At 73.3% G+C, this 115343-nt stretch carries 97 protein-coding genes and 5 pseudogenes (2 of these 102 cut by a window edge); 57 read left to right on the plus strand and 45 right to left on the minus strand.

The features are described from left to right. The 4 genes from glpK to OG899_RS24475 form a co-directional block, all read left to right on the plus strand. On the plus strand, nucleotides 1-1504 hold the 3' portion of the coding sequence (gene glpK / locus OG899_RS24460; RefSeq protein ID WP_251503545.1) for a glycerol kinase GlpK. The gene continues 20 nt to the left of window position 1, outside the view; only the last 1504 of its 1524 coding nucleotides appear in the window; its start codon lies off the left edge, out of view; it ends in the stop codon at nucleotides 1502-1504. A 174-nt stretch (nucleotides 1505-1678) separates the two neighbouring features. Next, nucleotides 1679-2086 (plus strand): SseB family protein, encoded by a 408-nt coding sequence (locus OG899_RS24465; protein ID WP_125499158.1) that lies wholly within the window; start codon nucleotides 1679-1681, stop codon nucleotides 2084-2086. Nucleotides 2087-2231: 145 nt separating this feature from the next. Further along, nucleotides 2232-2951 (plus strand): FadR/GntR family transcriptional regulator, encoded by a 720-nt coding sequence (locus tag OG899_RS24470; RefSeq protein WP_168131184.1) that lies wholly within the window; start codon nucleotides 2232-2234, stop codon nucleotides 2949-2951. Between the two features lie 132 nt (nucleotides 2952-3083). Beyond that, complete coding sequence (locus OG899_RS24475) at nucleotides 3084-4100, plus strand: asparaginase (RefSeq protein ID WP_125499160.1); 1017 nt, start codon at nucleotides 3084-3086, stop codon at nucleotides 4098-4100. A gap of 124 nt (nucleotides 4101-4224) precedes the next feature. On the opposite strand, the gene OG899_RS24480 is transcribed toward OG899_RS24475, so the two are convergent. Then, the gene (locus OG899_RS24480; RefSeq protein WP_125499161.1) at nucleotides 4225-5415 is read right to left on the minus strand and encodes a D-alanyl-D-alanine carboxypeptidase family protein; all 1191 of its coding nucleotides are present in this window, start codon (nucleotides 5413-5415) and stop codon (nucleotides 4225-4227) included. Between the two features lie 279 nt (nucleotides 5416-5694). Between OG899_RS24480 and OG899_RS24485 the strand changes: the two genes are divergently transcribed. Further along, nucleotides 5695-6429: a class I SAM-dependent methyltransferase gene (locus OG899_RS24485; RefSeq protein ID WP_125499162.1), complete on the plus strand. Its 735-nt coding sequence runs from the start codon at nucleotides 5695-5697 to the stop codon at nucleotides 6427-6429. Nucleotides 6430-6624: 195 nt separating this feature from the next. On the opposite strand, the gene OG899_RS24490 is transcribed toward OG899_RS24485, so the two are convergent. Next, complete coding sequence (locus tag OG899_RS24490) at nucleotides 6625-7593, minus strand: acetylxylan esterase (RefSeq protein ID WP_125499163.1); 969 nt, start codon at nucleotides 7591-7593, stop codon at nucleotides 6625-6627. A gap of 316 nt (nucleotides 7594-7909) precedes the next feature. On the opposite strand from OG899_RS24490, the gene OG899_RS24495 reads away from it, so the two are divergent. Beyond that, nucleotides 7910-8833 carry an NADP-dependent oxidoreductase gene (locus tag OG899_RS24495; protein WP_251503542.1) on the plus strand — a complete coding sequence of 308 codons (924 nt, stop codon included), beginning with the start codon at nucleotides 7910-7912 and terminating at the stop codon, nucleotides 8831-8833. Continuing rightward, nucleotides 8830-9609, plus strand: a complete 780-nt coding sequence (locus OG899_RS24500) for a GNAT family N-acetyltransferase (RefSeq protein WP_125499165.1) — start codon at nucleotides 8830-8832, stop codon at nucleotides 9607-9609. Before OG899_RS24495 ends, OG899_RS24500 begins: the two co-directional genes overlap by 4 nt. On the opposite strand, the gene OG899_RS24505 is transcribed toward OG899_RS24500, so the two are convergent. Continuing rightward, entirely contained in the window at nucleotides 9592-10086 is a 495-nt protein-coding gene (locus OG899_RS24505; protein WP_373296016.1) for a MarR family winged helix-turn-helix transcriptional regulator, read from the minus strand. The two genes, OG899_RS24500 and OG899_RS24505, sit on opposite strands and share 18 nt — an antisense overlap. Nucleotides 10087-10501: 415 nt before the next feature. Between OG899_RS24505 and OG899_RS24510 the strand changes: the two genes are divergently transcribed. Then, a complete protein-coding gene (locus OG899_RS24510; protein ID WP_125499985.1) occupies nucleotides 10502-11329 on the plus strand; it encodes a putative protein N(5)-glutamine methyltransferase in 828 nt (275 codons plus the stop codon). A 55-nt stretch (nucleotides 11330-11384) separates the two neighbouring features. Here the strand turns inward: OG899_RS24510 and OG899_RS24515 are convergent, their stop codons facing one another. Further along, nucleotides 11385-13463: a SpoIIE family protein phosphatase gene (locus tag OG899_RS24515; RefSeq protein WP_125499968.1), complete on the minus strand. Its 2079-nt coding sequence runs from the start codon at nucleotides 13461-13463 to the stop codon at nucleotides 11385-11387. A gap of 314 nt (nucleotides 13464-13777) precedes the next feature. Here OG899_RS24515 and OG899_RS24520 point away from each other — a divergent pair, with 314 nt between their 5' ends. Next, the gene (locus OG899_RS24520; RefSeq protein WP_206345172.1) at nucleotides 13778-14140 is read left to right on the plus strand and encodes a hypothetical protein; all 363 of its coding nucleotides are present in this window, start codon (nucleotides 13778-13780) and stop codon (nucleotides 14138-14140) included. 93 nt (nucleotides 14141-14233) lie between these two features. On the opposite strand, the gene OG899_RS24525 is transcribed toward OG899_RS24520, so the two are convergent. From OG899_RS24525 to dhaK, 4 genes are all read right to left on the minus strand, one after another. Then, nucleotides 14234-14797: a hypothetical protein gene (locus OG899_RS24525; protein WP_168131189.1), complete on the minus strand. Its 564-nt coding sequence runs from the start codon at nucleotides 14795-14797 to the stop codon at nucleotides 14234-14236. A gap of 938 nt (nucleotides 14798-15735) precedes the next feature. Then, on the minus strand, nucleotides 15736-16146 hold the full coding sequence (locus OG899_RS24530) for a PTS-dependent dihydroxyacetone kinase phosphotransferase subunit DhaM (RefSeq protein WP_125499969.1): 411 nt from the start codon (nucleotides 16144-16146) through the stop codon (nucleotides 15736-15738). Continuing rightward, a complete protein-coding gene (gene dhaL / locus OG899_RS24535; protein WP_168131190.1) occupies nucleotides 16139-16756 on the minus strand; it encodes a dihydroxyacetone kinase subunit DhaL in 618 nt (205 codons plus the stop codon). Before dhaL ends, OG899_RS24530 begins: the two co-directional genes overlap by 8 nt. 51 nt (nucleotides 16757-16807) lie before the next feature. After that, entirely contained in the window at nucleotides 16808-17800 is a 993-nt protein-coding gene (dhaK, locus tag OG899_RS24540; protein ID WP_125499971.1) for a dihydroxyacetone kinase subunit DhaK, read from the minus strand. A 244-nt stretch (nucleotides 17801-18044) separates the two neighbouring features. On the opposite strand from dhaK, the gene nhaA reads away from it, so the two are divergent. From nhaA to OG899_RS24560, 4 genes are all read left to right on the plus strand, one after another. Beyond that, nucleotides 18045-19925, plus strand: a complete 1881-nt coding sequence (gene nhaA / locus OG899_RS24545) for a Na+/H+ antiporter NhaA (protein ID WP_406311156.1) — start codon at nucleotides 18045-18047, stop codon at nucleotides 19923-19925. Between the two features lie 202 nt (nucleotides 19926-20127). Then, nucleotides 20128-20469: a PadR family transcriptional regulator gene (locus tag OG899_RS24550; protein ID WP_125499972.1), complete on the plus strand. Its 342-nt coding sequence runs from the start codon at nucleotides 20128-20130 to the stop codon at nucleotides 20467-20469. Further along, nucleotides 20466-21425, plus strand: coding sequence for a hypothetical protein (locus tag OG899_RS24555; protein ID WP_406311157.1), 960 nt, complete (start codon nucleotides 20466-20468; stop codon nucleotides 21423-21425). Before OG899_RS24550 ends, OG899_RS24555 begins: the two co-directional genes overlap by 4 nt. 218 nt (nucleotides 21426-21643) lie before the next feature. After that, the gene (locus OG899_RS24560) at nucleotides 21644-22441 is read left to right on the plus strand and encodes a phosphatase PAP2 family protein (RefSeq protein WP_189427592.1); all 798 of its coding nucleotides are present in this window, start codon (nucleotides 21644-21646) and stop codon (nucleotides 22439-22441) included. A 293-nt stretch (nucleotides 22442-22734) separates the two neighbouring features. Here the strand turns inward: OG899_RS24560 and OG899_RS24565 are convergent, their stop codons facing one another. Continuing rightward, nucleotides 22735-23118, minus strand: a complete 384-nt coding sequence (locus OG899_RS24565; RefSeq protein ID WP_125499975.1) for a DUF2267 domain-containing protein — start codon at nucleotides 23116-23118, stop codon at nucleotides 22735-22737. Between the two features lie 248 nt (nucleotides 23119-23366). Here OG899_RS24565 and OG899_RS24570 point away from each other — a divergent pair, with 248 nt between their 5' ends. Then, the gene (locus tag OG899_RS24570) at nucleotides 23367-23825 is read left to right on the plus strand and encodes an archease (RefSeq protein ID WP_125499976.1); all 459 of its coding nucleotides are present in this window, start codon (nucleotides 23367-23369) and stop codon (nucleotides 23823-23825) included. 151 nt (nucleotides 23826-23976) lie between these two features. Here the strand turns inward: OG899_RS24570 and OG899_RS24575 are convergent, their stop codons facing one another. The 5 genes and pseudogenes from OG899_RS24575 to OG899_RS24595 all read right to left on the minus strand — a co-directional run bounded on the left by OG899_RS24575 (nucleotide 23977) and on the right by OG899_RS24595 (nucleotide 28351). Further along, nucleotides 23977-25389: an RtcB family protein gene (locus OG899_RS24575; RefSeq protein ID WP_125499977.1), complete on the minus strand. Its 1413-nt coding sequence runs from the start codon at nucleotides 25387-25389 to the stop codon at nucleotides 23977-23979. Between the two features lie 64 nt (nucleotides 25390-25453). Then, complete coding sequence (gene sufC / locus OG899_RS24580) at nucleotides 25454-26218, minus strand: Fe-S cluster assembly ATPase SufC (RefSeq protein ID WP_125499978.1); 765 nt, start codon at nucleotides 26216-26218, stop codon at nucleotides 25454-25456. Nucleotides 26219-26575: 357 nt separating this feature from the next. Next, nucleotides 26576-26701 (minus strand): annotated as a pseudogene (locus OG899_RS24585) (right-handed parallel beta-helix repeat-containing protein); the annotation flags it as partial. 118 nt (nucleotides 26702-26819) lie between these two features. Then, nucleotides 26820-27638 carry a ribonuclease BN gene (locus tag OG899_RS24590; protein WP_125499979.1) on the minus strand — a complete coding sequence of 273 codons (819 nt, stop codon included), beginning with the start codon at nucleotides 27636-27638 and terminating at the stop codon, nucleotides 26820-26822. Between the two features lie 308 nt (nucleotides 27639-27946). After that, nucleotides 27947-28351, minus strand: a complete 405-nt coding sequence (locus tag OG899_RS24595; RefSeq protein ID WP_125499980.1) for a ChaB family protein — start codon at nucleotides 28349-28351, stop codon at nucleotides 27947-27949. A gap of 127 nt (nucleotides 28352-28478) precedes the next feature. Between OG899_RS24595 and OG899_RS24600 the strand changes: the two genes are divergently transcribed. From OG899_RS24600 to OG899_RS24625, 6 genes and pseudogenes are all read left to right on the plus strand, one after another. Next, entirely contained in the window at nucleotides 28479-28880 is a 402-nt protein-coding gene (locus tag OG899_RS24600) for a ferredoxin (protein WP_125499981.1), read from the plus strand. A 120-nt stretch (nucleotides 28881-29000) separates the two neighbouring features. Then, entirely contained in the window at nucleotides 29001-29642 is a 642-nt protein-coding gene (locus tag OG899_RS24605) for an HAD family hydrolase (RefSeq protein WP_125499988.1), read from the plus strand. Between the two features lie 747 nt (nucleotides 29643-30389). Beyond that, nucleotides 30390-30830: pseudogene (locus OG899_RS24610) on the plus strand (DUF2236 domain-containing protein); the annotation flags it as partial. Nucleotides 30831-30864: 34 nt separating this feature from the next. Then, nucleotides 30865-33048, plus strand: coding sequence for a tetratricopeptide repeat-containing serine/threonine-protein kinase (locus OG899_RS24615; protein WP_168131195.1), 2184 nt, complete (start codon nucleotides 30865-30867; stop codon nucleotides 33046-33048). A 51-nt stretch (nucleotides 33049-33099) separates the two neighbouring features. Beyond that, nucleotides 33100-34680 (plus strand): NAD(P)/FAD-dependent oxidoreductase, encoded by a 1581-nt coding sequence (locus OG899_RS24620; protein WP_125499983.1) that lies wholly within the window; start codon nucleotides 33100-33102, stop codon nucleotides 34678-34680. A gap of 146 nt (nucleotides 34681-34826) precedes the next feature. Beyond that, complete coding sequence (locus OG899_RS24625; protein ID WP_125499984.1) at nucleotides 34827-35018, plus strand: DUF2795 domain-containing protein; 192 nt, start codon at nucleotides 34827-34829, stop codon at nucleotides 35016-35018. Between the two features lie 186 nt (nucleotides 35019-35204). On the opposite strand, the gene OG899_RS24630 is transcribed toward OG899_RS24625, so the two are convergent. Next, complete coding sequence (locus tag OG899_RS24630; RefSeq protein WP_125499989.1) at nucleotides 35205-35597, minus strand: peptidase inhibitor family I36 protein; 393 nt, start codon at nucleotides 35595-35597, stop codon at nucleotides 35205-35207. Between the two features lie 298 nt (nucleotides 35598-35895). Here OG899_RS24630 and OG899_RS24635 point away from each other — a divergent pair, with 298 nt between their 5' ends. Beyond that, a complete protein-coding gene (locus OG899_RS24635) occupies nucleotides 35896-37083 on the plus strand; it encodes a hypothetical protein (protein ID WP_168131196.1) in 1188 nt (395 codons plus the stop codon). A gap of 117 nt (nucleotides 37084-37200) precedes the next feature. After that, nucleotides 37201-37407, plus strand: a complete 207-nt coding sequence (locus tag OG899_RS24640; RefSeq protein WP_185867956.1) for a hypothetical protein — start codon at nucleotides 37201-37203, stop codon at nucleotides 37405-37407. Between the two features lie 129 nt (nucleotides 37408-37536). Here OG899_RS24640 and OG899_RS24645 read toward each other — a convergent pair whose 3' ends face one another. After that, on the minus strand, nucleotides 37537-39330 hold the full coding sequence (locus tag OG899_RS24645; protein ID WP_125500130.1) for a serine hydrolase domain-containing protein: 1794 nt from the start codon (nucleotides 39328-39330) through the stop codon (nucleotides 37537-37539). Nucleotides 39331-39579: 249 nt separating this feature from the next. Between OG899_RS24645 and OG899_RS24650 the strand changes: the two genes are divergently transcribed. After that, a complete protein-coding gene (locus OG899_RS24650; protein WP_189427586.1) occupies nucleotides 39580-41079 on the plus strand; it encodes an acyl-CoA synthetase in 1500 nt (499 codons plus the stop codon). A 46-nt stretch (nucleotides 41080-41125) separates the two neighbouring features. Beyond that, nucleotides 41126-41557: pseudogene (locus tag OG899_RS24655) on the plus strand (GNAT family N-acetyltransferase); the annotation flags it as partial. 138 nt (nucleotides 41558-41695) lie between these two features. Here the strand turns inward: OG899_RS24655 and paaK are convergent. Continuing rightward, nucleotides 41696-42988: a phenylacetate--CoA ligase PaaK gene (paaK, locus tag OG899_RS24660; RefSeq protein WP_125500132.1), complete on the minus strand. Its 1293-nt coding sequence runs from the start codon at nucleotides 42986-42988 to the stop codon at nucleotides 41696-41698. A gap of 214 nt (nucleotides 42989-43202) precedes the next feature. Between paaK and OG899_RS24665 the strand changes: the two are divergent. Together OG899_RS24665 and OG899_RS24670 are read left to right on the plus strand one after the other, a co-directional pair. Continuing rightward, nucleotides 43203-43688 (plus strand): annotated as a pseudogene (locus OG899_RS24665) (alpha/beta fold hydrolase). Nucleotides 43689-43848: 160 nt separating this feature from the next. Continuing rightward, nucleotides 43849-44346 (plus strand): hypothetical protein, encoded by a 498-nt coding sequence (locus tag OG899_RS24670; RefSeq protein WP_125500133.1) that lies wholly within the window; start codon nucleotides 43849-43851, stop codon nucleotides 44344-44346. Nucleotides 44347-44483: 137 nt separating this feature from the next. Here the strand turns inward: OG899_RS24670 and OG899_RS24675 are convergent, their stop codons facing one another. From OG899_RS24675 to OG899_RS24685, 3 genes are all read right to left on the minus strand, one after another. Continuing rightward, nucleotides 44484-45143, minus strand: a complete 660-nt coding sequence (locus OG899_RS24675) for an acetoacetate decarboxylase family protein (RefSeq protein ID WP_168131200.1) — start codon at nucleotides 45141-45143, stop codon at nucleotides 44484-44486. Nucleotides 45144-45317: 174 nt separating this feature from the next. Beyond that, nucleotides 45318-47267, minus strand: coding sequence for an N-acetylmuramoyl-L-alanine amidase (locus OG899_RS24680; protein ID WP_125500135.1), 1950 nt, complete (start codon nucleotides 47265-47267; stop codon nucleotides 45318-45320). A 321-nt stretch (nucleotides 47268-47588) separates the two neighbouring features. Then, entirely contained in the window at nucleotides 47589-48719 is a 1131-nt protein-coding gene (locus OG899_RS24685; RefSeq protein ID WP_125500136.1) for an aminoglycoside phosphotransferase family protein, read from the minus strand. 257 nt (nucleotides 48720-48976) lie between these two features. Between OG899_RS24685 and OG899_RS24690 the strand changes: the two genes are divergently transcribed. Together OG899_RS24690 and OG899_RS24695 are read left to right on the plus strand one after the other, a co-directional pair. After that, nucleotides 48977-50473 carry a hypothetical protein gene (locus tag OG899_RS24690; RefSeq protein WP_168131203.1) on the plus strand — a complete coding sequence of 499 codons (1497 nt, stop codon included), beginning with the start codon at nucleotides 48977-48979 and terminating at the stop codon, nucleotides 50471-50473. 578 nt (nucleotides 50474-51051) lie between these two features. After that, nucleotides 51052-51465 (plus strand): SsgA family sporulation/cell division regulator, encoded by a 414-nt coding sequence (locus tag OG899_RS24695; protein ID WP_406311158.1) that lies wholly within the window; start codon nucleotides 51052-51054, stop codon nucleotides 51463-51465. 138 nt (nucleotides 51466-51603) lie between these two features. Here OG899_RS24695 and OG899_RS24700 read toward each other — a convergent pair whose 3' ends face one another. Further along, nucleotides 51604-52629, minus strand: coding sequence for a Gfo/Idh/MocA family protein (locus OG899_RS24700; RefSeq protein WP_125500139.1), 1026 nt, complete (start codon nucleotides 52627-52629; stop codon nucleotides 51604-51606). 217 nt (nucleotides 52630-52846) lie between these two features. Beyond that, nucleotides 52847-53947, minus strand: a complete 1101-nt coding sequence (locus tag OG899_RS24705) for a chemotaxis protein (protein WP_189427583.1) — start codon at nucleotides 53945-53947, stop codon at nucleotides 52847-52849. Nucleotides 53948-54313: 366 nt separating this feature from the next. On the opposite strand from OG899_RS24705, the gene asnB reads away from it, so the two are divergent. Further along, entirely contained in the window at nucleotides 54314-56155 is a 1842-nt protein-coding gene (gene asnB / locus OG899_RS24710) for an asparagine synthase (glutamine-hydrolyzing) (RefSeq protein ID WP_125500141.1), read from the plus strand. 214 nt (nucleotides 56156-56369) lie between these two features. On the opposite strand, the gene OG899_RS24715 is transcribed toward asnB, so the two are convergent. Further along, nucleotides 56370-58013, minus strand: coding sequence for an alpha/beta hydrolase (locus tag OG899_RS24715; RefSeq protein ID WP_125500142.1), 1644 nt, complete (start codon nucleotides 58011-58013; stop codon nucleotides 56370-56372). Nucleotides 58014-58462: 449 nt separating this feature from the next. After that, nucleotides 58463-58729, minus strand: a complete 267-nt coding sequence (locus OG899_RS24720) for a GlsB/YeaQ/YmgE family stress response membrane protein (protein WP_168131204.1) — start codon at nucleotides 58727-58729, stop codon at nucleotides 58463-58465. A gap of 256 nt (nucleotides 58730-58985) precedes the next feature. On the opposite strand from OG899_RS24720, the gene OG899_RS24725 reads away from it, so the two are divergent. After that, the gene (locus OG899_RS24725; protein ID WP_406311159.1) at nucleotides 58986-59159 is read left to right on the plus strand and encodes a hypothetical protein; all 174 of its coding nucleotides are present in this window, start codon (nucleotides 58986-58988) and stop codon (nucleotides 59157-59159) included. A 73-nt stretch (nucleotides 59160-59232) separates the two neighbouring features. Beyond that, on the plus strand, nucleotides 59233-60321 hold the full coding sequence (locus OG899_RS24730; protein ID WP_168131205.1) for an adenosine deaminase: 1089 nt from the start codon (nucleotides 59233-59235) through the stop codon (nucleotides 60319-60321). Here the strand turns inward: OG899_RS24730 and OG899_RS24735 are convergent. After that, nucleotides 60285-60800: a mycothiol transferase gene (locus OG899_RS24735; RefSeq protein ID WP_125498640.1), complete on the minus strand. Its 516-nt coding sequence runs from the start codon at nucleotides 60798-60800 to the stop codon at nucleotides 60285-60287. The two genes, OG899_RS24730 and OG899_RS24735, sit on opposite strands and share 37 nt — an antisense overlap. A 74-nt stretch (nucleotides 60801-60874) precedes the next feature. After that, a complete protein-coding gene (locus OG899_RS24740; protein WP_125498603.1) occupies nucleotides 60875-61795 on the minus strand; it encodes a LysR family transcriptional regulator in 921 nt (306 codons plus the stop codon). Between the two features lie 143 nt (nucleotides 61796-61938). On the opposite strand from OG899_RS24740, the gene mgrA reads away from it, so the two are divergent. The 4 genes from mgrA (at nucleotide 61939) to OG899_RS24760 (ending at nucleotide 64984) form a co-directional block, all read left to right on the plus strand. After that, nucleotides 61939-62931, plus strand: coding sequence for an L-glyceraldehyde 3-phosphate reductase (mgrA, locus tag OG899_RS24745; RefSeq protein WP_125498604.1), 993 nt, complete (start codon nucleotides 61939-61941; stop codon nucleotides 62929-62931). A 362-nt stretch (nucleotides 62932-63293) separates the two neighbouring features. Further along, nucleotides 63294-63704 carry a hypothetical protein gene (locus OG899_RS24750; RefSeq protein ID WP_125498605.1) on the plus strand — a complete coding sequence of 137 codons (411 nt, stop codon included), beginning with the start codon at nucleotides 63294-63296 and terminating at the stop codon, nucleotides 63702-63704. A 211-nt stretch (nucleotides 63705-63915) separates the two neighbouring features. Further along, a complete protein-coding gene (locus OG899_RS24755; protein ID WP_125498606.1) occupies nucleotides 63916-64368 on the plus strand; it encodes an ATP-binding protein in 453 nt (150 codons plus the stop codon). A 187-nt stretch (nucleotides 64369-64555) separates the two neighbouring features. Further along, nucleotides 64556-64984 carry a helix-turn-helix domain-containing protein gene (locus tag OG899_RS24760; RefSeq protein WP_277348342.1) on the plus strand — a complete coding sequence of 143 codons (429 nt, stop codon included), beginning with the start codon at nucleotides 64556-64558 and terminating at the stop codon, nucleotides 64982-64984. Nucleotides 64985-65087: 103 nt separating this feature from the next. Here OG899_RS24760 and OG899_RS24765 read toward each other — a convergent pair. Next, nucleotides 65088-65696 (minus strand): annotated as a pseudogene (locus OG899_RS24765) (ClpP family protease); the annotation flags it as partial. Nucleotides 65697-66141: 445 nt separating this feature from the next. On the opposite strand from OG899_RS24765, the gene OG899_RS24770 reads away from it, so the two are divergent. The 10 genes from OG899_RS24770 (at nucleotide 66142) to OG899_RS24815 (ending at nucleotide 80147) form a co-directional block, all read left to right on the plus strand. Further along, nucleotides 66142-68736 (plus strand): lantibiotic dehydratase, encoded by a 2595-nt coding sequence (locus tag OG899_RS24770; RefSeq protein ID WP_168131206.1) that lies wholly within the window; start codon nucleotides 66142-66144, stop codon nucleotides 68734-68736. 33 nt (nucleotides 68737-68769) lie between these two features. Further along, nucleotides 68770-70110, plus strand: coding sequence for a radical SAM protein (locus OG899_RS24775; protein ID WP_168131207.1), 1341 nt, complete (start codon nucleotides 68770-68772; stop codon nucleotides 70108-70110). A 1-nt stretch (nucleotide 70111) separates the two neighbouring features. Continuing rightward, nucleotides 70112-71206, plus strand: a complete 1095-nt coding sequence (locus OG899_RS24780) for an arginase family protein (RefSeq protein ID WP_125498609.1) — start codon at nucleotides 70112-70114, stop codon at nucleotides 71204-71206. Continuing rightward, nucleotides 71203-72255 (plus strand): hypothetical protein, encoded by a 1053-nt coding sequence (locus tag OG899_RS24785; RefSeq protein ID WP_168131208.1) that lies wholly within the window; start codon nucleotides 71203-71205, stop codon nucleotides 72253-72255. The genes OG899_RS24780 and OG899_RS24785 overlap by 4 nt, the downstream gene beginning before the upstream one ends. A 738-nt stretch (nucleotides 72256-72993) precedes the next feature. Continuing rightward, complete coding sequence (locus OG899_RS24790) at nucleotides 72994-75507, plus strand: lantibiotic dehydratase (RefSeq protein WP_168131209.1); 2514 nt, start codon at nucleotides 72994-72996, stop codon at nucleotides 75505-75507. Continuing rightward, nucleotides 75504-76748: an MFS transporter gene (locus tag OG899_RS24795; RefSeq protein ID WP_168131210.1), complete on the plus strand. Its 1245-nt coding sequence runs from the start codon at nucleotides 75504-75506 to the stop codon at nucleotides 76746-76748. Before OG899_RS24790 ends, OG899_RS24795 begins: the two co-directional genes overlap by 4 nt. After that, nucleotides 76741-77649, plus strand: a complete 909-nt coding sequence (locus tag OG899_RS24800; RefSeq protein ID WP_168131211.1) for a phosphotransferase family protein — start codon at nucleotides 76741-76743, stop codon at nucleotides 77647-77649. Before OG899_RS24795 ends, OG899_RS24800 begins: the two co-directional genes overlap by 8 nt. Nucleotides 77650-77798: 149 nt before the next feature. After that, entirely contained in the window at nucleotides 77799-78488 is a 690-nt protein-coding gene (locus OG899_RS24805) for a ribonuclease H (protein ID WP_168131212.1), read from the plus strand. 81 nt (nucleotides 78489-78569) lie between these two features. Further along, nucleotides 78570-79553: an aldo/keto reductase gene (locus OG899_RS24810; protein ID WP_168131213.1), complete on the plus strand. Its 984-nt coding sequence runs from the start codon at nucleotides 78570-78572 to the stop codon at nucleotides 79551-79553. A 105-nt stretch (nucleotides 79554-79658) separates the two neighbouring features. Beyond that, nucleotides 79659-80147: a DUF6328 family protein gene (locus tag OG899_RS24815; protein WP_125498616.1), complete on the plus strand. Its 489-nt coding sequence runs from the start codon at nucleotides 79659-79661 to the stop codon at nucleotides 80145-80147. Between the two features lie 37 nt (nucleotides 80148-80184). Here OG899_RS24815 and OG899_RS24820 read toward each other — a convergent pair whose 3' ends face one another. Both OG899_RS24820 and OG899_RS24825 read right to left on the minus strand, forming a co-directional pair. Next, nucleotides 80185-81156 carry an LLM class F420-dependent oxidoreductase gene (locus OG899_RS24820; RefSeq protein WP_168131214.1) on the minus strand — a complete coding sequence of 324 codons (972 nt, stop codon included), beginning with the start codon at nucleotides 81154-81156 and terminating at the stop codon, nucleotides 80185-80187. A gap of 107 nt (nucleotides 81157-81263) precedes the next feature. After that, entirely contained in the window at nucleotides 81264-82223 is a 960-nt protein-coding gene (locus OG899_RS24825) for a threonine/serine dehydratase (RefSeq protein ID WP_125498618.1), read from the minus strand. Nucleotides 82224-82638: 415 nt separating this feature from the next. Here OG899_RS24825 and OG899_RS24830 point away from each other — a divergent pair, with 415 nt between their 5' ends. Together OG899_RS24830 and OG899_RS24835 are read left to right on the plus strand one after the other, a co-directional pair. Then, the gene (locus OG899_RS24830; protein ID WP_229814482.1) at nucleotides 82639-84438 is read left to right on the plus strand and encodes a M4 family metallopeptidase; all 1800 of its coding nucleotides are present in this window, start codon (nucleotides 82639-82641) and stop codon (nucleotides 84436-84438) included. Nucleotides 84439-84598: 160 nt separating this feature from the next. Continuing rightward, entirely contained in the window at nucleotides 84599-85468 is an 870-nt protein-coding gene (locus OG899_RS24835) for a universal stress protein (RefSeq protein WP_168131216.1), read from the plus strand. 159 nt (nucleotides 85469-85627) lie between these two features. Here OG899_RS24835 and OG899_RS24840 read toward each other — a convergent pair whose 3' ends face one another. The 4 genes from OG899_RS24840 to OG899_RS24855 all read right to left on the minus strand — a co-directional run bounded on the left by OG899_RS24840 (nucleotide 85628) and on the right by OG899_RS24855 (nucleotide 88465). Beyond that, complete coding sequence (locus OG899_RS24840) at nucleotides 85628-86383, minus strand: MBL fold metallo-hydrolase (protein ID WP_125498621.1); 756 nt, start codon at nucleotides 86381-86383, stop codon at nucleotides 85628-85630. 207 nt (nucleotides 86384-86590) lie between these two features. Further along, the gene (locus tag OG899_RS24845; protein WP_168131217.1) at nucleotides 86591-87007 is read right to left on the minus strand and encodes a hypothetical protein; all 417 of its coding nucleotides are present in this window, start codon (nucleotides 87005-87007) and stop codon (nucleotides 86591-86593) included. A 268-nt stretch (nucleotides 87008-87275) separates the two neighbouring features. After that, the gene (locus tag OG899_RS24850; RefSeq protein ID WP_125498623.1) at nucleotides 87276-87644 is read right to left on the minus strand and encodes a hypothetical protein; all 369 of its coding nucleotides are present in this window, start codon (nucleotides 87642-87644) and stop codon (nucleotides 87276-87278) included. 188 nt (nucleotides 87645-87832) lie between these two features. Further along, nucleotides 87833-88465, minus strand: a complete 633-nt coding sequence (locus tag OG899_RS24855) for an alpha-ketoglutarate-dependent dioxygenase AlkB (RefSeq protein ID WP_125498624.1) — start codon at nucleotides 88463-88465, stop codon at nucleotides 87833-87835. Between the two features lie 147 nt (nucleotides 88466-88612). Between OG899_RS24855 and OG899_RS24860 the strand changes: the two genes are divergently transcribed. The 4 genes from OG899_RS24860 (at nucleotide 88613) to OG899_RS24875 (ending at nucleotide 93118) form a co-directional block, all read left to right on the plus strand. After that, nucleotides 88613-89260 (plus strand): TetR/AcrR family transcriptional regulator, encoded by a 648-nt coding sequence (locus tag OG899_RS24860; RefSeq protein WP_125498625.1) that lies wholly within the window; start codon nucleotides 88613-88615, stop codon nucleotides 89258-89260. A gap of 69 nt (nucleotides 89261-89329) precedes the next feature. Beyond that, nucleotides 89330-91003: an FAD-binding dehydrogenase gene (locus OG899_RS24865; protein WP_125498626.1), complete on the plus strand. Its 1674-nt coding sequence runs from the start codon at nucleotides 89330-89332 to the stop codon at nucleotides 91001-91003. Nucleotides 91004-91215: 212 nt separating this feature from the next. Further along, on the plus strand, nucleotides 91216-91665 hold the full coding sequence (locus OG899_RS24870; RefSeq protein WP_125498627.1) for a DUF6098 family protein: 450 nt from the start codon (nucleotides 91216-91218) through the stop codon (nucleotides 91663-91665). Nucleotides 91666-91807: 142 nt separating this feature from the next. After that, complete coding sequence (locus OG899_RS24875) at nucleotides 91808-93118, plus strand: MFS transporter (protein WP_168131218.1); 1311 nt, start codon at nucleotides 91808-91810, stop codon at nucleotides 93116-93118. Nucleotides 93119-93339: 221 nt separating this feature from the next. On the opposite strand, the gene OG899_RS24880 is transcribed toward OG899_RS24875, so the two are convergent. Together OG899_RS24880 and OG899_RS24885 are read right to left on the minus strand one after the other, a co-directional pair. Next, entirely contained in the window at nucleotides 93340-93792 is a 453-nt protein-coding gene (locus OG899_RS24880) for a cyclic nucleotide-binding domain-containing protein (protein WP_125498629.1), read from the minus strand. Nucleotides 93793-94104: 312 nt separating this feature from the next. Further along, nucleotides 94105-94371 carry a 3-deoxy-D-manno-octulosonic acid transferase gene (locus OG899_RS24885; protein WP_125498630.1) on the minus strand — a complete coding sequence of 89 codons (267 nt, stop codon included), beginning with the start codon at nucleotides 94369-94371 and terminating at the stop codon, nucleotides 94105-94107. Between the two features lie 229 nt (nucleotides 94372-94600). Between OG899_RS24885 and OG899_RS24890 the strand changes: the two genes are divergently transcribed. The 3 genes from OG899_RS24890 (at nucleotide 94601) to OG899_RS24900 (ending at nucleotide 96909) form a co-directional block, all read left to right on the plus strand. Then, a complete protein-coding gene (locus OG899_RS24890; protein WP_125498631.1) occupies nucleotides 94601-95047 on the plus strand; it encodes an ATP-binding protein in 447 nt (148 codons plus the stop codon). 319 nt (nucleotides 95048-95366) lie between these two features. Beyond that, nucleotides 95367-96278, plus strand: a complete 912-nt coding sequence (locus OG899_RS24895) for a SigB/SigF/SigG family RNA polymerase sigma factor (protein ID WP_185867882.1) — start codon at nucleotides 95367-95369, stop codon at nucleotides 96276-96278. A 190-nt stretch (nucleotides 96279-96468) separates the two neighbouring features. Further along, nucleotides 96469-96909, plus strand: a complete 441-nt coding sequence (locus OG899_RS24900) for a hypothetical protein (RefSeq protein WP_168131219.1) — start codon at nucleotides 96469-96471, stop codon at nucleotides 96907-96909. Between the two features lie 48 nt (nucleotides 96910-96957). Here the strand turns inward: OG899_RS24900 and OG899_RS24905 are convergent, their stop codons facing one another. The 4 genes from OG899_RS24905 to OG899_RS24920 form a co-directional block, all read right to left on the minus strand. Continuing rightward, nucleotides 96958-99177, minus strand: a complete 2220-nt coding sequence (locus tag OG899_RS24905) for an FUSC family protein (protein ID WP_168131235.1) — start codon at nucleotides 99175-99177, stop codon at nucleotides 96958-96960. 153 nt (nucleotides 99178-99330) lie between these two features. Next, complete coding sequence (locus OG899_RS24910; RefSeq protein WP_168131220.1) at nucleotides 99331-100698, minus strand: NAD(P)/FAD-dependent oxidoreductase; 1368 nt, start codon at nucleotides 100696-100698, stop codon at nucleotides 99331-99333. A 292-nt stretch (nucleotides 100699-100990) separates the two neighbouring features. Next, nucleotides 100991-102793, minus strand: coding sequence for a PP2C family protein-serine/threonine phosphatase (locus OG899_RS24915; RefSeq protein ID WP_406311160.1), 1803 nt, complete (start codon nucleotides 102791-102793; stop codon nucleotides 100991-100993). A gap of 791 nt (nucleotides 102794-103584) precedes the next feature. Continuing rightward, entirely contained in the window at nucleotides 103585-104019 is a 435-nt protein-coding gene (locus OG899_RS24920) for an ATP-binding protein (RefSeq protein WP_125498635.1), read from the minus strand. Nucleotides 104020-104225: 206 nt separating this feature from the next. Here OG899_RS24920 and OG899_RS24925 point away from each other — a divergent pair, with 206 nt between their 5' ends. Beyond that, nucleotides 104226-104459 (plus strand): DUF6480 family protein, encoded by a 234-nt coding sequence (locus tag OG899_RS24925; RefSeq protein WP_125498636.1) that lies wholly within the window; start codon nucleotides 104226-104228, stop codon nucleotides 104457-104459. A gap of 8 nt (nucleotides 104460-104467) precedes the next feature. Here OG899_RS24925 and OG899_RS24930 read toward each other — a convergent pair whose 3' ends face one another. From OG899_RS24930 to OG899_RS24955, 6 genes are all read right to left on the minus strand, one after another. Beyond that, nucleotides 104468-105556, minus strand: coding sequence for a glutamate--cysteine ligase (locus OG899_RS24930; protein WP_125498637.1), 1089 nt, complete (start codon nucleotides 105554-105556; stop codon nucleotides 104468-104470). A gap of 135 nt (nucleotides 105557-105691) precedes the next feature. After that, complete coding sequence (gene glgB, locus OG899_RS24935; protein ID WP_125498638.1) at nucleotides 105692-107914, minus strand: 1,4-alpha-glucan branching protein GlgB; 2223 nt, start codon at nucleotides 107912-107914, stop codon at nucleotides 105692-105694. A gap of 4 nt (nucleotides 107915-107918) precedes the next feature. Further along, nucleotides 107919-109307, minus strand: a complete 1389-nt coding sequence (locus OG899_RS24940; protein ID WP_125498639.1) for a maltokinase N-terminal cap-like domain-containing protein — start codon at nucleotides 109305-109307, stop codon at nucleotides 107919-107921. A gap of 32 nt (nucleotides 109308-109339) precedes the next feature. Beyond that, nucleotides 109340-111058, minus strand: a complete 1719-nt coding sequence (treS, locus tag OG899_RS24945; RefSeq protein WP_406311161.1) for a maltose alpha-D-glucosyltransferase — start codon at nucleotides 111056-111058, stop codon at nucleotides 109340-109342. After that, on the minus strand, nucleotides 111055-113064 hold the full coding sequence (locus OG899_RS24950; protein ID WP_406311162.1) for an alpha-1,4-glucan--maltose-1-phosphate maltosyltransferase: 2010 nt from the start codon (nucleotides 113062-113064) through the stop codon (nucleotides 111055-111057). The genes treS and OG899_RS24950 overlap by 4 nt, the downstream gene beginning before the upstream one ends. 181 nt (nucleotides 113065-113245) lie before the next feature. After that, complete coding sequence (locus OG899_RS24955) at nucleotides 113246-113548, minus strand: DUF5133 domain-containing protein (protein WP_125496446.1); 303 nt, start codon at nucleotides 113546-113548, stop codon at nucleotides 113246-113248. A 330-nt stretch (nucleotides 113549-113878) separates the two neighbouring features. Here OG899_RS24955 and OG899_RS24960 point away from each other — a divergent pair, with 330 nt between their 5' ends. Beyond that, nucleotides 113879-114391, plus strand: coding sequence for a pep a2 (locus tag OG899_RS24960; protein WP_125496445.1), 513 nt, complete (start codon nucleotides 113879-113881; stop codon nucleotides 114389-114391). After that, nucleotides 114388-115343, plus strand: partial view of a glycogen debranching protein GlgX gene (glgX, locus tag OG899_RS24965; protein ID WP_168132493.1) — the 5' end (the start) only. The gene runs 1192 nt beyond the window's last position; 956 of the gene's 2148 nt are visible here — the first part of the coding sequence; its start codon is at nucleotides 114388-114390; the stop codon falls past the right edge of the window. Before OG899_RS24960 ends, glgX begins: the two co-directional genes overlap by 4 nt.

Here is a 115343-nt window from a genome sequence, read left to right on the forward strand (position 1 = left end):
GTCCATCGACCAGGGCACCACGTCCACTCGATGCATCCTGTTCGACCAGCGGGGACGGCTGTGCTCGGTCGCTCAGCGGGAGCACCGCCAGTACTTCCCCCGGCCCGGCTGGGTCGAGCACGACCCGGTGGAGATCTGGCGCAACGTCCGCCGCGTCGTGCCCGAGGCGATGGCGCACATCGGCGTGGACGCCGGAGCCATCGCCGCCATCGGCATCGCCAACCAGCGGGAGACCACCGTGCTGTGGGACCGGCGCACCGGCCTGCCGCTGGGCCGCGCCATCGTCTGGCAGGACACCCGCACCGCGCCCCTCGTCGACGCGCTCCGGAACCGTCCCGGCGACGAGTACTTCCTGGACCGCTGCGGCCTGCCGCCCTCCACGTACTTCTCCGCCCCCCGGATCCGCTGGCTGTTCGACCACGTGGAGGGGCTCGAGGAACGCGCCCGGGCCGGCGAGGTGCTCTTCGGCACGATGGAGAGCTGGCTGATCTACAACCTCACCGGCGGCATCCACGGCGGGCTGCACATCACCGACCCCACCAACGCCAGCCGCACCATGCTCGTCAACCTCCGCACCCTGACCTGGGACTCCGAGCTGCTGGACTTCTTCGGCGTGCCGCGCGCGCTGCTGCCGGAGATCCGCTCCTCGGCCGAGAGCTACGGCGAGGCCCGCGCGCTGCTCCCGGGTGTGCGCATCACCGCCGCGCTCGGCGACCAGCACGCGGCCCTGTTCGGGCAGACGTGTTTCTCGCCCGGGGAGGCCAAGTGCACCTACGGCACCGGCAGCTTCCTGCTGAGGAACACCGGGACCGAGCTGGTGCGCTCCCGCAACGGCCTGATCACCACCATCGCCTACAAGATCGCGACCGAGCCGACGGTGTACGCCCTGGAAGGGCCGATGGCCGTCACCGGCTCGCTGGTGCAGTGGTTCCGCGACCAGCTCGGGCTGATCGGCACCGCGCCCGAGATCGAGACCTTGGCGCGGACGGTGGAGGACAACGGCGGCTGCTACATCGTGCCGGCCTTCTCCGGCCTGTTCGCCCCCCACTGGCGCAGCGACGCCCGCGGGGTCGTCGTCGGCCTGACCTCCTACATCACCAAGGGCCACCTGGCCCGCGCCGTGCTGGAGGCGACCGCCTGGCAGACCCGGGAGGTCGTGGACGCCATAAACGCCGACTGCGGGCTGCCGCTGCGCCGGCTGAAGGTGGACGGCGGCATGACCAGCGACAACCTGCTGATGCAGATGCTCGCCGATGTGCTCGACGTGCCCGTGGTACGGCCTCTGGTGGCCGAGACGGTCTCCTTGGGCGCCGCCTACGCCGCCGGGCTCGCCGTCGAGTACTGGCCGGACCTGGAGGCGCTGCGCGCCAACTGGCACCGGGCCGCCCAGTGGCTGCCCGCGATGGATCCCGAGCGGCGCGAGGAGGAGTACGAGAGCTGGCGGCAGGCCGTCGAACGGTCCTTCGGCTGGGTCCGTCCGCCCCGCAGGCCGAGCGCACCCTGACCCCCGCGCGCGGCACCCCCCCGACGGCGCCGCGCCGTCGGCAGGACCCCACAGGTGACCCCAGGGCGTCTCCGCCCGCGGACGGTTGCACCGCCCGCTGCTGGGTACGCGAGCAGGGCTGCCCGGGGGCACTCCCGGACAGGCCGCACGAACCCCGCGACCAGGGAATCTGCCATGGAGACACCCGCCAACCACGAGAACGCCACGCCCGCCCAGCGCGCGCTGGACGTGCTCGCCGTGAACGCCGAGGACCCGGCGGCGCTGGACACGCTCGCCGGCAGCGACGTCCTCATCCCGGTGCCCGACGACGTCAGCGACGAGGACGCCACCAACCCGGCGGCGGTGGCGCTGCCGGTCCTGGAACAGCCCGGCGGCGTACCGGTCGTGCCCGTGTTCACCTCCGAACTGGAGATGTCCCAGCTGCTGCCCTTCATCTCCCGCTACCGCCTGGTGCCCCTCGGTGCCCTCGCCTCCCAGTGGCCGGCCGACGATCTGTCGCTCACCATCGACGGCAGCTCCCCGCACGGCCTGACCCTCACCTCCGAGGGCGTGCGCACCCTGCTGGCACGGCCGCAGAGCTGAGCGGCGCGGGGACGCCGGCCGACGCGAGGCGGCGGCCCCGCGCCCCGACCGACGCCGGGCCGCCGGGCGCTCTCCGCCGCTCCGGCCGCCGTCCCCGAGCCGGCCCGGTTTGACAGGCACCGGCCGCCGGCCGCACCATCGGCCCGTGAACCTGTCAGACAGCCAGACAGCCGGTCCGGTACCGCGGCGCGTCAGTGCGACGGAGGCGGTCCTGGCCCACCTGCGCGGCGCCATCGAACGCGGGGAGTACGCCGTGGGGGACAAGCTCCCCTCCGAGGCGGAGCTGTGCCGCACCCTGGAGGTCTCCCGCCCGGTGCTGCGGGAGGCGCTGCGCGCCCTGCAGGCCATGGGGCTGACCGTCTCCAGGACCGGCAAGGGCACCTTCGTGGTCGCGCCCACCGTGCAGGACCCGACCTTCGGCGACTACACGGCCCGGGACCTGATGGAGGTCCGCCGGCACATCGAGATCCCGGTGGCCGGCTACGCGGCGCAGCGCCGCACCGCCGAGGACCTGGACGGGTTGCGGAACCTGCTGGAGCGCATGGAACGGGAGACCGACACCACCGCGTGGGTCGCGCTGGACACCCTGTTCCACCTCTCCGTCGCCCGGGCCGCGCGCAACCCCGTGTTCTGCCGGGTGATCGAGGAGATCCGCGACGCCCTGGCCCGCCAGTCCGCCTTCCTCAACGAGCTGGGCGGCCGGCGCGAGCAGTCCGACCGGGAACACCGCACCGTCGTCGAGGCCCTCGCCGCCGGCCGGGAACAGGACGCCGTCGCGGCGATGTCCCACCACCTCGACCGGGTCGAGACGACCCTCACCGACATCGTGCGCGCCACGCGCACCCCCTCCGCGGCCGGGACCTGACACCCCGAGCAGTCCCGGCACACCCCCGAGCAGTCCCCGCACGCCGCGGGCGGGTCACCCGCGCCCGCGGCCGGGCCGGCGCGCAAACCCGCGCGTACCGGCGAGCACACGTCACGAGTCACCCAGGTAGTGATGCACACCATCCCCCTCTCCGAGGCACCCTGCGTCCGCGAACCCCGCCACGCCCCCGTCGCCCACCTCGTCCGCGGCGGCGTGACCGAGGGCGTCCACTACGGTTCGGTCGTCGTCCTCGACGCCACCGGCGACGCCGTCTTCCGGCTCGGCGACCCCGAGGCCGCCTTCTACCCGCGGTCGGCGCTCAAACCCCTCCAGGCGGTCGCCATGGTGCGGGCCGGGCTGCCGCTGGAGGGCGACCTGCTCTCCCTGGCCGCGGCGAGCCACTCCGGCGAGGAGCGCCACCTGGACGGCACCCGGCGGATCCTGCGCCTGGCCGGCCTGTCCGAGGACCGGCTGCGCAACGTCCCCGACCTGCCGTTCGACCCGGCGGTGCGCGACACCTGGGTGCGGGAGGGACGCGGCCCCTCCAGGCTCGCCCAGAACTGCTCCGGCAAGCACGCGGCCATGCTGTACACCTGCGTGCTCAACGACTGGTCCCTGGACGACTACCTCGACCCGGCGCACCCGCTCCAGCAGGCCGTCGCGGACACCGTGCAGGACCTCACCGGGCAGCGCATCGCCCACGTCACCGTCGACGGCTGCGGCGCGCCCCTGTTCGCCGTCTCCCTGCACGGTCTGGCCCGCGCCGTCGCCCGCATCACCACCGCCGCGCCCGGCACTCCCGAGGCCCGGGTCGCGGACGCCATGCGCGCCCACCCGGAGATGGTCTCCGGCGCCGACCGGGACGTGGCCGCGCTGATGCGGGCCGTGCCCGGGCTGCTCGCCAAGGACGGCTTCGAGGGCGTGCAGGTCGCCGCGCTGCCCGACGGCCGCGCGGTCGCCGTGAAGATCGCCGACGGTGCGAACCGGGCCCGGATCCCGGTCGCGGCGGCCGCGCTCGTCCGGGCCGGCGTCGACCCGGCGCTGCTCACCGGCTTCGCGGGCGAGACCGTGCTCGGCGGCGGCGAGCCGGTCGGACGCGTCCGCCCGGTCGCGGAGCTGGGGGAGATCCCCGAGCCCGCCTGCGCCTGAACATCCGCGCGACGGGCCGGCCGCTTGGCCCGGCACGTCCGGCGCCGGGCCCACGTGGGCACCGCCGGTCCGGGTGACACCACCCGTCTTGCGCGCCGGCCGGGACAGCGCCGGCGCCCGCGCGTCAGCCGCGGGTGATGCGGTTGCTGCGGCGGCGCAGGTTCGCCAGGACCAGGCCGATGCTCAGGCCCGCCGCGCCCAGTCCGGCCGCGCCCGCGAGCGCGGCCGTCGCCGGCCGGTCCGAGGCCGAGGTCTGCTCGGAGCGTGCACCGGTGCCGGCGGCCGGGCGGGCGGTGTGGGACACCGGGCGCAGCGCGTCCAGCGATCCCACCGGATCGACCCGGTCGGCAGCCGCGAAGCCCCAGTCGAGCAGGGCCCGTGCCTCCTCGTACACCTGCAGGCCGCCGCCCTGCTGCGGATTCATCACCGTGACCACGAGGGTGCGGCCGTCCCGCCGGGCCGCGGCGATCAGCGTGTTGCCCGCATGGGAGGTGTAGCCGTTCTTGATCCCGATCAGCCCCGGATACGGCTCCACCCCCTTGGCGCCGGTCAGCAGCCGGTTGGTGTTGGCGATCTGATACATGGTGCCGTTCGTGCCGGGGAAGAAGGCGTGCGCCGTGGAGCAGTACCGCGCGAAGTCGGGGTTGCGCAGCCCGGCCCGCCCGAACACGGCCAGGTCGTACGCCGAGGACACCTGCCCATCGGCGTCGTAGCCGTCGGGCGAGACCACATGGGTGTCCAGCGCGCCCAGCGACCGGGCCTTGGCCTGCATCTGGCGGGCGGTGTGCTCCCAGCCGCCGTTCAGCTCCGCGAGCACGTGCACGGCGTCGTTGCCCGAGTTGAGGAACACCCCGCGCCACAGGTCCGACACCCGGTAGGTCTCGCCCGGGACGACGCCGACGAGGCTGCTGCCCTCGCCGATCCCGGCCAGCTCGCGCCGGCTGACGGTGTGCCGGACGTTCGCGGGAACCGTGGGCAGCACGGTGAGCGCGAACAGGGTCTTCAGGGTGCTGGCGGGTGCCAGTTTCCGGTGCGCGTCGTGCGCGGCCAGCACCTCCCCGGTGTCGGCGTCGGCCACCAGCCAGCTCAGCGCCGACAGTTCCGGCAGCTGCGGGGCGCCGGGACGCAGCCGGACCTGGGTGCCCTCGCGCTGCAGCAGGGCCGGCTGCGGCAGCGGGGCGCCGGCGGATCGGTGCCCCGCACCGGGGTCCGTTCCGGTGCCGCCCGACGCGGCCGCCGGCGAGACCGGCAGCAGGACGCTGGTGCACAGGGCACAGGCCGCCGCGGCAGTCCGAAAGGAATATCCGATCTTCATATCGAAAACGTAGGAAGGGATCGGATCGGACGTGACCTCGCCGGGGGCCGAACGGGGGCCGCAGGCACCCGGATGCCCCAGCACGTACGGCCGTCGGGGCGTGCGGCGGCCACCCGCGGACCGCACACCGCGCCCGGGACGGTCGCTTCCCTCCGGCACGTCAGCACGTCTGCACGTCCGCGGTCGGCCCCCGCCGGCTCCGGACGCACCGCGGGCCCCCGCATTCCCGGCCGGAGGCACCGGGCGTCCTGCTCCCGCGGTCGCCGTAAGCTGACACCGATGTTCAGCCCCGAAGGCCCCACACTGCGCGAACTCGCCGTGCAGGCACTGTCCTCCGTCGAGCGCGGCTACGACCTGCTCGCACCGAAGTTCGACCACACGCCGTTCCGGACCCCGCCGTCCGTCCTGGACGCCGTCGGCGCGGCACTCGAGCGGCTCGGCCCGTTCGACGACGGGCTCGATCTGTGCTGCGGCACCGGCGCCGGGCTCGACGTCCTGACGCGGGTGTGCCGGCGGACGGCGACCGGCGTCGACTTCAGCGCCGGCATGCTCGCCGTCGCCCGACGTCACCCGCCCGGGGGCGGCTGCCCGGTGTCCTGGGTGCGTGCCGACGCCCGGGCTCTGCCCTTCACCGCGGCCTTCGACCTGGTGGTCAGCTTCGGCGCACTCGGGCACTTCCTGCCCGCCGAACTGCCCGTGCTGGCCCGGCAGGTGCACGCGGTGCTGCGGCCCGGCGGCGTGTTCGCCCTGCCGGTGGGTGCCCCACCGCGTCCGACGTCGGCGGCCTTCTGGGCGCTGCTCGGCTTCGACGCGGTGATGCGGATGCGCAACGCCGTGTGGAAGCCGCCGTTCGTCATGTACTACCGCGCGATCCGCTTCGGCGCACTGCTGCGCGAGCTGCGGCGGGCCGGATTCGACGTGGAGCTGCACGCCCTGCCCGAGTTCGGCCGCCGCGCCGACGGCAGCCCGCGGGCACGCCTGATCACGGCCCGCAGGACGGGCGGGGACACCTGAGCACGGCCCGCACGGCAGGCTGGGAGGCCCGAGCACGGCCGGCCCGCAGGCCGGGCCGAGCAGGGCCGCGGTCGGCCGCGCTCACCCACGCCCGGCGCCCGCACGCCGACGCCCACGCACGGCTCACGTGTGCGCGGGCGGCCCGGGCGTCCGCGTGGGGTCCACAGGCACGCGGGGTTCACAGGTACGCGGGGTTCACAGATACGAGCGCAACCAGCGCATCTGGACGTCCTCCTGGTAGGGGCCCCCGCCCTCGTGGTCGTTGAACTCGTACACCTCGATCGTCTTGTCGTCGTGCGCCCAGGCGTTGAACGCGGCGAACACGGTGGACGGCGGACACGTCTCGTCCTCCAGCGCCGTCGAGAACAGCGCCGGAGCCCGGCCCCGGGCCGCGAAGTGCACCCCGTCGAAGTAGGACAGGGTGCGCAGCGCGTCCTGGGTGTGCCCGCGATGGGTCTTCAGATACAGCCCGATCTCCCGGTACGGGTGACGGTCGGTCAGCGTCGTCGCCCGCGGGAAGTCGCACAGGAACGGAACGTCCGGGGCCACCGCCACCAGGTCCGGCACCAGGCCGCCCACCGCGAGGGAGATGCCGCCGCCCTGGCTCCTGCCGAGCACCGCGGTCCGCGACGCGTCGGTCAGCGGGTGGGAGCGGGCCGCCTCCACGGCACGCACCGCGTCGGTGAACACCCGGCGGTAGTAGTAGTTCTCCGGTGCGTCGATGCCCCGGGTCATGAACCCGGGGTAGGCCGGTGCGCCGCCCACCGGGTCGGGGGTGTCGCCCCCGCCGCCCCAGGTGCTGCCCTGCCCGCGCGTGTCCATCACGAAGTGCGCCCGGCCCGTCGACGCCCACAGCAGGTGCTCGTGCGGAAGGCCGCGCCCGCCGCCGTAGCCGACGAACTCCACGAGCAGCGGCAACGGTCCGTCGGCGCCGGCGGGCAGCGTCAGCCAGCCCTTGACCGGGTGGCCGCCGAACCCGGCGAACGTCACGTCGTACACCTCGACCGTCGTCAGCGGGGTGTCGACCGGTACGAAGCGCGCGTCCAGCTCGTGCTCGCGGGCCTCCTGGAGCGTCTTGGCCCAGAACGCGTCGAAGTCCTCGGGCTCGGTGGACGCGCTGCGGTACTCCCGCAGTTCGTCGAGGGGAAGGTCGAACACAGCCATACGGAACCGCCTCGGTCGACAGACTCGGGAACAGGAACACGCGGACGGGCGCGGGCACAGGTGTGCGGGCGCGGACGGACAGGGACATCGCGGGGAACACCGTACGGCGGGGTCCCCGGCGCGCACCAGAGAGCCGGACCCCGCCTCCTGCGCCCCCGGCGCGCCGCCCCGGCTCGTTACGGCCGTGTGAACTCCTGCTCGCGCCGGGAATAGCCCTCCACCGGCCGTCCTTGCAGCTGAGCGTGTGCCGCACCGGCGATTTCGGCGACCGACGACGGTGTACGAGTGCGGCACCGACCGGAAGGAGAGTGCGTACATGCCGAAGGCGTACGTGTTCACCAGGGACGGTGGTCCCGAGACCGAGGCACTGGTGGACCTGGACCGGCCGCGGCCCGGCCCCGGGCAGATCCTGATCGCGGTGCGGGCGGCCGGAGTGAACCCGGTGGACTGGAAACTGCGCGAGGGATTCCGCCGGCCCGGCGACGCACCACGGGTGCACCCGGTGGTGTTCGGCAGCGAGGCGGCCGGAGTCGTCGAGGAGACCGGCGAGGACGTGACCGGCTTCGCGGTGGGCGACGAGGTCTTCGGCAACACCGTCACCGGCGGCTGTGCGCAGTACGCGCTGCTGCGGGCCGACGTCACCGCGCACAAGCCCGCCGAGGTGTCCTTCACCGAGGCCGCCGCCCTGCCGGTCGCCGCGGCCACCGCCCACGACGGGTTGCGGCAACTGGACCTGCCCGAGGGAGCGACCGTGCTGATCACCGGCGCGGGCGGCGGGGTCGGCTCGGCCGCCGTGCAGCTCGCCCGCACCGCCGGACTGCGGGTTCTGGGTGTGGCGAGCGCCGGCAAGAAGGGCTTCGTGGAGTCGCTCGGCGCGGTGCACGTGCCGTCCGGCCCGGGCTGGACCGAACGGGCCCGCGCCGCCGCCCCGGACGGTGTCGACGCCGTCTTCGATCTCGTCGGCGGCGACGTGCTCACCGAGGCGGCCGGGCTGCTCACCGACCGGTCGAAACTGATCACGGCCGGTGCCGCGGCGCAGGACGTCGAGAAGCTCGGCGGGCATCGGCTGGTCCGCACCCGCACCAGGGCCGTCCTGGACGAGGTGGCCCGGCTCGTCGTGCGGGGCGACCTGGACCCGCATGTCACCCGGACCTTCCCGCTGGAGCGGGCCGACGAGGCGCTGCGCGCCGTCGAGGACGGGCACTCCCAGGGCAAGATCGTGATCGAGGTGAGCGGATGAGCGGCGGCCGGAACGTGTCGGACCACGTCCTCGACCATCCCGCCCTGGCCTCCCTGACCGGACCGCACGCACCCTTCGCCGAGCGGCACGGACGGATCCTGCGCTACCCGGTCGACGTCTCGCCCTGGCTGGCGATGCCCGAGGAACCGGACGCCGCCGACTGGGCCACCCTCGCCCGTCTCGCCGCACCCGGCGCCACGGTGCCGCTGCTCGGCTTCCACGGCAGCGTCCCCGAGGACTGGGAGATCACCTCCGCCGTGGACGGCGTGCAGCTCGTGGACGACGGCCTCGACGCCGCCCCCGACCCCGAGGCGGTCCGCCTCGGCCCGGCCGATGTGCCGGAGATGCTGGACCTGGTCGCCCGCACCCGGCCCGGCCCCTTTCTGCCGCGCACCGTCGAGATGGGCACCTACCTCGGAATCCGCCGGAGGGGCGCCCTGGTGGCGATGGCGGGGGAGCGGCTGCACCCGCCCGGGTGGACCGAGATCAGCGCCGTCTGCACCGACCCCGCCCACCGCGGGCAGGGCCTGGCCGGCCGGCTGATCCGGGCCGTGGCCCACGGCATCCGGCAACGCGGCGAGACCCCGTTCCTGCACGCCGGGGCGCAGAACACCACCGCCATTCGGCTGTACGAGTCGCTGGGCTTCCGGCTGCGGCGCCGCACCGCCTTCCTCGAGGCCCGACCGCCCCGGCACGCGGCCGGCGCCGCCGTGCCGGTGACGGAGCCCCGGCGGCACGAGGCCGCCGAGGCGCCGGTCTCAGGCGGCGTCCGGTGACGGGGTCCAGGCGTTGTACCGGGTGAGGTAGCCGGCGAAGCGGCTCAGGTCCTCGGCGGGCCAGTCCGCCAGACGCTCCTGGAAGGCCGCCCGGCGGCTCTCGGTGACCTGCGCCAGGATCCGCCGGCCGGCGTCGGTCAGCTGCAGCACCTGGACCCGGTGGTCCTCCGGGTCCAGGCGCCGCTCGATCAGACCGGCCCGCTCCAGCGCGGTCACCTGACGGCTGATCGTGGACTTGTCCAGCACATAGTGCTGGGCCAGATCGGTGGCCCGGCAGCCCCCGCTCTCCTCCAGGTGCCCGAGCAGCGTGTACGACACCAGGGACAGCTCCGGGTGCATCCGGCCCGCCGAGGCGCGCGCCCGGCGCGCGAAGACCGTCAGCTCCCGGTGGATGGTCTCCACGGCCGTCTCCGCGGCGTCCGTGCCGCGTACCACGACGGTGTCGACCGGCTCCGAAGGCCCCTCGGCTGCTGGCACGGACTTACCTCCCCGACTCTGTTGCGCACTGCAACTGTATAGGTGCGGCGGACAAGCCGGGCACGGCGGGTCCGGCCCGGCAGAACGCTCCCCGGGAACCGGCGATCCGGGACCGTCGACCCCGGACCGACGCCCCGGCGGCGGGTACCGCCGACGCCGCCGACCGGACCGGAATCTCGTGTCGCGTCCGCCGGCGCCGGGCACCGGGAAGAACGTCACCGGAGCGTCACGGCGGGCGCGCACGGCAGGCGTCCGGGAACGAGCCGGTGCGGTAGGTTGACCATCGGCCGCGGCAGACCGCACGGATGCGCCCGTCACCGCCGGGCCGGCCCGGACCCACGCTCCCCTCCCGACGGTGCGGACCACCGTCGGCGGACGGCCGCGGGAGCGCCTCCGCCCCGGAAGGTGGCCCACCATGCCCCGCCCCGAGCACCACCCCTCCGCCCCCTTCGTCTCCTCTCTCTCCTCGCCGCCCGCGGTGCGCGCGGCGACCGTGGCCGCGCTGCGCGCCGCCGGCTGCGTGTTCGCGGAGGACGAGGCGGAGCTGATCCTCGGCGCCGCGCACACCCCGGACCAGCTCGTCGCCCTCGTGCGCCGTCGCGCGGCCGGACTGCCGCTGGAACAGGTGCTCGGCTGGGCCGAGTTCCGCGGGCTGCGCATCGCCGTGGAACCGGGGGTCTTCGTGCCCCGGCGCCGCACCGAGTTCCTCGTCGACCAGGCCCTGCTCCAGGCGCCGGACGCGGCCGTCGTGGTGGATCTGTGCTGCGGGTCCGGCGCGGTGGGCGCCGCGCTGGCCGCCGCTCTGCGACCGGCCGAGCTGCACGCCGCCGACGTCGACCCCTCGGCCGTGCGCTGCGCCCGGCGCAACCTCGGCCCCCTGGGCGGGCACGTCCACGCGGGCGACCTGTTCGCGGCGCTCCCGGCCGCCCTGCGCGGGCGCGTGGACCTCCTCGCCGCCAACGTCCCGTACGTGCCCACCGCTCACGTCGGCCTGCTGCCGCCGGAGGCCCGCGAGCACGAACCCCCGGTCGCCCTCGACGGCGGCGCGGACGGCCTGGACGTCCTGCGCCGGGTGGTGGCCGGGGCACCCGACTGGCTCGCCCCCGGCGGCTGCCTGGTCGTCGAGACCAGCACCCGTCAGGCACCGGCGGCCGTCGCGGCCTTCACCGCGAGCGGTCTCGCCGCACGCCTCGCGGTCCGCGAAGAGCTGGACGCGACCGTCGTCGTGGGCGTCCGGCACTGAAGCCGGCTGCCCGGTCCGCACCCGCAGGTGCCACCTCGTCCCGACGGCGGGCGCCCTACGCGGGCACCTGCGCGCGGGCCACGAGCAGGGCCACGTCGTCGTGGTTGTCCGGGTGGCGCAGCGCACACAGCAGGCGGTCGCAGAGGTCCTCCAGGGGACACTCCGGATCGTCGAGCAGGGTCAGCAGCAGCTTCAGACGCTCGTCCAGCGGATCACGGCGGGTCTCGACGAGCCCGTCGGTGTACAGCACCAACTGGTCGCCGGGCTCCAGGCCGACCGTGGTGGTGGTGAAGGCGACCCCGCCGACGCCCAGCGGCACCCCGGTCGGCAGCTCGAGCAGTTCCGGTGTCCGGCCCCGGCGGACCCGGGCCGGCGGCAGATGCCCGGCGTTGGCGATGCGGCACTGACGCCGGTCCGGGTCGTGGACCGCGTACAGACAGGTGGCGATGGACTGGTCCAGGCCGTCGGTGATCCGGTCCAGATGCTCCAGGAGCCGGGCGGGGTCCAGGTCGAGTGAGGCCAGCGCCTTGGTCGCGGTGCGCAGCCGTCCCATGGTGGCGGCCGCGTCGATGCCGCTGCCCATGACGTCGCCGACGACCAGTGCCGTCTTGTCGTCCTGCAGGGGGATCACGTCGAACCAGTCGCCGCCCACCTCGACCGTGGCGCCCGCCGGCTGATAGCGGGAGGCCACCTGGAGCCCTCCGGTCACCGACGGGTGCCGGGGCAGCAGACTGCGCTGCAGGGTCAGGGCGGTGTCGCGGGCGTGCTGGTACCAGCGCGCGTTGTCGATCTGCACGGCGGCGCGGGCGGCCAGCTCCCGGGCCAGCAGCACATCGTCCTCGTCGAACGGGCGGGGATCACGGGTGCGTTTGAGGTCCAGTGCGCCCAGCACCTCGCCGCGGGCGATCAGCGGCACGGCGAGATACGAGTGCACCCCCGCGCGTCTCAGCAGCCCAGCCGCCTCCGGGGAGCGGGCGATACGGAACAGGTCCTCGTCCCGAGCCTTCGCCACCAGCACCGGGCGACCGGTGCGGACACACTGCGTGACCAGGCGCTCGGGCGGGTAGTGGGCGATCTCTCCGGTCGGATCGGCCGCCGCGAGCGCCTCCGCGGAACCGTCGGCCCGCAGCGCGAAGGCACGGATCAGCACGCCGTCCTGCCGCCCTGGGCTGCTGTCGCGCCCCGCGACGACCTCCTCCAGCAGATCCACCGCGGCCACGTCGGCCAGTTCCGGCACGACCACGTCGGCCAGCTCTTGGGCCGTGCGGTCCAGGTCCAGGGTGGTCCCGATCCGGGCGGAGGCGTCGGCGAGCAGGGCCAGACGCCGGCGTGCCGCCTCCGCCTCCAGACCGGCCCGGTGCTGCTCGGTGACGTCCACGACCGACGCCGCCACCCCCAGCACGGTGCCGTTGGCGTCCTCCAGGCGGTACAGCGACACCGACAGGGCGCGGTCCTCGTCCGGTGCGGCCCGGGTGCGGCCCACGACGAAGACGTCGACGAGGGGTTCGCCGCTCTCCAGCACTCGGCGCGCGGCGGACTCCAGTTCCCCGGGGGCCAGGCGCGGCAGCACCTCGCTCAGCGTCCGCCCCAGGCGCTGCTCGGACGGGACGCCGTCGATCCGCTCCAGCGCCGGATTGACCGACACGAAACGCAGCCGTGTGTCCAGCACGGCCAGCCCGATCGGGGACTGGGAGACCATGCGCGCCGACAGCGCCACGTCGCGCTCCAGGCGCTGTACCGTCGACTGGTCGGCGGCCAGACCGAGCGCGTAGACGTCTCCCCGGTCGTCCAGCAGCCGCATGTTGCGGAACTCCACCATCCGGGTGCTGCCGTCCTTGTGGCGGACGGGGAAGGCACCCGCCCACCCCTTGCCGGTCCGCAGGACGTCGGTGAACAGCTTGATCACCAGGCCGAGGTTCTCCTCGTGCACCATCAGCCGGCCCGCGTACTGTCCCAGCGCCTCCTGCGCGGAGTAACCGAAGAGCTCCTCGGCCTGCGGGCTCCACAGCACGATGCGTCCCCGGGCGTCGAGCACCACCGACGCCACCCGCAGCACGTCGAGCAGCCCGCTCGGCTGCACCGGGCCGAGGGGGTGCTCGCCGCCCTGGGCCGAGCGAGCCCCGGCTGCAGTCATCCCACGCACCGCCCTTCGTCCGTCCGCGCGGCCCGAGCCACCTGGTGCCGACACACCCCGTTGTACCGCGCCCGCACCCACGGCGCCGAGGGACCGCGGCCCGCCCGGTCCGGTGCGCGGCCCACCCCGCCGGGTGTCACCTGCCCGGACCGTCCCCGGCCGCGTTCCGCCGGCCGGGCCGGCCGCAGCGGCCCGCGGCAGCTGGTGTTCGGGGCGGAGCAGGTGTTCTGCCGGAAGAAACACCGGGGGAGGAGTGGTGCGTCGCGCGAGGGGAACCCCGATACCGCACGGCGGCCACGAGAGGAGCGATCACGATGGACAAGCAGCACCCCGAATCCGTCTCCGTGGAGCTGAGCGGGTGCAGCAAGGAGGACGCCCGGATCGTGTTCGACGTCCTGCGCTCCTGCTTCACCTCCGACCGGAGCCCGCAGGACGTGCCCCGCGACTTCCACGAGGTGCGCCCGACGGTGTGGCTCGGCACCTACGACGTGGCCGACGCCCACGGCAGCTGCAAGCCGGTCCACCTGCAGGGCTCCGTGATCGCGGACGTGCAGGGCGGCTACTGGGCGATCGACCGGTTCCGCACCCTGCTCGACGACGTGTTCGCCGTCGACGACCTGTGCACCGCCTCCGGCGACCAGGAACGCGAGCTGCACGTGCGGCTCACCAGCCGCTGACGTCCGCGCACCCTGCCGGAGGACCGGCCGTGGCCGCCGCCCCGCCCGGGCCGGCGGCCACGCGCGAGCCGGCCGTCCCACCCCGGCTGCCGGTCACAGCCGGTAGGGCCGCATGCTGCGGCGGCGCAGACACCAGCCCGTACCGATCATCGCGGCCCCCACCACGGCCCCGCCGGCCGCCAGGGCGACGGACCGGTCGTCCCCGGCGGCCTCGGTGTGCCCGCCGGCCCGGCTCCGCACGGACGCGACGGAGGCGGGGGAGGCGGCGGAGGCGGGGGAGGCCGAGGCGGACGGGCGGGCGGCGGCCGAGACGGTGACCGCCTGCGTGCCCGCGGTGACGTTGTCCGCGCAGACCACGATCACGGTGTAGGTGCCCGGGCGGACGTCCTGCCACACGGCCGACTGGCCCGCGGCCGATCCCGTCAGCTCCGCCCGGCGCCCCTCGGCGACACTCGTCTGCTCCGCGGACAGCAGGGCGGCCGTGCCCCAGAAGCCGCCGAGATCCGGGCACACCGTGGTGGTCACCGACACCGTGGACCCGTCGGCGCTCACGAAGATCCCCGGCTCGGCGGCGGCAGGGCCGACGGCGATTCCGAGCGCGAGGGCGGCGGCCGCCGCCACCGGGCCGGGGCGCAGGTGTGGCTGAGTGTTGCCCATGCGACAGTCCTCCGGTGGCACGGTCGGCGGATCGTCCCAGGTGCCGCCGGAGAATTGGGGATCGCCCGTGCCGCCTCAAGGGGCAGCAAACGCCGGTCGGGCGCCTCCCGCACGCCGGGCCGCACCGCCCGGGTGACGAGCCGTCCGTCCGGTGGATCGCGCGCCGCCCCCGCCCCGGCGCCACGGCTCCGCCCACCGGCCGGGCCCGCTCCGACGTGATCACGGTGACGCCGGCGCGGACCACTCCGGTGGTTCGGCCGGGCGGGTGAGCGGCGGCAGCCCGGGCTGTGAGGGCCCTTCCTCGAAGCGACCGCACCCGCGTGTCGCCCGGGCCGTTCCGCGCGCGCCACGGGCGGGTCGCCCGGCACCACGACACGCCCGGGCCCACCGCCGCGCCGACCGGTCCGGCCACGCCACGCGCGAGCCCTGTGCCTCGTCAACCGCCGTCAGCGCACGGTCCTTCCACCGTCCGGGCCGCCGGCACGGACCGCGTCCCGTCCCGCGCGGGGCGTTTCCCGCACCACCGTGGGTGACATGCGGGTCCCGTTACGTATGCTGAACCTCAACCCGGCTGAACTTCCCGTGGACAGCGGGTAGTTCACGCCGTGGCGCGGACCGCTGTCGTCGCTGATGCCGCGCCGGCGCGGGCGGCCGGGGCCCGGTCACCGAGGGGTGCGAGGGCTCCCGGCCGCCCGGCAGGTGTACCCGGACCCGTCCGAACCGCCGGTTCCGCTGCGGCGGACCGGCACGGAGCCCGGGCGCACCCGGCGGTCACGGCCGTCCGGACGCGGACGCACCCCGGGCCGGCGGCGCGTGCCGCACGTCCGGTCCCCGGCCGCCGCGCCGGAGGTGGCCGTCCGCGCGGGCGGGGTCCGCCCGCCGGGCCCGAGGGCGCGGCAGCACCGCACCGCAGGCGTCCGCACCGGCCGACCCTCGACTCACACCTTCCGGTAGTCGTACGCGTCCCGGGCCGCCGCCTCGACCGCGTCCAGGTCGGCACCCGTGGCCGCCGTGACGACCGCGGCCACCGCGCCCTCGACGAACGGCGCGTCCACCAGACGCGTGTCCTCCGGCAGTTCGTCGCCCTCGGCCAGCAGCGCCTTCACCGTGAGCACCGCGCTGCCCAGGTCGGTGAGGACCGCGACCCCGGCACCGCGGTCGGCGGACGCCGCGGCCGCGGCGACCAGCTCCGAGCTGGTACCGACGCCGCCGTCCTCCCGGCCGCCCGCCGGCACCACCGGCACCGCCGCCGCACCGCCCGCCAGGCTCTTGGCCAGCTCGGCCACCGACGCGGCCACCTGAGCACTGTGCGACACCAGCACGACGCCGACGACCCTCTCGTCACTCACCGGAATCCTCCGTTCCCGCGGCGGCCTCGGCCAGAGCCGCGATCAGCAGTGCCGACGAGGTCGCCCCCGGATCCTGGTGCCCGATGCTGCGCTCGCCCAGATAGCTCGCCCGCCCCTTGCGGGCCTGCAACGGCGTGGTCGCCTCGGCGCCCCGCTCGGCGGCCGCGCCGGCCGCGGCGAAACCGTCACCGAGCGCCTCGACGGCCGGCACCAGCGCGTCCACCATGGTCTTGTCGCCCGGTGCGGCCCCGCCGAGCTGCTTGATCCCCTCGACACCCGCCCGCAGCGCCTCGGCGAGCTGTTCCTCGCTCACCTCGGCCGCCTCACCGAGCGCCTTGCCCGCGCGGCGCAGCAGCGTGCCGTACAGCGGCCCGGAGGCGCCGCCCACCGTCGAGATCAGCTGCCGCCCGGCGAGGATCAGCACCGCGCCCGGCGTGTCGGGTGCCTCCTTCTCCAGCGCGGCCCGCACGGCCGTGAACCCGCGCTGCATGTTGCTGCCGTGGTCGGCGTCCCCGATCGCCGAGTCCAGAGCGGTCAGCCGCTCCGCCTCGCGGTCGACCGATGCGGCGGCCGCCGTCATCCAACGACGGAAGAAGTCGGTGTCGAGCACAAGAACTCCCCTTCGAGATAGGTGCATCGATACATGGGACACGACCCCGGGTCACACACCCCAGCGCAGCCCCGGCGTGTTCACCGGCGCGTCCCACAGCCGCAGCAGCTCTTCGTCGATCCGGCACAGGGTGACCGAGGCACCCGCCATGTCGAGAGAGGTGACGTAGTTGCCGACCAGGGTGCGGGCCACGGCCACCCCGCGCTCGGCCAGCACCCGGTGCACCTCCGCGTTGAAGCCGTACAGCTCCAGCAGCGGGGTCGCCCCCATGCCGTTGACCAGCAGCAGCACCGGATCGCGCGGGTCGAGGTCCTCCAGGATCGCGTCCACCGCGACATCGGCGATCTCCCGGGCGGTCATCATCGGCCGCCGCTCCCGGCCGGGCTCGCCGTGGATGCCGATGCCCAGCTCCAGCTCGCCCGGCGGCAGGTCGAAGGTCGGGGTGCCCTTGGCCGGCGTGGTCACCGCGCTCAGCGCCACCCCGAAGCTGCGGGAGTTGTCGTTGACCCGCCGGGCGATGGACTCCACCCGCTCCAGCGGCTGCCCCTCCTCGGCCGCCGCGCCCGCGATCTTCTCCACGAACAGCGTCGCACCGGTGCCGCGCCGTCCGGCCGTGAACGTGCTGTCGGTCACCGCCACGTCATCGTCGACCAGCACCTTCGCGACCTGGATGCCCTCGTCCTCGGCCAGCTCGGCCGCCATGTCGAAGTTGAGGACGTCCCCGGTGTAGTTCTTCACCACGAACAGCACGCCCGACCCGCTGTCCACGGCCGCCGCGGCCCGCACCATCTGGTCCGGAACGGGGGAGGTGAAGACCTCACCGGGACAGGCCGCCGAGAGCATGCCCGGACCCACGAAGCCGCCGTGCAGCGGCTCGTGCCCGGAACCGCCGCCGGAGACCAGCGCCACCTTCCCGGCGACCGGGGCGTCCCGCCGCACGATCACCCGGTTCTCGACATCGACCGTCAGTTCGGGATGGGCGGCCGCCATGCCCCGCAGAGCGTCCGCGACGACGGTCTCCGGGACGTTGATCAGCATCCTCATGGGGTACCTCCTGGTGAGACTAACAGACAGGTGACCTGCGCTTCGGGCATCGGCGGCGGCCGTGGTGAGGGGTGGTCAGATCGGTGGTCGGCGTACGGGTGAAGGCGGGCTGCCGCTGTCGGAAGTATCTGCCCTGGGGCAGCCGAGGTCACGTGTCGTGGAATGAATGACGCCGACGCCGCCGTTCCGTCACCAGCGGCCGGCGGCCGGGACCCCACGGCGGGAGGCAGGAGAGCGGCTGACCATGGCCACCCCATCCGACGAGTACACGGGCCAGAGCGCCTGCGGCGACTCCCGTTCGCCGCTGGGCGACTTCCTGCGGACCGAGACCGGCAGTGCGGCCGTCCTGGTGGTGGCGGCGCTGGCCGCGCTGGCGTGGGCCAACGCCGCGCCCGACGTCTACGAGTCGTTCTGGCGGACCCGTCTGTCCGTGGGGCTCGGCACGCACGGACTGTCGCTGTCGCTGCGCGAGTGGGTCAACAGCGGGCTGATGGCGCTGTTCTTCTTCGTGGTCGGCCTGGAGGCCCGCCGCGAGTTCGACATGGGCGAGCTGCGCGACCGCACCCGGCTCGCCCTGCCGCTCGCCGCGGGCCTGAGCGGCATGCTCGTGCCCGTCGTCATCTATCTCGCGCTCAACGCCGGCCAGGCGTCCGCGTCCGGCTGGGGAGCGGCGATGTCGACCGACACCGCCTTCGCCCTCGGCGCGCTGGCCGTCGTCGGGCGCCGCATGCCCAGCGGGCTGCGGGTGTTCATCCTCACCGTCACCGTGGTCGACGACTTCGTCGCCCTGGTCGTCATCGCCGTCGCCTACAGCGAACGGATCGACGTGCCGGCCCTGCTGGCGGCCGTAGGTGTGTTCGTCGTCATCCTGTTCCTGCGTGCCCTCGGGGTGCGCCGGGGTGTGGCCTACGCGGTGCCGGCGGTGGTGGCGTGGGGCGCGCTGGTCGAGTCGGGTGTGGACCCGGTGGTCACCGGCCTCGCGATGGGCCTGCTCACCTACGCCTATCCCGCGAGCCGTGCCGACCTGGAGCACGCCACCGGGCTGTTCCGGAGGTTCCGCGAACAGCCCACGCCGGAGCTGGAGCGTTCGCTGCGGGCCGGACTCGCCTCCGCCCTCTCCCCGAACGAACGACTGCAGGGCCTGTTCCACCCGTGGACGAGCTACGTCGTCGTCCCCCTGTTCGCCCTGGCCAACACCGGCATCGTGCTCGGCGCCGACCAGCTCGCCAGGGCGTTCACCTCACCGGTCGCCCTCGGCATCGTCCTCGGCCTCGTGTGCGGCAAACCCCTGGGCATCGTCGGGGCCACCGCGCTCACCCAGGTGTTCGGGCGCGGCCGGGTGCGGCTGCCGGTCGGCTGGGGCGCCGTGGCCGTGGCCGGAACGCTCGCCGGGTCGGGCTTCACGGTCTCCCTCCTCATCGCCACCCTGGCGTTCGACGGGACCCGGCTGGCCGACGCCAAGACCGGCATCCTGGCCGCGGTGGTCTGCTCCTTCCTGCTCGGCAGACTCCTCACCGCGGTCGTCGCCGCGCTGCCGCGCCGCACCCGGCAGCGGCTGCTGCAGGGCGACGCCGAGTCCATCGTCGACCTGGCGATGCCGGTGGATCCCGACCGGGATCATGTGCGCGGACCGGAGCGGGCACCCGTGACGGTCGTGGAGTACGGCGACTACGAGTGCCCCTACTGCGGGCAGGCCGAGCCGGTGGTCCGTGAGCTGCTCCGCGACTTCGGCGATGTGCGCTACGTATGGCGGCACCTGCCGCTGACCGACGTCCACCTGTTCGCGCAACTGGCGGCACAGGCGGCGGAGGCGGCCGCGGCACAGGGCCGGTACTGGGAGATGCACGATCTGCTGCTCGGCCACCAGGGCGAGCTGCGCCCGGACCAGCTGCGCGACCACGCGGCCGGACTCGGCCTGGACGTGGACAGGTTCGAGCGCGACCTGCGCGCCCCGCACACGGCGGCGCGCGTCGCGGAGGACGTGGAGTCGGCGGACCTCAGCGGGGTCGCGGGCACCCCCACGTTCTTCGTCAACGGCCGTCGGCATCACGGTGCCTACGACATCGCCGGCCTCTCCGCCGCCGTACGGGCGGCACGGGAGCATGCGGTGTCCGGCGCACACTGACACACCTGCCGCGAGCCGTTCGCAGGGCACGCTCCGGACCGGGCCGCATGCCCGGACGACGCACGTGTGAACTCCGGCGCCGTCTCGCGGTCGCGGCGCCTGCGTCGCGACCGCCGCGCATCCCGGCGGTGTCGGCCCGGGTGCTGTGAGGTGGACGCACCGGCTTGCCGAATATATCGGTGCTCGATATATGCTCGGTGCCATGACACAGCGCAATCCGTCCCTGACCGAACCGCAGTACTTCATCCTCGCTGCGCTCATGGACGGCCCCCTGCACGGCTACGGCATCATCAAGGCCGCCGAGCGTGCCACCGACGGGCGGCTCCGGATCGCCGTCGGCACCCTCTACGGCGCGCTGGATCGGCTGGAGCGGGCCGGGCTGGTGGCCGGGGGCGAGGAGGAGATCGTCGACGGACGGGCGCGGCGCTACTACCGGCTCACCGAGGCCGGCCTCGAGGTGCTCGGCCGGGAGGCGCAGCGGATGCAGCAGGCGGCGGCCGTGGTGATCAACCGCACGCGGCAGGCGGGGGTGAACCCGGCGTGAACCGCCTGCTGCTCGCGGTCTACCCCGAGCCCTACCGCTCCCGCCAGGGCAGGGAACTGCTGGACTGCCTGGCCGAGGCGTATCCCGGCCGCGCGATGCCTCCGCCGCGCGAGGTCGTCGCCCTGGTGCGGGAAGGGGTGACGGCCCGCGCCCGCGCCGTCACCGACGACACGGCGCGGCCGTGGTGGCTGGACGGCATCCACCTCGGCGCGCTCGTTCTCGCCGCGCTGGCGCTGGTGCCGTACCTGCAGGACGTGTGGCACTGGGCGCTGCACATCGACCCCGGTCGGCAGGCCATCGCCTTCCACTTCTCCGGCTGGTACCCGTGGGCCGAAGGCCCCGGTACGCGGACACGGCTGCTGCCCTACGGGCTGCTTCCGCTGGTGTGCCTGATCGCACTGCTGCGCGGCAGAGCGTGGATCGCGCTGCCGGCGGCGGCGTCCATGGTGTACGCCGGTGCGACGTACAACGACAGCGCGGTCTTCGGCGGCGAGGGCAAGCTGGGCATGGGCTACTACGGCCTGGGCGCCCCGATCACGGCTCATGACCTGGTGCTCTCCGGGGCGCTGTGCGCCGCGTGCGCCGTGCTGGCGGCCTGCCGTCCGAGCCGGCTGCGCCGCCGCTCCTGCCTCTGGCTGCTCCCTGTCGCCGCCGCCATGTTCGTGGCCGGGACCCTGCACATCAGCGCCGTCAGCCCCGCGTTCCAGCGCGGCCTGTTCGTCCTGGAGATCGCCGCGCTGATCGGCGCGTGGGTGGCGACCGCCGCCACCGGCGACCACCGGTGGCTGGTACCCGTCGCCGCCTTCGCGTCCGTCCGCACCCAGGCCATCGTGCACGAGCCGCACTGGTTCCTGCATTCCCTGCCGGACCTGGTCGTCCTCGTCCTCCTGGTCGCACCCCTGCCCCTTCTGGCGATCACCGCGCAGCACGGACAGAGCCGGATCCTCTGCAGGTAGGACCAACACACCCCGGGGCCGACTACTCCCGCCGCCACGCCGACGCCCCGCCTCCACCGTGTGCCAGGCCCGCACGCGTGTCCGCCCTTCCACCGAGAGAGAAGATGACCCAGCTGGATCCCCCCACCGCGTCCACGTCCGCGCACACCTCCGGTGAGGCCTCGGGAAGCACGTCTGTACCGCCGCCCGCGCGGACGACCCGGCCCCGCATCCCAGCCGTGCTCTGTCTCTGCGCGGTCGTGGCCGTCTACCTGCTCGCGGTCTGCACCCCGTTCGGGCAGCGGGCCGAGAACTCCCTGTTCGTCCCGGCCGGTGGTGGCGGCGGGGCCTGGATGCACGACTGGTCCGGGGTGGCCTACGACTCACACCCCATACCTCCGCTGGACGACAGCGCCATGCCGACCCTGGTGGTGGGGTGCGCCGTCATCGCTGCCGTCGCCCTCGTCCGCAGGTGCCGGCGTCGCGGCTGCCTGGCGGCCGGAGTGGTGGGGCTCACTCTGGTGGGCACGACGGCAGGCAAGGACCATCTTCCCCGCCCCGACCTGGTGCACGCGGACGTCATGCTCGTCGACCCCAGCTTCCCCAGCGGACACGCGGCCGTCCCGGCCGCGCTCACCCTCGGACTCACCCTCGTCGTGTCCGCGCGTGTCCGTCCCTACGTGCTGGTGATCGGCACGACGTGGTTCGCCCTCATCGCCGGAACCGTCCAGGCCATCGGCGACCACCGGCCCAGCGACGTGCTCGGCTCCACCCTGCTGGCCTGCGGCCTGTACGGTCTGGCGGCCCGGCTGCTGCCCGGCGACACACCCCGCGTCGTGAGGTGCCCGCGTGCGCTGACCGCCATCGGCCTGGTACTGGCGGTGGCCGGCGCGGTGGTCGGCGGCGGGCGGAGCGACTCCCTGTCGGGTCCGCTCGTCCACATGGTCACGGCCCTCGCGTGCGTGACCCTGCTGTGGTTCACCGCGGAGAACGGGCCCGCGCCCGCCGAACGCCGCACACGCCCCGCCCGGGGCTGACACCGGCCGCCGAGCATCTACGGGCGCCACCGGGCGAGCAGGTACCGCGACCGGACCGCGGACCGGCCAACGCAGCGGCGCGGTGCCCGTGGTCGCGTCCGGATCCCGCGGTGGCACCGCGTCCCCTCGGGGATGTCGCCCGCCACCGGCGGGAGGTGCCGTCGGGCCGGCGGACCACGTGTCGCCGTGACCCGACGGGACGATACGTGGCCCCACGGCCGGCCACGACGGGACACCCCGGGGGACCGGGCGAGAAAAGCCGACGGGACACCCCGGTGCGGACCGGGCGAGGATCACCGCGCCCGCGCACCGAAGAGGTCCGCATAGCGAGAGGGCAGCTCCTCGCACAGATGCCCGAAACGTTCCTCGCCCACCGCGTCGGCGACCGTGGAGAGCACGGCGCCGACGTCCCACTCGGCGGTCCGCGGCCTGGCGCTGATCTGCTGCGCCACGCGCCGCAGGAACTCCTGCTGGTCGAACGTGTCGGCCCGGCCGCGTTCGAGCAGCAGCGCCTCGTTCAGGGGCGCGGGCAGCTGCTCGGCCAGCTCCTCGGCCTCCTGCGGGCCGACCCGCGCGGCCAGCACCCACAGAACGGCCCAGCTGACCTTCTCGGCCTCGTCCAGACTGCGGTACTCCCCGCGGTCACGCACCCGGTCGAGGAATTCGTCGAGCTTCATCGGTCCTCCCGGGATCGTGCCACACCGTGCCGGGCCCCCGGGTGCCCGACTTGCGCCACCGGAAACGGCACCGCGGCCGGGCACCGCGCAGCACACGTGCCACACCTGCGCATCACGCGTGCATCACACGTGTGCCACGGGGGCCGTCGACGACCGCAGAGTCCGGCAGGACGCCGCCCGCCTCCGGGCCGATGGGTCGTCGGGACCCCCGCGGTGTGGCCGGCTGCCGGACGGGGCACGTGGTGGGCATGGTCGGCGACACGGATGACGTCAGGGAGATACGGCGGGTCGGCACCGGCGGACATCGCGCCGCGCCGCACACCGCCGACCTGCGGATCGAAGCGTGGGCGCCGAGCCGCGAGGGCTGCCTGGCCGAGGCGGCGCGGGGCCTGGTGGAGTCCTTCGCGGACGTCGAGGCGGTACGGCCCACCGCTCTGGAACGCCTTCGGCTCCCCCGGGCGGACGACGCGGACCTGCTGGCGGCGCTGCTGGACGAGGTGGTCTACCGCGTGGAGGTGCACGGGCAGGTGCCCGTCGAGGTGGAGGCCGAGGCAGCGTCCGACGGCGGCCTGGATGTGCGGCTGGGCGTCGTGCCGCTGTCAAAGGTCGAGGTCACCGGTGCGGCGCCGAAGGCGGTGTCCTGGCACGGACTGCACATGGGAGTCGACTCCTACGGCTGGTCGTGCGCCGTGACCGTCGACGTATGAGCCGGTCCGGAAGTGCACGAGCCGGTCCACGGATGCGGTCCATGGACGTATGAGCCGTTCCGCGGGTGCATGAGCCGGTCCGGGCACGGTCCGGAACCACCGGGAGCCCCGCGCCCGGCGGACGGACGCGTCCGGACACGCGGCCGGCCGGTCAGCCCTTGACGACGCCCAGCGGCACCAGCCGTGCCACGATCCGGCACAGACCGGCGCCCTCGCTCGCGGCGACCACCTCGCCCACGTCCTTGTACGCCTCCGGCGCCTCCTCGGTCAGACCCCGCCACGACAGCGGACGCGCCGCGATGCCGTCGCGCTCCAGCCGGTTGCGCAGCTCCCGGCTGCTGATCTTCCGGGCGGCCTCGTGCCGGCTCATCCTGCGGCCCGCGCCGTGACAGGTGGAGAAGAACGCCCCGCCTCCCGCCACCCCGGCCAGCACGTACGAGGCCGTGCCCATCGTGCCGGGGATCAGCACCGGCTGCCCCACCTCGCGCAGATCCTCCGGCAGGTCGGGATGGCCGGGAGGAAACGCCCGGGTGGCCCCCTTGCGGTGCACGCACAGCCGGCGCGGTCGGCCGTCGACCTGATGGGTCTCGATCTTCGCCAGGTTGTGCGAGACGTCGTACACCAGGGACAGCCGACGTCCGGCGACCCGGGCGAAGGCCCGGCGGGCGACGTCGGAGAGCAGCTGGCGGTTGGCCCGCGCGTAGTTCGCGGCCGCGGCCATGGCACCCAGATAGGCCCGGCCCTCCGGGGAGTCGACCGGTGTGCACGCCAGCTGCCGGTCGGGGACGCGGATGCCGTGGCGGGCCATGACCTTGTCCATCGCGCGCACATGGTCCGTGCAGATCTGGTGGCCCAGTCCGCGCGAGCCGCAGTGGATCATCACGCACACCTGGTCCTCGGCGATGCCGAACACTTCGGCGGTGTGCCGGTCGTACACCTCGGCGACCCGCTGCACCTCCATGAAGTGGTTGGCCGAGCCGAGGCTGCCGACCTGCCCGAGCCCGCGCTCCCGCGCCCGGGGTCCGACCTGGTCCGCGTCGGCGTCGGGAACCGCCCCGCCGTCCTCGCAGCGTGCCAGGTCCCGCTCCTCGCCGTGGCCTTCCTCCACGGCGTGGCGTGAGCCGCCGCGCAGCAGCCGTTCCAGCTGACGCGGGCCGGTCAGCCGCCACACTCCGCCGGGTCCCGCGCCCCGCGGCACGCTGCGGTCCAGGACGTCCATGATCTTCTCCAGCATGGGAGCGACCTCGGCCCGGGCGCAGTCCGCGGCCAGCAGACGCACCCCGCAGGAGATGTCGAAGCCGACCCCGCCCGGCGACACCACACCGCCCTCGTCGATCGCGGTGGCCGCCACCCCGCCGATGGGGAAGCCGTAGCCCCAGTGGATGTCCGGCATGGCGTAGGAGGCGGTGACGATGCCCGGCAGGGTGGCCACATCGGCCACCTGGGTCAGCGACTTCTCGGCGTCGGCGAGCAGGTCCCGGGTCGCGAACACGACGCCCGGCACCCGCATGTCCCCCTCCGGGACGATACGGAAGCGGTACCGGTCTTCCTGGACGAGTTCCATCGCGATCGCGTCCTCCTGGGCGCGGGTGCCGGCCGGACGGGCCGCACAGGCTCCACGGGCCGGTTCAGCCGTCCGAGCCGCTCCTCGCGTAGGCCTCGTAGCCCTCCTCCTCCAGCCGGTCGGCCAGGTCGGGTCCGCCGGAGTCGACGATCCGGCCCTCGGAGAAGACATGCACGTGGTCGGGGCGGACGTACCGGAGGATCCGCGTGTAGTGGGTGATCAGCAGCGTGGCGACCTCCCCGGTGGCGCGCACCCGGTTGACGCCCTCGCTGACCACGCGCAGCGCGTCGATGTCCAGGCCGGAGTCGGTCTCGTCCAGGATGGCGATCTTCGGGCGCAGCAGTTCCAGCTGGAGGATCTCGTGGCGCTTCTTCTCCCCGCCGGAGAAGCCCTCGTTGACGTTGCGCTGGGCGAAGGCCGGGTCGATCTGCAGGCGCTCCATCGCCTCCCGGACCTCCTTCATCCAGGTGCGCAGCCGCGGGGCCTCGCCCCGGACCGCCGTGGCCGCCGCCCGCAGGAAGTTGGCCATGGTCACACCGGGCACCTCGACCGGGTACTGCATGGCGAGGAACACCCCGGCCCTGGCCCGCTCGTCGACCTTCATCGACAGCAGGTCCTCGCCGTCCAGGGTGACGGAGCCGGAGGTGATCACATACTTGGGGTGGCCGGCCAGGGCGTAGGCGAGGGTGGTCTTGCCGGAGCCGTTCGGCCCCATCACGGCGTGGGTCTCGCCCTGCCGCACGGTCAGGTCGACGCCGCGGAGGATCTCCCGCGGCCCGTGGTCGGTCAGCACCTGGCAGTGCAGGTCGTGGATGGCCAGGGTCGCCATGGCGCCCCACCTCCTCCGTACGCCTCCCGGGGCGTCGGCCGGGCGCGGGGCCGACGGCTCCGCGGGGCGGGCCGTTCCTCCGGTCGCGGGTTGCCTTCCCACCCAGTATCGGCCCTACGACGGCAGGGTTCACACACGGGAGCGCGCGGTGGGCGGGCGGCGGAGCGGGACGACCGCGCGTGTCCGGCGACGACCGGCAAGCGGCAGGGAAGCGGCCGGCCCCGCCGGACGGTACCGGCATAACCGGCCGCCGCGGCGGGTGTGTCACGGGGCGACGCGTGTGCCGCCGAAGGTGACGACCGGCTCGCCGGACGAGGAGAACGACCAGAGCAGGGAGCCGGAGCAGGACGAGCACCTGTCCGGCTTGGTGCGGAGGTCCGAGCCGTCGTCGGTGTTGTGGTGGGAGACGTCGTAGCGGAAGACGTTGCCGGTGCCGGTGGTCGGCTGCGCGGCGAAGCCGTCGGCGTCCTCCCCGTCACAGTCCGGTGGCGTGCGACTCGAACGAGGTTTGATGTGAACGTGCCGATGATGGAGCTCGGACAGGGTGCGGACTGGTGCCGTCGGTTCCAGGCAGGCGGAGCGGGGCCGAGCGCGAAGGCCGCTACCCGGATCGCTGTTCCCCGGACGTCGACGCGTCCTCAGGGGGCTCCTCGTGGTCGAGCAGATGGCCCGTCCGGTCGCAGATCAGGTGGCCGACCAGCGCACCGCCGTAGACCACGAACCCCGCGCCGATCAGCCAGGACTCGACGACCAGGATGGTGCCGATCGCGCCGTAGCTCAGCGCCTGGGTCACGATCAACGGCGTGAACACGAGGTACGAGAAGGCGCGCAGACCCACCAGGCCGACCATCGTGGCGACCGCCCCGGGGAACAGCAGCCGCCAGCGCACCTGACGGCCGAGAAGGAAGTGCGGCCCCCACCAGAAGAACAGCACACCGGTGCCGAGGCTCATCAGCATGCGCTCATTGCCGGCGAGCACCGTACGGGTCTGCACTTGCACGTACAGATAGACCGTCAGCACGCCCAGCCAGACCGCCTGCCGCCAGATCCGGTGCCACGGCCCCGAGGGCAGCCGCCACACGCGCTCGTACCCGTTCTGCACGCTGGCGGCGAACGACAGGCCGAACACGGCGAGCAGCAGACCGCCCCACAGGCTCGTGGTGCTCACCGCCCGGTGCGGCGGGCCGAAGACCTGCGTGAGCACCTCGGCGGACCTGCCGGACAGATCCATGCCGTCCACCAGCCACAGCGCGAACCCGCCGTGGTCGTAGGGGGCTGCCGCGGCGACGACGATGAGCAGCGGGGCCAGCGTGACCAGGGCGAGCGTGGCGAAGCCCAGGGCCCTGTGCATCAGTTCCAGTTGTTTCCCGCGCCGGTAGAGCTCGACCGCCCAGAACGTGCGCGGTGTCGGACGTGACATGCGGCGGCGTCTCCTCTCCGGGCCGCGTCCACCCGCGCGGCCGCGTTCGCTGTCCATCATCGTCACGTCCGGCGGCGCACCCCCGCGGTGTCATGCCCGCCGTGACGGAGGTGGCGGCCGGTGCTCGTGTTGCGCCCGGGTGCGCCGACCGACCGGCGTGCGGCGGGCGGTGACGGGGAGTCGGATGTGCATGGCGCGGTCATGACAATCCTGTGCGCCTCAGAGAACGACCGCCGCTCACCACCTCGCGCAGCCGATGGCGAGGAGGGCGCCGGCGCCCCGACCGCCTGGCGCCCTCCGTCCTGCCCTCACCGGGAGCGGGCACGCCTCGTCTGCGCCCGGTTCGCCTTGCGCAGGGCGTCCAGCAGCTCGCCCTTGGACATGTGCGAGCGGCCCTCGATGCCGAGCTGCTGCGCCAGGCCGTACAGGTGCTGCTTGGACGCGCTCTCGTCCACGCCCTCGCCGCTGCGCCCGCCCTGGCCGCGGGGCCGGGCCGACCGCGGATCGGAGGGGCCCTTGCGGCCGTGCTCCTTGCGCTCCCAGTGGTCGCCGACCTTCTCGTACTTGTGCTTCAGCGCGCCGTACGCCACCCGGTGCGCCCGTTCGCCCTCGCCGTAGGTCTCGACGGCCGAGTCGTGCGCCTTGATCCAGGTGCGCTGAGCGTCCTGGGAGGAGCGCTCCAGCGTCGACGGCAGTTCCTGTCGTCCGGGCACGGACATCCACCTCCGTCGCGAGCTGATCTTTGCGCTGGTCGGGTGCCCGGCGCGGGCGGCCGGAAACCGGCCGTGCCCCTGCCCCGCACCGGGTTTGGCGGGCCCGGGCACCGGCTACCCGCGCCATGTGAGCAGGAGACGTACGACGACATGGGCGACCTCGCAACAGGATCAGCAGGAACTCGTCCAGTACCTGGAGGACCGGTTCGCCTGCGCGCAGGCGTGCACCGAGTGCGCCCGTGCCTGCGCCTTGCGCGCCAGCCTGGTGGATCCCGGCGGGAACGGTGAGCAGGAACTCGTGCGCCGCCGCGGGATCATGTGCGCGGAGGTGTGCGACGCGACCTGCCGGATGCTCTCGGAGCAGAGTACCCAGGACGAGGCGGGCATCCGCGCCCAGGTGGGCTGGTGCCTGAGCGTGTGCCTGGAGAGCGCGCACGTCTTCGACCGGAACCCGGGCGCGGAGCAGACCGCGGACGCGTGCCGCACCTGTGCCAAGGCGTGCGGGGAGTTCATGGCGACGCTGGACTGACCGCGCGACGGCCCGTGGGCTGCGACCGCGCGACGCCTGTGTGCCCGTGTGCTGATCGTCCCGGTGCCTGCCGAGGCGTTCCCCGCGTGGCGCGCCGTGCCGCCGTAGGCTCGCGGCGTGCTGGAGACCATCGTCTGCGACGCCGGTGAGACCCTCGTCCGTGACGACCGCTACTGGGCCTCCTGGGCGGACTGGCTGCGCGTCCCGCGCCACACCCTGTCGGCGCTGGTGGGGGCCGTCGTCGCGCAGGGCCAGGACGCCGCCGAGGCCCTGCGGCTGGCACGACCGGGCATCGACGTGGCCGCCGAGTGGCGGGCCCGGGAAGCCGCCGGCCAGGGTGAACGACTCGACGAGAGCGATCTGTACGAGGACGTACGGCCGGCCCTGTCGGCGCTCCGGGCGCGCGGGGTGCGGATCGTCGTCGCGGGCAACCAGTCGGCCCGTGCGGGAGAGATGCTGCGCCGCCTGCGCCTGCCCGCGGACCTCGTCGTGATGTCCGGGGAGTGGGGCGTGGCCAAGCCGCAGCCCGAGTTCTTCGCCCGGGTGCTGCGCGCGGCGCGGAGTCCGGCCGAGCGCACGCTGTACGTCGGCGACCACCCGGTCAACGACGTCTTTCCCGCCAAGGCGGCCGGCCTGCGCACGGCGCACATCCGGCGCGGGCCCTGGGGACATCTGTGGGCGGACGACCCGGAGGTCGTCGCGGCGGCCGACTGGCGCATCGAGCGCCTCACGGAGCTGATCGGCATCGTCGACGACGGGTGATCCGTGCCGAGGGCCCTCGTGGGGCCGGCGACGCCGACTCCGCGCCGAGTCCCTTCAGGCCGGCGGCGGACGAGTGTTCCGCCTCCTCCAGGTCTGCGGCGGACGAGCGTTCCGTCCCCTCCGGGCCGGCGGCGGGGGCGTTGCTCCCGCCTCGGCCCGTCTCCCCGGTCCCCGGTGGTCCGTCGGCCCGGACGGTGGTCGGGCGACGGTCGATTTGGCCCCCGCGTGGCCCACTGCCCAGGATCAGCGGACCGGCGCTCGTGGGCGCCCTCGCGGGGTGAAACGGAACGTACGCCTCCGCTCGCCGCACCGGAAGCCCCATGCGGGTGTGTCGCCGCTCACACAGGGGTCGCGGCGTCGGATGCGGGCCTTTCGCGTGCACGATCCCTGCGGGTCTGCTCCTCATGCAGGCCGACGCGACGACGAGCCGCGTCGGCACCGCCTGAAGGCCGGGCGCGGTGACGCTGGAAGGCCGCCGTCGAGCCGGCTGCGATGCCGGCCGGGACGACGCCGAGCGGCTACGCCGTGGCCGTCGCCGCGAGCAGGTGTCGCCGACATCCGACGGCCTCCGCTCCGGAACGGTGTCCACCGGTGCGGTTCGGAGCATCCTGGTACCCCGAGGCGCCGGCTGCGGTGGTCGGCGAACCGGCTGGGCCGTTCCGCGCACACGGCATCACTGCCGTCTGCGGCATCGAGTCGCGTGGATTCCTGCTCGGCGCTGCAACGGCCGTCCAGCTCGGCGTCGGCTTCGCCGCGATACGTCCTCGGCTCGCTGCGGGAGTCGATGCCCGCGGCGTGGAGGAGTTCCTGCTCCGTCCGCCGGCCCACCCGGTGCTCGTACCGGCGCGCGAGCTGCTGTGGCAGCGCGTGGCGCAACGGGCGTACGCGACTGTGCCTCCGTACGCCCACGAGCTGTACGGACGGCCGGCGCCCGCCTCCGAGACCGTCACCCGTCGCCTGCGTACCACGGGCACCCTGCTGCGCCGCATTCCCGCACGTCCGCGCCGGCCACTGCCGCCCGAACACGTCCTGCGAGCGGTGGCCGGACCCGGGCCCGAGGCGCGTCCGGCACCGTACAAAGCGGGACGCGATCCCGCCATACTGGACCAGGGTCCGCCGAGCGCACCGGACCGGCATCGGGACACCACCCCGGGGTGGTCCGCCGGACAGGCCGACGGCGTGGCCTGAGGGAGGGGCACACGGCGACGGGGGCAACGGTGCGATGGCGGACATCCGGCTGATCCAGGGCCGTTACCGGCTGCTCGCGCCGATCGGGCGCGGCGGCATGGGGGAGGTGTGGCGGGCCCGGGACGAGGCACTGGGCCGGCAGGTCGCGGTGAAGTGCCTCAAGCCGCTCGGTCCGCACGACGACCGGTCCGGCACGCGTGTGGTGCGTGAACGGTTCCGACGCGAGGCCCAGGTGGCCGCCGCCCTCCAGCACCGCGGGGTCACCGTGGTGCACGACTTCGGCGAGTGCGACGGCGTGCTCTACCTCGTCATGGAACTGCTCGACGGCCGTGATCTGAGCCGGCTGATGGAGGACAACCGGCACCGTCCGCTGCCGGTCGCGGACGTCGTCGACATCGGCGAACAGATCGCCGCCGCACTCGACTACACCCACCGTCGCGGCATCGTCCACCGTGACCTGAAACCGGCGAACATCGTCCGTCTGTCCGACGGCACGGTGAAGATCTGCGACTTCGGCATCGCCCGCCTCGGCCGGGACACCGGCTTCACCACCCGGCTCACCGGCACCGGCATCGCCATGGGCACCCCGCACTACATGTCGCCCGAGCAGATCGCCGGTCGGGAGGTCGACCGGCGCAGCGACCTGTATGCGCTGGGCTGTGTGCTGTACGAACTCGCCACCGGGACACCGCCGTTCGGCCAGGACGACCCCTGGGCCGTGCTGCTCGCCCACCGCGACACCCCGCCGCCCCCGCCGCGCCGCCACCGCGCCGACCTGCCCGGTCCGCTGGAACAGCTCATCCTCGACCTGCTCGCCAAGTCCCCGGAGCAACGTCCCGGCGACGCCCGCGAGGTGGCCCGCCGCCTGACCGCCGCCCGCACCACCACGGCCGTCCCGGCCGCGGCCGCCGCGGAGCACCGGCTCCCGGCACGGCCCGGCCCCGGCGCGACGGACGGACCGCCGGCGGTCCGGCGCACCGGGGCGAGACTGCCGTCGTGGACGCGGCACCTGCCCGCCGAGCCCGCCGGGGACCAGGAACGCACGACCTCGGACGACGGCGGCAGGGACGCCCCGGCGGCGGAGACGCTCCGGGTCCTCGCCGACCGGCATCGCGCCGCCCTGGACCTCGGGCGGCGGGGCCGCTGGGCCGAGGCCGGCACGGTGCTCCGCACGGTCACCGCCGAACGCACCCGGCTGCTGGGCGCCGACCACCCCGAGACCCTCGCCGCCCGTTACCAGATGGCCTTCACCCTCAGCCGCACCGGACGCCCGGCCGACGCCCTGCGCGAGTACAAGCACGTGGCCCGGGCCCGGATCCGCACCCTCGGCCCCGACCATCCCGAGACCCTCGCCGCCCGCCAGGAGATGGGATACGTCCTGGGACAGCTGGGGCGTCATGCCGACGCGCACCAGGTGTACACGGCCGTGCTCGCGGCCCGGGAGCGCACCATGGGCGCCGACCATCCCGACACCCTGCGCTGCCGGCACAACCTCGCCTTCGCCCTCGGCCGCCTCGGCCGGCTGGCGGACGCCTACCGGATGGCCCGCGAGGTCGCCGAGGCCCGCGCCCGTGTCCTGGGCCCCGAGCACCCGGACACCCTGGTCACCCGCTACGAGGTCGCCTACGTGCTCGGCCAGCTGGGCCGCTGGGCCGAGGCCCTCGACACCTACCGCGAGGTCGCCGAGGCCCGCGCCCGCGTCCTGGGCCCCGACCACCCGGACACCCTGGCCGCCCGCTACGAGACCGGCATCAGCCTGGGCCGGCTCGGTCGCAGCGAGGAGGCGCTCGCGCTCTACCGTGAGCTGATCGAGGACCGCGCCCGGGTGCACGGCCCCGAGCACCCCGAGACCCTGCGCGCCCGTCACGGTCTCGGCGTCAACCTCGGTCGGCTCGGCCGCTGGGAGGAGGCCCTGGCCGAGTCCCGTGAGGTGTGCGCGATCCGTGTCCGCGTTCTCGGCCCCCGGCACCCGGACACTCTGGTCAGCCGCCGCGAGGTGGCGGTGGCGCTGGGCTGGCTCGGCCGCTGGGACGAGGCGCTCACCGAGTACCGCGCGGTCGCCGACGCCCGCGAGCGCGTCCTCGGCCCCGGCCACCCCGACACCCTCACCAGCCGCGAGGACGAGGCCCACTGTTTGAAGCAGCTCGGCCGCACCACCCAGGCCCACGAACTGCACCGCCGGGTGGAGGCGCTGCGGCAGGCGGCACGGACACCCTGAGTGCCGCCCGCCCCTCTGGCCGACGGGGATCACCCCGTGCTACCAAGAACCATGCGCACACACCAGGCACCGGGCAGCGCAGGCCGTTACGACGCCGTCGTCGTCGGCGGGGGCCACAACGGCCTGGTCGCCGCCGCGTACCTCGCCCGCGCCGGGCGGTCGGTGCTGGTCCTGGAACGGCTCGCGCACACCGGCGGCGCGGCCGTGTCCACCCGCCCGTTCCCCGGTGTGGACGCCCGGCTGTCCCGCTACTCCTACCTGGTCAGCCTGCTGCCGAAGAAGATCGTCGAGGATCTCGGCCTGGATCTGCGGCTGCGTCCCCGGGGCATCTCCTCCTACACCCCCACCGAACGCGACGGCCGGCCCACCGGGCTGCTCGTGGGCGGCGGTGAGGAACGCACCCGCGCCGCCTTCGCCCGCCTCACCGGCTCCGACCGCGAGTGGGAGGCCTGGCGGCGCTTCTACGGCATGACCGGCCAGGTCGCCCGCCGGGTCTTCCCCACGCTCACCGAGCCGCTGCCGACCCGCGCGGACCTGCGTCGCCGGATCGACGACGAGGACGCCTGGCGCATGCTGTTCGAGGAGCCGATCGGGGTGGCGATCGAGCGCTTCTTCGCCGACGACCTGGTGCGCGGTGTGGTCCTCACCGACGCGCTGATCGGCACCTTCGCCGACGCCCACGACGCCTCCCTGGTGCAGAACCGCTGCTTCCTCTACCACGTGATCGGCGGCGGCACCGGGGCCTGGGACGTGCCGGTCGGCGGCATGGGCGCGCTGACCGACGCGCTCGCGGACGCGGCCCGCGCGGCGGGCGCCCGCATCGCCACCGGGCACGAGGTGGTCCGGGTGTGGTCCGACGGTCGCGAGGCCGAGGTCGCCTACCGGACACCCGACGGCGCCGACGCCACGGTCGGCGCCCGCCACGTCCTGGTGAACGCCTCACCCGAGGAGCTGGCCGCCCTGACCGGCCGGACGCCGCCCGAGCCCGCCGAGGGCGCCCAGCTGAAGGTGAACATGCTGCTCACCCGGCTGCCCCGGCTCCGCGACACCTCGGTGGATCCGCGCGAGGCCTTCTCCGGCACCTTCCACATCGCCGAGGGCTACGAGCAACTGGCCGCCGCTCATGCCCAGGCCGCCGCCGGCGAGCTGCCCTCCGCCCCGCCGTCGGAGATCTACTGCCACTCCCTGACCGACCCGAGCATCCTCGGCCCGGGCCTCGCGGCGCGGGGCTTCCACACGCTCACTCTGTTCGGTCTGCACACCCCGGCGCGGCTCTTCGCCCGGGACAACGACGCGGTGCGGGACGAACTGCTGAAGTCGACGCTCGCGCAGCTCGACGCCCACCTCGCCGAACCGCTCGCCGACTGTCTCGCCACGGACGCCGAGGGCCGGCCCTGCATCGAGGCCAAGACGCCGCTGGACCTGGAGCGCGATCTGCGCCTGCCCGGCGGAAACATCTTCCACCGGCCGCTGAGCTGGCCGTACGCGACGGAGGGCACCGGCCGCTGGGGAGTGGAGACGCAGCATCCGAACGTGTTGCTGTGCGGTGCGGGCGCGGTGCGCGGCGGCGGGGTCAGCGGAGTGCCGGGGCACAATGCGGCCATGGCGGTGTTGGCAGGGCAGCCGGCCTGAATGCCTCTCCCGGCAGGGGGCACTCCGTCTGGGTGAGGGTCGTCCCGCCGTCCGGTGCGGGCTGTCGCACAGCCGCCCGCAGCGACGGCAGGGCGCACACCACCGGGCCGCCCACGGCGGCCGTCTCACCTGCCACGGAGGTTCCCATGGCCGACCTGAGCCCGATCGACCTGCAGAAGGCACTCAGCGGCGCGGACTACCCGACCGACAAGCACCACCTGGTCGAGCGTGCCCGGCAGAACAAGGCCAATGACAAGATCGTCAGGAAATTGGACAATCTGAAGCAGGATCACTTCGACGGACCCAACGAGGTGCAGCGGGCCGTCTTCAACGAGTGACGTTCCGCACCGGCCCCCGACCGCCGTATCGGCCCGCACTCGCCGAGGGCGACTCACCCCGGGTGAGCGCCCCCGGCGAGTGCAACGCTCACCGGCTCGTCAGATCGGCCGACGGCCGGTCGCGGCGCAGGCACATCGGTGGGCCGGTGTGTTCCGCACGGCCCGCGCGGAACACACCTGGGGCCGTCACTGCGGCTTGAAGGAGCGGATCTGGTAGTTCCCCATCAGGTTGCCGCCCGCACCGGCCGGGGTGGAGCCGACACGGTTCTTGTAGTTGGTCGACTTGTAGTACTGCACCCGGTGGCCGGTCGAGTTCCACACCGAGCGGACGTTCTCTCCCCGCCGGATGAAGGAGCAGTCGTCGGCGGTGTTGGCCTTCTGCTTCTGCTTCCACTGGCAGCGGGTCCCGCTACCGCTCCAGCCGCTGTAGATGCAGAAGTAGCCCGGGGTGCAGTTGTAGGCGGCCGCCGTCCGGGCCGGGGTCGCGGTCACGGTCGGCGCCGCGGTCGCGGCCGGTACGGTGCCGTAAGCGGCGGCCAGGGCCGCTGAGGCGACGGCGAACGAGCGGATGGCACTCATGCCACGCATGGAACATCTCCTTTCCCTCCCCACGGCACCGGTGAGCCGGTGCGCCCGACGGGGAGGACCCAGTGGTCTTCGCTGGAGACCTCAGAACGAGGACGCCACAACGCCGCGCAGCGAATCAGAAGAATGCGGGTGATTCCCCCATGTAGGGGAATTGCGCCGGTGGTTCGGGTTTCTGTCGGTGTGCCTGCGTGTGCGCCCGCCCGCGCCGGTCCGCGCCCGCGAACGACGGGGGTGCGTCATACTGGCATGAAAGGTGCGAAACGCCCGGCGAGCCCGCGGAGGCCCAGCCATGCACGACCACACCGAGAACGGGGCTCACGTCACGGCACGCGGCCCGCACGACGACGCACCCGAACTCGATCCGACTGAGGCTCGCGGAGCACCTGCTGAGCCTCAGGCACCGGACGACGGCGAGCCCGCACCGCAGGACGCCCCCGGCGCCTACGCGGACGAGGACGACGGGGGAGCGGTGCAAGCGGCGGCAGACGCGGGCGATGACCGTGTCGTCGCCCGCGAGGAGAACGCCCCGTCCGCCGGCACAGCAGCACAGCCGGCAGGTGCCGCGCCCGGCGAGGCCTGCGACGTCTTCCTCGACGTTCCGCTGCTGAAGGTCGACGAGATCGACCTTGAGGTGGAGGATCTGCGGGCGCGGGTCTCCCTCCAGGCCGAGGTGCTGGACCTGCTGAAACTGAACGTGGGCGCCGACGTCGTGCTCGGCCGGGTGCACCTGGGCATCTCGGGCGTGGAGGCCCAGGCCCGGCTCACGGTGCGCCTCGACAACGTCGCCTCGATCATCAACCGCGTCCTCACCACGCTCGACCGCAACCCGGAGATCCTGCGGGAACTGGCCCGTGGGGTCGGATCCGCGGTCCAGGACGTCGGCGGCGGGGCCCGTCAGGCCGTGGGCGAACTCGGCACGGGCGCGGGCCGGGCCGTCGAGGACGTGGGTCGCGGCGCCGGGTCGGCGGTGGAGGACGTCGGGCGGGGCGCCGAGTCGGCGGTGGGGGACGTGGGCCGGGGCGCAGGATCCGCGGTGGGGGACGTGGGCCGGAGCGCCGGATCCGCGGTCGAGGGTGTCGGGCGGGGCGCCGGTGGCGCGGTGACGGATGTGGGCCGGGGTGTCGGTGCGGGCGTCGAGGGTGCCGCCGAAGACGTCGGAGCGGCCGTCCAAGGGGTGAGCGGCGGGGCCGAGGCAGCCGTCGGGGACGTCGCGCGCGAGGCGGGGAACGTCGCCGGGAGTGCCGGTGACGTCGCCGGGAGCGCCGGTGGCGTCGTCGAGGGTTCGGCCGGGGAAGCCACCGGGGGCACCCGGCGCGGCGTCGGCGGTGAGCGTGGTCGCGGTGTGCGGAGCCAGGGAGGTGCCCGCTCCCGCCGTCTGCGTGCCGAGGGCAGGCGGGACGACGGGACGGCCGAGACACCACGAAAGCCCTCGCGGCCCGCACGCAGGTCCGTGCGGGACCGCGACGAGCCGCCCTGAACGCACGGACGGCAGCCCGACCTCGAGTTCCGGTCCACGGTCCGGGCGCAGCGGCTCCGCTTCGCCGAGGAGCCGCGCACGGCCGTCCGCTTCCACGGCACCGGCGAGCGGGCATCGGTGTCCCGCAGCGAGCGCACCGGTCTGCCCGGCACGGTGGAAGCAGGGCGGGACTACCGCCGGGTCACCGTCGCCTACCGCCTCGCGACCGGGCTCACCGCAGGACCGGAGCGCCACCTGACCGGAGGGCCGGAGTGCCACCGGGGCAGGCAGGACGACGGGGAGCCCGACCAGGACGGCCGGGAGAACCGGCGGCACCCCGAGTGAGGCGTGCGCACGGCAGAGCGGGCCCGGCGGAACCGGACGAACCCGGCTGCCCGGGCCTGACGCCGGTGCGCCGCCGGGGAGCCGGATCGCCGAGGCCCGCACAGGCCGGACCCTGTCGTTCGAGAGAACTCAGTCGGCCGATGCCGTCCAGCCGTCGGCCGTCACCCGGGCGGCGTCGGCCGGGCGGGCTTCGTCGAAGACGACCCGGCCGTGCGACTGCACGCGCTGACGGTCGACATAGGCACCGCGGCCCACGTACAGCCGGTCCGTCGTGTACCGCCAGCGCACCACCAGGTTGTCGGCGGCCGGGAGTGCGGCGTCCGCCGTGTGCCAGACCCGGCCGGAGAACCCGGTGGCGGTGCCCTCCGGATGCTGCTGCGGGCGCTCGCCCCGGCGGGTGGTGGTGAAGGGCACCGGCTGCCAGGTGGTACCGCCGTCGGAGCTGGCCTCCAGGACGAGGAGGTCCGACCGGGGTTCGGTGTCCCACCACAGGGAGCAGTGCAGGTGTGCGCCGCCCCGGGAGGTGTCCAGCGCGGGCAGGGCGAGCGTGGCCGTGGTGTCGTTCGCCATTCCGGAGAACCACGCCGTGCGGCCCTGCTCCGGGCGGACCGCCACGGCCCGCGCCAGGTCGTCGCCGGCGGCCACGCGGGGCGCGGACCCGGAACGCCATGTGCGCACGGGGTGGACGGAGTTGCCGAGGACGATCAGAAAGGTGTCCGTGGTCGGGTCGAGGACCAGCGAGGTGCCGGTGAAGCCGGTGTGGCCCGCGGTCCGCGGGGTGGCCATGGCACCCATGTACCAGTGCTGGTACAGCTCGAAGCCCAGGCCGTGGTTGTCACCGGGGAAGTCGGTGTTGAAGTCGGTGAACATCATCTCCACCGACTCCGGCCGCAGGATGCGCGCCCTGCCGTAGACACCGCCGTTGAGCAGGGTGCGGGCCAGCACCGCCAGATCCCAGGCGCAGGAGAACACACCCGCGTGACCGGCCACCCCGTTCAGGCTGTAGGCGTTCTCGTCGTGGACCTCGCCCCACACCAGGCCCCGGTCCAGCGCCGACCACGGCTTGCGTGCGTACTCGGTGGCGGCGATGAACGGCTTCCAGGAGGCGGGCGGGTTGTACCGGGTGCGGCGCAGGCCGAGCGGGCCGGCGATCTCCTCGGCCAGCAGCACGTCCAGCGTGCGCCCGGTGATCTTCTCCAGGACCAGCTGAAGCGTGATCATGTTCAGGTCCGAGTACACGTACGCGGTGCCCGGCGGGCTCTGCGGCGGCTCGTTCCAGATCATCTCCAGCTTCTGCTCGTACGTCGGCGCGTCGTACAGCGGCAGGTCCGGCTGGAAACCCGAGGTGTGCGTGAGCAGCTGGCGGATCGTCACGTCCTGCTTGCCGGCCCGCCCGAAGTCCGGCAGATGGCTCGCGACCCTTCCCTCCAGCTCCAGCTTCCCGCGCTCGATCTGCTGCACGGCCAGGATCGAGGTGAACAGCTTCGACAGGGAGGCGAGGTCGTAGACGGTGTTCCGGGTCGCCGGGATCTGCTGCTCGCGCGGGAACTCCACGGCGGTGTCGGTCGCCTCGTCGTACGAGGAGTAGCGCACCGCCATGCCGATCGGTTCGTGCAGGGCCACCGTGCCGCCGCGCCCGGCGAGCAGGACGGCACCCGCATACCACGGGTGCACGGGGGACGGGCCGAGGAACGCCTTGGCGTCGGCGACGAGTCGGTCCAGAGGGCCGGAGAGCAGTCCGGCGCGTTCGGGTGAGCCGTACCGCAGGGTGGGCCGGGAGGCCGCCGACGCGGGCGAGGCCGCGGCCGGGCTCAGCGGGAGGGCTGCCGCCAGCCCCAGCGCCCCGCCCAGCACCAGGGTCATGCGACCCAGTTGGCGGCGCGTCATTCCGCTCTCGTCTCTGTCCGCCGTGCCGTCGGCCATGGTGGGTCCTCCTGTCGTGCTGACTGAAATTAACTTTCGCCGCATGGGATGTGCGGTGAAACTTTCCGTCGGGTCGGCCGTGTTGTCAACGGTGCCGTCGCACGCCACATGTGACCGCGTGTCGGCTGAGGCAGCACGTGCACCGGGCGGGCAAGGGCGCGGGAGCACCGGCGGTCCACCCGCCGACGGACGTGGAAGTCCCGCGCCGACCGCTTGACCCGCGGAGCGCCGGACCCGAGGATCCTGGTCATGACGCCTCGCCACGGCAGCACCATCGACGCGGTTCTGCGGCGCAGTGCCCGGCGGACCCCCGCCCGGACCGCCCTCGAGTACCGCGACCGCCACCGGACGTACGCCGAGCTGGACGACGCCGTCTCCCGCGCCGCGAGCGTCCTGCTGGACCAGGGGCTTGCCCCGGGCGACCGGGTCGCCGCCTACGGGCACAACTCCGACGCCTACCTGATCGCCTTCCTGGCCTGTTCCCGCGCCGGCCTGGTGCACGTGCCGGTCAACCAGAACCTCACCGGCGAGGACCTCGCCTACATCCTTCGCCAGTCCGGCAGCGCGCTCGTCCTCACCGACCCGGATCTCGCGGACCGACTGCCGTCCGCCGTACCGGCGCTGCCGTTGCGCGACACGGACGACTCGCTGCTCGCCCGCCTGGCGGACGCCCCACCGTACGACGGCCCCGAACCGGGCAGCGAGGACCTGGTGCAGCTGCTGTACACCTCGGGCACCACCGCGCTGCCCAAGGGCGCGATGATGACGCACCGCGCTCTGGTGCACGCGTATCTCAGTGCCATCACCGCCCTCGATCTGCGCGCGGACGACCGGCCCGTGCACGCCATGCCGCTCTACCACTCGGCGCAGATGCACGTGTTCCTGCTGCCCTGTCTCGCCGTCGGAGCCGTCAACATCGTCCTCGACGCGCCCGACGGCGACCGGATCCTGGACCTGATCGAGGCGGGCCGGGTGGACAGCCTGTTCGCGCCGCCCACGGTGTGGATCGGCCTGGCCGGCCGTCCCGACTTCGCCGAACGGAACCTGGAGGGGCTGCGCAAGGCGTACTACGGCGCCTCGATCATGCCGGTCCCGGTCCTCGACCGGCTGCGCACCCGCCTGCCGGACCTGGCCTTCTACAACTGCTTCGGCCAGAGCGAGATCGGCCCCCTGGCCATGGTGCTGGGCCCCGACGAGCACGAGGGACGGCTCGACTCCTGCGGCCGGCCGGTGCTGTTCGTGGAGGCCCGGGTGGTGGACGCCGACGGCAAGGACGTGCCCGACGGCACACCCGGCGAGATCGTCTACCGTTCCCCGCAGCTGTGCGAGGGGTACTGGGACAAACCCGAGGAGACGGCGGAGGCCTTCCGCGACGGCTGGTTCCGCTCCGGAGACCTCGCGGTGCGCGACGCCGACGGCTACCACACCGTCGTGGACCGGGTGAAGGACGTCATCAACTCCGGTGGTGTGCTGGTGGCGTCCCGGCAGGTCGAGGACGTCCTCTACACACACCCGGCGGTCGCCGAGGCCGCGGTGGTGGGCCTGCCCGACGACCGGTGGATCGAGGCCGTGACGGCGTTCGTCGTCCCGCGCGGCGAGGTCACGGAGGAGGAACTGATCGCCCACGCCCGCGCACACCTCGCCGGTTTCAAGACGCCCAAGCGGGTGCACTTCGTCACCGAACTCCCGCGCAATGCCAGCGGAAAGATCCTCAAACGCCAGCTGCGGGAGCGATGCGCCGTACGGTAGGCCCCCCGGGGGCGCGGGCAGGCCGCGATGCGGCAGGACGGAGCCCATGCCGACGAACGACAGTCCCGACGACGGCCCTCCTGTTCCGGGCCCGGTGTTCGGGCCGGGGGCACCGCTGCGTCTGCGGCCGTGGCGCAGGCAGGACGCCGCCGTGCCGGCCGCGCTGCACCGGGACGACGCCCTGCGCCGCTGGGCGGGCGCGGGCATCGACGACGAGGCGAGCGCGGCCCGCTGGATCGAGGCACAGCGCCGGCACCGGCAGGCCGGGGACCGGTTCGCCTTCGCGGTCGTGGAGGCCGGCCCGGCGGGGGAGCGGATCCTGGGCCACGTCGTGGTGCAGGACCTCGCCCCCGACAGCCCCTCCGCGCGTGTCGGCTACTGGACCGCGGCCGCGGCGCGCGGCCGGGGCATGGCGACCGGAGCGCTGACGGCGCTCACCGACGGGGCGTTCGCCATCTTCGCCGCGCGGGGACCGACCCGCCTGGAACCGGTCCACCAGGCCGGCATCACCGCCTCCTGCCGGGTCGCCGTCAAGTGCGCCTCTGCGCCGGCCGGGATCCTGCCCGCCGCCCCCCGGCGTATCCGCTCGACGGCCACCTGCCTGTGCGTGCCCGCGTCACGAGCGCAGGTCCATGATCCGCTTGATCTTGCCCACCGACCGTTCCAGCGTGCCCGGCTCGACGATCTCCACCCCGGCCGAGACCCCGATGCCCTCCTTCACCGCCACGGCGATGGAGCGGGCGGCGGCCTCACGGATCGCGGCGTCGGCGTCGGGGCGGGCCTCGGCACGGACCGTGAGGGCGTCCATGCGGCCCTCACGGGTCAGGCGCAGCTGGAAGTGCGGGGCCACACCGGGGGTGCGCAGCACGATCTCCTCGATCTGGGTGGGGAACAGGTTCACCCCGCGCACGATCACCATGTCGTCGCTGCGGCCGGTGACCTTCTCCATCCGCCGGAAGATCCGTGCCGTGCCCGGCAGCAGCCGGGTCAGGTCCCGGGTGCGGTAGCGGATCACCGGCATGGCCTCCTTGGTGAGCGAGGTGAACACCAGCTCGCCCTCCTCGCCGTCCGGCAGCACCTCCCCGGTGATCGGGTCGACGATCTCCGGGTAGAAGTGGTCCTCCCAGATGTGCAGGCCGTCCTTGGTCTCCACGCACTCCTGCGCCACCCCCGGCCCGATCACCTCCGACAGGCCGTAGATGTCGACGGCGTCGATCCCGCAGCGTTCCTCGATCTCCCGCCGCATCTCCTGCGTCCACGGCTCCGCCCCGAACACCCCCACCTGAAGCGACGTGGACCGGGGGTCCACGCCCTGCCGCTCGAACTCGTCGAGCAGCGTGAGCATGTACGACGGTGTGACCATGATGATCCGCGGCTTCAGATCCTGGATCAGCTGCACCTGCCGCGACGTCATTCCTCCCGAGGCCGGCACGACCGTGCAGCCCAGCCGTTCGGCGCCGTAGTGGGCGCCCAGGCCGCCGGTGAACAGCCCGTAGCCGTACGCCACGTGCACCACGTCACCGGGCCGGGCACCGGCCGCCCGCAGCGAGCGGGCCACCATGTCCGCCCACAGGGACAGGTCCCGGTCGGTGTAGCCGACGATCGTGGGCCGGCCGGTGGTGCCGCTGGAGGCGTGGAAGCGGCGGATGCGCTCCCGCGGCACCGCGAACATCCCGCAGGGATAGGTCGCACGCAGGTCCGCCTTGCTGGTGAACGGGAACCGTGCCAGGTCGGCGAGGGAGCGGCAGTCCTCCGGGCGCACACCGGCCCGGTCGAAGGCCTCCCGGTGGAACGGCACGTTCTCGTAGGCGTGCCGCAGAGTCGCCTGCAGCCGCTCCAACTGCAGGGCCCGCAGCTCCTGCGGGTCGAGCCGTTCCCCCTGATCCAGCAGCCGCGTCACATCCCCCATCGGGACTCTCCCTCACCTACCACAACAATACGGTCGACCGATCATTCGGTAGACACTTGCCGGGGACAGTAATCCAGGCCTTCCGGCCGCAGGCAAGAGGGCGGCACGAAAAAATCCCCGCACATCTTCCGCACACCTGCCCACCCTGCGGAGCTGCCCGATCCCCCCGGCCCGCCCGCTGGCGCCTCTCCCGCTCCGCCGTCAGGATCGCTGTATGCCGACCTTCACCGCGCCCGACGGAACCCGGCTCGCCCACCAGGTCCGAGGCGAGGCGGAGCCGCTCGTCGCGCTGCACGCAGGGCCCATGCGGGCTCCGCCTGCCTGGGCGACCTCGGCGGGCTCACCGCGCACCGCCGCCCGGTGCTGCTCGACCTGCGCGGCACCGGCGACTCCGCCCGGCCCGCCGACCCACGACCTACCGCTGCGACCGGCGGGTCGACGACGTGGAGGCGCTGCGCCGCCTGGCCGCCCCGGTCCTCGTCCTGGCCGGCGCCCTGGACGGCGGCCCCAGCCCCGCCGGACCGCCGGGGCGTTCCCGCGCGCACCGTTCGCGGTGCAGCCCGGCGCGGGGCACTGCCCGTGGCTGGACGACCCGGAGTGGTTCACGCGGCAGGTCGCCGCCTTCCTCGACGACGCAGCCGTGTCGTTGGCGGACGTCGCCGTGCCGTCGGAGGGCGTCGCCGTGCCGTCGGAGGAGTGAGCGGAAGCGAGCGGAGGCGGCGCGAGTCGGCCGCCACCGCACCGCGGAGGAGGGGCGGTGTGCCCGGTTCGCGGGTGTCCGTCCGATCGGGGTGAGGGCACGGCCCCGTCGCGGGCCGCCCGGACGTCGTGGGACCGGGAGCGGCACGTACCATGGCCGCATGTCGTTCCTCCGTCGCCGCAGCGCCACCCCCGCCGGGCCCGACTTCGACGTACTGGCCATGGATCCGGGCGACTGGCCCGGTAATCTCGGTGCGGGTCTGCTGCCCGGTCCCGACGGCTCCTGCCAGGGCGTCTTCCTGCGCTACGACCTGTTCGGCGGCCGTGGCACCGCGATGATCATCGGAAATCTGCCCGAGGGCTCCCCGGCCCGTGACGTCGCCGAGGGCCAGGTGCCCTTCGAGGTGGCCCAGCTGCTGCTGGCCCTGGGGAACGACGAGGAAGTCACCGTCGTCGGCACCGAGGACACTCCGGTGCTCCAGGGCGACAACCTGCTGATCGTGCGCCGGCTGAAGCTCTCCGAGGGCCGGATCTCCTGTGTGCAGTTCGACCGCAGCGACGGCGTGCTGGTCACCATCGCCGCCTGGGACCGCCCGATCACCGACGACCTGTACGCCCTGCTCAAGCCGCTGCCCCCGGAGCTGTTCCGGCAGGGCTGAACCCACCCGCCACGTCGTGCCGACGAGGGCCGGTCCCGGCAGGGGGCCGGCCCTCTCCCTTCACCGCCGCGGTGGCCGCAGTGGCGCGTACGGCGGCACCGGGCGCCTCCCGGACCCGTCGCGTCGCCGCGCTCGCCTCACGCCGCGCCCACCGTGAAGCGGAAGTCCCGCAGCGACACGGCCGCGACAGGCTTCCGCCCGGACAGATACCCGAGCGGACCGTGCGGGTCGACGCGCCAGCGGACCCGCGTCCACGACGGACGCCCGACGACATGCAGCGGCACCCGGCAGGTGGTGCCGTCGTCCCGGCGTTGCAGCAGATGCGCCCGCAGCGGCAGCCGCACCGGAAGACGCAGCAGCTCCCGGCAGAGTGCGGTGGCGGCGGGCTCCCGCCGGCCGGCGCGGCGCGGCGTCACCCGCGCGTGCAGTGCGGCGCGGCGGTGGCCTGAGCCGACCGGGGTTTCGAACCGCAGGTCGGCGAGCTGTTTCGGGATGGCCCACAGACGCCGGCCCCCGGCCATCGAGCGCTCGTCGTCCACCCAGGCCTGCACCGCGGTGGCCGCGACGGTCCTGCCGTGCCGCACCACGAGCGTGATCAGCAGCTCCCGGTAGGCGAGATCGCCGTCGGCGCGGTAGTCCACCCAGAAGGTGACCAGCGCACGGCGTCCGCCCACGGACAGGGGACGCACCTCCTCGGGCACGGTCCACGGCGGAAGCACGCTGCCGGGCAGCAGCCACAGGGCGGCGTGCATGTCCCCGCACAAGTGCCAGGGCTCGGGAGGATACGGGACGGGCATCGCACTCCTTGTCGACGGCACTCCCATCGAAGGCACCCTGCCACCGCGTGACCGGTGCGGCGGCCGGGCGGCGCGGGTCACACCCCGAGACCGGCCGGCCGGTCCGGCTCGTGGCGGGCGCCGACACGCGCCGTGCCGGCTCCCACCACGATCGTCACAGGTCCACAGGCCGGCCTACGCCCGTTCCAGCTGTACGTCCGCCGCGCGCACGAACGCCACCCGGTGGCCGAACTGGATCTCGTAGTACAGGTCCTTGCCGACCACCACCCGGTGCGCGTCCGGGGTGAAGGTGACCGCGTAGAAGTACTCGCCCGGCACCGTGTCACCGACCACGTACTTCTGCCCCGCGGGCAGCCGGTACGGCAGCGGCGAGACGGACTGCACGGGAACACCGGCCGGGTAGGCCTCCTGCTCCGGGTACGCCCGCCCGTACACCGGGACGCTGTCCACACCCGGCTTCGGCGTCACCACCCGGCCGGAGGCGGGCACCGCCGTGGGCTGCTTCGCCGGGTTGCGGAACCAGGCCTTCTGCCCCAGGTACCAGATCGCCGTCCAGTCGCCCCGGCGCTCCGCGACCGCGAACTGCTGGCCGGTCTCGGCCCGGGAGTCGACGTCGTTCACGTCGATGGTGGAGTCCGAGCCGTCCGGCCGGTGGCCGATGTCCTGGATCAGGGGAGCGGAGGTGTCGGGACGCGTGTACAGCCGCACCTCGTTGGATCCGTGCGGCGCGCACGGCTCGCCGGCGGCCTCGCAGCCCGTGTACGCGGTACGGTTCGTCGCGTAGTCGGGACGGATCGTCACCAGTGCGGCGTTCTTGCCGGCGGTGGGCTCGAAGGGGCGGCCCAGCAACTGGAAGTAGTGCTGCCAGTCCCAGTAGGGACCGGGGTCGGTGTGCATGTCGGGAATGGTGTCGGTGGTCGGCCCGGGCACGGTGTCATGACCGAGGATGTGCTGACGGTCCAGCGGGATGTCGTACTTCTGCGCGAGGTACTTCACCAGCCGCGCGGAGGAGCGGTACATCGCCTCCGTGTACCAGGCGTCCGGATCGGCGAGGAAACCCTCGTGCTCCAGACCGATCGAGCCGGCGTTCACATACCAGTTCCCCGCGTGCCAGGCCACGTCCTCGGCCTTCACATGCTGGGCGATGTGCCCGTCGGTGGACCGCAGTGTGTAGTTCCACGACACATAGGTCGGGTCCTTGATGAGGGTGAGGACGCCGTCCCAGGTGCCCTCGGTGTCGTGGATGACGATGTACCGGATGCGCTGCGAGGCGGGTCGGTCGCCCAGGTCGTGGTTGCCGTAGTCGTCGCCGTCGAACTCCTCGTACGGGGCCGGGACCCACTCGCAGGACACCGAGGCGGGGCACTCGGTGCCCGCCGACGACGACGGGCGCAGCCCGGTCCGCGCCAGCTGCGCGGTGTCGGGGGCCAACCGCGGGCGGGCGTCCAGCACGACCTGCTGGCCGGCGTCCGTGGTGCGGCGCTGACCGGAGCGGATCACGCTGAAGACGTCGTCGGCGTAGGCCGCCGCCGTCGCGCGGTCGTCGGCGCCGGAGAACTCGGCCACCGCGCCGTACCAGTCGGCCGGATCCGCGCTGAGCGGCTCGCCGAGGCGCTTCTGGGCGGCGGCCAGCAGGGCGGCGCCGCCCGCCACGTTCGCGGCGGCATCGGAGCGCAGCCGCTCGGCGGGGATGCCGGTCAGCTCGGCCGCCTCGGTCAGCGTGGTGAGCCGGGCGGGCAGGGTGGCGTTCTCCGGCACCTGGACGGTGGGACGCAGGGCGGGGCGGGCGTCGTCGCCGCGTGCGTCCTCGGTGCCGTCGCTGTGATGCGGCGTCCGGGCGAGCGCGGTGCGCGCGTCGGTGAGATGCATCGGGCCGTAGCCGCCGGTCACGCTCGGGGCACCGGCGTGCTGGTCCCACCGGGACTGCAGATAGGAGACGCCCAGCAGGACGCTGACCGGCACGTGGTACGCGGCCGCCGCATCGGTGAACGCTTTCTGCAGTCGGGTCGAGCTGTCCGCACCGGCCGCATCGGTGGGCGGGGCGGCGCCCAGCAGCGGCAGCAGCAGGGCCGCGCAGGCGAGGGCGCCTGCCGTGCGGCGCGCCCGCCGGCCCGCTCGTGGCATGCCTGCATGGGGTGGTGCGGGGGCGGTGGCGGGTCTCCGCAAGGCGGCCTCCTGAGGGCGCTCGGCGTGGCGGGACGTGCGGGGCTGTACCACGGGGATCGGTGCGGTCAGTGGTACCCGTTGAGCGACGATCCGTCAATCAAGAGCAGAGGCAGAGGCGTTCGCCTGTCGTCGGGGCGGCCGGTGTCGCCGGGCCGTGGCGGCGGGCGGTCCTGCGGGACGCCGAGGGCGCACCGCCGACGACCTCGCGGAGGTCCCGGACGGCACGACGGCCCGTGGCGCACCGCCGGGCCCGCGCACACCCCACGGGCCGTCGTGCCGTCAGCGGATGCCCACCGCCGCGCGCACTGCCTTGCGGGCCAGCTGGCAGTCGTCGTACAGGCGGCGCAGCAGCAGCCGCTGTTCCTCGCCGACGGACATGCCGCCGGTGACCTGCACGACGGGGGACGGGTCCCGCATCGACCGCTGCACGGCCGTCTCGCAGGTGCGGATCTCGCGGGTCAGCACGAGCATCAGGTTCACCAGGAACGCGTCCCGCGCGGCCGGTCCCGCCGCCTGGGCGAGCTGGCTGATCTGCCGCCGTGCCGCCGGGTCGTCACCGAGCACCGTCCACAGGGTCGCCAGGTCGTAGCCCGGCAGGTACCAGCCCGCGTGCTCCCAGTCCAGCAGCACCGGACCGGCCGGTGAGACCAGGATGTTGGACAGCAGCGCATCGCCGTGGCAGAACTGCCTCATGCCCTGCCGGCCCACCGCCTGCGTGATGCCGTGCAGCAGTTTGTGCAGGTCGCCCAGGTCCCGGTCGGTGAGCAGCCCCAGCTCGTGGTAACGGGAGATGCGGGCCGCGTAGTTCAAGGGGGCGTCGAAGGTGCCTGCCGGGGGACGCCAGGAGTTCAGCCGGCAGATCGCACCGAGGACCGCCCTGATGTCGGACCGCGGCGGGGCCTCCACCGGGTGCCGCTGCAGTGCGGCCACCCGTCCCGGCATGCGCTCGATCACCAGGGTGCCGTTGTCGGGGTCCGCCGCGATCAGCCGGGGCACGCGGACGGGAGGCCGGTGCCGGACGAACGAGCGGTAGACCGCTATCTCGTGCCGGTACCGCTCGGTCCAGGCGGGGGAGCGGTCCAGTAAGCACTTGGCGACGGCCGTGCTGCGACCGGTCGTGCCGACCAGGAGCACGGAACGTCCGCTGCGGCGGAGCACCTGCACGGGGGTGAACTCCGGGCAGATGCGGAGCACCGACGCCAGGGCCGAGCGCAGCTGGGCCCCCTGCGGGCCGGACAGGTCGAGTCTCCCGCTCAGCGGAGCGGCGCCGGGCACGGCGGGACGGCGCGGCCGGCCCGCGCCGAGCACGGAGGAGGCCGGGCGCGCGGGCGAGAGGTAGGAGCCGGCCACGCCCGTACGGGGACGCAGCGACCGGGGCGGAGCGGACACGGAGGACGATGCTGCGTACATGACCGATACAGATCCCTTCGTGTGCCTGCTGCTGAACGCGTCCACCCGGCCCGGGCACCCGGTGCACCCTGGGGAATGCGCCTGTCGTGTCCGGTCCGCAGGACCGGCGGCGCCCGGGCCGGGGTGACGCACTCCTACCTGACACCGCAAGGCCACTGGCACACCATCTGGCGCACCCTGGCGAACCCTGGCGAATAGTCGCCCGGTGCCTCGTGGCGGGGCTACTGTCGAGTCAGCCGAGTACCTGGGGGCTTGACGTGACAGGACGACCCAACACCCGTCTCGCGGACCTGTTCGGTCTCTCGGGCTGGTCCAAAGGGGAACTCGCGAGGCTCGTCAACCGGCAGGCGGCGGCCATGGGCCACCCGCAGCTGGCGACCGACACCTCCCGGGTGCGGCGGTGGATCGACATGGGGGAGATCCCGCGCGATCCCGTGCCGCGGGTGCTGGCGGTCCTGTTCACCGAGCGTCTCGGCCGTGTCGTGACCATCGAGGATCTCGGTCTGGTACGGCACGGGCGTGCGGGGAGACGGCAGGGCGGCGGGGACGAGGAACTCGCCGACGACATGCCGTGGACGCCCGAGCGGACCGCCGCGGTCCTCACCGAATTCACGGGAATGGACCTCATGCTCAACCGACGCGGCTTGGTGGGCGCGGGTGCCGCGCTCACCGCGGGATCCGCACTCAGCGGCGCTCTGCACGACTGGCTGCACACCGACCCGGCACCGAAGGCCGATGCCCCGGACACCGACCATCCCCTGCGTGTCGACCCGGCCGGGTTCGACCGCTACGACGCCGCCCCCGTCGGGTCGGAGGAGGTCGCCGAACTGGAACGCTCCGTCAAGGTGTTCCGGGCCTGGGACGCCGCCCGCGGCGGCGGACTGCAGCGCAAGGCGGTGGTCGGCCAGCTCAACGAGGTGGGCGGCATGCTCACCTACCGCCACCCGCCGCATCTGCAGCGGCGGTTGTGGGGGGTCGCGGCCAACCTGGCCGTGCTCGCCGGATGGATGTCGCACGACGTCGGCCTGGAGCCGACGGCGCAGAAGTACTTCATCATCGCCGCGCACGCCGCCCGCGAGGGCGGGGACCGGCCGCGGGCGGGTGAGGCGCTGTCCCGGGCGGCCCGTCAGATGGTGCACCTGGGCCGGCCGGATGAGGCGCTGGACCTGATGCGGCTCGCCCAGTCCGGCTCGGGCGAGCGGCTGCAGCCGCGCACCAAGGCGATGTTCCACACCATCGAGGCCTGGGCGCAGGCCGCCATGGGCAAGGGCCAGGCGATGCGTCGGACCCTCGGTCAGGCGGAGGAGCTGTTCGTCGCCGACAAGGGCGACGACGAGCCGCTGGACTGGATGCAGACCTTCAAGGACGAGGATCTGTACGGCATGCAGGCGCTGGCGTACCGCACGCTGGCGGAGTTCGACCCGAGCGCCGCGGCGCACGCCCAGTACTACGCGCAGAAGGCCCTGGAGCTGCGGGTCGACGGCCGTGAACGGTCGAAGATCTTCGACCATCTGTCCATGGCGTCCGCCTGCTTCATCGCCGACGATCCCGAACAGGCCGCCAATTACGCGAGGCTGGCGCTGGTGGCGATGGGGTCGAACTCCTCGCGCCGCACCTGGGACCGACTGCGGCAGATGTACCGGCTCACCGCCCACTACGCCACCTACCCGGAGATCAGCGAACTGCGGGAGGAGATCCGGCAGGCCATGCCCACGTGGAAGGGCAGGGGCACGGCCGACGCCGCTCTGGCGTGACGGACCGTACCGCACGCCGGCGCACCCCGTCGGACGGGCCGGGGCGCGCACGCACTGGGCGCGGGCCCGTGCGACCGCGCCTCCTGTGTCGCTTCCCCCGCTCCCGTCGCCCGCGCACGGCCGGACCGTGACGCGGGCGACGGGAGCGGTGCGGCCGGGCACACTCCGCCACATGGCTGCGGGGGTCACGGCCGGGGGAGGGGGCCGTGACCGTGACGACTGTCGCACAGCGAGTCGTGTTCTGTCCGGGATTCGGCATGATCCGTCGTCCGGTGCCTCCGGCATCTGCCGGAGGCACCCGGGTGCGGCTCGGTGTCCCTCCGGGCACGGGCGGCGGTGCGAGCGAGGCGCGTCGCGGTACGTCCACCTGACGTTTTGCGGGGTGCCGGGGCCGTGTCGCGGTGCGCGGGAACGGCAGCAGAAGAGTCAGAAGGCGGCGATTCCGGCGGACATGCCCAGTGTTATGTGATGCACATCACACATCTTTGTCGCGTGCCGGGTGTCAGTCGGGCGGCCCTTCGTGTTCCTGACAGACATAGGGCATCAGCGGCCGACCCGAGACCCGACGGGAGATCACCATGGACGCCACCCTGGGACAGTCCGCCACCGCGCGTCTGATCGACGGCGAGGGACGGGCGCGCGTCGTGCCGGCCACGCTGCGCTACGCCTCCGCCGATCCACTGGCCGTCCACCTGGACTTCCCGCCCGACGCCTCGCTCGACGGCAGGGAGGTGAGCTGGACCTTCGCACGCTCCCTGCTGAGGGAGGGGCTCCGGCGGCCCGCAGGGACGGGGGACGTGCGTCTGCGCCCCTGCGGTCAGGCGTGCACGGCCCTGGAGCTGCACTCTCCGTCCGGCATGGCCTTGCTGCAGTTCGACACCCCGGCTCTGCGCCGCTTCCTGCTGCGCACCTATGCGGTGGTCCCGCCCGGCCGGGAGGACGCCGGCGCCGCCGTCGACCGGGGGTTGAGCGCCCTGTTCGGCACGGTCTGAGGCGCGCAGGCGCCGGAGTCCGGCGGCCGTGGCTCCCGTCGCGTCCGGGGCCACGGCGTGCCCCCGGGCTCGCCGGAGTCCGCGACGGCTCCGGGGCGTCCGGGTCGGCTGCCGGACCCGCGACGGCTGCCGGGCCGATCAGCTGCCGGGCTCCGCGTACAGCGCCGGGCGCTCGGCGAGGTCCACCGTGACCCGGCCGGCCCCGTGCAGCGACCGGACCCCCGCCTCGGCGACGGCCGAGGCGGCGTAGCCGTCCCAGACGCTCGGACCGGTCACCTCGCCGCGCCGCGTGGCGTCCACCCAGGCCTGGACCTCGCGGTCGTAGGCGTCGGCGAACCGGACGAGATAGTCCTGCGGGACCTCCAGGCGACTGCCGCCCGCGGCGGTGACGGCCACGCCGTGCTCCTCGCCGATGCGGGCGCTGCCCGTCTCGCCCACGGCCTCGCACCGCACCTGGTAGCCGAACCCGCAGTTGACGAAGACCTCCACGTCCACCAGTGCGCCCTGCTCGGTCTCGAAGACCACGAACTGCGGGTCCCACAGTCCCTCGGGCGCCGCGGAGGACGGCGCCGGACGGATCACCGTCACCGCCGTCAGCTCCTGGCCGAGCAGCCAGCGGGCCGCGTCGATCTCGTGCGAGACCGAGCTGTCGACGAGCCGGTCGCTGGTGAAGTACGGCGGGGAGGAGACGTTGCGGTGGGTGCAGTGCAGCATCAGCGGCCGTCCCAGGGCGCCTGCGTCCAGCAGCGACTTCAGTCGCCGGTACTCGGCGTCGTAGCGCCGCATGAACCCGATCTGGGCCAGCCGGCGGCCCAGCCGGGCCTCCGCCTCCACCACCCTCAGCGCCCCCGCCGGGTCGGGGACCATCGGCTTCTCGCACAGCACCGGCAGCCCCCGGGCGAAGGCCGCGAGCAGCGCCTCCTCGTGAGCGGGCCCCGGGGAGGCGATCAGCACGGCCTCGACCCCGGGAGCGTCGAGCACGGCCAGGGCCTCCCGGTGCACGACGACGCCCTCGATGCCCGCCACGGCCTCCTCGGCCCGCTCCGTCTCCGGATCGGCGACCGCGACCACCCTGGCGCCGCTCACCGCTTGGTCCAGTCGCCGTATGTGGTCGGCTCCCATGTGACCGGCTCCCAGCACCGCCACACCCAGCAGGTCGCCCATGCGCGCATCCCCTCTCCGCCGACGGCTTCCGCCGTAGCGTAGACGGGCGGTCGGGAGGAGGGCGGGGGAGCAGAGCCGGGGCGTCGGCCGGGACGGGAGCAGGGAAGGAAGGGCGCCGGACGGAAGGTGAGCAGGGAAGGAAGGGCGCCGGACGAAAGGTGAGCCGGGAAGGAAAGGGCCGGGCGGCGCACCGACCGGCCCGCGACGGCATGGCCTCCTAGTAGCGCAGTACCCCGGCGATGCCCTGGGCCTCGCGCAGCGTGCCGTCCGGGACGAAGCGGACCTCCGCGCCGGTCTCCAGGCACTTCTCGACGATCTCGTCGACGATGTCCTCGCGGGCGTCGAGCTGCCCGCTCTCGGCCGGGATCAGATGCTCGCCCAGGGCCTCGCGCACGGAGATCCGGTAGTTGTCCTCGACGGCGAGCAGCCGCACCCGGCCCTCCTGGGCGCTGCGCCACAGTTCGTCGACCCCGGCGGCGTACTCCTTGCGCCCGCGGGCCGCCTCCAGCTGGTGCAGGACGGTCTCCGTCTCCTGGCGGACCAGGGCTTCGCGCACCGGCTGGATGGCCCGCCACACGGTCTCGGGGCTGCCGTGCGCCAGCCCGATGCGCGGGACGTGCACCGAGCACCGGGCGACCCCGCCGATCTCGTCGAGGACCGACAGGGCTGCGGGGGCCCCGGTGAGGTAGACCGGGCGCGGCTGGTCGCGCAGGATCGCGCCCATCGCCGTGTCGGCCTCCTTCAGGAACTGACGGGTGCGCTCGTCGCGGAAGGTGCTCGGCGCGTCGCCGATGCGCTCCTGGCGCTCGGCGTCGAAGTTCTCGGTGAGATTCCGGGTGAGCGGGAAGCCGCCCCGGCGCTCCTCGGTGACCCGGTCGCCGCTGCCGTTCCACAGGGTCACGCGGTCGGCGGCGACCGACAGCACCCAGAAGGGGTGCTCGGCCGCGTGCGCGGAGACCAGGTTGCGGGTGAGGAAGGTGTCGGACAGCACCACCCGCTCCGGGACGGACCGTTTGAGCGTCCACACCTGGTGTTCGCCGGGGGCGGCGAAGATCGCCAGGCCGTCCTCGGCGTGCGTGAGGTCCACCTCGGCGAGGGCTTGATCGAGCTGCCGTACGACATCGGCACGGCGCTCCCGGGTGACCGCCGGGTCCGACTGCAGCTTCTTCTTGGCCTCGGCGACGGCGTTGCGCAACCGGACCGGGTCCTGGGCGTTGTCGGGTCCGCGGCGGTGCGTCGGTGTCAGCACGGACACAGCGGGATAGCTCCGGGGCCGCCGCAGCTCGGCCAGCGTGGCGGGACTCAGGTCGTGCTCCATGACAGCACCATAGGAGGAATTCGCGTATCGGGCATGTGGAGCAATCAGGTGCGAAACGAGGGGTATTCGGCGTGACGCGGCGCTCGCTTCCGGAAGGCGCGCGCGAGGGCCGCGCCCGGCCGGTCCGCGCGCGTGTATACCGTTGCGCTGGTTGACCAAATCTTTGCCCGTGACCGAATCCTGACAGGGTCGTGCCGGTCTTTCCCTGCTGTGGAGCGGTCGACGACATTTTGCCGAAGCAAAGTCTGGCCGAAAGTGCGAGGGGCGTGCGGCGCGTGTGTTGCGGCCGCGTTGACCCGTGGGGCGCCGTGTTACACGCTCGTATACATAGGTGCCTCATGCAACTTGTTGTCGGGAGGTAGGGACATGTGCGGTATCACCGGATGGGTTTCCTTCGATCGCGACCTGCGCACGCAGACGGCGACCCTGGACGCGATGACGGAGACGATGGCCTGCCGTGGCCCCGACGACCGCGGCACCTTCGTGGAGGGCCCCGCGGCCCTGGGACACCGGCGGCTGGCCATCATCGACCTGCCCGGCGGCCGCCAGCCCATGACCGCCGAGACCCCCGAGGGCACGGTCGCCCTCGTGTACTCGGGCGAGACCTACAACTTCACCGAGCTGCGCGCCGACCTCATCGCCCGCGGCCACCGCTTCACCACGGACTCCGACACCGAGGTCGTCCTGCGCGGCTACATCGAGTGGGGCGAGACCCTCGCGGAGCGCCTCAACGGCATGTACGCGTTCGCCGTCTGGGACGGCCGGCACGACAAGCTGGTCATGATCCGTGACCGCATGGGCATCAAGCCCTTCTACTACTACCCGACGTCCGACGGCGTCCTCTTCGGCTCCGAACCCAAGGCCATCCTCGCCAACCCGCTGGCCCGCCGCCGGGTCACCCTGGACGGCCTGCGCGAGCTGTTCACCTTCGTCAAGACCCCGGGCCACGCCGTGTGGGACGGCATGCGCGAGGTCGAGCCCGGCACCGTCGTCACCGTCGACCGCTCCGGCCTGCACAACCGCGTCTACTGGCAGCTGCAGACCCGGCCGCACGAGGACGACCGCGACACCACCATCGCCACCGTCCGATCCCTGCTGGACGACATCGTGCGCCGGCAGCTCGTCGCCGACGTGCCCCGCTGCACCCTGCTCTCCGGCGGCCTCGACTCCTCCGCCATGACCGCGCTGGCCGCCCGTCAGCTGGCCGCCCAGGGCGAGAAGGTCCGCAGCTTCGCCGTCGACTTCGTCGGCCAGACCGACCGCTTCGTCCCCGACGAGCTGCGCTCCACCCCGGACACGCCGTACGTGCACGACGTGGCCCGCCTCGCGGACACCGAGCACCAGGACATCGTGCTCGACGCCCACAGCCTCGCCGACCTCGACATACGCGAGCGGGTGGTCCGCGCGCGCGACCTGCCCATGGGCTTCGGCGACCTGGACTCCTCGCTGTACCTGCTGTTCCGCAGCATCCGCGAGCACTCCACCGTCGCCCTGTCCGGCGAGTCCGCCGACGAGGTGTTCGGCGGCTACCTGCAGTTCTTCGACGAGGAGGCGCGGCGCGCCGACACCTTCCCCTGGCTGGTGCGCTTCGGCCGCGACTTCGGCGACGACAGCGGCATCGTGCGACCCGACCTCGCGAACAAGCTGGACCTGCCGGCGTACATCGCCGACGGCTACCGCACAGCCGTCGCCGACATCCAGCGGCTGGACGGCGAGAGCGACTTCGAGTACCGGATGCGCCGCATCTGCTACCTGCACCTGACCCGCTTCGTCCGTGTCCTGCTGGACCGCAAGGACCGCATGAGCATGGCCGTCGGCCTCGAGGTGCGCGTGCCCTTCTGCGACCACCGGCTCGTGGAGTACGTCTACAACAGCCCGTGGGCGCTGAAGTCGTTCGACGGCCGGGAGAAGAGCCTGCTGCGGGAGGCCACCCGGGACGTGCTGCCGAAGTCCGTGTACGACCGGGTCAAGAGCCCCTACCCCTCCACGCAGGACCCGAAGTACGCCGTCGCCCTCCAGGACCAGGCCAAGGACCTGCTCGCCCGGCCGAGCCACCCGGTGTTCGACCTGATCGACCGGGAGCGGCTGCGCGAGGCGGCGGACCGCGACACGCCCGTCACCACCCAGGCCGCACGGCACGGCCTGGAGAAGACCCTCGACCTGGCCCTGTGGCTGGACCTGTACAAGCCGGAGATCGTCACCGACTGAGCCCGCCGGTGGTGCGCCGGCCGCTGCTCCGCCGCGGCCGGCCCGCGCCGACGGACCGTCACGGACACCGGCGTCCGGGGACCGTCATCGGACCCCGGCGTCCTGATCACCTTCCCCCGCGCCGCCCGGGGCCGGCCGCGCCCGCGGTCACCGGCCCCGGGCGGCACGGGGACCACGGCCGCGGCGGCAGCCCCGCCCGGCGGCGCGCCGGATCTCACCCGTGCGGGTCGAGCCGGGAGTCCGCCGAGCAGGAGCTGCCGGAGGGCGGCAGGGAGCCGTAGAGCAGGAAGTCGTTCACCTTGCGGTGCACGCACCGCGAGGAGCTGTAGCCGGTGTGCCCGTCGCTGCGGTTGTCCAGCACCACGGCCGCCGGGCCCAGCCGCCGCGCCGTCTCCACGGTCCAGCGGTACGGAGTCGCCGGGTCGCCCCGGGTGCCCACCAGCAGCATCTTGGCGGTGTCGACGTTCTTGACCTTCTTGCGGATCACGTCGGTGCCCTTGGGGCGGCCGTAGCACATCAGCAGCTCGTGCAGCCGGTACCGGCCGAAGACCGGCGAGGCCTGCTCGTACTCGGCGCTGAGCCGGCCGAGGTCCCGCACGATCCGGTCCACCCCCGGCCGGTCCGGGTCGTCCGCGCAGTTGATCGCCATCATCGCGGCGGGCGCGTTGTCCGCAGGCACGTCCGCCGTGGCGGCCAGCCCGCTGTGACCCGACCGCCGCGCCGCGTCGACACCCGGCCGCGTGCCCGGCAGGTCCGCACCACCGGAGGCGAACGCCTGGATGCCGCGGGCGTCGCCGTCCTGCACCAGCGCGGCGAGCGCACGTTCCAGCGAGGGCCACAGCGCCTTGCTGTAGAGCGCCTGCCCGATCGCGGCCACCAGATCCTGGCCGGTCAGCTCGGTGCCGGAGCCCGTCGGCACGGGCCGGTCGTCGAGCGACCGCACCAGCTGCAGCACATGCTCACCGGCCTGCCGCCGGTCCTGGCCCAACGGACAGGCGATGTCCCGCACACACCAGTCGAGGAAGCTCTCCAGCGCGGTCTGCTGCCCCTCCGCGGCCACCCGCCCCTGTTCCGCCAGCGGCTCGGTCAGCGTGTCCACGCCGTCCAGGGCGATCCGCCCCACCTTGCGCGGGAACTGGGCCGCGTACACCGCGCCGAGCCGCGTGCCGTAGGAGAAGCCCAGATAGTTCAGCTTGCCGTCGCCCAGCGCCTGCCGTATCACGTCCAGGTCGCGGGCCGCGTCGACGGTGCCGATGTGCGACAGGACCGGACCGGAGTGCCGGGTGCACGCCTGCGCCACCTTCTGCCAGGCCTGCAACGCCTTGCGGGCCGCCGGGGCCTTGCTGAGGTCCGCCTCGGCCGCGGTGGCGGCCGCGGCGGCTTCGGACTCCTCGGCGCCGGACCCCGCGTCCTGGCCGATCCCGCAGCTCACCGGTGAGGAGCGTCCCACGCCCCGCGGGTCGAAGGTGACCACGTCGTAGCCGTTCGTCAGGTCCATGAACTCCTTGCCGGCCGCCGCCAGCTGCGGGATGCCCGCTCCGCCGGGGCCGCCGAAATTGAGCACCACCGAGCCGCGGGAGGGACCGGTGGCCCGGTAGCGGGCCAGCGCCAGATCGAGCGTGCCCGCCTCCGGGTGGGCGTAGTCCAGCGGCACGGTGACCTTGCCGCACTGCAGGTCGGACGGGGCGCCCGGCTCGCACGCCGACCAGGTGACCTTCTGCCGGTAGAAACGGCTCAGATCCGGCTGACTGTTCTCGGCGGAGGCCGCCGGCAGTCCGGAGCCGAGCAGCGCCAGGGTGACGGCGCCGGCACACGCACAGCGCCGGGCCGCGGACCGCGTCGACAACTTGGCCGGCATGGATGCCTCCCGGGGCGCTCGCAGCGGACCGGAAACGCCTTCGCTCACGATAAGCGGCGTCCCCGACCCTCGCCTGTCGAACCGCCCGGGCCCCTTGCCCGCCGAAGCCCGGACCGCACCGGGACGCCCCCCAGGACGGACCGTTCGGCCACCGGGCGTCGGTCATGGATCGTCGGCCACCGGGAGTCGACGGCCGAGCGGCGTGGCACGCGTGCCGGGCGTCACACCCGGGCGTCGCACGGTCCCACCGGTCGCGCCGGAACGACGACCGATGGGACCGGATCACGGACGCCGCCGGTGGGCCTGCCTCCTGCTGGACGACCGCCGGACACCACCAGGGGCACGACGGCACCGGGCCCGCGACATCACCCGGGACATGCCCTGCCGCCGTCCCGCCCGCCGCGGCCCGCGTGTCGCCGGGCGCGCGGCGGGCGGGGGTGGGCGGGGGGTCAGCGGCGTGCCGTCTTCGCCCGGTCCAGCGCCGCGACGCCCACCGCCGCGAGCGCGATCTGGATCAGCCACTCGATCCAGTCGACCCCCTTGGTGTCGGCCACACCGAGCGCGGAGGCGATCGCCGCCCCGACGAGGGCGGCGACGATGCCGATGAGGATCGTCCAGAGAATGCCGATGCGCTGCCGGCCCGGGACGACCAGACGCCCCAGGGTGCCGATGATGACGCCGATGACGATGGCACTGATGATGCCGCTGATTTCCATGGCCGCCTCTTTCTGTCGGGATCCCGCGCAGTTCGGATGCCCGCTGGAACCGGAGCCAGTCCGAACCAGTTGACGACACCGTTGCCAAGAGCGGCTGTGCCCCGCTCCGGCGGCGCCGCCGCGGCAGGCCCCGTCACGGCCCGGCCTGCGCCGCGGATCCCGGTCCGCCCGAGGTCGGGTGCACGCGGCGGAAGGGGGACTGGCGCCCCGGAGGTTTTACGTATAACCTCGCTGACCACCCGCACGGAAGGTTTCGATGAGACGCATCGCCCTGGTCACCCTCGTCGCCTGTGATCACGCCCGTACGACGGCCTCCGGCGTGACGTTCCGGGAGGAGCTCCGGCGCGAGCCCCACGGCACCGTCACCGTCGTCCGGGGCCTCGAGGGCCTGTACGGCAACCACCGGGACCTCCTGCGGCCCGCCACCTGATCACGGACCCGCACCCTTCGTCGCGGACGCGTACCCTTCCTCTGACAGCTCGCCCGCAAGGAACATCCCCACCATGACCACTACGCGCGTAGACACCGATGTGATCCGCCGCCTCCCCAAGGCCGTCCTCCACGACCACCTGGACGGCGGGCTGCGCCCCGCCACCGTCGTCGAGCTGGCCGAGGCGGTCGGGCACACGCTGCCCACCACCGATCCCGAGGAACTGGCGGCCTGGTACTACGAGGCGGCCAACTCCGGTGACCTGGTCCGCTACATCGCCACCTTCGAACACACCCTGGCCGTGATGCAGACCCGCGAGGGCCTGCTGCGCACCGCCGAGGAGTACGTGCTCGACCTGGCCGCGGACGGCGTCGTCTACGGCGAGGTCCGTTACGCACCCGAGCTGCTGGTCAAGGGCGGTCTGTCGCTCGCCGAGGTGGTCGAGACCGTCCAGGAGGGGCTGGCGGCCGGCATGGCGAAGGCGGCCGCCGCCGGTACACCGGTCCGTGTCGGCACGCTGCTGTGCGGCATGCGGATGTTCGACCGGGTGCGCGAGGCCGCCGAGCTGGCCGTCGCCTACCGGGACGCCGGAGTCGTCGGATTCGACATCGCCGGCGCGGAGGACGGCTTCCCGGCCGCCGACCACCTGCCCGCTTTCGCGTACCTGCGCCGCGAGAGCGTCCCCTTCACCATCCATGCCGGCGAGGCGTACGGCCTGCCCAGCATCCACCAGGCCCTGCAGGTGTGCGGCGCCCAGCGCATCGGCCACGGGGTGCGCATCACCGAGGACATCGTGGACGGCAAGCTGGGCCGGCTGGCGAGCTGGGTGCGCGACCGGCGCATCGCCCTGGAGATGTGCCCCACCTCCAACCTGCAGACCGGTGCGGCCCGCTCCATCGCCGAGCACCCGATCACGGCCCTGAAGAACCTGGGCTTCCGGGTCACCGTCAACACCGACAACCGTCTGGTGTCCGGCACGACGATGACCCGCGAGATGGGACTGCTGACCGAGGAGGCCGGCTGGACGGTCGAGGATCTGCGCACCGTCACGCTGAACGCCGTCAAGAGCGCGTTCATCCCGTTCGACGAGCGCAAGGCCCTCATCGAGGACGTCGTCCTGCCCGGCTACGCGGCCGTGCTCGACAGCAGCCCCCTGAGGTAGGCGGCCTGCCCGACGTGCTGCAGGTCGTCGGAGAGCACGCTCACCAGCCGCACGCCCAGACTGACCGGCGGGTCCCAGCGCTCGTCCACGATCCGTTCCAGATCCTTGGCGGCCAGGCCGCGCAGGGCCGTCAGGGTCTGGTCGTGCACCGCGTCGTAGTAGCCGGTCAGCTGGTCGGCGGAGGCCACGCGCACCTCGGCCACCTGGGCGGGGCTGTGCCCGTAGCCGGTGTCGTGGCGGGGCAGCCCGAGACCGAGGCGTTCGTGCCACCCCTGCGCCAGCCACACCTGGTCGAGGCCGAAGGCGTCGGCGACGTGGTCGTCCTGCACGCGGGTCAGATGCCAGACCAGCCAGGCGATGGAGTTGACCCCGGGTGCCGGACGGGCGTGCAGCTCGTCCGGCCCCAGCCCGTCGAGGACGGCGTGCACTTCTTCCCGGATGCGGCCGTAGCCGTCGATGAGGATGTCCTTGGCGTGCATACGGCCAGCTTCGCGCATCGCGGCGCCTCGCGCGCCCGCAGTTGTTGCTCCTGACGTGCGGCCTTTCTCGCTCCTCACACGAGGGCGGTGCGTGCTCCTGACGCGTCCGCGGTGTCGTCCTCACCGGCCAGCAGCGTGATCAGGGCGCGTGCCGCCGGGCCGGTGGCCTGCTCGGACGGCAGCAGGGCCACCGTCGCGTAGGGTGCCTCCTCGGCGCTTTTGAGATCCAGGGCCGTCAGCGAGGACCGCTTGTGCCGGAAGTGCCGCGGGACGACGGCGATGCCGAGGTTCTCGTCGACCAGGTCGAGCAGACTGTGCACGTCGTTCACCTCCAGCGCCACCGTGCGGTCCAGCCCCGCGGCGGTGAACACGGCGTCCGTGATACGGCGCGGCCCGAAGTCCGGGTGGAAGTCGACGAACACCTCGCCCGCCACGTCCTCGGGGGTCAGCGCCGCGCCCGTCGCCGCGAACGGGTGGCCGGGATGGCACAGCACGGTCATCGGCTCGGCGGTCAGCGGCACCGACCGCAGCTGGTCGGTGTCCGGCCGGGTGCGGTAGGCGAACGCCAGGTCGAGCCGGCCTGTCGCAACCCCTTCCGCCAAAGCTCCCGATCCCGCCTGCCGGAGCCGGATCTCCACGTCGGGATGACGTCGGCGGAACGAGGCGAGCAGCCCCGCCACGTTCACTCCGGCGATGCACTGTTCGGTGCCCAGTGTCAGCGTGCCGCGCAGCACACCCTGCACCGCGGCCACCGCCTCGTGCGCCGCGCGCACCTGCGCCAGGATGCGGCGCGCCTCCCCGAGCAGCGCGCGCCCGGCCTCGGTGAGGGTCACCCGGCGGGTGGTGCGCACGAACAGCGGTGCCCGCAGCTCCCGTTCCAGTGCACGGATCGAGGCGGACAGACCCGACTGGGAGACCATCAGCCGCTGCGCCGCCCGGGTGAAGTGCTGGTCCTCGGCGACCGCGACGAAGTGCTCCAGATGGCGCAGCTCCATGATTGAGCAGCCTAGTCGCTCAATCCCATCGGATTCACCTGTTGGACCACTGCCCCTGCGGGGAGCCAGAGTGGACACCGGCCGGTCCGCCGCGCACCGACGGCGCACCGGTCGTCCGTGTGCCAACCCTTCATGGAGTCGCGTTGTACACCGCCCATCCCGACCGCTACGCCGACATGCCCTACCGGCGCACCGGCCGCAGCGGCCTGAAGCTGCCCGCGCTGTCGCTCGGTCTGTGGCACAACTTCGGCCCGGACCGGCCGGCCGCCACCCAGCGGGCCATCCTGCGCCGCGCCTTCGACCTCGGCATCACCCACTTCGACCTGGCCAACAACTACGGCCCGCCGCCCGGCGCCGCCGAGACCGCCTTCGGCGAGGCACTGCGCTCCGACTTCGCGCGCCACCGCGACGAGCTGGTGATCTCCACCAAGGCCGGCTACCTGATGTGGCCCGGCCCCTACGGCGAATTCGGCTCCCGCAAGTACCTGCTGGCCTCGCTCGACCAGAGCCTGCAGCGCATGGGCCTGGACTACGTCGACATCTTCTACTCGCACCGCTGGGACCCGGACACTCCGCTGGAGGAGACGATGGGTGCCCTGCACTCGGCGGTGCAGCAGGGCAAGGCCCTCTACGTCGGCGTGTCCAACTACCCGGCCGAGCAGACCCGCGAGGCCGCCCGCATCCTCGGGGAGCTGGGCACCCCGCTGCTCATCCACCAGCCCCGCTACTCGATGCTGGACCGCCGCCCCGAGGAGGAGGGGCTGCTCGACGCGCTCGACGAGCTGCAGGTGGGCTCCATCGCCTACTCCCCGCTGGAGCAGGGCCTGCTCACCGGCCGCTACCTCGATGGCATCCCCGCGGACTCGCGGGCCGCGAGCGACAGCCCCTTCCTCACCTCCGACGCGGTGACCGAGGACCTGGTGGGCAAGCTGCGCGCCCTGAACGAGGTCGCGCGGTCCCGCGGCCAGAGTCTGGCCCAGCTGGCGCTGGCCTGGGTGCTGCGCGGCGGGCGGGTGACCTCGGCGCTGGTCGGCGCGAGCAGCCCGCAGCAGCTGGAGGACAGCGTGGCCGCCGTCCGGAACCTGGACTTCGACGCGGAGGAACTGGCCCGGATCGACGCCATCGTCCGGTCCTGACATCGGGCGGGCACCGGCCCGCCCGCGGAGCCGGGGCGGCCGCCCTCACCGCGGGAGGTGGGCGGCCGCCCCTTCGTCCGCCCACCTCCCGCGGACGGCGGCCGCCTCGTCGTCCGTCGCGCCGTCGCACGCCGGCCGGTCGCGGCCGCGCCCGGTGCCCCGCGCGGGCGACGGCGCGGGCGCATCCTTTCGGCCAAGAGCACCGGGCGAATATGCCAGGAGACTGGCCGGAAAGGAATGGTGACACTGTGTCGCCGGAGCACATACTCGGGTGACGAGACGCAGCACGACTCATGCGCCGCAGGAGCCGCGCCGAGAGCGAGGCACGTACCGCCAGGCGACGACGCCACGGGGGAGGACCGGTGCACGACGAATTCCTGTGCCATGTCACGGCCTACGGGGTGTTCGAAGGACGTCGGATCGGCGTCCCGCTCGGCACCTACCGGGCCCCGACGCTGGCCCTGGCCCTGTGGTGGCTGCGCGACCGGGCGTCCTGGATCGCCGAACGGCTCGATCCCGGCCCCGCGACCCCGTACGTCCCGGCCGGTGCGCTGGTCCCGGTGGCCGACGGCGTGACCGATGTGCCGGGCGTCCTGCGTGCCTGGTGCGCCGACCCCGAGCAGCAGCTGCGCGCGGCCGACGAACTGGCCGACGGCAGGATGGTGCGGATCGCCACGGGCGACGACACCACCGAGTACGAGCTGCTCGCCGAGTCCGTCGACGCCCTGCGCATCCAGCGCACGCTGGCCGGCCTGGCCGTCCCCACCGCCTGACCGGCGTGTCACCGCTGTACCGGCCCGTCACGGCCCCTCGGCCCGTCATGCGTGCCGTACGAGCGGACCCGGCGGCGGGCCCGCACCCGTCCCGCCGCCGCACTGTGATCTGTGACCACCCCGCCGGGGAAGGGGACTGCCGGGCGCCGTGCTGGGTAACAGCACAGGGGCAGTGGCGTCCGATCGGACGGGATTTGCGAGAGTGGCGCGCATGATCGAGCAGGACGGGACCGTGATGAGCGGGGGTTTCGACGTACCCGTGGAACCGCTGCGGCGGGCGGTGCACTTCGCCGGCGAGCCCGGGTGCATCGCCGATGCGCGTCGTCTCGCCACGGAGTTCCTGCAGCGGCTGAGAACCGAGTGGTGCGCCGAGGTCGGCTCCCGCTCCGAGGAGGCCCTGCTGCTGGTCGTCAGCGAACTGGTCACCAACGCCGACCGGCACAGCGGCGGACCGTACATCCTGGAGCTGGAGGGCACCGACACCACGGTGACGGTGTCGGTGTACGACAGCAACGTGGCCCTGCCCCTGCGGTACCCGCCGGACCCCGAGCGCGTGGGCCGGCACGGCCTGGAGATCGTGTCCGCCCTGGCCGCCGAGGTGACCGCGGAGCGGGTGCCCGTGGGCAAGCGGGTCAAGGCCGTCGTCCGCCTCACCCGCGACTGAGCGTCCGGCGCCGCACATGCCGCAGTCGCGGTGACATCGCGTCAGGTGCGCCGTGCCTCGCGGCAGCGGAACAGCGCCAGGCAGCCGCGGGTGTTTTGTCCCGCCCTGTCGCCTTGTGTGTCACCGCCTCGCCGAGGGCGGAACGCCGGACCCTTCCGCGCGCGGGGACGGCCCCTAACCTGAAGAAATGACCGATGCAGCGCGGAAGCACGTCACCGTCCTCCCCTTCCCGCACCGTCCCGACGGCACCGCCGAGCGCGCCGCCGGACGGATCGCCCCCGTCACCCCGGTCGCTCCCGCCGCGCCCCGTGAGCCGCTGTGGCGCGACCTGGTCGGCGACGTCCTGCGGCGCGAGCGGCTCGCGCAGGAGCGGACGCTCAAGGACGTCGCCGACGCCGCCCGGATCTCCGTGCCGTACCTGTCCGAGGTCGAACGCGGCCGCAAGGAGGCGTCCTCCGAGGTCTTGGCCGCCGCCGCCCAGGCCCTCGGACTCGGGCTCGGCGACCTGCTGGCGCGGGCCCATGACCGGCTGGTGCGGCTGACCAGCCGGACGGCGCCGGGCGGCCCGCGCGGCGCCGGCATCCCCCGCCGCGACGGGATGTGCCTGGCGGCCTGACGGCGCGCCGCCACCGTCCGTGGGCACGCGGCCGCCGCATGTGCCGCCGCCCCGTGGCCGGCGTCCGCGCGCCGGTCCCGGGGCGGGCGCCCGGTCGGAGCATCGTCTGCCGACGGCTGAGCGCCTCGTCGGCCGGCCCGTAGGCGACCGCCTCCTGCGCGGTGAACACCTTCTCGCGGTCCATGTCGGCGCGCAGCGTCGCTCCGTCATGCCCGGTGTGCCGGGAGAGCGCCTCCTCGACCTGCGTGCGGATCCGCACCATCTCCTGGGCCTGGAGGGTCAGGTCGCAGACCGTGCCCTGCCGTCCGGCGCTGGCCGGCTGCCCGAGCGGCACCCGGGCGTGCTCCAGCACGAACCGCCGCCCCGGGTCACCGCCCGCCAGCAGCACCGCCGCCGTGGAGGCCGCCTGGCCCACGCAGAGGCGGAGATCGCAGAAGGTGGAGATCGGTGACTGCACGAACGTCATGGTGTCGTAGATCGTCATGAGCGAGGTGGACGAGCCGCCGGGCGAGGTGAGGTGGACGGAGATCCCGCGGTCCGGGTGCGCGGCCTCCAGAGGGAACAGCTGCGCGAGGACGACGCTCGCGACACCGTCGTCGATCTCGGTGCCGATGAAGACGATCCGTTCGTTCAGCAGCCGACCGAACACGTCGTAGGACCGCTCGCCCTGCGCGGTCCGCTCGACGACGTACGGAACCGTGTACGACCCCATGTCACAGCCCCGTCCGACGGTAGGGCGTGGCCGGGTGCACGTCGGCCGGCGACTCCACCACCCGGTCCACGATCCCGTACTCCACGGCCTGCTCGGCCGGATGCCGTCGACTCCACATGCGGCCGGGGCCGGACGGAACGGAACGCCGCTCGGCCTGTGGCAGATTCGCCGTCGGCAGAACACATCTGCGAGGCCGTTCGGCGAGCGCCGGCCGCCGGGCGGCGTGCCGCGGTTCCGGTCCGTCGGCTGGTGGGGATCACCGCCCGCCACTCCCCTCGGAGCAGAGGCACCGGATGCGGCCTCGGAAACAAAGGCACCCGACATGCTGTGCAATCTCGCCATTTTTGGCTTGAAAGCGGCGAGTCTCCAAATGTGCCATTGTCGACGCCTGTACGTGACGATATCGCCACGTACAGTAACGGGCTGGTGGATCAACGGGGCAACCATGGACAGGCGGGAACACGGCGGCGCACCACGGACGCGCGACACGGCCCTGACCGGTCACGCCGGTGGCGGCACACAGTGGGCGCTCGTCCCCATCGTGCTGCTGCGCCACGCCGGATTCCCCTTCTCTCTTCTGCGGCAGGTCGCCGATGCGTCGGCGTCGTACGCCGCGGACGTGGCGCTCGCCCGGTGCGACGAGGCGCTGCGGACCGGGCAGGAGTTGAAAGCGGCGCTGCGTGAGGAGAGAGTGGGGGCGGCCGGAGAGATCGCCTCCAGGGCCGGCATGCTGCGCCCGCTCCCGCCGCGGCTTCTCAGGCGTCTGCAGACGGATCACGGCCCGGCGTCCGCACGGGCGGCGCAGCGCTACCAGGAGGCGGTGGTGAGCCTGGAGAGCGCGTGGGAGTCCTTCGAGAAGGATCACGACGCCGCCCTGGCTCGCGGTCGGGAGACCGTCGTACGGCTCTTCCGCGACCCCGCACTCCAGCAGGTTCTGCTCCTGTCGAACGACGCGCACTTCGAGGAGTTCGTCCACTGGATCGACGGCGGCGGAGGCGGATCGGGCGGCCACGTCAAGCGCATGACCGACCTGCTCGCCATGTACCTCCAGCGGGTCACGACGAAGAACGAGACGCATGCGCACTTCGGTCCCCTCGCCGTGGCCCGGGTGGCACCCGACGACGCGGGCGTCTCCTGGTCCACCGGTCCACTGTGGCGTGTCGCCTTCCTGAGCCACTGGGCCGGCGAGGCGATCTGTGAGGTCTTCAGCAGCCGCCCCGGCATCCTCGAGTCCGTGCGGCCCCGGCGGCGCCCGCTCGCGTTCCGGCGGGACGCGCGGATCCGGCGGTACGCGTTCGAGACGCGGACCGGCATGCCGGACGACTGGCGCTTCGTCGAGGCAGCGGCCGCGACCTTCGACGACGACCAGGTGTGGCTGTGGGAACGATGCGACGGCGAGCTCACCGTGGCACAGCTCCGCGCCGCATGGATGCGGCGCAGCGGCCCCCCGCCCCGCCGCGCCTTCGACGAGGTGCTGCACGACCTCGTCGGCAAGGACTGGCTGATCGCGCGCCTCGAGATCCCTGTCGGCACCGCCGATCCCCTCCGGACGCTGATCGGTCACCTGGAGGAAGGGACGGCCGAACACACGGTGGTGCGGTGGTTCACCGACACGCTGCGACGGTTCGCCGACGGCCCGGCCGAAGACCGTGCAGCTCTGCTGGGCCGCATGAAGACGACCTTCGAGGAGGTCACCGGAAAAGCGGCCAACCGTTCCCAGGGACTGCACTACTCCGACCGGAGCATCCTCTACGAGGAGGCCTACAGTCCGGTCAGGAACATGACCCTCGGCCGGGAGGTCGAACGCGTCATCCGCGACGAGCTGTCCCTCGTCTACGATCTGACACTCCTCGCCCCCCGCCTCCGCGTCCGCCGCGAGCAGGAGATCCTGCACGGCTGGGTCACCGAACGCTTCGGCCTGGGACAACGCGTCGCCCTCCCGCACTTCTACGCCGGCTTCTTCGAGGACAAACCGCGGCTCGCCAAGGAGTGCGAGGCCGTGGACCGGGACATCGCGGCGCTCGATCGGGATCTCACCGACCTGCTGCTGGCAGGAGTCACCGCCGACCAGCGCGAGACAGTGGTCGACCGGGACAGGCTCGAGGAATTCCTCGCGCGCCATCCGGCCACGCCGCCCGCGCTGTGCAACCCGGACGTCATGCTCGCCGCGCGGGACGCCGACGCGCTCGCACGCGGTGACTTCCTCGCCGTCGTGGGCGACTGCCATGCCGTCCGCGAGGCGCTCACCCACTCCAGCGTCGCTCCGATGATGCAGGCCGAGGCTCCGGACCTGCTCGACGAGGTCTATGCGTGCTATCGGAGCCTCCTGGACGAGGACGAGGTGCTGATCGACCTCTCCCGCGCACACCCCGACAAAACGGCCGCTCAACTCACCTATCCGTGCCCGGACCTGGAGGTGCACGGGCTTTCTCCGAAGAGCCGGGACGCCGTGCTCCATCCCTGTCGGCTGTACGTCGTGGCGACCCCCGAACGTCTGGAACTGCGTGCACAGGGAGTGCGGGGCCGGCTGAAGCTGCTCGCCCCGCTGGCGGGCGGGCCCAGCATCCGCCAGGACCCGCTGTCGCCCTTCGCCTTCCCGCGGCACTTCGGAGGCGTAGGACTGCGCAGCGTGGGACACGACCATCTGCCGCGCATCCGCTGCGGCCGCGTCGTCCTGCACCGGGAGCGCTGGCGCATGCCCGCGCATGTCTTCCGCGGCTGGGGGCCCGGGAGACGTCCGGCGAAGGGCGACGCCGCCGACTTCGCTGCCGCGCGCAAGCTCTGCCGCGACGCGGGCCTGCCCCGCCACGGCTTCCTGAGGATTCCCGGTGAGCCGAAACCGGTCCACGTCGACTGGGAGTCGCCCCTCATCGTCCGGCAGGTCTTCCGTCTCGCCCGGACATCGGACGCGCCCGTGGAATTCAGCGAAATGCTCCCGTCACCGGAGCAACTGTGGCTCGAGATCGACGGAGAGCGCCATACGAGCGAACTGCGCTGTGCGGTCTTCTCCCGAGGCACCGGCCGATCGTCGTACTTGTGAGGACGCTCCCTCGGGAGCGAGTAAGGGGCGCCCATGCCCAGCAGCTGCGTAGTCCAACTCCCGTTCCCTTCCAGCCATGACCCGGACCCCAGCCTGTCGAGCTATTACGAGGGCTACGACCGGCGGTTCCGGACCTTGCTTCCCGACTACTTCATCCCGTCCGACGGCCTGTGGGAGATGCCTCTGTGGGTCGCCCATCTGACCGCCCTGCTGGACGAGGCGGGCGTCGACTCCGTCTTCTGCGACCTGTCCAGTACCCCGGCGGAACCGGACGCCTGTGCCGTGCCGCTGCTGGAGACGGCGGCTCCTGGCGATCTGGTCCTCATGTCGCCTCTCGCCCAGAACTTCCGTCTCGCGCTGGACGTGGCCGACCGCCTGCAGCGCGCGGGGCGCCGAGTCGTCCTCGGCGGGAACATGGCCCCGCTCGCTCCGGAGGGCGCCGTCCACGCGATCCACCGCGGCCAGCTCGACGTCACCTTCGTGCGACGGCTGGTGGATCTCGCCCAGGGAAGGGGCGGCAGTTCGGAAAAGCCCCTCCTTCCCGGACTGGCGTCCGACCGGATCACCTGGGCACCGGACTACCGGCATCTGGGAAGCTACCGAGGCCGGGTTCCCCTGCTGCGCCTCAACGCCAGCCACGGATGCCTGTATCGGTGTTCCTTCTGCGGCGACGCCTGGAGCAGACAGCTCACCCTCGTGGACAAAACCGCCCTCCGGCGGGAAGTCGACGACCTCACCGCCCGGTTCCCGGACACCCGGCTCTTCTACATCGGCGACAAGACGTTCGGCCAGTCACGGGAAGCCGTGGCCAATCTGCTGGACGTCTTCCGCGACCGGCCCGGACACCGGTTCATCGTCCAGACACATGTCCTGCAGGTACGGGACTGGATCGTCGACGCCATGCTGGAACTCGGCGTCGTCGCCGTGGAACTCGGCTTCGAATCCGCCGACTCCCAGATGCTCAAGCGCCTCGACAAACTCTCTCGCGGCCTCGACGACTACACCGCGAAGATCCGCGAACTGAGCGACGCCGGCCTGAAGGTCGTGCTCAATGTGATGGGCGGCCTCGACGAGGAGACGGAAGCCTCGCACGGCCAGACCGTCGGGTGGATGCGGGAGAACAGCTCGGCTCTGTGGCTCTTCAACCTCTACAACTTCGTCCCCTATCCACTCACCCCGGATTTCCCCAGGCTGCGTGAGCGCATCGTCAACTGGAACTTCGCCGAGTGGCGGGAGGACCTGCCCGTCGTGTACCGGCCGCGGCACCTGTCCCGCGAAGCGAGCTGGAAGCTGTTCCAGGAGAAGATCGCCACGGCGCACGACATCATCCGCACTCCGACGGCCTCTTCCCCGTCCGGTACGCAGGACAGGTGACATGACCGAACTTCCCGACTTCGAAGCACTGCGCACCAGCGTCACACCCGAGGACTTCGAGAAGGACCCACTGCCGGGATGGGCCGGCGTCGCGACGCTCTTCGGTGCCCCCGCCGTGGACGCCGGTCGCGTGGACGGGGCCCAGGACGGCTGGGTGGTGTCCGGCGTTCCCTTCGACTCCACCGCCAGCTCGCGGCCGGGAGCCGCGGAAGGACCCCGGGCCGTCCGCCAGGCGAGCCTGGTCTTCTCCAGCTATCTGACCAGCCTGGGCCAGTGGCACATGCTCGACACCCGCACCGGCCGGACGTTCCGCTACCGCGCCCCCCGAATCACCGACGCCGGCGACCTGCACGTCTACCCGACGGACACCGTACGGACCTTCCAGGCCGTCGCGACGGAGAGCCGCCGGCTGAGCCGGTCGGCGCAGCGTCTGGTCTTCCTCAACGGCGACCACTCGTGCACCTTCCCCACCTTCGCCGGTTTCCGTGCCGGAAGGCTCGACCGCGGCGCGGGCCGCGTGGGATTCATCACCATCGACCACCACTTCGACTTCGGCAACTGGAGCACGCTGCACGGGCCGCTCTACCACGGCTCCAACTCCCGCAGGATCAGCGAGATCCCGCAGATGCGTCCGGAGGACATGGCCTTCGTCGGCGTCGGCGACGTCACCAAGTACGACCAGTACCGCAGTCTGGTGGACCGCGGCTTCCACATCGTGCCGGGCTCCCGGATCGTCCGAGACGGCGCCGCCGCCGCGCTCCGTCCCCTCGTCGAGGACCTCGGCTCGCGCTGCGACACGGTCTACGTCTCCCTCGACATCGACGTGCTCGACAACGCCTCGGCGACCGGCACCGGCCACGTGACCATGGGCGGAATCAGCACCGGTGACCTGCTGGACGTCTACGAGGAACTCCGCGCGCTGCCCGTCGGCGCCCTCGACGTGGCGGAGATCGCCCCCCGCTACGACCCGTCCGGCAGTACCGCACAGATCGCGGCACGCCTGCTCTTCGAGTTCCTCTTCCGTACCGAATGCCGTCCGTCCGGACTCCCACCGTGGTCCGACAGCACCTGCGACGAACTTCTGGAGCACCAGTGACTTTCACCCCCACCGAGGCACAGTTCGACTGCACCGGTCTCGTCACCGGCTCGCGGGACGGGCGCGAGCGGGCGCTGGACGACCTGGCTGCCGCGGCCGTCGACGTCATCCATCGCACCGGCTTCGCGGTGTTCCGGATCGGACGCCTGCGGCTGGGCGTCGAGGAGAGCCGCCGGCTGTCGACAGCCCTGGTCGAACGGATCCGCACAGCGCTGATCGCTCGTGGCACTCCCGCCGGGATGCGACTGGAGATCGACCGGCCGCAGCAGACCTACGTACCCGAAGGCTTCACCACCCGGACCCTGCTGCCCCACCACGACGGGCAGCACTGCTCGTACCTGACGCCCAGCCTCGTGGACGCGCCGGACTGGGATCCCGCCTGGCGGGAGTTCGGCAGCTCCGGCTACACCACCACTCCCGCACACAAGATGTACCAGGGCATCTTCCTCCGCGACGTGGGAGAAGGACTGAGCGTCACCACGTACTACGACTGGCTCGGGATCATCGACGACGTGCTCGACCGGCGCGGCCTCCACACGCAGGACGACCGGCCGGCCACGGCGGCACGCTGGATCGGTGACAACCTGCGCCGGGCGGTGGAGCGCCGGCCGGAGCACGGCTGCGCCTACCCGTCGTTCGGGGCCATGCTCGGGCTGGAGGAGCCGTGGTGGCACGGCCTGTCCTTCCACCACGGCGAGGCCACGCTGACGAAGGAGGAGCGGGTCCGCTACCCCGCCGCTGTACCGCTGGCCCAGCGCTGTGCCTGCGGCGCGTGCGAGGGTGAAGCGGCACGTCTGTTCTGCCACCAGGTGCTCATGGCCACCGGGTGGACCTGGTCGCAGTTCCGGCGCCGCTGGGAGGTACTCGCGCCGGTGGAGCAGTGCGACCTGTTGTTCGGCCACAACCTCACGATGCTCCATGGCGGTCTGGCCGGCGGCCCGGGGCGCGTCATCGAACCGCTCTGCCTGGTCATGGACGACCCGGCCGGTCCCGACTACGAACGCTGGCTGGCCGCGTCCTGGCGGCGCCGCCTGCCCGGAGCGCCGTGATGCGAGGCACGGCTGCCCGGCCAGGACCGAAGCCCTGCCGCCCGGCCCGTTCCCTCGGCGCCCACGGCCGGCGTGTGCGCGCGCGGACCGGTGGTGTCCACGACGGCCGACCGGTGCGGTGGCGCGCCCGACCCGACCGCGCTCGGGCCGTGGAAGCGCGGCTCGTCCGGGACGACGTCGTACGGCGCCTCGGCGGCCACCACCGAACGGCCTGCCCGGGCGGCCGTCCCGCTCCGCTCGGACAGGCGGCGCACGGCGCCCGCGGGGGCGCCGGTCGCACCACACAGGCGGACGAACGGCTCGTTGCCGACCCGTGCCGTCCCGGCCCGCCGCTCGACACGGAGCATCCTGAGGAGCCCGACGTGACCGGTGTCCGCCAGGAGCGAGGACACGGGCGGTGTCGCCGTTCCCGCCCGTCCCGGCCGGTTCGTGACGGTCCTGGACGTCGCCGAGCGCGTCGCGCCGCCGGAGTGCCCGAACCACACCGGACCGGCCGGGCTCACGCCGTGGACGAGCCCCGCACCCCGGCGGACAGCGACCACCTCGCGATGTCGATGTGTGCCGGCGGCCCGGACTGCTCACCGCGCTCCCCGTCGGCCCTCCGGCCGTCGTCGACGAGATCTACGACCGCCGTCCCGTCCGCACGAGCACCGAGGCAACCCTGTGATCCGTGACAACGACTCCCGAACCGCGGCGCACCGTGACGCGCACGGCGCGTGGAGACTCGTACCGGTCGTCGTGCTCCGGCAGGCGGGTTTCCCGATGGAGGCGCTCGACTCCCTCGTCGACGCCGCCTGCGCCGACGAGGCCCACGCTCTGCTGGCCGGGAGGAACAAGCTGGCCGCCCTGGCGCGGGACCTCAAGGCGGTGCTGCGGCAGCACCGGGTTCCCGGTTGCCCGCAGCTGCCGTCGCGAGTGGGGCAGCTGCGGCCGCTGCCCGGCCGTGAACTCCGGCGCGCGGCCCGGGCGCTGCCCGCCGAACCGGCACGCGCCCTGCACGCCTACCAGGCGTGTGCCGAACAGTTCACCCGGCAGCAGGAGAACTTCGCCTCCCGGTACCACGCCGGACTGAACCGCGCGCGAACCGCGGTGGCCGAGGCGTTCCGCGCCGACGAACGCCTGCGACAGGTGCTGCTGCTGTCGAACGACGCCGCGTATCCGGACTTCGCCGCATGGCTCGACACCTTCCAGGGGGACATGGGCCGGCACACCCGGAAGATGACCGACCTGCTCACGATGTACCTCCAGCGGGTGACGACGAAGAACGAGACCCACGCGCACTTCGGACCCTTCACCGTGGGGCGGGTCGGGGACACGCCGGGCATCTCCTGGAGCTCGGAGCGGGAGATCGAGCATCGGACGCTGTTCAGCCACTGGGCTGCGGAGAGGCTCGCCCGGACGGCGGCTGAGATCCCTGGCCTGTCCGACTTCGTGCGTCCCCGCAGGCGCCCGCTGTCCTTCCTGCGCGACGGCCGGATCGACCTCTACGCGTTCACCACCCGGGACGGGCTGGACACCGACTGGAACTTCCGGCACCTCGGAGGCAGGGAGGTGGCGGCGCACGAGGCATGGCTGTGGCAGCATTGCGACGGCGAACGCACGGTGCGCGAGCTGCGCGCGCAGTGGGACACCGCGTTCGGCTCCCGCGTTCCCGCCTCCTTCGACCGGACACTGAAAGAGCTGGTGGCGCGCGAATGGGTGATCGCCGAGTTCGAGATCCCCGTGGGCGACCATGAGCCGCTGGCCGCCCTGCGCCGGGACCTGCGTGCTGCTCCCCCCGGACCGGCGGCACCGATCCTGTCGGCCATCGAGCGCTTCGAGGAGGACCTGGCCCGCTTCGCCGAGTTGCCCCTCGCGGAGCGTCCGGCCGCGCTCGCCGCGGTCAAAGCCAGGTTCGAGAAGCTGACGGGAACCGCCGCGAACCGCAACGGCGGCCTGCACTACGCCGACCGGAGCATCCTGTTCGAGGAGGCCCACGGCGAGCCGGCGGACCTGACCATCGGCCCCGACATCGTCCGCTTCCTCACGGACGAGCTGTCCGTCGTGTACGAGGTGGTGCTCGCGCGCCCGCGGCTGCGCATGCGACGTGAGCTCGCCGTCCTCACCCGATGGGTGGCCGAGCGCTTCGGTGCCGGAGTCGAGGTCCCTCTGGACCGCCTCTACTCGGAGTTCTTCCGGGACCTGCACACCCTCGAGAAGGAGTGCGCCGCCGTCGAGGCGGAACTGGCGACGCTCGACCGCGTGGTCACCGACGCCCTGCTGGGCGCGCAGGGAGCGGACCGGCCGGAGGTCGTCGTGGAACGGAGCCGGATGGAGGCCGTCCTCGCGACCCTTCCCCGCACGCCTGCGGCCGTCGTCGACCCCGACGTGCTGTTCGCCGCCACGAGCCGTCGGGACCTGTGCGAGGGCCGGTTCACCGCGGTCATCGGAGACTGCCACGCCGTCCGGGAGGTCATCACCCACACCAGCTTCGCCCCCCTGGTCCAGGAACGCGCTCCGGAGCTGCTGCACGAGGTCCACGAGGGCTACCTGTCCCTGCTCGACGACGACGAGGTGCTCGTCGATCTGTCACGGGGGCATCCGGACAAGTCGTCGACGCAGCTCGTCTACCCCTGCCTCGATCTGGAGGTCTACGGCCGTTCCGGACAGTCCCGGGACCGGGTGCTGCAGCCCTCCCAGCTCTACGTCGTGCTGCGTGACGGACGGCTGGAGCTGCGCGCCCACGGTGTCACGGGAAGGCTGCGCCTCATGGCGCCCCCGGCCGGCGGGCCGAGCATCTGCCAGGACCCGCTCTCCCCGTTCGCCTTCCCGCGTCACTTCGGCGGGGCGGGGCTGGACGCCCCCGCCCTGGAGCACATCCCGCGTATCCGGTGCGACCGTGTCGTGCTGCAGCGCGAGACCTGGCGTGTCCCCGCCGCCCGGCTGCGTGGCGCGGCCGCCTTCGACGGCCCGGCGGTCCGGGCGGACGGAGAAGAAGCCGCGGAGTTCGTCGCGGCCTGCCGCCTGCGGCGCGAGCTCGGCCTTCCCCGGCACGTCTTCGTCAAGATTCCTGGTGAGCCGAAGCCGGTCTACGCGGACTGGCAGGCTCCGCTGCTGGTACGGCAGGTGTGCCGGCTCGCCGCCCGGCAGGACGGCACGCTGGAGATCTCCGAGATGCTGCCCACGCCCGGCCAGCGCTGGTTGCGTGTGCGCGGCCGTCGCTACACCAGCGAGCTTCGGTGCGCCGTGTTCTCCCCAGGAGACCCGAGGTGAGCGCGCACACCGCCGTCCGCTTCGGTCCCGGCTATCACCGCGTGATCGGTGCCGCCGGCGCCTCGGCGGTCGGAGACGGCATGCGGTTCGCCGCCCTCCCGCTGCTGTCCGCCACGCTGCTGCACGACGCGTTCCAGGTGGCCGCGGTCACCGCCGCCACGACGGTGCCCTGGCTGCTGTTCGGCCTGCCGGCGGGAGCCTGTGCCGACCGGTTCGAACGCAGCCGCCTGATGGTCGTCGCCGACCTGCTGCGCGCCCTGGCGCTGATCGCCGCCGTGGTGCTGCTCGCCTGTGACCGGCTGACGTTCTGGCCCCTGCTGGCCTCGGCCTTCGTGCTGGGCGTCGGGGAGGTGCTGTTCGACTGCGCATCCTTCGCGCTGCTGCCCGGCCTGGTTCCCTCGGAGCGGCTGGAGGCGGCGAACGGCCGGCTCTTCGCGGTCCAGACCGTGGGCCGTGACGTGCTGGGGCATGTGCTCGGCGGTGTGCTTTTCGTGACCGGCAGGGCGATTCCCCTGCTGCTGGACGCACTGTCCTTCCTGCTGTCGGCGGCGCTGCTGGCCGGCGTGCGTGGCCCGCGGCCCGAGCGGTCCACGGCCGGGCCGCGGCTGTGGCGCGACATCCGTGAGGGCCTCGCCCATGTGCTGAGTGACCCTCTGCTGCGCTCCCTGACCGTCTCCGCGGGCGTCCTCAACGCCGTGTCCCTCGGGCAGATCGCGGTCTTCGTCGTTCTGGCGCGCGACGTGCTCGGGCTTCCGGACGCCGCGTACGGGGTGCTGCTGGCCGTCGGAGCCGCCGGAGGTGTGGCCGGCAGCATGGCCGCGAGCCGGGTGACCGGGGCCCTGGGGCGGGTCCCCGCGCTGATCGGCAACCTGGCCCTGACGGGTGTGGGAGGTCTGCTGGTCGCGGCGACCGACAGCGTGTACGTGGTCGCCGTCGGGCACTGCGCCGCAGGGTTCGGTCTCATGGTCTGCAACGTGGTCATGGTCTCCCTGCGGCAGGAACTCGTCCCGGACCGTCTCCTCGGCCGGGCGACGGGCGTGTACCGTCTGCTCGCCTGGGGAACGATGCCCCTCGGCGCGCTGCTCTTCGGCCGGCTGAGCACGTCGGCGGGACCGCGTGTGGCCTTCGCGGTCGGCGGAGCGGTCACACTGGTGATGTGTCTGCCCGTCGCGTTCACCCTGCTGCGGGACGGCAGGGTCACCGACGACCGCGAGATCCACGAAGGTGCACCTGATGAGTGAGCGACCCGCCGAGTTGGGCGGCCTGGCCGATCGGTGGGGCTTGCACGGACTGCACCTGGTCGGCCGGGGTCTGGAATTCTCCGTCTACCGGGCGCGGGGGCGCGACGGGCGGCCCGTCGCGGTGCGTCTGGCGCACCGGCGGTTCGACTCGAACGCCAACGACCCCCAGGTCGACACCCGGGCGCTGCTCGTCCAGGAGTACCGGATCGCGAGGCACCTGGCCGCCCAGGGGCTGCCCGTCGCGGAGTCGATGGATCTCGTCCTGGCGGACGAGCCGACGTCCCCTGACGCTCTCCTGTCCGCGTACGTCCCGGACGACGCCTCACGACTCGACTGTTTCGCGCTCGGACAGCTCCTGGCACGGCTGCACCGGGTGCCGAAGCCGCGTCTGCGGCCCGTCGCGGCGCAGGGAGCGCCCACGGCAAGCGTGATCACCGCCCGCATCCGCCGCCGCTGGACGGAGATCGGCCGTCTCGTCGACGACTGGCCCGCCCCGCCGGACGCCTCCCTGATCGGCGGGCAGCTCACGTCCCTCACCGAGGACAGCCTCTGCCACCTCGACGTCCGCAGCGCCAACATCCGGCGCCGACGCGGACGGACGATCGCCCTGCTCGACTGGTCCAACGCACTGTTCGGAACTCCGGAGCTGGAGTTCGGGCGCCTGGCCGAGTACGCCCGGTATCCGGAGAACGAACTCGACCTGGCGGCGATCCGCAAGGGATACGCGCGGACGGCCACGGTTCCGCCCGACAACGATCCGTGTGTCATGGTGTGCCGCCTGGACGCCGCGCTGATGCTGGCCCTCGTCTTCCTCTCCGAGGCACCCGACCCGAGCCGTGGCCGGGCGGCAGCCGACCGGGCGCGGGAACTCGCGGTGAGGACGGGCGTGCTGCACGCGTGAGCCGTCCCGACGCCGCGCACCGGCAGCAGCGCGTCCGCTCGTCGGGGCCACGGCACCTCCCACCGGTCTCCGCAGGAGACCACCCACGGTGTGCCCCGGCCCTGCGGTGCCGGTCCGGGGCAGCGGGCCGGGCGTGGGATGATCAAGTCATGCGTGAACGAGTGGTGGCCGCGTGCGACGGGGCGTCGAAGGGGAATCCCGGCCCGGCGGGCTGGGCGTGGGTGATCTCCGACGAGAGCGGGGAGCCGTCCCGCTGGGAGGCGGGCCCCCTCGGCACCGCCACCAACAACGTCGCCGAACTCACCGCCCTGGAGCGGCTGCTCGCGGCCACCGACCCGGACGTTCCGCTGGAGATCCGCATGGACTCCCAGTACGCGATGAAGGCGGTCACCACCTGGCTGACCGGCTGGAAGCGCAACGGCTGGAAGACCGCCGCCGGCAAACCCGTCGCCAACCGGGACCTGGTCGTCCGCATCGACGAGCTGCTCGCGGGTCGCTCGGTCGACCTGCGCTACGTACCCGCCCACCAGGTGGACGGCGACCGGCTCAACGACTTCGCCGACCGTGCCGCCAGCCAGGCCGCGAGCGCCCAGCAGGCCGCGGGCAGTGCCCTGGGGTCCCCCGAGCCGCCGCCCGCCCCCGCCGCGGCCGGCTCCGCACCGCGCCGCCGCGCGAACGGCGGGAGGACCACGCGCCGCAGCGGCGGCTCCTCGCGCACGATCAAGGCGAAGTTCCCCGGCCGGTGCGTGTGCGGCCGCTCCTACGCCGCCGGCGAGCCCATCGCCCGCAACGACAAGGGCTGGGGGCACCCCGAGTGCCGCACCGGCGTCGTCGGCTGACGACCGTCCCCGCGCCGGGTGTGACGGGGACGGCGGGCGCCCGTTGTGTGCCCGGCTGCGGCGGGTGCCACACTGATCCTCATGGACGAACGTGAATTCGGCAGGTCACAGCAGCGCGGCTCGGTCGTCGGACTCGGCACCTGGCAACTGGGCGCGGACTGGGGCGACGTGGACGACAAGCAGGCCCTCGCCGTGCTGGAGGCGGCCGCCGAGTCGGGGGTGACCTTCTTCGACACCGCCGACGTCTACGGCGACGGACGCAGCGAGCAGACCATCGCCGCCTTCCTGCGCTCCCGCCCGGACCTGCGGGTGCTGGTCGCCACCAAGATGGGTCGGCGGGTCGAGCAGATCCCCGAGAACTACGTCCTGGACAACTTCCGGGCCTGGAACGACCGCTCCCGGCGCAACCTCGGCGTCGACCGCATCGACCTGGTGCAGCTGCACTGCCCGCCGACACCCGTGTACTCCCGCGACGAGGTGTACGACGCCCTGGACACCCTGGTGGAGGAGGGGCGGATCGCCGCCTACGGCGTCAGCGTGGAGACCTGCGCCGAGGCGCTCACCGCCATCGCCCGCCCGAACGTGGCCAGCGTGCAGATCATCCTCAACCCGTTCCGGATGAAGCCGCTGCGCGAGGTGCTGCCCGCCGCCCGCGAGGCCGGCGTCGGCATCATCGCCCGGGTGCCTCTCGCCTCCGGTCTGCTGTCCGGCCGGTACACCAAGGACACCGTGTTCCCGGAGAACGACCACCGCACCTTCAACCGGCACGGGGAGGCCTTCGACCAGGGCGAGACCTTCGCGGGCGTGGACTTCGCGACCGGCGTGGAGGCCGCCGCCGAGTTCGCCGCCCTCGCCCCCGAGGGCTGCACCCCCGCCCAGCTGGCCCTGCGCTGGATCATCCAGCAGCCCGGTGTCACCACCGTCATCCCCGGCGCCCGTTCGCCCGAGCAGGCCCGTGCCAACGCGGCCGCCGGCACGATGCCGCCGCTGCCGGAGGAGACCCTGACCGCGATCCGCGACCTGTACGAGCGCCGGATCAAGGACCAGGTCGAACACCGCTGGTAGGACGTCGGCCGCTGCGCTGCCGCCGGGCGGGCGCACCCCGGGCCGGGGCACCGGCACCGGCCCGGGGGCACCGGCGGGCCGCGCGGGAGAGACGAGGTGACGACGATGACCGACCGGGCTCCCCGGCGTCAGGGGCGGGACGAGACCGATGAGGAACGCGCCGACCGCATGTGGGGGGAGCTGATCCAGGAGGTCCGCGTCGCGCAGACCGGGGTGCAGATCCTCTTCGGGTTCCTGCTCACCGTCGTCTTCCAGCCGAAGTACGACCGCCTCTCCGACGCCGACCAGGCCATCTACGTCGTCACGGTGTTCCTCGGCGCCGTCACGACCGGGGCGCTGGTCGGGCCGGTCTCGCTGCACCGCCTGGTCGCCGGGCGCCGGGTGAAACCGCAGGCGGTGCGGTTGGCGTCCCGGCTGACCCTGCTCGGCCTGGTCCTGCTGGTCGCCACCATGGCCTCCGCCCTGCTGCTGATCCTCCGGGTGGCCGTGGGCGGCGGGTTCGTGCCCTGGCTGACCGCGCTGGTGGTCGCCTGGTACTTGCTGTGCTGGTTCGTGCTGCCGCTGTGGACCCGGCGCCGCCACGCCGCCCGGTGACCCGGCCGGCGGGTGTGCGGACAGACCGTGTCCGGGGTCAGTCCAGGGCGTCGTGCAGCGCGGGCAGCAGTGTCTTCGCCGACCAGTCGAGGAACGGCTCCTGCGCCTCGCCGCCGATCTGCACCAGCGCCACCTCCGTGAACCCGGCGTCCACGAACGGCCGTACCGCCTCCACGAAGACCTCCGGGTCGTCCCCGCACGCGATCGCCCCGGCCACGTCCTCGGGCGTGACGAACTGGGTGGCCTGCGCGAAGGAGTCCGGATGCGGCAGCTCGGAGTTGACCTTCCAGCCGCAGCCGAACCAGCGGAACTGGTCGTGCGCACGGGCGACCGCCGCGTCACGGTCGGTGTCGTAGCACACCGGCACCTGCCCCACCCGCGGCTTGCCGTGACCGCCGTGCCGGTCGAAGGCCTCCACCAGACCGGCCTTCGGCTCGGTGGCGATCACCAGGTCGGCCAGCTGCCCGGCCAGCTCGCACGACTGCTCGCCGGAGACCGCGATGCCGAGGGGCGGCGGCTGGTCGGGCAGATCCCACAGCTTGGCCGACTCCACGTCGAAGTGCTCCCCGTGCCGGGTGACGTGCCCGCCGTGGAGCAGGGCGCGAATGATCTCCACGGCCTCCCGCAGGCGTGCGTGGCGGACGTCGGCCGAGGGCCAGCCGCCGCCGACCACGTGCTCGTTGAGGTTCTCGCCCGCGCCGAGGCCCAGCCGGAACCTGCCCTCGCTCAGCAGCTGCACCGTCGCCGCCTTCTGCGCCACCACCGCCGGGTGGTACCGGAACGTCGGGCAGGTCACGTACGTCATCAGCGGGATCCGTGAGGTCGCCTGCGCGGCCGCCCCGAGGACGCTCCAGGCGTACGGCGCGTGCCCCTGCGAGCGCAGCCACGGGAAGTAGTGGTCCGAGGTGACCGAGAAGTCGAAACCCACCTCCTCGGCCCGCACCACGTGCTGGACCAGCTCACGCGGCCCGGCCTGCTCGGTCATCATCGTGTATCCGATACGCACCATGGCCGCCGAGTCCCCGCCCCCCGGACACCGGAAACGGCGCCGCCCGACACCCGTGGCGACCCGGCCCCGGTGCGGCGGACGGCCGCGGACGCCAGCCGACCGGGCGCTCAGCGCAGCCCGAAGCGTTCGGCCCAGCCCATGACGTCGGCGGTCGTGGCGTTGCCTCCGCACACCACGAGACCCAGCCGGACCCGGCCGCCCGCCCGCTCGCACACCCGGCGGGCCGCCGGCAGCAGACAGCCCGCGGCGGGCTCGGCCCACACCTTCGCGTGCTCGGCGAGGTCCAGGCACCCCTGGACGGCGTCCCGGTCCGGGACCACCAGCACGTCCTCCACCAGCGCCGCCACATGGTCGTACGTCAGCTGCGAGACGGCCGGCGCGCTCAGCGTGGTGCTGATCGAGGAGACGGCCACCGGGACAGGGCCGCCCGCGGCCAGCGCCTCGGACATCGCCTGGGCACCCTCGGTCTCCACACCCCACACCCGCACCCCGGGCCGCAGTGCATGCAGGGCCGCGGCGACACCGGAGATCAGGCCGCCGCCCCCGATGCTGACCAGCACATCGGTGAGGTCACCGGCGTCCTGCGCCAGCTCCAGGCCGACGGTGCCCTGACCGGCGACCACCACCGGGTCGTCGAAGGGGTGGACCAGGGTGAGGCCCTCGTCCCGCAGGCGGGCCGCCGTCGCGAACGCCTCGTCCATGCTCTCGGTCAGCCGCACCGTCGCCCCGCTCTCCTGGGCCAGCTCCACGGACCGGGCGGGCGCCGAGCGGGGCATCACCACGGTGGCCTTCACCTCCAGCGCGGACGCCATCACCGCCAGCGCGATCCCGTGGTTGCCGCCGCTGACCGCGACCACACCCGCGGCCCGCTCCGCCTCGCTCAGGGACAGCAGCTTGGCCGCGGCACCGCGTGCCTTGAAGGAACCGGTGCGCTGCAGCAGCTCCAGCTTCGCGGTCACCGGGACGCCGAGCAGCGCGGACAGGCCGGGGCTGGGCACGGTCGGCGTCCGCACGACGTGTCCGGTGATCCGCCCGGCGGCGGCTTCGATCTCCGAGATGCCGATCACGGATGTTCACCTCTCCGGCGCGGGGCAGACGGTCCGCGCCACCCCGACCCTCACCCCGCTCCGCACCGCCGGTCAACCCGCACACCGGCCGACACCTCCCGGTCCCCCGCGCCGGGACCGCGCGGGCCCCGCCTCAGGTGTGCGGCGGGTCACACGCACACCCGGCAACCTTCTGTCGTCTCCTCAACTCTCTTACAGCTGCAAGCATGTGGCCGCTCATCGGTCGCCGGGCGGGGCGGATGGACGCCAACGCGGGGCAGGGCACGAGACCTTGCTCCGCCGCGCTTTACATGGTCATGACTGCTCAGTCAGCATCCCCCGGGGCAACGTGATCAGCCCCCATGGCGCAGCGACGCCATGCGCTCCGGGCGACCGGCCGAGCCGGCCGTCCCCAGGGAGAGAAGGACTCTCAAGCGTGCACAGAGCGCACATACGCAACGTGGCGGTGGCCGTCGTCCTGGCGTCGGCCACCGCCACGGGTCTGACCGGCACGGCCCTGGCCGCCCCCGCCGACCGGCCGTCCCGCACGGCCTCGTCCGCCGAGACCTCCGCCGCCGCGGTGGTGGACGCCGCCCGCGCGGCCGCCTTCGCGCACGCCTCGGCGACCGGTGTCGGCAAGGGCGACGCCCTGCAGGTCCAGGACGTGATGCTGGACCCCGAGGGCGCCCGCCACGTCCGCTTCCAGCGCAGCCATGACGGCATGCCCGTGCTCGGCGGCGACCTCGTCGTCCACCTCGACCGCCACCTCGTCTACACCGGCGTCACCCGGGCCGCCCACCACACCGTCGAACCGGCCACGACCACCGCCCGGCTGACACCCGCTCAGGCCGCGGCCACGGCCGCCTCGGCCGCCGGCGGGCAGGCCGGCACCGCCCGGCTCGTGGTGGACGCACGAGGCGGTGCCTCGGCCCTCGCCTACCAGGTGCACGTCACCGGCCGCGCCGACGAGACGGGCACCGGCTCCCGCACGGTCGTCGTCGACGCCGTGACCGGAGAGGTGCGCAGCACCACCCCCGACAGCGACGAGTTCCTGTCGCCGAAGCTGCTCGCGACGCTCCGCGCGAGCGGGCAGGCGCTGCGCCCGGACACCGCGTCCCTGACCGTCGGCGCCCGCCGCCCCGTCCCGTACACCTCCTCCGTGGCGACGTACCCGCGCACCGCGACCGGCAGCGGCACGTCCCTGTTCGTGGGCACCGTGCCGCTGACCACCACCCAGACCGGTGCCTCCAGCTATCTGCTGAAGGACCCCACCCGCTTCGGCACCGAGACCCGGGACGCGAAGAACCGGCTGACGGAGAACTTCTCCACCGGCACGCCGATCAGCAACAGCACCAACACCTGGGGCAACGGCACCGTCTCCGACCGCACCACCGCCGCCGTCGACGCCCAGTACGGCATCACCGCGACCCTCGACTTCTACCAGAAGACCTTCGGACGCAAGGGCATCGCGAACGACTCCCGCGGCGCCCAGGGCATGGTCCACTTCGGCAACCGCATCGCCAACGCCTTCTGGGACCCTGCCTGCACCTGCATGCTCTACGGCGACGGCGACGGCGTGACCTTCCCCGAGCCGCTGGTCGCGCTCGACGTCACCGGCCACGAGCTGACCCACGGCGTCGTGGACGCCACCGCCGGGCTGCAGCCCACCCGCGTGGACGCCGCCGGCAACCAGTACGGCGAACCCGGCGCGCTCAACGAGTCGCTGGCCGACATCTTCGGCTCCGCCGTGGAGTTCTTCGCGGACAACCCCGCGAACCCGCCGAACTACCTGATCGGCGAGAAGCTGGGCCTGTCCCAGACCTTCCTGCGCCGCCTGGACCACCCGTCCCTCGACAAGCTCGAGGGCACGATCGACTACTGGTCGCCGGCGGTGCACGACGCGGAGGTGCACGCGGGCTCCGGTGTCTCCTCGCACGCCTTCTACCTGCTCGCCGAGGGCAGCGGCCGCAAGACCGTCGACGGCGTCACCTACGACTCGCCGACCTACCGGAACCTGACGGTCGAGGGCATCGGACGGGACAAGGCCACGGCCGTCTTCTACCGGGCGCTGACCCGCTACATGGTCTCCTCGACCGACTTCCACGACGCGCGCCTGGCGACGCTGGCGGCGGCCCGGGACCTGTACGGCCAGGACAGCACCGAGTACCAGGCCGTGGACCGGGCCTGGGCCGCGGTCAACGTCACGGCCGCCAACACCCCGCAGAACCGTTCCTGACGTCCTGCCGTCCACACCGGACCCCGGATGCCCCGCCCCCGCCGGCGGGGCATCCTCGTCCGTACGGCCGGATGCCACGGCGTCACGACGCGCCGGGGCGCGTCACGCGGGGAACACTGGGCCACACACGGCCCACCGCGCCCCACGGAAGGCGGACGCCATGACAGCACCGGTCACGGCAGGAGTCGACGGATCGAACGAGAGCCGCGCAGCGCTGGCGTGGGCGGCCCGCGAGGCGGAACGCCGCCGGCTGCCGCTGCACGTGGTGCACGCCTGGCGGTTCGAGGTCCACGACGCCGTCGACCTCGGCGACCGCGACGACCAGGGACGGCGCGTCCACGACATGGTCGACGGCATGGTCCGCGAGGTCGCCGAGCGCCACCCGGGTCTGGAGGTGACCTGCGAGATCGCGGAGGGCCGTGCCGTGGACGTACTGACCGCCGCGGCGGCCGAGGCACAGCTGCTGGTCCTCGGCTCGCGCGGTCACGGAGTCCTCGTCGGCTTCCTCGTCGGCTCCGTCGGGCAGCAGGTCATCGTCCAGGCCGCACGGCCCGTCGTCCTGGTCCGCGCCGACGACCCGGCCGCCGAGGCGGCCGGACGGGACATCGTGGTCGGCCAGCAGGGCGGCCCGGACGACACCGCCCAGGCCCTGCGGTTCGCCTTCGAGGCCGCCGCCGCCCGCGGCGCCGGCCTCCGCGCGGTCCGCGCCTGGACGCTGCCGCCGGCCTTCGCCTACAGCCCCGGCTCGCTGCAGCTGCTCGACGAGGTCGGCGGGCTGGAGTCGTTCGAGAGGACGGCGCTCGAGCAGGCGCTGCGCCCCTGGCGGGAACGGTTCCCGGACGTGCCCGTCAGCGAGCACGTGGAGATGGGCAGCGCAGGGCAGGTGCTGCTGGCGGCGGCCGAGCACGCCCAGCTGATGGTCGTGGGGCGGCGGGCCTGCCGGACGGCGGTGGGCGCGCGCATCGGCTCGGTGGCGCACGGGGTGCTGCACCACGCACCCTGCCCGGTCGCCGTCGTCCCGCCCGGCTGAGCCGCCCGGTGCGCCGTCGCCTCCGCGTCGGTCGGCCGGACCGGCGGGCAAGACGGACGCCCCGGCGGGCGGGGCGCCGGACCGGTGGGCGGGGCGCCGGACCGGTGGGCGGGACGGACGGATGCGGTGCGGGCGTACGCCGGGAGCGAGGTGCGGCGGTCATCGCCTCCGCAGCGCGTACTCCCGCGCCTGCCGCGCCGCCTGCGCGGCCGGGCCACGGTGCACGGGACCATGACCGGGCAGCAGCACGTCGGCGTCCAGCTTCTCCAGGACGTCCAGCGAGGCCAGCGCGCGGTCACGCTCGTGGTGGAACATGCTCGGCAGCAGCTGCGGCCCGCGCAGCCGCGAGGTGGCGTGCCCGCTGACCAGCGCGTCACCGGTGATCAGCACACCCTTGTCCGGCAAGTGGAAGACGACGTGCCCCGAGGTGTGCCCGGGGGTGTGCACCGGCACCGGCCGGCCGGGCACGTCCAGCGGGCCCGGCCCGGGGAACGCCTGGGGCGCGGCGACCGGGAGGTGCGCGGTGCCGCCCACCCGCAGCGCGTGCACGGCCCACGGCAGCACCCCCGGCCGCCAGCCGTTGCGCAGCACCTGGCCCACCTTCACCTGGTGCAGGAACTCCCGCCGGGCGTGGGGCACCTCTGCCTCGTGCGTATACACCGGGACACCGTGCGCGATGCGCAGATGCTCGGCGGAGCCGAGGTGGTCGTTGTGCGCGTGGGTGATCAGCACGGCGGTCAGCGCCCGCGGGGAGACGCCCACCGCCTCCAGCGACGCCAGCAGCTGCTCCCGGTCGCCCGGATACCCGGTGTCGACGAGCGTGGCCGCGTCGCCGTCGGTCAGGATCACCCAGTTGGTGTGGGTGCCGTGGACCAGATAGGTGCCGTCGGTGACCTGCTGCACGTCCGTCTGCATCGACTCTCCCCGGCCTGCGAACGTCTGCCTGACCGGGACAGCACATCATGCCCGTCGCACGTGCTCGCCGCCGGCCCGGCGGTGCGTCGGGACGGACAGGTCCGGCCGCGGCCCAGATTCGGCCACGGCCCCCGGGGTCCGACCCGCGCCGCGCTCGGCCGCCTGGAGCTGACGCCTCGGGGCTGCCTTGGAGGAGAGAGGGCCCGGTCACGTGCGCGGGAAAAGGACGACGACGGCCCGTGTGCCGTCGAGGTCCTTCACCCGGAAACCCAGTCCGTTGAGGACGCCGGTGCCGCCCTCGCCGACCGAGGTGGCCAGCTGCGTGCCGGGGCCCGAGGCCTGCAGCAGCAGCGTGTCGGCCGAGGTGCGGGAGATCCGCAGGGTGTCCACGCCCAGCCGGTCGTCGAGCGGGATACGGGTCGGTGCGGTCACGACGATCTCGCAGCGGCCGTCGCGGCAGTCGTCCAGGCCGGCGCCGCCGGGCACGGCATCGGACCTGCCGTGGGAGGCCGCGGCCGTTGCGGGTGCGGCATCGGGCGGGCCGTCGCCGTCGCATCCGGCCACAACACTCGCCGCGCCCAGCGTCAGCGCCGCCACGACGCCGCCGAATCCGCCCCGTGCCATCGCGCTCGTCCTCTCCCTGCCGACCGGGCGGTCCTGTGCCGCACGATGCTCAGCCGTCCCGGCGGTCTGCCTTCCCGGCCCGCAGCGGCCGCACACGGCGGGAAGGGGCAAGCCAGGGCGCGTGCGCCGGTCGGGGGCGTGCGCGCGGACCATGGTCAGGATCGCGTGCGCCCCGGTGTGCCGGCCGCCGCGCGGCACACCGGGGCGCACGACCGCACCTGCTCGCGGGCTGGGCGTCACGGTCCCGGCCGGGCCCGGCACGCGGGGCTCACGGGGACGCCGGTGTGTCCGCTCGTGGCTGCGGATGGTCGGTCGCGTGCAGCATCGGCGCCGTGTGCCGCTCCGGGCGGTGGTTGCCGGCGGCGGGCACCGGATTGCGGTAGGCGTCGGCGTCGTCGGACACCGGGACGGGCCGGCGCGCGATCAGGTGGCCCACCCAGCGACGGCCGCAGTACTCGCAGGCGGGCGCGCCCTCGGGCGTGTACGGGGAGGGCACCGGTTCGTTGTCGCGGGAGAAGTGCTCCCACTCGTCACCGTTCTCGTCCACGCGGCGCTGGACGTCGTAGTCGACGCTCCAGCGGTGCCAGCACGAGCCGCAGGTGAACTCGACGCGTTCGACGGCCAGCTCGGTGATCACTGTCCAGCACCTCCTGTCCTGTCCCGGCCACGGGGCGCCTTTCCTTCCTCCATACCTGGGGGTGTGGAGATTGACAAGCGAGGACCGGGTTTCATTCCGGGCCGGTGAGCGAAACGGGAAAACGCGGCTGTACGACAACAAGGAAAACGCAGGTGACGGCCGGTGGGGCGGACCGCCGGCCGCGTGGCTCAGCGCACGCCGGCCGGGCGGAACTGGATGCTGATCCGGGGCTCGTCGACCCGCGCGCTCTTGGGCACGCAGTGCTCCCAGGTGCGCTGGCACGAGCCGCCCATGACGATCAGGTCGCCGTGTCCCAGTGGGCGCCGCAGCGTCGGGCCGCCGCCTCCCGCGGGCCGCAGCAGCAGGTCACGGACGGCGCCCACGGAGAGGATGGCGACCATCGTGTCCTGGCGCGCGCCCCGGCCGATGCGGTCGCCGTGCCAGGCGACGCTGTCCCTGCCGTCGCGGTAGTAGCACAGCCCGGCCGTGGTGAACGGCTCGCCCAGCTCGGCGGCGTAGTGCGCGGACAGCGCGTCGCGGGCCTCGGCGAGCACCGGGTGCGGCAGTGCGTCATCGGCGCCGTAGAAGGCGAGCAGCCGGGGGACCGCCACGACGTCGTCGTACATCCGTCGGCGCTCCGCGCGCCAGGGCACCTCGGCGGCCAGCTGCTCGAACAGGTCGTCGGCGCCCTCCAGCCACCCCGGCAGCAGGTCGATCCAGGCACCGCGGCCGAGGTCGGTGCGGAGCAGTCCGTCGAGCGGGCCGAGCCGCAGCTCGTCGCCCTGGTCGAACAGGGAGCCCTGCAGATGGTGCGCGTCCATGCGGCCAGCGTACCGCGCAATCGAAAAGATGTTTGATTCTGCGGGTGCGGGCCGGGCCGGCGCCCGGGAGCCTTCCGGTGCGGTGCTCCCCGGCCCTTCCGGTACACCGCCGTATCGGATACGTTCGCGTGTCGAACGGAGGTCGGCATGACGGTGGACGGCGCGGAGGGGCCCCGCGAGGGGCGGCGCCGCACCCGGCGCCGGGAGCAGACACGCGCCCGGCTCCTGGAAGCGGCCTTCCGGGTGTTCGCCGCCCGGGGCTTCGGCCGGGTGCCGATCGAGGAGATCTGCGCGGCCGCCGGTTACAGCAGGGGCGCCTTCTACTCCAACTTCGCCACCCTGGACGACCTGTTCTTCGCCCTGTACCGGGAACGCGCCGAGCTGATCGCCCGGCAGGTGGCCGGGGCGCTCGCCGGGGACGGCGCCCCCGGACCCGATGTGCGGACCGCCGTCGACCGGGTCACCGAGGTGCTGCTGCTCGACGTGGACTGGCTGCTGGTCAAGACCGACTTCCTGGTGTACGCGGCCCGCCGCCCCGAGGTGGCCCGGGCCCTCGGGGAGCACCGGGAGCAGCTGCGGCGGGCGATCGCGGACCGCCTCGCCCGCGCCGGCACCCCCCTGCCCGCCGTGCTCGGCGACGCCGGCACCGCCGCCCACGCCGTCGTCGCCGCCTACGACGGCGTCACCACCCGGCTGCTGCTGGACAAGGACGTCGACGGCGCCCGCGCCTGGCTGAGCCGGCTGCTCACCGCACTGCTCACGGACGGCGGCACAGGCGGCGCGGACCCCCACTGAGCAGCACGGGCATCCACCGAGGATCGCCGACACCCACCGAGGACCGAGGAAGGGAAGGGAACGGTCGCCATGGACGCGGACGTCATCGTCGTCGGAGCCGGTCTCGCGGGCCTGGTCGCCGCGCACGAGGTGACCAGCCGGGGCCGCCGGGTCGCCCTCGTCGACCAGGAGAACGCCGCCAACCTGGGCGGCCAGGCCTACTGGTCGTTCGGCGGGCTGTTCCTCGTCGACTCCCCGGAGCAGCGGCGCCTGGGCGTGACGGACTCCTTCGAACTGGCCTGGAACGACTGGCAGGGCAGCGCCCGGTTCGACCGGCTCGACGACGAGGACTCCTGGGCGGTGCGCTGGGCCCGCGCCTACGTCGAGTGGGCCGCGGGGGAGAAGCGGTCCTGGCTGCACCGGCACGGCATCACCCTGCTGCCCACGGTCGGCTGGGCCGAGCGCGGCGACCTCAGGGCGAACGGCCACGGCAACTCCGTACCCCGCTTCCACATCGCCTGGGGCACCGGCACGGGCGTCGTCGCACCGTTCGCCGAGTACGCCCGCCGGGCCGCCCGTGACGGCCTGCTCACCTTCCACCACCGGCACCGGGTGGACGAACTCGTCGTCGAAGGCGGTGCGGTGCGCGGTGTGCGCGGCACGGTACTCGCCCCGGACGACTCCCCCCGCGGGGTCGCCTCCAACCGCGACGAGACCGGCACCTTCGAGCTGACCGCGCAGGCCGTGATCGTCACCACCGGCGGCATCGGCGCCAACCACGACCTGGTGCGCCGCTACTGGCCCGCGCGACTGGGCACCCCGCCGGCCCGGATGGTCACCGGTGTCCCGGCGTACGTCGACGGCCGGATGCTGGACATCAGCGCCGCCGCCGGTGTCCGCCTGGTCAACCGCGACCGCATGTGGCACTACACCGAGGGCCTGCAGAACTGGAACCCGATCTGGCCCGGCCACGGCATCCGCATCCTGCCCGGCCCGTCCTCCGTCTGGCTCGACGCGCTCGGGCGCCGGCTGCCCGACCCGTGCCTGCCCGGCTACGACACGCTCAGCACCCTGCGGCACCTGCGCACCACCGAGGACATCGCCGCCCACGACCACTCGTGGTTCGTGCTCACCCGCAGGATCGTGGAGAAGGAGTTCGCCCTGTCGGGCTCCGAGCAGAACCCCGACATCACCGCCAAGGACCGCAAGGCCGTGCTGCGTGACCGGCTGCTCGGCAAGGGTGCTCCCGGCCCCGTGCGGGACTTCCTGCGGCACGGCGCCGACTTCGTCATCGCGGACACCCTGGAGCAGCTGGTCGAGAAGATGAACCGGCTGACCGACGAGCCTCTGCTCGACGCCGCCGAGGTACGGCGCCAGATCGAGGCCCGCGACCTGCAGATCGCCAACCCCTTCAGCAAGGACACCCAGGTCCAGGGCATCCACAACGCCCGCCGCTACATAGGCGACCGCCTCGGCCGGGTGGCCGCCCCGCACCGCATTCTCGACCCCGAGGCCGGCCCCCTCATCGGCGTGAAACTGCACATCCTCACCCGCAAGACCCTCGGCGGCATCCAGACCGACCTGGACTCCCGGGCCCTGGGCACCGACGGCAAGCCCGTGGAGGGCCTGTACGCGGCCGGCGAGGTCGCCGGGTTCGGCGGGGGTGGCGTCCACGGATACAACGCGCTGGAGGGAACCTTCCTCGGCGGCTGCCTGTTCTCGGGCCGCGCGGCCGGCCGGGCGGCCGCACGCCAGGCCGCCTGAGCAGGCGCGGGCGGGCGGCCCGCGCGGCAGGGGGCCACCGGGCCCTGCGCCCCAGCGAGGCCGGTGGTGCCCGCTGGCCGCGCCGGCCCCGCGCCGCCCGTCGGCGGCCGGTCACGGCACGGCTCGTCGTCGCCGCCGCCGCGCCGGCCCCGCGGTTCCCGCCCGTGCCCCAGGGGTACCCCGAGCGCCTGAGGCACGAGGGGGAGCACGAGATGAGCGCATCGGACGATCTGCGGGTGGTGCACTCGCTGGCCGGCCTCGCCGCACTCGTGAAGCGGTACCAGGGCCTGTACGTCCGCTGGTCGCGCGGCCCGCAGACCGACCTGGGCGCCACGTCCAGCACCGACGAACTCACCGGCGTCCGCATGCCGGGCCTGTCCGCCAACCCGCTCGACGTGGAGGAGTGGTGGCAGGACCGGTCCGTCGACCTGTGGGTGGCACGCCGCCTGTACGACTATGCACACCTGCCGCACGACAAGGGCCCCGGCGTGCGCCCCTGGGTGCTGCGCGGCCGGGTACGGGGCCGCGGCCCCGACAACGAGCCGCTGGTCGGCGACGTCGAACCGATGTGCTGGATCGACGACGGCGTCATCGAGGAGGCCCGCGCCCTGGTCCTCGGGCAGGGAGCGCGCTGGGGCACCCTGCGCCGCTCCGGCCGCTGACGGCCCTGCCGTCCCGAGGGCCGCCACCGCGCCGGCCCGTGTCCGCCTGTGGCGTCCCGGCTGGTGAAACCCCGTTCAGCGACTAGGCTTCCTGCTGCGATAGTTGAGCGGTAAAGAAGATGGAGCGAGCAACAGGAAGCCCGTGGACACCAGCGACACCACCGACACAAGCACCGCCCCGCGCAGCGGGAGCGGCCCGGAACCGGCCGGTACCTCCCGGCGCGGCTGGCGCCGCTGGGCCATGGACACCCGCCCGCTGCGCATCCCCGCCTTCCGCCGGCTGTGGTCCTCCACCGTCGTCACCGCCATCGGCAGCCAGCTGACGGCCGTCGCCGTCCCCAAGCAGATCTACGACATCACCTCCTCCTCGGCGTGGGTCGGCTATGCGAGCCTCGCCGGCCTGGTCCCGATGGTGGTGTTCGCGCTGTGGGGCGGAGCGGTCGCCGACACCGTGGACCGCCGCAAGCTGATGCTGGTCACCAACAGCGGCATCGCCGTGACCTCGCTGCTGTTCTGGGTGCAGGCCGTGACCCGGCTGGAATCGGTCGCGGTGCTGATGGTGCTGCTCGCCCTGCAGCAGGCCTTCTTCGGGCTGAACTCACCGGCCCGCAACGCCTCCGTCGCCCGGCTGGTCCCCGCGGAACAACTGCCCGCGGCCAACGCCCTCAGCTCCACCGTGGCGCAGACCGGCCTGGTCGCCGGGCCGCTGCTGGCCGGTGCGCTGATACCGGTGATCGGGCTGCCCGAGCTGTACCTCGTCGACGCCGTGGCGCTGTGCGTCACGCTGTGGGCGGTGCTGCGCCTGCCGCCGCTGCCGCCCCTGGCGGAGGCCGCCACCCGCCGCGCAGGACTGCGCGAGATCGCCGAGGGATTCCGGTACATCTCCGGGCACACGGTGCTGCTGCTGTCCTTCCTGGCCGACATCATCGCCATGGTGTTCGGCATGCCCCGCGCACTGTTCCCGCAGCTCGCGGCCGAGACGTACGCGCCCTGGGGTGAAGGGCTGGCCCTGGGCCTGCTGTTCGCGGCCATCCCGATCGGCGCGGTGGCCGGCGGGCTGTTCTCCGGCACCTTCTCCCGGGCCCGGCGGCACGGCTGGATGGTCATCGGCGCGGTGACCGCGTGGGGAGCGGCGATCGCCGGCTTCGGCGCGAGCCGCAACCTGTGGATCGCGGTGGGATTCCTGGCCGTCGCGGGCGTCGCCGACATGGTCTCCATGGTGTTCCGCGGCGCGATCCTGCTGTCCGCCGCCACCGACGAGATGCGCGGCCGGATGCAGGGTGTCTTCACCGTCGTCGTCGCGGGCGGCCCCCGTCTGGCCGACGTGCTGCACGGCACGGCCGGCTCCGCCTTCGGGCCCCGCGCCGCAGTGGCCGGCGGCGGAGTGCTGGTGATGGTGCTGATGCTGGGCCTGGCGGCGGCGGTGCCGGCGCTGCGCCGCTACCGCATCTGACGCCGCCGCACCTGACGCCGTCAGGCGCGGGCGCGCCCGGCGACGGCCGGCGCGCCCGCGGATCCGTTCCGCCGCCGCACGCCGGGTGCCACTCGCCGGCCACCCGGCCTCGCAGCCGCACCGACCCGGCCCCGCGGCACCGGCCGGACCGCCCCGGGCGGCCCCGCGCCCATGTGCCGCGGACCGCGTCCACAGGGTCCGAACCGCCGGATTGGCGTGGCCTATATGCCACGCCGGGGCATCGTGTACTGCTCCATCAGCCGGCCCCGGGTGACCTCCAGCCGGTGGGCGAGGATCTCCGCGACGGTCCGCACCAGCGACAGCCCGAGCAGCGGGTCCTCCACGCACAGCGCCAGCACCGCGGCCCCGTCGAACTCGTAGGCGCGCACCTGGCTGAACGCCACCGCCCCGAAGTCCCATTCGTACGGCGGGAACAGCCATGACCAGCCGAGCAGATCGCCCGCGCCGAGCGTGGCCACGGTGATCCGGCGGTGCGGTGTGACCTGCTGATCGAGATGGACGGCGCCGGAGCGGATCACCCAGAAGCGATCGGCCGTGCCGCCCGCCTCGAAGATCCTGGTGTCCTCCGGGAAGGACACTTCCTGGGCGAGCTCCAGCAGGCGCTCGCGCTGTTTCCGGGGGAGGGCGGTGAGCAGTTTGATCGCTTTGGTCATGACCCGGGGCTCCTCGCCGGCGATGGGTTCCCGCTTGTGCCTACGCCCATTTCAGCGGTTGCGCGCCGCGCGGGCACCTCGGCGGACCGGACACGATGCGGCACACCGGCGCGACGGCGATCGCCCGCTCCCGGCCGTCGTCACGGCACCGGGACAGCAGGGCGTGTCGGGCATGAAAGAGCCCTGGCTGGACGGGGGAAACCAGCCAGGGCCGTATGCGGCGGCGTACGGGGGACCTCCCGCGTCGACCCCGTCGCCGCGTATGGATGAACCGTAAACCATTTCTCGTCGCCGCACACAACCGGGAGCGCCTTACGTGACCGGATTCACTCCCCGAGGCCGCCCGGTGTGCGGGGCGGGTCTCGTCCACGGATGCCTGCCCGGGGTCAGGATCTCGTCCAGCACCTGCCCCACCACCTCGTAGGCCAGCACCCGGCCGGCGGCCTCGCGCACCGTCTCCGGGTCGGCCGGGACGAAACCGTCGCGGAGGTCCCGCCACCGGCGCTCCTCCTCGCGCGCTCCTGCCCTGGCGCGCTGGATGCGCCGCAGCAGTTCGTCCGAGTCCACGACATCGGTCATACCGGCCGTATACCCGGTGGGCGCGCCGCGATGGCTGCCCGGACCCCACGAGTCGCCGGCCGGCCCGCACAGGACACCGGCCTCGGTGATCCCTGGACGGGACGGGAGTGTTTGACGGGCCACACACCGGCTAGCCGGAGAAGGAGTCCGCGGACGACCACCCTCGATCCCGTCGGCGCGCATCCCGGGCCGGTCCGGCTTCCTCCGTCGTCAGTCAGGGAGCGAGAAGATGACCGAGCAGTGCAGGAACACTCCCGCCGGCGAACCGCCGTCCGGTGCGGGCGGGCCGGAGTGGTGCGCGGGAGCGTGCAAGCCCTCCGAGGCCCGCCGTGCCGTGGCGCGCGTGGTCGCCGCCTGCTGCCGGGCCGGACGCCCGTGCGGCGAACACGCGGTGTCCGACGCCCAGCTCGTCGCCTCCGAGCTGACCACCAACGCCATCCTGCACGGCGGCGGTGTCACCGAGTTCCAGGTGGAGCTCGTCGGGTGCGAGGTACGGGTGTGTGTGAGCGACCGCAGCGACCGGTTGCCGGTGGCCCGCGCGGTCGCCGCCGACGACGGCCGGAGCCGGCTCGGCGGCCGGGGCTGGCCGATCGTGTGCCGGCTCGCCCGTGACGTCGAGGTGCTCGACCTGCCCTCCGGCGGGAAACGCATCAGTGCCGTCGTGCCGCTGAGCTGACGGCGGTCGGCCGCGCACCCTGTGGACCAGGAGGCGGCGCCGGCAGGTGGACCAGGAGGCGGCGCCGGCTGGAGGAGTCGGCCCCCGGTCCGGGCGGCGTCCCGCCCGGGTCGCAGGCAGCGGTACGCGCGATTCCGGAAAGGCGGAACAATCCCGGAAAGCGTAGTTTGTCGTTCTTTGTCCCGGGCATATGGAAGGTCGTGCTTCGGACCGGAGGCGCGCCAGCGGGAGCGGTACGCCCTGAGGCCTCACAGCCGACCGGCGGCCCGTTCGATCCCGCGGTTCATCCCTGAGACAACCGTTCAGGAGCGATTCCCGCATGCCCATCGATATGCCGACACGCGGTTCCGGCTCACCCGACGACCAGGCCGCCTCCCCGGACCGAACCCCTGTGGACCACGCCCCCGGCAGGCGGCCGCACGACGACGCACCGGACACCGCGGCGCTCTTCGAGCGCATGGCGCATCTGGAGGACGGCCCGGAACGGGACGCGATCCGCGACGAACTCGTCACCGCCTGGCTGCCCATGGCCCATCGCATCGCCGGCCGCTTCCGCGACCGGGGAGAGTCGATCGAGGACCTCCGGCAGGTGGCGGCCCTCGGTCTGGTCAAGGCGATCGACCGGTTCGACCCCGGCCGCGGGGCCTTCGAGAGCTATGCCGTGCCGACCATCACCGGCGAGGTCAAGCGGCACTTCCGGGACCGCATGTGGGCCCTGCGGGTGCCCCGCCGGGTCCAGGAGCTGCGCAACAAGGTGCGCGTGGCACGCCGGGAGCTGACCCAGAACCCCGGCAGCCCCGAGCCGTCGGTCGCCGCCATCGCCGCCCATGTGGGGCTGACGGAGGAAGAGGTCAGCACCGGGCTGGAGGCCCTCGACAGCTTCAGCACCCTGTCCCTGGACGCCGAGCTGTCGGCCGGCGCCGACGGCTACAGCCTCGCCGACACTCTCGGAGCGGCGGACTCCTCCTACGACGTCGTGGTCGACCGGGAGTCGGCCAAGGAAGGACTGCGCCGGCTGCCCGAACGCGAACGCGCCATCCTCTACATGCGCTTCTTCGAGGACATGACGCAGAGCCGCATAGCGGACCGCCTCGGCATCTCGCAGATGCACGTCTCCCGGCTGATCAGCCGCAGCTGCGCCCGGGTGCGGGACGAGGTGCTGGCCGAACGCGCCGGCCGCCGCGCCCTCGGCGGCGGAAACGGGGCGGCGCACCGGGACGAGCGGCCCTGACGACGACCGGCCCGGGCGAGCGCGCGGCCCGGGGAGCGGGCAGCCGGCGGGCGGGCGGTGTACGCCCCGCACGGCCGGGCGTGCGCGTGCCGCTGGGTGCCGTGGGGCGGCCGGTACGCGGCACCGCCTGGGTCCGCGAACTCCCGCGCCGCGGGCGTGACGACGACGGAGTGCGGGGAACCCGTTGCGGATGAACGAGAACGAGAGTACGCCCGGCGACCGGGCCGTGGAGATGTACCTCGGCCTCCTGCGGGTCCGGATGTCCGAGGAGGACTACGCACGCCTCCTCGCCGTCGTCCACCCCGTGCTGCAGACCATCCGGGAACAGACCGAGCGAGGTGTGCCCGCGGCCGACTTCTCCCTCGACGGGCCCGGCACCCAGGGGCTGCCGCAGGAGATCCGCGACGAGGCGGCCCTGGTCATCGCCACCGCCGTCACCGGCAGACTGGACAACGAGGTGGTCGTGCTGGACATCGAGGAGACCGGCCCGGTCCGGGTGGTCACCGATGCCGCCACCGCGTCCGACCCGGCACGCCTGACCGAGATCGCCGACTACATCCGGCAGCGCCACCAGGACACCGTGGAGCTGTGCGGCATCGCCGAGGCCAGCGGCCTGCCCGTCGACTTCTGACAGACCATCCGCGCACCGACGTCCGACAGAACGAGAGGGGCCCGGCCGTCACCGCTGCGGAGCCGGCCGCGGAACCCGCAGGGGACGGGCGAGACCGATCACGGCCTCGTCCAGACGCTGCAGGTGACGCAGCACCCGCTCGGTGATCCGGCCGTAGCGGGCCGCGGCCGGCACAGGGCCCGCGTCCAGCAGCGAGGCGATGCTCGGGCCGGTCTCGATCGTCTCGGTGCTGCTGTGGTCCGCCACATGCGCGGCGATCACCGCGATGTTGTGCGTGATGCGGCGGCAGGCCTGCCGCAGTCGTGGATCGGCGGCTATGGACGGGTGCGTGGGCAGCAGTTCCGCGGTCGCGGCCAGCGCCCGGGCGTGGTACGCGCAGGTCTCCAGCAGCGCCAGCAGGTACTGCGCGGTGTTCCTGCGGGAGCGCAGCGGTGTGATCGGGTGGGTCAGCGGCTGCACGGCCGACCGCAGATCGGCCAGCGCCTGGTCGAGGTCGCGGGCCTGGTCCAGCAGATCCGTCGTCGGCCCGCCGCTGAGCTGCTCGATGGCCCGGCCGGTCACGTCCGACAGCCGGTGCAGCACCCTGCCCAGCAGCTCGTCGGTGCGGCGGTCGGTGTGCACCGGCAGCACCAGCGCCGCCGCGATGGCTCCGCAGGCTGCCCCGAGCGCCGTCTCCACGATCCGCAGCAGCAGCACCGACAGGCTGTAGGTGTGCAGCAGCGTGTACAGCAGCCCGAGCGCCGCGGTGACGAAGAACGACATCAGCGTGTACGACAACGGGGCCGTGTAGAACATCAGGAACACGCACACCAGCACCAGCGCCAGAGCCGTCCAGGTGTGCGGCCCGACCAGTCCGGCCAGCACGATGCCGGCCACCACGCCGAGCACGGTGCCCACCAGCCGCCGGTAGCCCTTCACCAGGATCTCGCCGGTGGAGGAGGTGTTGATGAAGACGATCCAGCAGGTCAGCACCGCCCAGTACCAGCGCTGCGCGGACAGGAACTCGCCGCCGACGATGGCCAGCGCCGAGCCGATCGCCACCTGCACCGCGGCCCGTGTGGTGGGCCGCCGCAGCCCCGTGGGCTTCTCCTCCGTCTCCCGCTCGATCTCCTCCGCGCTCTCGATCGAGGCGTCCTCGGCGTCCAGCTCCTCCCGTGAGCGGGCGGTGGCGGGGGTGTCGTCGGTCTCGTCCTGCGCGCCGCCCATCGCGACACGGAGCCCGAGCACCGCCCGCGCCGCCTCCCCGATGCCGCGGAAGACGTCCTGCACCGCGGCCGGGCCCGGCGGCAGATTCTCCTCCTCGCGGTAGCCGAGGAGCCGGTTGCGCACATGCGCCATCGCATACCCGGTGCGGCCCTCGGGCCGCAGCACCAGCAGTCGCAGCGCCGCCAGGTCACGGCGCAGCAGGTCGAAGACGGGCTCGCGCACCGGCAGCTGACCGACGGCGGGCAGCGGGGCGCCCGGCAGGTGCAGCGTGAGCGTGTCGGCCCGTTCGCTGCTGCGGGCATTGAGCACCAGCAGCCCCAGCCGCTCGGCCGCGATCTCGGCACCCGCGATGCGCCGCTGGATCAGCCGGGCCACGGACGCGTCCATGGTGCCGTCCTCCAGCCGGCCCTGGATCATCAGCGCCGTCTCGTGCAGCCGGGCGGTGCGCTCCCGCACCTCCTCCAGCGCCCTGTCGACCTCGTCGTGCCCGGCGTCCAGCAGCTCCAGCTGGGCGGCCACCAGCTGGGCCAGCCGCACCCGGAAGGCCTCGCGCAGCCGCTCCAGGATGCCCGCCGGGGTCTCGTGCACGATCACGAAGCGCAGCAGCGCACTGCAGGCGAACCCCACCGCGATGACCAGGTACAGCCTCGGCAGCGCCGACGGTGACGCGCCGACGAACAGCGACATGAAGTAGATCTGGAAACCGATCAGGCCCAGCGCGTTGCCCCGGTCACCGAACCGCCGGCTGTAGACCGCGCAGAACATCAGGACGACGAAGAACACGTCCCCGCCGACGACGTACTGGTCGAGCAGCGCGGCCAGGGTCACCGACACCAGTGCCACGGGCAGGCCCAGCGCCAGCGTCACCGCCTGCCGGGCGCGCAGCTTCTCCCGGATGGCGAACGTCGCCGCCATCGAGGTGATCGCCCCGGCCACCAGTTGCGGAACGGGCGCACGCAGCGCCGTCAGCACCGCCAGGGTCAGCGCTATGGAACCCGCTGTGCGGGAACCCGCCGCCAGGCGCAGCAGCCCGGGATCCGAAGCAGTGACGCGATCCCGCAGCCGTCCCCATACCGTCCCCTCCGCCGCACTCACGCCGCCGCACACTCTCCCGTAGCCGTGCCGATTCGCCTGTCCAGCATCGCACCTCGCGGCCGGACCGCGTCCGGCGGCACGGCCGTCCCTCCCCTCCGGCCCGGCCCGCGCTGCCCCGTGTCACGCGGCGGGGCCCGCGGCCGCCCGCTCGACGTGCCGCCGCACCTCCTCCGGCGACAGATAGACGTCCGTGTCCTCGAAGTCCTTCAGCCGGGTGGGCCGCCGGGCCTGGAAACCGGTGCGCACGAAGTCGTCACCGGCGAGCGCGTTGAGCATCCAGTTCGTCATCACCCGGGTCTTGGCCACATGGGTGCGCATCGCGGCCAGGTGGTAGCCGCGGGCCACCGCCTGGGCGGCCACCCCGTGCAGCTCCACCCCGAGCGGCTTGGCCACGGCGTCCGCGCCGCCCAGGTCGACGACCAGCCCCAGGTCCCGGTGCTCGTACGGCCGCATCGGCTGGTTGCGCAGGGCGGCGATCACGTTCTCCGCGACCCGCTTGCCCTGCCGCATGGCGTGCTGCGCGGTCGGCGGGCACACCGCGCCGTCCCCCTTGGCCAGGTCCGGCACGGCCGCGCTGTCGCCCAGCGCGAACACCCCGTCGAAACCGGGCACGCACATCTCCGCGGTCACCGCGAGCCGGCCCTTGACGGTCTCCGCGCCCAGCGTCGACACCAGCGGGCTCGCCACCACCCCCGCGGTCCAGATCAAGGTGTGCGTGGGCACCACCCGGCCGTTGGTGAAGGTGACCTCCTCCGGCCCGGCCTTGGCGATCGACACCCCCAGCGAGATCTCGATGCCGCGGCGCCGCAGGTCGTCCTGGGCGGCCCGCCCCAGCCTCTCGCCCAGCTCGGGCATCAGCCGGGGCGCGATGTCGATCAGATGCCACTTGATCAGCGACGGGTCGATGCGCGGATACCGTTTGACGGCGGCATGCGTCAGACGCTGCAGGCAGGCCGCCGTCTCGGTGCCGGCGTAGCCGCCGCCGACCACCACGAACTGCAGCCGCGCGGCGCGCTCGGCCGGGTCGTCGCTGGCGTCGGCCAGGTCCAGCTGGGTGATGACATGGTCGCGGATGTAGGCGGCCTCGGCGAGCGTCTTCAGCCCGAAGGCGTGGTCCGTCAGGCCGGGGATGTCGAAGGTGCGGGTGATGCTGCCGGGGGCCAGCACGATGTAGTCGTACGGCTCGTCGACGACCCGGTCGGTGATGGTGCGGACGACGCACACCTTCGCCTTCGGGTCGACTCCGACCGCGCGGCCCGGGATGATCCGGGTGCGGTACTTCTCGCTGCGGCGCAGCGAGAGGGCTACCGACTGCGGGGTCAGCACCCCCGAGGCGACCTGCGGCAGCAGGGGCAGATACAGCTGGTAGGACTGCGGCGTCACCAGGGCGATCTCCGCCTCGTCGGGGGAGAGCCTGCGTTCCAGCCGGCGCACGCACGCCACACCGGCGAAACCTGCGCCCACCACCAGGATCCTGGGTCGTGTCACGGTGCTTCTTCCCTTCTGCGGCTGACGGCGGCCCGCCTCGACGCCTCGCGTCCGCCCCGGATCGCCGCATCGGCATCCCGTCCCTCCCGCCGTACCCGCCGCTCGCCGGACCACCGTCGCCCGGCGGGACGGGCGACGTCCGGCGCACCGGCCGGGCAGGCGGGCGGACACACGCGCGTCGGACACCACCATGCCCGTCCCCGGTCGTCCCCGCAGCACGGACGACCGGGCCGTGTCACCGTGCGTCACCCGACGGCATGGTCCGCGGCTTGGCGGGTTCTCGCTTTTCACATCATGTGCGCACGGTGCACGGCAGGTGCGCGCGGGCCGCCCGGCCGGCGCTCCCGGTGACGGACCCCTCGCCGTGCAGATGGCACAGCAGCAGACACGCGTCGTCGTCGCGTTCGGAGTCGCTGAGCAGCGGCACCAGGATGCGGTCCGCCGAGCCGTCCAGGTCCGCGTCCAGCTCGGCCGGACCGAACGTGCCCAGGGCCGCCGCCAGACGCTCGATGCCCTGGTCGATGCCCCGCGCGCGCCGCTCCACCAGGCCATCGGTGTACAGCGCCAGCGTCGTGCCGTCCGTCAGCGGCAGCGTGTGGTCGTCGATCTCCTGCTCCAGCGGAATCCCGAGCATCGCGCCCGGTTCGGTGTCGAGGATCTCCACCCGTCCGTCACCGGTGCGCAGCACCGGCGGCGGATGGCCCGCGGTGGCCCAGGTGAACGTGGGATCGCCGGGGCGGAACCGGGCGATGACCGCGGTGGCGTACAGATCGGGCTGCAGATCGTCCAGGAACAGATGCAACCGGGTCAGCACCCGCCCCGGGCTGGCCCCGTCCACGGCATAGGCCCGCAGCGCGGTGCGCAACTGGCTCATCATCACCGCCGCGTGCAGCCCGTGACCGGTGACGTCGCCGACCACGGTGACCAGGCCGCCGTCCGGCTGCCGGAAGGCGTCGTACCAGTCCCCGCCGATGTTCAGCCCGTGGATGGCCGGCAGGTACCGCGCGGCCAGCGACAGCCCCGCGGTGGTGGCGGGCAGGTCGGTCAGCAGGGCCCGCTGCAGTGTCTCGGCGATGTCCCGGTTGCGCTCGAAGCGCCGCGCGTTGTCGATCGCGGTGCTCGCCCACCGGGCCAGTTCGACCAGCATCACCGCGTCGTCGGGGCTCCAGCGCTGCTCGGGCGGATACAGCGTCAGCACACCCAGTGGCGCCCGCCGGGTGGGCAGCGGCAGACACAGCAGGGGCGACGTCGGCATCAGCGCCGACGGAGGCTGGTCGTCCACGCCCGGCAGGTTGCCGGGGTGGTCGGCGGCGTACTGCGGGCGCCCGGTGCGGGCGGCGACCACGGCGGCCGCCGGATGCGGGGCCGCCCCCTTTCGCTCGTCCTGGTCGAACAGCCAGACGTCGACCTTGCTCGCGTACCGCGGCACCAGCAGCTCCGGCAGCTGCCGGACGATCTCGTCCTGGTCGAGCGAGGCGGTCAGCACCGCACTGGCGTCGGCCACGAACGTCAGCCTGCGCCGGGCGTTCTCCGCCTCCGCGCGCGCGGCACGCGAGGCGGCCGCCGCCTCGCGCAGGTCGCGCCGGGCCGCGTCCAGCTGGTCCCGCAGCGACAGCACACCCTGGTCGCTCCGGTGCATCCGCTCCCGCTGGACGGCGACCAGCTCCTGGTGCCCGGCCAGCTCGCGCAGCACCGAGGCGGTGTCCTCGTCCGCCGCGAGCAGCGCCTCCGCCAGCACCGACGCCTCACCCGGCACCCCACCGCCCTCGCAGCCGACGGGCTCGGGGCACGGCACCTCCGTCTCCCAGGCAGGCTCGACCGTCTCCCGGGCCGGCTCGCCGGTGGCGGTGCCGGCCTCGTGCTCCGGTGCCACCGTGACCCGCAGGGCCGGCTCGTCGTCGCGGGTGGTGACCCGGCAGCACACCACACAGGTGCCGCCCTCGGCCAGGCACTCCCGCAGCCGAGTGCTGAGCGCGGTGACCAGCCGTGTCCGTTCCAGGGCCGGCACACCGCTGGCGGCCGCCAGCCGCGCGACGGCGATCCGGGCACGCGCCGCGTCGGTGACGGTGGCGATCCGCAGACTGTGGGGGGTCATCGCTCCTCCGGTCCTCCCGGGGCGGGCCCGCACACCATGGTGTCGTCCCGCGCACGGCGGGCGGGGCCGCCGGACGCCCGGACGACCGTCACGGCCGCCTGCGCCGGGTCGGCCGGCGCCCCCCGGGGGAGGAGGCCGGGGCCGGCGGCCGTGCCGGGCACGGGAGGCGGCCTGCCGCTCCGCCGCAGTACGGCACAGGCGGTCGCCCGACGGGGCGCGACCCGTATGTCGTGCTCCCGCACGGCATCGCGTGTCGCGGTGTGCAGCACCCGAGGCATCGGGCCTCCTTCCGCTGCGCGCACGACGCCGTTCGCGACCCCGTGCCCGAGCTGGGATCCTTCGACGGTACCCCGTCCACCGAACAGGTGCCGACCGCACCCGCATCGCCGTGCGCCGCGACCCGCGTACGCCTTCGCCGCAAGGGGTACCCCCGCCCGGTGCCCTGAGTCCGCGCGACCGGGCCCGCGGACCGCCGTGGCGGCTCCAGACCGCCGCCGGACCGGACCCCGCGGTGCCCGGTCCCCCGGCTCGCCGGTGTCCTGCCCGTCCCGGGGTGGGTCTGTGGCTCCGAGGAGGTGCCGGCGTCCCGGCAGCCCTCCACCGTGATCAGGGCGGCCTTGTCCCGGGGCAGAGCGACCTCCACGGACAGCGGGTTCCGGGCAAGGGGCACAGGTACCTCCGACGCGTGCTGTGCGGGGCTGCCCGTCCACCCCCTGGGCTGCCCGTCCACCCCCGGGCCGCACGCTCCTGCGCAGCCGTGTCCCCGGCCGCCGGCCCCGGGACCGGTCGGCTCACCAGGGCAGGAACACGTGGATGTCCTTGCCGTGCTCGTTCACCACGACGCTGACCTGGTCGGACAGGGTGTGGATGAGATGCCAGCCGATCCCGCCGCCCCCGCTGCTGGGCCGGAACGGGCGCGGCGCCGGCGGCGTCCTGCTGGTGTCGCTGAGGGTCACATGCACCCCGTCGAACGTCCGGCGCAACCGCAGCACGAACGGACCCGGCGCGTACTGCACGGCGTTCGCGGCCAGTTCGGTGACCACCAGCAGGATGTCGTCCCAATGCTCGGGCGTCGCCGGCAGGCAGCGCCGCGCGAGGTCGTCCAGGAACTCCTCCGTGACCAGACGTGCACCCGTCACATGGTGCAGCTCGCCCGCGAAGTGCTCGGTGCGACTGGGAATGCCCTCGGTAGCCAGTGTGTCGTCCCCATGCGGCTCGCGTGCCATGGTGCCTTCCCGGCCCGGCGGGAGTCGGGCGGGGCGTCCTCTCGTCCGCCCTCCGTACCCCTGATGAGTTCCCGAGGCCGGGCAGCCTACGCTTCGCCCGTCCGCGCCCCGGTCCCGTCGCCGCACCGGGGCCGGAACCCGGCGCACACGGGGGACGGCGGCACAGTCCGTACTCTGAGGCGGGCCGTTCGGGGAACACGGCAGTCATGAGTTACGTCAATCCGGATCCCGAACCCGATCGGACCCCCGGCCTGGAACCCGGGGGCGGGGTGCCGCCCGGCGAGACACCGCCGGGGGAGAGCAGCATGCCCGAGGCCGGGCCCCGCGAGCCCGAGGCCACGGCCCGGGGCTGGGCCCGGGCCCCTTTGATCATCATTCTCGTTCTGGTGCTCGTGGTCGCCGCCGGGTTCCTCGCCTACGCCCTCGGCCTGATCCTGTGACCGGTCGCTCACCCCTGGGTGTGCCGCACACAGGCGGTGACGACGTCCCGCAGGCTTCCCCGTTGCTCCAGCAACGCCCGCTGCACCTGGGCGCCGGTTCCCCGCCGCCGCAGCTCCGCGAGCGCCTCCAGGACGGGCTGCAGATCGCCGGTGGCGCTCAGTGCCTCGGCGATGTGCTCGATCAGCTCCCGCACCACCACCTCGGCGGGCACCGGCCGCATGCTCACCGGGTGGAGCAGCTGACCCTCCGGACCGGTCCGGGCGGCCCGCCAGGTGGCCAGCCGCAGCATGCTCACGCTGTGGTTCACCGGCTCCACACCCGCCCGCCACTCCCTCGCCGCGGTCTCCACCAGGCCCCGGGCCAGGGTCGCCAGCAGCTGGGCGGTCTCCGCGTGCAGGCACACATCGGCGACCCGTATCTCCACCGTCGGATACCGCTCCGACAGCCGGGCGTCGAAGTACGCCATCTTCGCGTCGAGGATCACCCCGGTGGCGACCATGTCCGCCACCCGCCGGTGATAGCGCTCCGCCGAGCCGAACAGCTCGGTCGGGCCGGCCGAAGGCCAGCGGTCCCACACCTGGCTGCGGTAGCTGAAGTAGCCGGTGTCGTCGCCCTGCCAGAACGGGGAGTTGGCACTGATCGCCAGCAGCACCGGCAGCCAGGGCCGGATGCGGTCCACGACCGCGGTGCCCTCCTCGTCGGACTCCACCGACACATGGACGTGGCAGCCGCACACCAGCTCCTCCCGGGTGGAGATGCCGTACTGCTCGGCCAGCCACTGATAGCGGTGGTTGACGTTGACCGTGGGGCTGACCGGCAGCGGTGAGGTGGCCAGCGCCGCCACCGTGCAGCCGCTCTCCTCGGCGAGCCGGGCCGCCTCCTTGCGGCAGCGGACGATCTCCGCGCCCAGCTCGTTCATGTCCGTCTGGGGATGCGTGGCGAATTCCAGCATCTGCCCGAACAGCTCTTTCTCGAACAGGCCCCGGTGCGCGTCGTCCGCCTCGGCGAGCGCCAGTACCGCCGCCGACTGCGCCTGGGGCTCACCGGTGTCCGGGTCGACCAGGAGAAGCTCCTCCTCCACACCGACGGTCCGCACCTTCGTCGCCCTTTCCGTCTCCGCGCCGTGACACCGGCCGGGCAGCCGGGTCGTACGACCAGGCTGCCCGCAGACGGACGCCGGACACCTCGGCATGTTCCGGGTGTGTCCGTTTTCGGCCCTGCCCTAAGAAGCTCAGACAGGGGCCGGCATCAGCCAGACGGTCGCCAGAGGCGGCAGCGTGAGACGGACCTGCCCGTCCTCGACTTTGACCGGATCCGTGTTGCCGACGCCGCTGCCGCCGTAGCGCCCGTCGTCGGTGTTGAGCACCTCGTGCCAGACGGTGACGTCGTGAGGCACGTGCAACCGGTAGTCGTGACGGACGACGGGGGAGAAGTTCGACACGGCCAGCAGCGGGGCGCCCTGGGCGTCGTGGCGCAGGAAGGCGAACACGTTGTCGTCGGCGGCGTCCACGGCCACCCACCGGAAGCCCTCCGGGCGCGTGTCCCACCGCCACAGCGCCGGCGTGGCCCGGTACACCCGGTTCAGGTCCCGCACCAGATCCCGCACGCCCCGGTGGTCGCCGGCCGCGCACCAGCCCTCGTCCAGCAGCCACCACTGAGGACCGTGCTCCTCGGAGAACTCCCCGCCCTGCGCGAACTCCTGCCCCATGAACAGCAGCTGCTTGCCCGGGTGGGCCCACATGAAGCCCAGGTACGCCCGCAGGTCGGCGCGCCGCTGCCACCAGTCGCCGGGCATCTTCGACACCAGGGCCTGCTTGCCGTGCACCACCTCGTCGTGCGAGATCGGCAGCACATAGTTCTCGCTGTAGGCGTACACCATCGCGAAGGTCATCTCGTGATGGTGGTACTTGCGGTGGACCGGATCCTTGCTCATGTACTGCAGCGAGTCGTGCATCCAGCCCATGTTCCACTTCAGCCCGAAGCCCAGCCCGCCCCAGTCGGTCGGCGCGGTCACCCCGCTCCAGGCGGTGGACTCCTCGGCGATGGTCACCACCCCGGGGGCCCGGCGGTAGACGGTGGCGTTCATCTCCTGCAGGAACGCCACCGCGGCCAGATCCTCCCGCCCGCCGTACACGTTCGGCGTCCACTGGCCCGGCTCGCGGGAGTAGTCCAGGTAGAGCATGGAGGCCACCGCGTCCACGCGCAGCCCGTCGATGTGGAACTCCTCGCACCAGTACACGGCGTTGGCGACCAGGAAGTTGCGGACCTCGGTGCGGGCGTAGTCGAACTCGTACGTCCCCCAGTCCGGGTGTTCGGCGCGCCGGGCGTCACCGGGCTCGTACAGCGGGTCCCCGTCGAAGCGGGCCAGCGCCCAGTCGTCCTTGGGGAAGTGTGCCGGCACCCAGTCCATGATCACGCCGATGCCGGCCTGGTGGCAGCGGTCCACGAAGTAACGGAAGTCGTCGGGTGTGCCCAGGCGTGCGGTGGGTGCGTAGTAGGAGGTGACCTGGTAGCCCCAGGAACCGCCGAAGGGATGCTCGGCGACCGGCATCAGCTCCACGTGCGTGAAGCCGAGATCCTTCACGTAGGCGGGCAGCTGCTCGGCCAGCTCGCGGTAGCCCAGCCCCTTGCGCCAGGACGGCAGATGCACCTCGTACACCGAGAACGGCGCCTCGTGCACAGGGGTGTCGCCGCGGTGCGCCATCCACTCCGCGTCGTGCCACTCGTAGTGCGAGGCGGTCACCACGGACGCCGTGGCCGGTGGCACCTCGGTGCGCCGGGCCATCGGGTCGGCCTTCAGGAAGCGGTGCCCGTACCGGGAGGTGATCTCGAACTTGTACCGGGTGCCCTCGCCGATGCCCGGCAGGAACAGCTCCCACACCCCGCTCGCGCCCAGCGACCGCATCGGGAACGCGGTGCCGTCCCAGTGGCAGAAGTCCCCGGCGACCCGCACCCCGCGGGCGTTGGGCGCCCACACCGTGAACCGGGTGCCCGCCACCCCCTGATGCACCATCGGCTCGGCGCCCAGCGCCTTCCACAGCTGCTCGTGCCGGCCCTCCCGGATCAGATGCAGATCGAAATCGCCGAGCGCCGGCAGGAACCGGTAGGGGTCGTGGACCTCGTACTCGTCCGGCCCGTAGGCCACCACCAGCGTGTACGCGGGGATCTCCGGCAGCGGCAACAGCACCGAGAACAGGCCGCCGCCCTCGGAGACCATCGGGATCCGCTCGCCGCCGACCACCACGCTCACCGCGTCGGCGAACGGGCGCAGCGCCCGCACGGCGATCCCGCCGGGCACCGGATGGGCGCCCAGCAGTGCGTGCGGGTCGTGGTGGGAACCGCCGAGCAGACGCTCACGGTCGGAGTCGTCCAGGGGCGGTGCCGGCCGGGTGACCGCCGCCGCGGGCGGGACGGGTCCGGACGGCTCGGGAAGTGACGTGTCGCGCAGTGCCACCGGTTCAGCCTCCTCTCACGGCGAGACGTTCGATCGCCGCCATCGGTACGGCGAGCCAGTCGGGCCGGTGCCGGGCCTCGTACAGCACCTCGTACACGGCACGGTCCGTCTCGTAGGCCCGCAACAGGGCGTGTTTCTTGCGGGGGTCCCAGCCGGCCCGGGAGGCGTATCCGGCGCAGTACGCCTCCCGGCAGCGGCGCGCCCACTCCGGGCGCCAGGGGCGGCGCTGCCGGGCGGCGTAGTCGAAGGAGCGCAGCATGCCCGCCACGTCCCGCACCGGGGACTCGGCCAGGCGCCGCTCGGCGAGCGGACGGGACGGCTCGCCCTCGAAGTCGATCACGAACCACTCGCGCCCGGCCCGCAGCACCTGACCCAGGTGCAGATCGCCGTGGATGCGCTGGGCCGGCGGGCCGGCGTCGCAGCTGAGCAGCGCGGCGAACGCGGTGCGCAGCCGGGCGGCGTACGGGCGCAGCGCCGCCACGCTCTGGGCGGCCGCCTCCAGCCGCTCGGTCATCGCCGCCGCCGTCCGCGCGGTCTGCCGGTGCCCGCCCGTGGGGAAGGCGTCGGCCAGCGCCAGATGCACCTCCGCCGTGGCCTGCCCCAGCTGGTGCGCCTGGGCGGTGAAGTCGTCCCCGGCGGCCAGCGCCCGCAGCGCCAGCGTCCAGCCGTCGGCCGCGTCCGGCAGGAACGGCTGCAGCACGCCGAGCGTCGCCTCCTCCGGTTCGGCGGTGCGCAGCCAGGCCACGGGCGCGGGCACCCGGCTGCAACCCTGCCGGGCCAGCGCCCAGGGCACCTCCAGGTCCGGGTTGACGCCCGGCTGGATCCGGCGGAACACCTTCAGGATGAACGCGTCGCCGTAGACGATCGAGGAGTTGGACTGCTCGGCGTCCAGCAGCCGCGGTGCCAGACCGCCCGGGATCGGCACGGACGGGTCGGCCTCGAACCGCAGCGGGCCCACCGCTCCCGGGGTGCGCAGCCTCTCCAGCAGCAGCTGCGCCGACCGTGGATCGCACAGCGCGTCGTAGACCGCCAGGCCCGCCAGCGGGCCCTCCTCGGGCCGGCCGATGAACGCCCGGTGCAGCCGCGGCACCGGCTCGCGTCGCACCCCCAGCAGCAGCTGGTAGCAGTCCGAGGTCGGCGGCGCGAAGGTGCCGGACGGCGCGGGGACGCCGCCGTGATGACCGGCGACGCCCGCGTGGTCGGCGTGGACCAGCAGATGCAGGCAGCCCGGGAACAGCTCGGTCATCGACAGCAGCCGCAGATCGGTGACGGGCCGGTCCTTGCCGGCGAACCACCGCTGCCGGGGCAGCCACTCGCGCAGCAGCGTCCCGAGCGAGGCCAGGGGCCCGGCCGGGTGCAGGGTGCCCGGCTGGAGGGATGCGGTCTTCGGCATGGTCACGCCTCCTTTCGTCGGCCGCAGGGTGGTCAGACGCGCCGGCCGGCCCGGGATGCGACTTCGGTGAGCCGGAACCAGTAGAAGCCGTGTCCCGCCAGCGTCAGCAGATAGGGGAGTTCACCGATGGCGGGGAAGCGGACCCCGCCGATCAGCTCGACCGGGTGGCGGCCGGCGTAGGCGCTCAGGTCCAGCTCGGTGGGCTGGGCGAAGCGGGAGAAGTTGTTCACGCACAGGACGAGGTCGTCCTTGTACTCCCGCAGGAACGCGATCACGGCCGGGTTGGAGGAGGGGAGTTCGGTGAAGGAGCCGAGGCCGAAGGCGGGGTTCTGTTTGCGGATCTCGATCATGCGGCGGGTCCAGTGCAGCAGCGAGGAGGGGGAGGACATCGCTGCTTCGACGTTGGTGACCTGGTAGCCGTAGACCGGGTCCATGATCACGGGGAGGTAGAGGCGGCCGGGGTCGCAGGAGGAGAAGCCGGCGTTGCGGTCGGGGGTCCACTGCATGGGGGTGCGTACGGCGTCGCGGTCGCCGAGCCAGATGTTGTCGCCCATGCCGATCTCGTCGCCGTAGTAGAGGATCGGGGATCCGGGCAGGGAGAGCAGCAGGGCGGTGAAGAGTTCGATCTGGTTGCGGTCGTTGTCGAGGAGGGGGGCGAGGCGGCGGCGGATGCCGATGTTGGCGCGCATGCGGGGGTCCTTGGCGTATTCGGCCCACATGTAGTCGCGCTCTTCGTCGGTGACCATCTCCAGGGTGAGTTCGTCGTGGTTGCGCAGGAAGATGCCCCACTGGCAGCCGGAGGGGATGGCGGGGGTCTTGGCGAGGATCTCGGAGACGGGGTAGCGGGACTCGCGGCGGACGGCCATGAAGATGCGGGGCATGACGGGGAAGTGGAAGGCCATGTGGCATTCGTCGCCGCCCTTGTCGTAGTCGCCGAAGTAGTCGACCACGTCCTCGGGCCACTGGTTGGCCTCCGCCAGCAGCACCGTGTCCGGGAACATCGTGTCGATCTCGCGCCGCACCCGCTTGAGGAACCGATGGGTGGCGGGCAGGTTCTCGCAGGTGGTGCCCTCCTGGGCGTACAGATAGGGCACAGCGTCCAGGCGGAAGCCGTCGATGCCGAGGTCCAGCCAGAACCGCAGGGCGGCCAGGATCTCCTCCTGGACGGCCGGGTTCTCGTAGTTCAGGTCCGGCTGGTGCGAGAAGAACCGGTGGAAGTAGTACTGGCCCCGCACCGGGTCGAAGGTCCAGTTCGACACCTCGGTGTCGACGAAGATGATGCGCGCGTCCGGATAGCCCTTGTCGTCGTCGGCCCACATGTAGTAGTCGCCGTAGGGGCCGTCGGGGTTCCTGCGGGACTCCTGGAACCACGGGTGCTGGTCGCTGGTGTGGTTCATGACGAAGTCGATGATGACGCGCATGCCCCGCTGGTGGGCGGCGTCGACGAACTCCACGAAGTCGGCGAGGTCGCCGAACTCGGGCAGCACCGAGGTGTAGTCCGACACGTCGTAACCGCCGTCGCGCAGCGGGGACTTGAAGAAGGGCGGCAGCCACAGGCAGTCCACGCCCAGCCATTGCAGATAGTCGAGTTTGGCGGTCAGGCCCTTCAGGTCGCCGATGCCGTCGCCGTTGCTGTCCTGGAAGGAGCGGACCAGCACCTCGTAGAAGACGGCACGTTTGAACCACTCCGGGTCCCGGTCCTTGGCGGGAGCGTCCTCGAAGATGTCCGGAACCGGCTCGTTGACTGTCATGACGCGGGGGGCCCTCCGTTCTGCGGCGCGGTGGACGATCGCTGGACATGGAGCACGTGCGCGGGCCGCCGGCCCGGCTCCAGCCGCACGTAGTTCGCCCCGCCCCAGTGGTAGGTCTCACCCGTCAGTTCGTCGCGGACGGACACCGACGCGTGCGGGTCCAGGCCCAGGTGTGGCATGTCCAGCGAGACCGTGGCCTCCTGGGTGTGGTGGGGGTCGAGGTTCGCCACGACGACGACGGTGTCCTCGCCGGTGGTCTTGCTGTAGGCGATGACGGCGTCGTTGTCGGCGTGGTGGAAGTGCAGGTTCCGCAGGTGGTGCAGGGCGGGGTGCCGGCGGCGGATGGCGTTGAGTTTGGTGATCAGGGGGGCGATGGTGCGGCCCTCGCGGGCGGCGGCGTCCCAGTCGCGGGGTTTGAGCTGGTACTTCTCCGAGTCGAGGTATTCCTCGCTGCCCTCGTGCAGGGGGGTGTTCTCGCACAGTTCGTAGCCGCTGTAGATGCCCCAGGCGGGGGAGAGGGTGGCGGCGAGGACGGCGCGGACCTCGAAGGCGGGGCGGCCGCCGTGCTGGAGGTAGGCGTGGAGGATGTCGGGGGTGTTGACGAAGAGGTTGGGGCGCATGTAGGCGGCGGCCTCGCCGGTGAGTTCGGTGAGGTACTCGGTCAGCTCCTGCTTGGTGTTGCGCCAGGTGAAGTAGGTGTAGGACTGCTGGAAGCCGATCTGGGCGAGGGTGTGCATCATGGCGGGCCGGGTGAAGGCCTCGGCCAGGAAGATCACGTCGGGGTCGGTGGTGTTGATCTCGCCCAGGACGCGTTCCCAGAACACGACGGGTTTGGTGTGCGGGTTGTCGACGCGGAAGATCCGCACGCCGTGGGCCATCCAGTGGCGCAGGATGCGGACGGTCTCGGCGACCAGGCCGTCCATGTCGGTGTCGAAGGCGAGGGGGTAGATGTCCTGGTACTTCTTCGGCGGGTTCTCGGCGTGGGCGATGGAGCCGTCGGGGCGGTGGTGGAACCACTCGGGGTGTTTGTGGACCCAGGGGTGGTCGGGGGAGCACTGCAGGGCGAGGTCGAGGGCGATCTCCAGGCCGAGGGCGCGGGCCTGGGACACGAAGGCGTCGAAGTCGTCCAGGGTGCCCAGTTGTGGGTGGATCGCGTCGTGGCCGCCTTCGGGAGAGCCGATGGCCCAGGGCACGCCGACGTCGTCGGGGCCGGCGGTGAGGGTGTTGTTCTTCCCTTTGCGGTGGGTGGTGCCGATGGGGTGGACGGGGGGCAGGTAGACGACGTCGAAGCCCATGTCGGCGATGGGTTTCAGGCGGCGGGCGGCGGTGCGGAAGGTGCCGTGGGGCCGGTCGGGGGTGCCCTCGGAGCGGGGGAAGAATTCGTACCAGGCGCCGTACAGGGCGCGTTCGCGTTCCACCAGCAGCGGCAGCGGCTCGGAGGCGGTGACCAGCTCCCGCAGTGGATACCGGGCCAGGACCGCGTCCACCTCCGGCGTCAGCGCCGCCGCCAGACGGGTCATCACGGGCAGCGCATCGTCCAGCATCACCCGGACGGCCGACCGCAGCACCTCGCGTCCCGCCCTGTCGGGCACGCCGTCCGCGGCCCGGGTGTACAGCTCGGCACCTTCCTCCAGCATCAGGCCGGCGTCGATCCCGGCCGGGATCTTGATGCGGGCGGCGTGCCGCCAGGTGGTGACCGGGTCGCTCCAGGCCTCCACGTGGTAGGTCCACCGGCCCGGTCGGTCGGGGGTGACGGTCGCGCCCCAGCGGTCGGTGCCGGGGGTCAGCTCCCGCATCGGTGTCCACGGGCCGGGCCGGCCCTCCGGGTCGGTGAGCACCACGTTCGCGGCGACCGCGGCGTGCCCCTCCCCGAACACGGTGGCGGTGACCTGGAACGACTCCCCGGTCACCGCCTTCGCCGGATGTCTGCCGCCCGCCACGGCCGGGCGCACGTCCCGCACCGGAATGCGGCCGACGACCGGGACCGGACTCGGGGTCGCACCCACGGATGTCACCTCCACTGTGGCCGGGGCCGGGCACACGCCCGGCCGGGTTCCGTGGCCGGGCCGGGGACCCGGGTCTTGCCGGGACACCCCGGCCCGGCCGGAGTAGCTCGTGTCCTGCTCGTTCCGTCCTGCCGTGCCCGGACCCGCCCGCACGTGTGTCCTGCGCGGCGGCCCCGGGGCCTCACGCCCCGGCGGGAGACCGCCGGTCCCCGGCCGCGCGGCGCTCCCGCGGAGGGGCACCGCCGGAGGGCGGCCGCTCGCTCTGCTCCCGCAGCCGGGTGACGAGGCCGGTGCGCAGATACCGTTCGGCGGCGTCCGCGGCCTGCCGTGCGCAGCGCTCGCCCATCAGCACGCACAGCGTGTAGCCCGCGTCCTCGAAGGTGGCCCGCGCCCGGCCGTCGTCGGGATGCGCGAGCATGGCGCGTTCCCACGACCGGTAACGCCGCAGGTGCCGTGCGACTTCGGCTTTGGCGGGTAGCAGCATGGCGCCGTTCACCTTTCGAGAGCGCTCGATGGGCACGTTTCCCCGACGGTCGGGACGGCGGCCGCGGGCACGACGGGGCGCGGTCGCCGTTCACGGCGCTCGAGACTTTCACTCATGGTGCCTGGTCGAGCACCCAGCGTCCTGTTGGATCTTCCGTGAGATCACCCGACTGTCCGCACCTCTCCCGCCGCCGCTCGGGTTGCACGAATGGCGTAGCGCCCGCACTGTGGATCTGACTCAGAGGCAACACATGCTCACGCTCCGCGCTCGGGGGCGGGGCTCGGTGAGAGCCTCGAGGAGCGCGGGTGACGCCGGTGAGGAGCCACGACGATGAAGACCGCAGTGCCCTGTTACTACCACCTCGACGTGGACGTCAGCCCGGAACGGGTCGGACAGGTCAGGCGCATCCTGGCCGCACACCTGAGGTTCTGGGATCTGGAGGACCTCGTCGACCCCGTGTGCGGCGGCGCCGAGCTGCTGCTGCGGGCGATCGACGAGCACGCCCGGGACAAGCACACCTCCGTCGAGATGTGGTGGACCGGCCAGCACCTCATCACCGCCGTCGCGGAGAACGACCGGGACCTGCGTCCCCATCAGGACCTGCGCGGCTGCCTGGCCCGCATCGCGGCGACCAGCGACGGCTGGGGGTGCTGTGCCTCCGCGACCGGCAGCAAGATCATCTGGTTCTCGCAGCGGGCCCGCGCCGGTGTGCGTGTCCCGCTGGTCGCCAAGGCTCCCGAGCCGGCCCTGAGCGAGGGCCTGCAGACACCCCGGGAGCTGCCGGTCACCGTACTGGCCTCACCCGCCGGCGCACCGCGTGACCTGCTGGAGCAGTCCCGGTGACCGGGCGCCCGCGCCGCCGAGGGGTACCCGCCGTCTGGAGCGGGTACCCCTACCCGCTGGGTGCCCACCCCGACGCGGGCGGCACCAACTTCGCGCTGTTCAGCGAGGTCGCCGAGCGCGTCGACCTGGTGCTGGTCGACGACGACGGCACCCACCGCACCGTTCCCCTGACCGAGGTCGACGGCTTCGTCTGGCACGGCTATCTGCCCGGCGTCGGGCCCGGGCAGCGCTACGGCTACCGGGTGCACGGCCCCTGGGACCCGGCCGCCGGCCACCGCTGCAACCCGAACAAACTGCTCCTGGATCCCTACGCGCGGGCGGTGGACGGGCAGTGCGACAACCACCGCTCGCTGTACGAACGCACCCCGGGCGGCCCCGACCCGGCCGACAGCGCCGGGCACACCATGCTCGGCGTGGTCACCGACCCGTCGTACGACTGGGGCGACGACGCCCCGCCGCACCGGGCGTACTCCGACTCCGTGATCTACGAGGCCCATGTGCGCGGCCTGACCCGCACCCACCCCGAGGTGCCGCCCGAGCTGCGCGGCACGTATGCGGGGCTGGCACACCCGGCGGTGATCGAGCACCTGACCTCGCTGGGTGTCACCGCGGTGGAGCTGATGCCGGTGCACCAGTTCGTGCACGACGGTGTGCTGCAGAGCCGGGGCCTGTCCAACTACTGGGGCTACAACACCATCGGCTTCTTCGCCCCGCACAACGGCTACGCCGCCCACGGCACCCGCGGCGAGCAGGTCACCGAGTTCAAGGCGATGGTCAAGGCGCTGCACGCGGCCGGGCTCGAAGTGATCCTCGACGTGGTCTACAACCACACCGCCGAGGGAAACGAGAAGGGCCCCACCCTGTCCTTCCGGGGCATCGACAACGCCTCGTACTACCGGCTGGTGGACGGCGACTGGGCGCACTACTACGACACCACCGGCACCGGCAACAG

The sequence above is a fragment of the Streptomyces thermoviolaceus genome, from assembly GCF_045209695.1.
In the GTDB taxonomy this organism is placed as follows: Bacteria; Actinomycetota; Actinomycetes; order Streptomycetales; family Streptomycetaceae; genus Streptomyces; species Streptomyces thermoviolaceus.

Coding starts and splice junctions, on each gene's coding strand:
- OG899_RS24465 (WP_125499158.1), top strand. CDS start 1,679: ATGGAGACACCCGCCAACCACGAGAACGCCACGCCCGCCCAGCGCGCG.
- OG899_RS24895 (WP_185867882.1), top strand. CDS start 95,367: ATGCCCATCGATATGCCGACACGCGGTTCCGGCTCACCCGACGACCAG.
- OG899_RS24495 (WP_251503542.1), top strand. CDS start 7,910: ATGCCGAAGGCGTACGTGTTCACCAGGGACGGTGGTCCCGAGACCGAG.
- OG899_RS24675 (WP_168131200.1), bottom strand. CDS start 45,143: ATGCCCGTCCCGTATCCTCCCGAGCCCTGGCACTTGTGCGGGGACATG.
- OG899_RS24670 (WP_125500133.1), top strand. CDS start 43,849: ATGTCGTTCCTCCGTCGCCGCAGCGCCACCCCCGCCGGGCCCGACTTC.
- OG899_RS24855 (WP_125498624.1), bottom strand. CDS start 88,465: ATGGACGCGCACCATCTGCAGGGCTCCCTGTTCGACCAGGGCGACGAG.
- OG899_RS24490 (WP_125499163.1), bottom strand. CDS start 7,593: ATGGCTGTGTTCGACCTTCCCCTCGACGAACTGCGGGAGTACCGCAGC.
- OG899_RS24925 (WP_125498636.1), top strand. CDS start 104,226: ATGAGTTACGTCAATCCGGATCCCGAACCCGATCGGACCCCCGGCCTG.
- OG899_RS24865 (WP_125498626.1), top strand. CDS start 89,330: ATGGACGCGGACGTCATCGTCGTCGGAGCCGGTCTCGCGGGCCTGGTC.
- dhaK (WP_125499971.1), bottom strand. CDS start 17,800: ATGAGGATGCTGATCAACGTCCCGGAGACCGTCGTCGCGGACGCTCTG.
- paaK (WP_125500132.1), bottom strand. CDS start 42,988: ATGGGGGATGTGACGCGGCTGCTGGATCAGGGGGAACGGCTCGACCCG.
- OG899_RS24840 (WP_125498621.1), bottom strand. CDS start 86,383: ATGCAGACGGACGTGCAGCAGGTCACCGACGGCACCTATCTGGTCCAC.
- OG899_RS24695 (WP_406311158.1), top strand. CDS start 51,052: ATGGACGCCACCCTGGGACAGTCCGCCACCGCGCGTCTGATCGACGGC.
- OG899_RS24705 (WP_189427583.1), bottom strand. CDS start 53,947: ATGGAGCACGACCTGAGTCCCGCCACGCTGGCCGAGCTGCGGCGGCCC.
- OG899_RS24775 (WP_168131207.1), top strand. CDS start 68,770: ATGCCCAGCAGCTGCGTAGTCCAACTCCCGTTCCCTTCCAGCCATGAC.
- sufC (WP_125499978.1), bottom strand. CDS start 26,218: ATGGCGACCCTGGCCATCCACGACCTGCACTGCCAGGTGCTGACCGAC.
- OG899_RS24680 (WP_125500135.1), bottom strand. CDS start 47,267: ATGCCACGAGCGGGCCGGCGGGCGCGCCGCACGGCAGGCGCCCTCGCC.
- OG899_RS24960 (WP_125496445.1), top strand. CDS start 113,879: ATGAAGACCGCAGTGCCCTGTTACTACCACCTCGACGTGGACGTCAGC.
- OG899_RS24730 (WP_168131205.1), top strand. CDS start 59,233: ATGACCACTACGCGCGTAGACACCGATGTGATCCGCCGCCTCCCCAAG.
- OG899_RS24480 (WP_125499161.1), bottom strand. CDS start 5,415: ATGAAGATCGGATATTCCTTTCGGACTGCCGCGGCGGCCTGTGCCCTG.
- OG899_RS24485 (WP_125499162.1), top strand. CDS start 5,695: ATGTTCAGCCCCGAAGGCCCCACACTGCGCGAACTCGCCGTGCAGGCA.
- OG899_RS24500 (WP_125499165.1), top strand. CDS start 8,830: ATGAGCGGCGGCCGGAACGTGTCGGACCACGTCCTCGACCATCCCGCC.
- treS (WP_406311161.1), bottom strand. CDS start 111,058: ATGACAGTCAACGAGCCGGTTCCGGACATCTTCGAGGACGCTCCCGCC.
- asnB (WP_125500141.1), top strand. CDS start 54,314: ATGTGCGGTATCACCGGATGGGTTTCCTTCGATCGCGACCTGCGCACG.
- OG899_RS24890 (WP_125498631.1), top strand. CDS start 94,601: ATGACCGAGCAGTGCAGGAACACTCCCGCCGGCGAACCGCCGTCCGGT.
- OG899_RS24630 (WP_125499989.1), bottom strand. CDS start 35,597: ATGAGTGCCATCCGCTCGTTCGCCGTCGCCTCAGCGGCCCTGGCCGCC.
- OG899_RS24815 (WP_125498616.1), top strand. CDS start 79,659: ATGACCGACCGGGCTCCCCGGCGTCAGGGGCGGGACGAGACCGATGAG.
- OG899_RS24650 (WP_189427586.1), top strand. CDS start 39,580: ATGACGCCTCGCCACGGCAGCACCATCGACGCGGTTCTGCGGCGCAGT.
- OG899_RS24510 (WP_125499985.1), top strand. CDS start 10,502: ATGCCCCGCCCCGAGCACCACCCCTCCGCCCCCTTCGTCTCCTCTCTC.
- OG899_RS24760 (WP_277348342.1), top strand. CDS start 64,556: ATGACCGATGCAGCGCGGAAGCACGTCACCGTCCTCCCCTTCCCGCAC.
- OG899_RS24715 (WP_125500142.1), bottom strand. CDS start 58,013: ATGCCGGCCAAGTTGTCGACGCGGTCCGCGGCCCGGCGCTGTGCGTGT.
- OG899_RS24835 (WP_168131216.1), top strand. CDS start 84,599: ATGACAGCACCGGTCACGGCAGGAGTCGACGGATCGAACGAGAGCCGC.
- OG899_RS24625 (WP_125499984.1), top strand. CDS start 34,827: ATGGCCGACCTGAGCCCGATCGACCTGCAGAAGGCACTCAGCGGCGCG.
- OG899_RS24515 (WP_125499968.1), bottom strand. CDS start 13,463: ATGACTGCAGCCGGGGCTCGCTCGGCCCAGGGCGGCGAGCACCCCCTC.
- OG899_RS24955 (WP_125496446.1), bottom strand. CDS start 113,548: ATGCTGCTACCCGCCAAAGCCGAAGTCGCACGGCACCTGCGGCGTTAC.
- OG899_RS24870 (WP_125498627.1), top strand. CDS start 91,216: ATGAGCGCATCGGACGATCTGCGGGTGGTGCACTCGCTGGCCGGCCTC.
- OG899_RS24755 (WP_125498606.1), top strand. CDS start 63,916: ATGATCGAGCAGGACGGGACCGTGATGAGCGGGGGTTTCGACGTACCC.
- OG899_RS24805 (WP_168131212.1), top strand. CDS start 77,799: ATGCGTGAACGAGTGGTGGCCGCGTGCGACGGGGCGTCGAAGGGGAAT.
- nhaA (WP_406311156.1), top strand. CDS start 18,045: ATGGCCACCCCATCCGACGAGTACACGGGCCAGAGCGCCTGCGGCGAC.
- OG899_RS24800 (WP_168131211.1), top strand. CDS start 76,741: ATGAGTGAGCGACCCGCCGAGTTGGGCGGCCTGGCCGATCGGTGGGGC.
- OG899_RS24685 (WP_125500136.1), bottom strand. CDS start 48,719: ATGTACGCAGCATCGTCCTCCGTGTCCGCTCCGCCCCGGTCGCTGCGT.
- OG899_RS24885 (WP_125498630.1), bottom strand. CDS start 94,371: ATGACCGATGTCGTGGACTCGGACGAACTGCTGCGGCGCATCCAGCGC.
- OG899_RS24920 (WP_125498635.1), bottom strand. CDS start 104,019: ATGGCACGCGAGCCGCATGGGGACGACACACTGGCTACCGAGGGCATT.
- OG899_RS24770 (WP_168131206.1), top strand. CDS start 66,142: ATGGACAGGCGGGAACACGGCGGCGCACCACGGACGCGCGACACGGCC.
- OG899_RS24720 (WP_168131204.1), bottom strand. CDS start 58,729: ATGGAAATCAGCGGCATCATCAGTGCCATCGTCATCGGCGTCATCATC.
- OG899_RS24740 (WP_125498603.1), bottom strand. CDS start 61,795: ATGGAGCTGCGCCATCTGGAGCACTTCGTCGCGGTCGCCGAGGACCAG.
- OG899_RS24520 (WP_206345172.1), top strand. CDS start 13,778: ATGGACAAGCAGCACCCCGAATCCGTCTCCGTGGAGCTGAGCGGGTGC.
- OG899_RS24590 (WP_125499979.1), bottom strand. CDS start 27,638: ATGTCACGTCCGACACCGCGCACGTTCTGGGCGGTCGAGCTCTACCGG.
- OG899_RS24860 (WP_125498625.1), top strand. CDS start 88,613: ATGACGGTGGACGGCGCGGAGGGGCCCCGCGAGGGGCGGCGCCGCACC.
- OG899_RS24780 (WP_125498609.1), top strand. CDS start 70,112: ATGACCGAACTTCCCGACTTCGAAGCACTGCGCACCAGCGTCACACCC.
- OG899_RS24735 (WP_125498640.1), bottom strand. CDS start 60,800: ATGCACGCCAAGGACATCCTCATCGACGGCTACGGCCGCATCCGGGAA.
- OG899_RS24620 (WP_125499983.1), top strand. CDS start 33,100: ATGCGCACACACCAGGCACCGGGCAGCGCAGGCCGTTACGACGCCGTC.
- OG899_RS24940 (WP_125498639.1), bottom strand. CDS start 109,307: ATGCCGAAGACCGCATCCCTCCAGCCGGGCACCCTGCACCCGGCCGGG.
- OG899_RS24700 (WP_125500139.1), bottom strand. CDS start 52,629: ATGGGCGACCTGCTGGGTGTGGCGGTGCTGGGAGCCGGTCACATGGGA.
- OG899_RS24645 (WP_125500130.1), bottom strand. CDS start 39,330: ATGGCCGACGGCACGGCGGACAGAGACGAGAGCGGAATGACGCGCCGC.
- OG899_RS24900 (WP_168131219.1), top strand. CDS start 96,469: ATGAACGAGAACGAGAGTACGCCCGGCGACCGGGCCGTGGAGATGTAC.
- OG899_RS24550 (WP_125499972.1), top strand. CDS start 20,128: ATGACACAGCGCAATCCGTCCCTGACCGAACCGCAGTACTTCATCCTC.
- OG899_RS24880 (WP_125498629.1), bottom strand. CDS start 93,792: ATGACCAAAGCGATCAAACTGCTCACCGCCCTCCCCCGGAAACAGCGC.
- OG899_RS24565 (WP_125499975.1), bottom strand. CDS start 23,118: ATGAAGCTCGACGAATTCCTCGACCGGGTGCGTGACCGCGGGGAGTAC.
- OG899_RS24845 (WP_168131217.1), bottom strand. CDS start 87,007: ATGGCACGGGGCGGATTCGGCGGCGTCGTGGCGGCGCTGACGCTGGGC.
- OG899_RS24635 (WP_168131196.1), top strand. CDS start 35,896: ATGCACGACCACACCGAGAACGGGGCTCACGTCACGGCACGCGGCCCG.
- OG899_RS24915 (WP_406311160.1), bottom strand. CDS start 102,793: ATGACCCCCCACAGTCTGCGGATCGCCACCGTCACCGACGCGGCGCGT.
- OG899_RS24810 (WP_168131213.1), top strand. CDS start 78,570: ATGGACGAACGTGAATTCGGCAGGTCACAGCAGCGCGGCTCGGTCGTC.
- OG899_RS24475 (WP_125499160.1), top strand. CDS start 3,084: ATGCACACCATCCCCCTCTCCGAGGCACCCTGCGTCCGCGAACCCCGC.
- OG899_RS24575 (WP_125499977.1), bottom strand. CDS start 25,389: ATGGAACTCGTCCAGGAAGACCGGTACCGCTTCCGTATCGTCCCGGAG.
- OG899_RS24615 (WP_168131195.1), top strand. CDS start 30,865: ATGGCGGACATCCGGCTGATCCAGGGCCGTTACCGGCTGCTCGCGCCG.
- OG899_RS24725 (WP_406311159.1), top strand. CDS start 58,986: ATGAGACGCATCGCCCTGGTCACCCTCGTCGCCTGTGATCACGCCCGT.
- OG899_RS24820 (WP_168131214.1), bottom strand. CDS start 81,156: ATGGTGCGTATCGGATACACGATGATGACCGAGCAGGCCGGGCCGCGT.
- OG899_RS24525 (WP_168131189.1), bottom strand. CDS start 14,797: ATGGGCAACACTCAGCCACACCTGCGCCCCGGCCCGGTGGCGGCGGCC.
- OG899_RS24570 (WP_125499976.1), top strand. CDS start 23,367: ATGGTCGGCGACACGGATGACGTCAGGGAGATACGGCGGGTCGGCACC.